This window comes from Methylobacterium sp. V23, assembly GCF_002917135.1.
Lineage (GTDB): Bacteria > Pseudomonadota > Alphaproteobacteria > Rhizobiales > Beijerinckiaceae > Methylobacterium.
On sequence record NZ_PDHT01000009.1, the window covers coordinates 55,509 to 167,833 of the forward strand.

Sequence of the window (112,325 nt, forward strand, 5' to 3'; positions counted from 1 at the left end):
ATCAAGTCGGCGGCCTTCCCGGTGCCGAGCGGTCTCGGCGTTCAGGAGGGCGGCTTCGTCTTGCTCGGCAGCCTCTTCGGCATCGATGCGGGAACCGCCCTCGCCCTGTCGCTGATCAAGCGCGTGCCCGACATCGTCCTCGGTCTTCCCGCCCTGCTGCTCTGGCAGGCGCTGGAAGCCCGGCGGGCGATGATCCTGCCGCCGGCGGCCTGACGAACGCACCATGGCGCCCGCACCGCAAGGATCTTCGAGGCCCGCTGGCCTCGCCGCCACGCTGCTTCCCGTCGCCGCCCTGCTGGGCAGCATCGTCTCGCTCAGCGTCGGCACCTCCTACGCCAAGCAGCTGTTCCCGATCCTGGGTGCGGAGGGCACGACCGCCCTGCGGGTCGGCCTCTCGGCGCTGATGCTCGTGGCGATCTGGCGGCCCTGGCGCCTGCGTCCCAGCCGCGCCGACCGCAGCGCCCTGCTGCGCTACGGGGTCGTGCTGGGCGCGATGAACCTGCTGTTCTACCTCTCCCTGCGCACGATCCCGCTCGGCCTCGCCATCGCGATCGAATTCTCCGGGCCGCTGGCCCTCGCCCTCGCGGTCTCGCGCCGGGGAATCGATTTCGCCTGGATCGGCTGCGCCATCCTCGGCCTGTCGCTGCTGCTGCCCGTCGGCGACCTCTCCACCGGCCTCGATCCCGTCGGTGTCGCCTGCGCCCTCGGCGCGGCCCTGTGCTGGGCGCTCTACATCGTCTTCGGCCAGCGCGTCGGCCATCTCCACGGCGGACGGGCGGTGGCCCTCGGCATGTCGGTGGCGGCCCTGGTCGTGCTGCCGTTCGGCATCGCGAAGGCGGGGACCCTGCTGCTGCAGCCGGCGATGCTCGGGTTCGGCCTCGCGGTGGCGGCCCTGTCGAGCGCCCTGCCCTACACGCTGGAGATGGTCGCCCTGAAGCGGTTGTCGAAGCAGAGCTTCGGCGTCCTGCTCAGCCTCGAGCCGGCCGTGGGCTCCCTCGCCGGCCTCGCGATCCTCGGCGAGCAGCTCACCCCCACGGAGTGGCTGGCCATCGCCTGCATCGTGGTGGCCTCGGTGGGCAACACGGTGACGAGCCATCGCGGCCGGGTGGCCGCCGCGGCCGCGATGACGCCGGTCTGACGGACACAGGCCGTCGCGCGCAGGCCCGGCTCATGGGTCCAACGCCGCGACGATCGCCTCCAGGGCGGTCTTCAGCCCCTCCTCCACCGTCGGGTGGTAGAACGGCCGGTCGAGGAGTGCGCCGGCGGTCAGCCCGTCCTCGATGGCGAGGGCGAGGAACTGCGCGAGGTGCTCGCAGGCCGGTCCGAACATCTCGGCCCCCGTGAGGGTGCCGCTGCGATCGGCGTGCAGGCGCAGGCCGCCGGCATTCTCCGCCATGATCCGCGCCCGGCCCTGGTCGCAGAAATCGACGGTGCCGACGACGCGGGACGCGTCCGCGGGATCGTGCGGCGCCCCGACGCTCGCCGCCTGCGGCTCGGTGAAGACCATGGCGAGGTTGGTCCAGCGCCGGGGCGCTTCGACTGCCGCGCGGCCGAAGGCGATCAGGCGGACGGCGTTGGCGCCGGCGATCCGGCCCTGGCGTGCGGCCTCGTGCAGCACCGGGCGGTCGGCATTGGCGTCCCCCGCGATGAAGACCGGGCCGTCGTGGCAGAGCAGGCTGCGGGCGTCGAACGCCGGCAGGCCGTGTTCGTCGAGGGCGAGGCCGGCGGCCTCCAGGCCGAGATGCCGGACATTGGGCGGACGCCCGGCCGCCGCGAGGACCCGCGCGAAGGTGCCGGTCGCGGGCGTCCCGCTCGCGTCGGTCCAGGTCAGGCGCACGCCCTCCCCGTCGCGCTCGCCCTCGGTGACTCGGCTGCCCAGGTGGAGGGTCATCTCGGCCCCGAAGAGCCGGCGGGCGGTCTCGGCGAGGCCGTCGTCGCGCAGGGAGGCGAGGTGCGTGCCGGGGTCGAACAGGGTGACGGCCACGCCGAGGCGGGCCATGGCCTGGGCCAGTTCGAGGCCGACGGCGCCGCCGCCGAGCACCGCCAGGGACGCCGGCAGGTCGGTGATCTCGAACACCGTGTCGCTGGTGAGCAGCCGGTCGCCGAGATCGCGCAGGGGCTCGGGAATGGCCGGGCTCGAGCCGGTGGCGACGATCGCGGCGCGGACGCGCAGGGTGGTGTGATCGTCGACCGCCAGGGTGTCGGGGCCGGTGAAGCGGGCGCGGCCGGCGATGCGGGCCTCGGCGGGCAACGCGTCGACGCCCGCGCGGACGCCGGCCACGAAGCGGTCGCGCTCGCGCCGGACGCGGTCCATCACCCGCCGGCCGTCGACCCGCACCGGGCCGGCGTCGATGCCGAAGACCCCGGCGTGACGCGCCGCGTGGGCGGCGTTGGCGGCGGTGATCAGCAGCTTGGAGGGCATGCAGCCGACGCGGGCGCAGGTGGTGCCGCCGGGCCCGGCCTCGATCAGGACGGCATCGACGCCGCCGTTGCGGGCGGCGTGGACGGCGGCGAGGCCGGCGGTGCCGGCGCCGATCACGGCGATGTCACAGGACCTCTCGCGCATCGCGACGGCTCTCGGGTTCGCGCCTCTCGACCCCGACCACCGGAATCGCGGGCCAACCCCCGTCGTGCGACGAACGTTCCTGTCTGCGGCAACCCGCGCGTCAGTCGGGCTCGGCCAGCAGGCCCTCGACGAAGGTGGTCAGGCCGGTGCGGCGGGCGCGCTTCAGCCGCTCGGCGATGAGGATGCCCTCCAGGGAGCGGAAGGCGTCGTCGAGGTCGTCGTTGACGATGACGTAGTCGTACTCGCTCCAGCGCTGGATCTCCAGCCGGGCGTTGGCGAGGCGCTTCTCGATGGTATCGGGGGAATCCTCGGCCCGGCGCTCCAGGCGGTGGCGGAGCTCGGCCAGCGACGGCGGCAGGATGAACACCGTGACCACGTCGTCGGCGAGCTTGGCCCGCACCTGTCGGGTGCCCTGGTAGTCGATGTCGAAGATCATGTCCCGGCCGGCGCCCAGCACCTTCTCCACCGGGCGCCGCGGGGTGCCGTAGAAATTGCCGTGGACCTCGGCCCATTCGAGCAGGTTGTCGGCGCTGCGCAGGGCGTCGAAGGCCTCGCGGTCGATGAACTGGTAGTGCTTGCCGTCGATCTCGGACGGGCGGCGCTGCCGGGTCGTCACCGAGATCGAGAGGTCGAGGCCCCATTTCGGGTCGGCGGCCACGGCCCGGGTCAGGGTCGTCTTTCCCGCGCCGGAGGGCGAGGACAGGATGAGGATGAACCCGCGCCGCGCGATCACCCCGGCCTCCATCGTCAAAGCGTCCCGCATCGCTGAAAAACCTACTCGACGTTCTGAACCTGCTCCCGGAATTGCTCCACCACGGCCTTCAAGTCGAGTCCGATCCGCGACAGCGCGATGTCATTCGCCTTGGCACACAGGGTATTGGCCTCGCGCCCGAGTTCCTAGGCCAGGAAGTCGAGCTTGCGCCCGATGGCGCCGCCGGCGGCCAGGAGCTCGGCCGCGCTGGCGAAGTGGGCCTGGAGCCGGTCGAGCTCCTCGCGCACGTCGGCCTTGGCAGCCAGCAGCACCGCCTCCTGGTGCAGGCGGTCGGGGTCGAGGTGTCCGGCCTCCAGCAGCGTCGCGACGGCGGCGGCGAGGCGCGCCTTCACCGCCTCGGGCTTGCGGGCCGGGCAGGCCTCGGCGGCGGCGGTGAGCCGGGCCATCTCGGCGAGCTGGGCCTCGATGACCCCGCGCAGGGCCCGGCCCTCGGCGCGGCGCGCCGCCACGAGGTCGGCGACGAGGCGGACCACGCCCGCGGCGAGGTCGTGCGCCAGGGCCTCCGCATCGGCCCCCGGCTCCTCGTCGGATTCGATGACGCCGCGGATGCCCAGGAGCCCGTCGAGGGTGGCGGGCGCCAGCCCCTCGGGCCGGGGCACCCGCGCGATGGCGGCGGCGAGCTGGCCGAGCAGCGCCTCGTTGATCCGGACGCGGGGCGCCGCCTCCGGCCGGGTGAGGCTGAGGGAGAGCTGGCACTGGCCCCGCGCCAGGCTCTTCTGCAGGGCGCTGCGGGCGACCTCCCCGACGGCGTCGTAGCCGTTCGGCACCCGCAGGCGCACGTCGAGCCCGCGCCCGTTCACGCTGCGGACCTCCCAGGCCCACTGGACCGGCCCGGTGGTGCCGGCGGCGCGGGCAAAGCCCGTCATGCTGGAGAGGATCATGGCTGACTTCGCGTTCGGTTCGACGCCTCCCTCCCCTACGGCTGCTTCAGCACCGGCACGGTCTTGGGCGAGTTCAGGTCGAAGGTCTTGTTGCGCAGGGGGTCGAGGCGGGTGCCCTCCGAGGCGTCGAAGGCCTTCACCCGGCCGCCGGGGCCGTCGGGGCTGGCGGCCATGTTGGTGCCGTCGGGGGCGTAGGCCGAGGCGGTGCCGGGGACGGCGGAGGCGCCCGGCGGGTCGGCCTTGTCGACCACCGCGTCCGGCGTCGGGGTCTGGCGGGCGCGCTCGACCTGGCGCCAGCGGGCGACGTTGCGGGAATGGCCCTCGAGGGTCTCGGCGAAGGCGTGGCCGCCGGTGCCGTCGGCCACGAAGAACAGGTCCTTGGTGCGCGAGGGGTTGGCCACCGCCTCCAGGGCGGCGCGGCCCGGATTGGCGATGGGACCCGGGGGCAGGCCCTCGATCACGTAGGTGTTGTAGGGCGTCGCGCGCTCGATCTCGGCGCGCTGGATGCCGCGCCCGAGGGTGCCGCGCCCGCCCACGAGCCCGTACACGATGGTCGGGTCCGATTGCAGCTTCATGCGCTTGTTGAGGCGGTTGACGAACACCCCGGCGACCCGGGGCCGCTCGTCGGCCCGGCCGGTCTCCTTCTCGACGATGGAGGCCAGGGTCACCATCTCGGCCGGTGTCTTCACCGGGATCTCGGCCGAGCGCCGCAGCCAGATCTGGTTCAGGACCTCGCGCTGCTTGGCGCGCATCAGGTTGACGATCTGCTGGCGCGTGGCGCCGCGCTCGAACTTGTAGGTGTCGGGCAGGAGCGAGCCCTCGGGCGGGATCTCGTTGATGTCGCCGGTGAGCACGTCGTTGTCGTTGAGGCGCATCACGATCTGCTCGGAGGTCAAGCCTTCCGGGAAGGTGATGGCGTGCTGCACCTGCCGGCCGGAGGCCAGGGTGTCGATGGCCTCGCCGATGCTGGCATGGGCCTTGAAGGTGTACTCGCCGGCCTTCAGGGCCTTGCCCGAGAAGCGGGCGGCCCACTCGAACAGGGCGGTGTGGGTGATGACGCCCTCGCGGCTCAGCGCCTCGGCGATCTCGGTGGTGCCGCTGCGGGGCGGAATGACCACGACCTTGTCGGCGGGCAGCGGACCCGGCTCCTTGGTCTGGCGCTCGAACAGGGTCACGCCGATCATCACGGCGATGGCCAGAACGACCGAGGCGGTGAGCAGGCCGGAGATGCGGGCCAGCAGGCCGCCGCGCTCACGGACCGGACGGTCGGGCGGCGGCGGCGCGGCCGTGGGCTTGATCGCCTCGCTCGGGCTGCGCGGCGAGAGACGGTTGGGCAGGGCCGGCTCGTGGGAGGGCACCGGCGTCTGCGCCGGATCTGGGCGTTTGCGGAAGAACATGGACATCCTGTTCGGGCCTCAGGTCCCCGCCCCGGCCGCCGCCGGATTTTTTAGGGGAGTCCGTACGCCCGAGTCGAGGGGGGGCGCACGAGACGGGCAGTTTGGCGCGCGAACTTGGTGGGTTTTGTGGCGAAGGCGCGAATGTGTTGAAGCGGCTGCAAGCTCAACCGCAAGACTCGGAGCGCTTCAAATCTAATCTTTCCAGATCACTAAATACATCTACAAATCTCTTGAAATCAGTTAATAAGAATAATAACAAATATTCATTCTACTACGACATGTAATGTAATCTGATATTCATTCATAGTTAGCATTGCTTGAAATTTCAAGGTTTTTGACAGAAAGCGTACGAGCAACTATAAATTGAAATTGTGCAAATTCAGAAGTCAACACAAGCTAGGAGCTGTGATGGAGCCAAGATTTATTGATCGAAAGAATGTCGAGATTTTGTATCAGTACTGCTCTCCCGAAACATTCATAAATATAATTCAAAATAAAACGCTACGTTTTAGCGATATATTCGCAATGAACGATTTTACGGAAACGCATTGGGGCGAAAAGATACTGAATGACGCAGTTGATCGTTTGGGCGACAAAATTCCTGACGAGTTGGCTTCTTATTTAAGACAGGTTTTTCCTGAGCTTAGAGAAAATCTTTTGCCTACCGTCTGCTGTTTTTCGCGAGATGGTGATGTCCTTAGTCAGTGGAGGGCGTACGGCCATGATGGTAGCGGTTACGCGATTGGATTTGCGATTGATGAAATGCATTCAGTTCCTGCAAGACCTCTCGAAATCTTGTATGAAACAGATGACCAAATTCGAGAAGCCGAAGAATATGTGAAGCACTTGGCAGCTCCTCCAGACTTATCAATATTTAGCTTTGACGAGGACTGCAAAAAGAAAATTCGAACTTTTGCTTCCGACCTATGTGCATTTAAGAATCCAGGCTTTCGCGAGGAACTGGAAATTCGGTTAGTGCACATGCTTTTGGTAGATCGGACGCAAAATCAGAGAAAATTACGTAGCGTCGGAGGATACTCAAAAGATAAAGAAATCGAGGGTTCTGAAATTAAATTTAGAAATAGTAATTCAACCCCTGTTGCTTTCGTAGATTTGAAATTTGACTTAGACCCTACAGAAAAACCAATAAAAAAATTATACTTAGGTCCGAGAAATAAAAGCTCTATAAGCAGTATTCAGAATTTTCTAGGTACAAATGGGGTGCATAATGTCGAAATAAGAAAGTCGGAAACTTCATATGGGTAAGCTATTCGCTAATCCACCCGCCGCATCACCAGACTCGCATTTGTCCCACCGAATCCGAACGAATTCGACAGCACCGTATCCACCCGCTTGCGCTTGGCCTCGTGCGGCACGAGGTCGATCGCGGTCTCGACGGAGGGGTTGTCGAGGTTGAGGGTCGGCGGGAGGACGCCGTCGCGGATGGCGAGGATCGAGAAGATCGCTTCTACGGAGCCGGCGGCGCCGAGCAAGTGGCCGATGGAGGACTTGGTGGAGGACATCGAGGCCTTGGCGGCGTGGTCGCCGAGCAGGCGCTCCACGGCCTTCAGCTCCAGCTCGTCGCCCATGGGCGTCGAGGTGCCGTGGGCGTTGATGTAGTCGAGGTCGCTGGCCTGGATGCCGGCGCGCTTCACGGCGGCGCTCATGCAGCGGAAGGCGCCGTCGCCGTCCGGGGCCGGCGAGGTGATGTGGTAGGCGTCGCCGGTGAGGCCGTAGCCGATCACCTCGGCGTAGATCTTGGCGCCGCGGGCCTTGGCGTGCTCGTACTCCTCGAGCACGACGACGCCGGCGCCCTCGCCCATGACGAAACCGTCGCGGTCGCGGTCGTAGGGGCGCGAGGCCTTGGTCGGATCGTCGTTGAAGCCGGTGGAGAGGGCGCGGCAGGCGGCGAAGCCCGCGAGCGCAAGGCGGTTCACCGGCGATTCGGCGCCGCCCGCCACCATGACGTCGGCATCGCCGAACTGGATCAGCCGGGCCGCGTCGCCGATGGCATGGGCGCCGGTGGAGCAGGCCGTCACCACCGCGTGGTTCGGGCCCTTGAGGCCGTGCGCGATCGAGATCTGGCCGGAGGCCAGGTTGATGATGCGGCCGGGAATGAAGAAGGGGGAGATCCGGCGCGGACCCTTGTCGTGCAGGGTCACCGAGGCGTCGTAGATGCCGCCGATGCCGCCGATGCCCGAGCCGACCATGACGCCCGTGGCGCACTGGTCCTCGTAGGAGGTCGGATGCCAGTCGGCGTCGTTCAGGGCCTCGCCGGCGGCCGCCATCGCGTAGACGATGAACGGGTCGACCTTGCGCTGCTCCTTCACCTCCATGAAGGTGTCGGGATTGAAGCTGCCGTCGCTGCCGTCGCCGAAGGGCACGGAACACGCGATGCGGCAGGCGAGGTCGTCGACGGGAAACGCCGTCACGACCTTGGCTGCCGATTCGCCGGCGATCAACCGGCTCCAGGTGGCTTCGACCCCGCTGGCCAGCGGCGTCACCATCCCCAAGCCCGTCACCACTACCCGACGCATCGCGCTATCCCGAACCGGTCCTGTCATCACAACGAATGGCGCGCGGGGTCCGTTTCACCGGACCCCGCTGACGCACGACCCGTGGCCTTAAGCGGAGTTCTTCTCGAGGAACTTCACCGCGTCGCCGACCGTCTGGATGGTCTCGGCGGCATCGTCGGGGATCTCGACGTTGAACTCTTCCTCGAACGCCATCACGAGCTCGACGGTGTCGAGGCTGTCGGCGCCGAGATCATCGATGAAGTTCGCGCCCTCGACCACCTTCTCCGGCTCAACGCCGAGGTGCTCGACAACGATCTTCTTCACGCGCTCAGCGATATCGCTCATCGGTCTTGGTCCTTAGCTCTTCAAGGTCGTGATGGTGCAAGGATCTTGTTGGTGAAGAGTCTTGCTGGTGGAAGGTCGGTGAAGGTGCCGTGGCCGCCGTCCCGTCCTCGGGACTGACTGTTCAGATTGAGCGGCCGGTGTGTTCGATCGCGCGTTTCGGGCAAGTCACCGCACTTGTCCAGTCCGTGACCCACGTTTTTCAAACATCCGCAACACGCTGAATCGGCACCCCCCTCGCACGGCAGCCGGGGTGTTAACACAGGGTTCCGACGCTGGCGAGAGGCTGTTCACAACCCGTTCATCGGTGTGGCCTTTTCGAGCCAATCGCCTGTTTTTTGGTCGGTGCGCCGCAGCGATGTTCGACGGTCTCGACCCTTCCCCGCCCCGGAATACATGGGAATGCATCCGGGGGGCGCAGGCACGACCGTCAATACATCGCCATGCCGCCGTTCACGTGCAGGGTCTGGCCGGTGACGTAGGCGGCCTCGTCGGAGGCGAGGTAGATCGTGGCGGCGGCGATGTCGGTGCCGGTGCCGAGCCGCCCCATGGGGACGCGGCCGAGAATGCCCTCGCGCTGCTTGTCGTTCAGGGCATCGGTCATCGGCGAGGTGATGAAGCCGGGGGCGATGCAGTTGACCGTGAGGTTGCGGGTGGCAACCTCGGCGGCCAGGGCCTTGGTCATGCCCACGAGGCCAGCCTTGGCGGCGGCGTAGTTGACCTGCCCCGGATTGCCGGTGGCGCCCACCACCGAGCCGATGTTCACGATGCGGCCGTGGCGGCGCTTCATCATGCCCTTCACGGCGGCCCGCGAGAGCCGGAACGCCGCCGACAGGTTGACGGCGATCACCGCGTCCCACTCGTCGTCCTTCATCCGCAGCACGAGGTTGTCGCGGGTGATGCCGGCATTGTTCACCAGGATGTCGAGGCCGCCCAGGGCCGCTTCCGCTGCCGGCACCAGGCCTTCCACCGAGGCCTTGTCGGAGAGGTCGCCCGGCACGAGGTGGACGCGCTCGCCGCCCAGCTCCGCCGCGAAGGCCTCCAGGGCCGCCTGGCGGGTGCCCGAGATGGCGAGGGTCGCGCCCTGCGCGTGCAGGCCCCGGGCGATGGCGCCGCCGAGGCCGCCGGTGGCGCCGGTGACGAGGGCCTTGCGGCCGGTCAGGTCGAACATGGACTGTCCTGTGATTCGGGCGCCTGCGGTTCAGGCGAAGGCAGGGAACGCGGCGATGTCGTCGGGGGTGCCGACCGCGCTCGCCGACGCGCCGGCGGCAATCCGCTTGACGAGTCCGGTGAGCACCTTGCCGGTGCCGATCTCGGTGAACTGGTCGACCCCGTCGGCCGCCATGGCGGCGACGCATTCGCGCCAGCGCACGGTTCCGGTGACCTGGGCGACCAGCGCCTCGCGAATCCGGGCCGGATCGGTCAGGGGCGCGGCCAGCACGTTGGCGTAGACCGGGACCACGGGGCTGTGCATCGCGACCTCGACAAGTGCTCTCTGCATACGAGCGGCGGCCGGAGCCATCAGCGAGCAGTGGAACGGGGCCGAGACGTTGAGCAGGATCGCGCGCTTGATGCCGCGCGCCTGGGCCAGGGCCACCGCCCGCTCGACCGCGGGCTTGTCGCCGGAGAGCACCACCTGGCCGCCGCCATTGTCGTTGGCGACCTCGCAGACCGCGCCCTCGGCGGCGTCCGCGGCGATCGCCTGCGCGGTCTCGGCCTCGGCCCCGATCAGGGCCGCCATGGCCCCGGCCCCGGGGGCCACCGCGTCCTGCATGGCGGTGCCGCGGATCCGCAGCAGCCGGGCGGCATCCGCGATGGAGAAGGTGCCGGCGGCGGCCAGCGCCGTGTACTCGCCCAGCGAATGGCCGGCGACGCAGGCGATGTCCCGCTTCAGGTCGAGGCCGCGCTCGGCCTCCAGCACGCGCAGGGTCGCGAGGCTCGCGGCCATCAGGGCCGGCTGGGCGTTGGCCGTGAGCGTCAGCTCCTCCATCGGCCCCTCGAACATCAGGCGCGAGAGCGGCTGGCCCAGGGCCTCATCGACCTCGGCGAACACGTCGCGGGCCTGGTGGAAGTGCTCGGCCAGCGCCCGTCCCATGCCGACGGCCTGACTGCCCTGCCCGGGGAAGATGCAAGCGCGCGCCATGTCGAAGTCCTCGTCTCGCCGGGTCGCCCCGAGAGGCTCGGCCCGGGACAGGAAGGGCGGCGCAGTCGCACCGCCCGCCCCCTGTGTCAACATGGCACCGCAGCGAGGCCCGGCGCTTTTACCCCTCGTTGAAGAAGTCGACCGTGCCCGAATCGAGGCTGTAGGACGCCCCGACGATCCGCAGCTTGCCGACCTTCAGCGGGTCGAGGAGCGACGGCTCGGAAGCGCTGCGCAGGCGCTCCACCACCCGGTTGACGTTGGCGCGGACGCAGTTCTCGGTGAAGTCGCCCGGCTTGTCGCGCTGCGACAGCACCGCGGGGACGATCGGCTCGATCATTCGGCCGATCGAGCCCGGAAACACGGTGTTGTTCTTGACCACATCGATCGCCGCTTCCACCGCACCGCAGCGGCTGTGACCCATCACCAGCACCAGAGGCACGCCGAGCTGTGAGACGCCGTACTCGATCGACCCCAGGGCGGCGGTGTCGACGCAGTTGCCGGCGTTGCGCACGATGAAGAGCTCGCCGAGGCCGCGCCCGAACAGGATCTCCGGCGACACGCGCGAATCGGAGCAGCTCACCAGCACCACGAAAGGAGTCTGTCCCAGCGCGATCTCGATGCGGCGCTCGCGACCCTGGACGGCGCGCACGGGACTGTCGGTCTGGTAGAGGCGGTTGCCCTCCTTCAGGGCCTCCAGCGCCTGGTCGGCAGTCAAGGTCGTCTTCTTCGTCGAGGGCGCTGCCGCGAAGGCGAGGCTCGGCAGCGCGGTGGCCGCGAAACACCCGGCCCCGAGACGGCATCCACAGCCGAGCAGGCTGCGACGACTGAGTGGCGTGGTCATGGTCGGACGATCCCCCTGGCCCGGCCGAGGAACCGCCGCGCTTGGATCTTCTAGACCGTGCCGCCGCCCCGCGTCGCTGAGGCGTTATGCGGGACCTCGACAGGGGATTGCCGGAGGATCGTCGAACGTGCGCAACGGGATAGACCCGCCGCAGCGCTTGTTGCCCGGCACCAAGGGGTGTATGAGGCGGGCTCAGCCCAGAAATTCCGTCCGAGGAAGGAGCCGTCCGCCATGGCTCGCGTCACCGTTGAAGACTGCATCGACAAGGTCGAGAACCGCTTCGAGCTGGTTCTGCTGGCCAGCCACCGCGCGCGCCTGCTTGCCGCCGGCGCGCCGCTGACGATCGATCGCGACCGCGACAAGAACCCCGTCTGCGCCCTGCGCGAGATCGGCGACGAGACGATCACCGCGGACGACCTGAAGGAACAGCTCATCCACTCGATGCAGAAGTACGTCGAGGTCGACGAGCCGGAGGCCGAGACCGTGCCGCTGCTGTCGAGCTCGCCGGCCGCTGCCGCAGTGGCGCCGCCCTCGTCCAGCGACGACGGCGCGGTTCAGTTCGATCGCATGAGCGAGGAAGACCTGCTGCGCGGCCTCGAGAACCTGGCGCCGCCCACCGAGACGGATGACGAGGCCGAGTAAGCCTCTCCCGCTCGACGTGAACTGATGAAGAACCCGGCCGCCGCGCCGGGTTTTTTCGTCTTGGAAGCCCGGATTTGCCGCTGATGCGACGCCGTGGGGCTGGCGTGCCCGCGTGCGATGCGGGACACATCAGGGGAGCGGTCCCGGTGCCGGGGTTGTCGAGCGTGAAAGGGTCTTCCGGCGGATGATGCGCCAATATGAACTTGTCGAGCGGGTGAAGCGCTACAATCCCGCCGCGAACGAGGCCCTGCTGAACCGCGCCTACGTCTATGCCATGCGCGCCCACGGCACCCAGAAGCGGGCCTCGGGCGACCCCTTCTTCGCTCACCCCCTCGAAGTCGCCGCGATCCTCACGGACCTCCGGCTCGACGACGCCACGATCGTGGCAGCCGTGCTGCACGATACGGTGGAGGATACGGCTGCCACCCTCGACGAGATCCGCGAACTCTTCAGTCCCGAGATTGGTGCCCTCGTCGACGGGCTGACCAAGCTGAAGCGCCTCGACCTCGTGTCGAAGCGGGCGGCACAGGGAGAGAATTTTCGAAAACTGCTCCTGGCGGTGGCGGCCGACGTTCGCGTGCTCCTCGTCAAGCTCGCCGACCGGCTACACAACATGCGCACGCTCCACCACATGCGGGCGGACAAGCGCGAACGCATCGCTCAGGAGACTCTCGACATCTACGCGCCGCTCGCCGGACGCATGGGCATGCAGGAATTGCGCGAGGAACTCGAGGATCTCGCGCTCCGCAACCTCAAGCCGGAGATCTACGCCACCATTGACCAGCGGCTCACCGATCTTTCCGCCAAATCGGAACGCCTCGTCGAAAGCATCGAGCACGATCTGACCGCCAAGCTCGCCGCGCAGGGCATCAAGGCCGTCGTCACGGGGAGGCAGAAGCGGCCCTACTCCATCTCGGCCAAGATGGAGCGCAAGTCAGTCGCCTTCGAGCAATTGTCCGACATCTTCGGTTTCCGTGTCGTCGTCGAGACCCTGGCCGATTGCTACGGTGCTCTCGGCGTCGTTCACACCAGCTGGCCGATGGTCCCAGGCCGGTACAAGGACTACATCTCGACGCCGAAGCAGAACGATTACCGCTCGATTCACACCACGGTGATCGGCCCGAAGAGCCAGCGCGTCGAACTGCAGATTCGCACGGCCGCGATGGATGAGATCGCCGAATACGGTATCGCCGCCCATGCTCACTACAAGGAGAGCGGCGGCAAGGACGACATTGGCGGCGGGCATCCCCGCCTAGCCACCGAGAGCGGCGCCTATCAGTGGCTGCGTCGCACCATCGAACTTCTGGCCGAGGGCGACAGCCCGGAAGAATTCCTGGAGCACACGAAGCTCGAGCTCTTCCAGGACCAGGTATTCTGCTTCACGCCGAAAGGGCGCCTGATCGCCCTCCCCCGCGGCGCGACCCCGATCGACTTCGCCTACGCCGTTCACACGGATGTCGGGAACACGGCGGTCGGCGCCAAGATCAACGGCCGCATGGCACCGCTGCTGCACGAACTCGTCAACGGTGACGAGGTCGAGATCGCCCGCTCGGACGGTGCATCCCCCCCGGCAGCATGGGAATCCCTGGTGGTCACCGGCAAAGCGCGCTCCGCGATCCGGCGTGCGACGCGCTCGGCTGTCCGGCGCCAATATGCCGGCCTGGGGCGCCAGATCCTTGATCGTGCCTTCGAGCGGGCGGCCAAGAGCTTCTCGGAGGACAAGCTGCGCGGGGCGCTGCCCCGTCTCGCCCGGCAGAGCACCGAGGACGTCTTCGCCGCCGTCGGACGAGGCGAGATGTTCTCCGGCGACGTCGTGCGGGCTGTCTATCCAGACCACAAGGACGAGCGTCGCGGCGCGCCGGCACCGTTGCCGCAGCCGACCTCGACCGACGGAGCGGGGCGCCTCAGCCTGGCTAAGGATCAGACCATGCGCCTAACGTTCCCGGAAGGGAGAAGCGCAGAGCATGGCCGCTCGGACGGAATCCCGATCCGGGGTCTCGACAGCGACTTGCCGGTCAGCTTCGCGCCCATCGGTGGTGCTGTCCCGGGCGACCGCATCGTCGGCATTCTGACCCCGGGCGTCGGCGTCACGATCTACCCGATCCAATCGGCGGCCCTCGCCGACTTCGACAACGAGCCCGACCGCTGGCTCGATGTGCGCTGGGACGTCGAGGCCGGGACAAGCGAGCGCTTTCCGGCACGCCTCGCCCTGCAATCGATCAACGAGCCGGGTGTCCTCGCACAGATCGCCCAGGTCATCGCCGATCATGACGGCAATATCGACAATGTCTCGATGAAGCGAAAGACGCAGGACTTCACGCAGATCGTAATCGATCTCTCCGTTTGGGACCTGAAGCACCTGAACGCCATCATCTCTGAGCTTCGTGGAAAGCGGACGGTGAACAAAGTCGAGCGCGTCAACGGCTGAGCTGGACGGAGGAAAAGGCGTCAGCGCTAAACTCGCAGTGACAAGGCGTCCGCTCATTGCCCCGCCCTCGACGAGGCGCCCGCGGGAGGCAGCATCCCGCTTCGCGAGCGCTGGCTTGCGAAGAATCCGCTACGACCGCCGCCGGCAGTTGCGATTCGGAAAATAAACCTGCGTAGATTGTTGTCGGATTTCCCTCATATCAGGCCAAAGTTGACTTTTTCGGTGATACGCCTTTAAACAATCATAAGGTATTTCAGTCACAAAGCTTTGTTGCGCGATCAATCTGTTCTTTTTTGCTTCAGTCTCATTCTGAGCATTTAATACGAAACCGAGAAGCAAGTAGCAGCTTCGGTGGCGTCTATCATTCCTCCGAAAAATATTCGTTTTTTATCCTCCTCTTAAGCGGGTCACCACATGAGCGCACAACAGCGCAGCGCCTTGTTTATCGATGGCGCGAATCTTTATGCAGCAACCAAGGCGCTCGGGTTCGATATCGATTACAGGCGTCTTCTACGGGAATTCCAGTCGAGAGACGCGCTTCTTCGAGCCTTTTATTATACGGCTATTGTTGAAGATCAGGAATATTCGTCCATTCGGCCGCTGATCGACTGGCTCGATTACAACGGCTTCCGCGTCGTCACCAAGCCTGCAAAGGAATTCGTCGACTCGATGGGTCGGCGGAAGGTGAAGGGCAACATGGATATCGAGTTGGCGATCGACGCGCTCGAACTCGCCTCCCATATCGACCATATGGTGCTCTTCTCCGGCGACGGGGATTTCCGGTCCCTGGTCGAGGCGATGCAGCGCCGCGGCGTTCGCGTGACGGTCGTCAGCACGATTCAGACGCAGCCCGCGATGATCGCGGACGACCTGCGCCGGCAGGCCGACGAATTCATGGATCTTGCGCAACTGGCCTCGCGGATCGGCCGCGATCCTGGCGAGCGTGGTTCGCGCGCCCCGGACAACCGGCATTCCGGTGACACAGCGACCCGTTTCCGCGGCGAGACGCCGGAGCGATCTCCGCGACCGAGTCCCGCCCTGGAAAGCCGCTATGGCATTCGTCAAAATGACGAGGTCGTCGAGCCCTGAAACGCCGGGAAACCGGCGCCTGAGGTAGAGACGGAACGTTGAGGCCGGGCGGTCACGTTGCCCGGCCTCATTCATACCGACACTGCCCTGCCTGGGAGAGCCGTCTCGCCCGACACGCAGCGGGGTGTTCGGACCGCTGCACTGCGTGCCCCCCGTTCCGGCCAATGTCGGTGCGGGTTCGCCGTCGTGGCGATTGTCCGTCGATCGCTTCGGGGCTCTCGGATCATACCCTGGCTGTCGGAGAAACGATCGGCATTCAGGCCCGCGGACGCCCCCTGCGACCGGAGTGCTCCCTCAGCCTGCGAATAACCCTCGCCCTCAGCCCTTGTCGCGCATGATGCGGGCGCGGTCGCGCTGCCAATCGCGCTCCTTCGAGGCTTCGCGCTTGTCGTGCAGCTTCTTACCCCGGCCGAGTCCAAGTTCGATCTTTGCGCGGCCGCGTTCATTGAAATAGATCTTCAGCGGAACGACGGTGAAGCCCTCGCGCTGGGTGGCGCCGATCAGCTTGTTGATCTGCTTCCGATGGAGCAAGAGCCGGCGCGGCCGCTTGGTCTCATGGTTGAAGCGGTTTGCTTCGACATATTCCGGGATGTACGCGTTGAAGAGCATCAGATCGGTGCCGGACGGACCGGCGTAAGCCTCCCCGATCGTCGCCTTGCCTTTGCGCAGGGATTTGACCTCGGTCCCCGTCAGGGCGAGTCCCGCCTCGAGCGTGTCGGTAATCTCATAATGGTAGCGGGCGGCGCGATTATCGGCGACGACGCGGCGGTTCGATTCGGGTTTGGGAGCCATCACAACGTCGGGTCAGGCCGGTCGCGCCATCGCGACCGGGCCGAGGGATATGGTTCTGCGCGGACTGCTTTGCCAGTCTGGCTCAAGCGTCGAGCAGACCCGCGTGTCGCAAGGCGGCGTCGACCAGCGCTTTCGTCTCAGCGCTCACGGTGAGAAGCGGCAGCCGCACCTCGTCGGTCATCAGGCCGAGCCGCGCGAGGGCGTACTTCACCGGCGACGGGTTCGGCTCCACAAACATGCTGGCGTGCAACGGCATCAGCCGGTCCTGGATCTGGAGCGCCTTGGCGTAGTCGCCACCCAAGGTCGCCTCCTGGAGCTCGGCGCAGAGTCGCGGCGCGACGTTCGACACCACCGAGATGCAGCCGCGGCCGCCATGGGCGTTGAACCCGAGCGCCGTCGCATCTTCGCCCGAAAGCTGGATGAAGTCTTCGCCCATGGCCTGGCGCTGGAGGCTGACCCGGTCGAGCTTGGCCGTGGCGTCCTTCACACCGGCAATATTCTTGAGTTCGTACAGGCGCGCCATCGTTTCGACGCTCATATCGACGATGGAGCGCCCGGGAATGTTGTAGAGGATGATCGGAATGCCGATGGCGTCGTTCACGGCCTTGAAATGCGCGTAGAGGCCGGCCTGGGTCGGCTTGTTGTAGTACGGCGTGACCACCAGCACGGCATCCGCTCCTGCCTTCTCGGCGTGGCGAGCGCGCTCTACCGCCTCGGCGGTGGAATTGGAGCCGGCACCGGCGATCACAGGCACGCGGCCGTGGGCCTCCTCGATGCAGATCTCGACTACGCGGTCGTGCTCGGCATGACTCAAGGTCGGGCTTTCGCCGGTGGTGCCGGTGGGAACGAGCCCGTGGATACCCTCAGCGATCTGCCAGTTCACGAACTTGCGAAAGGCTGCCTCGTCGAAGGCGCCGTCCTTGAACGGAGTCACGAGGGCGGACATCGCGCCCCTGAGGCGTCGTGTGGAGGTCTCGGTCATCCTGGCGTTCCCAGCCGTCGGTCTCGTCATGCGCCGGTTGTCCGGCAGCGGCACCGCTTCGCGCGGACGGGCAGACATAGGCTCTCGTCCGCACCGGCGCAAACGCTGCGTTCATGGGGTTAATGCCTTCTTAATGCCCTTCGGGTGAGCTTGAAGGTCTGTCCACGGTGATGGGACTGGAAGAACCATGGTGTTCTCGACGCAACGCGCAGCCCTGATGCTGGCTCTGAGCCTCGTGTCGGCCGGAGCGCTCGCGGCCTCCGCCGGACTGGACGGCGACGCGCCGAGCCTTCGCCCGGCCAGCGACGCGGTCGCTCCGTCGTCCGCCTTGCCCGAGGCCAAGGTCGCAGATCCCATCGCGGCCGATGCTCTCAAGATCGAGGCGAAGACTCCGGAAGCCGCTCCCAGCCAGGGTCTGCCCCCTGCGGCCAAGGCCTATGCCTCGGCTGATCCTGAGGCCGCCATCGCCTTTCCGCTGCCCGACGCAGCCGTGTCACCGGCCGCGCCCGTCCCGGAGGTCATGGATCCGGCACGCGCGGCACAAGCGGCGCCCGACGTCGATCTTCCCGCTCTGCGGCAGGCGATCGATGCGTATCGCAAAGGCCGCGTTTCGGACGGCGATCGCCTGCGGGACGCCTTCGCGGACCCCGCCGCGCGCGCACTTCTCGAATGGGTTGCGATCCGGGCCGGTGCCGGCATCGGTTTCGACCGCACCGTCGCTTTCACGCGCAGCAATCCCGACTGGCCGGCCGGCCCCCTGCTCCGCCGCCGCGCCGAGGAGGCCCTGCTCACCGAACGCAGGAACTCCACCACGGTGCGGGCCTTCTTCGCCGCCTCGCGGCCGGCCAGCGCGCCGGGCAAGTTCGCCCTGGCGCTGGCCCTCCGGGCCGACGGCCTCGACGAGGACGCCGCCGTTCTCGTGCGCGACCTGTGGCGCTCGGAAACCTTCGGCCGGAACCTCGAGACGAAGGTTCTCGAGGCTTTCCCAACGGTCCTGACCCGGATCGACCACCGCTTCCGCATGGAGCGCGCCCTCCTGAAGGAGGATTATGACAGCGCTGGACGGGCGGCGACCCTGGCCGGGGGCAGCTACGCGACCCTGGTCCGCGCCCGTCGGGCCGTGGAAGACAAGAGTTCGGCCGCACCGGCCGCCCTCAATGCGGTACCGCCGTCGCTACGCGGCGACTCGTCCTACATCCTGTCCCGAGCGCAGTACCTGCGCCGGCACGACAAGTTCGTGGAGGCGGCAGCGGTCCTCGCCACCGCACCCGCTCATCCCGATGTGCTGGTGGACGGCGACGAGTGGTGGGTCGAGCGCCGGATCGTCGCCCGCAAGCTCATCGATGCCAACGACCCGGTCGCTGCCTACGCGGTGGCGCGCGCACCCTGTGCCCGCACTGTCGAGAAGCGGATCGAGGCCGAGTTCCACGCGGGCTGGATCGCCTTGCGCTTCCAGGACGATGCTGCGAAGGCGGCGCAGCACTTCGCCGAGGCCGCCCGGATTGCCGAAACGCCGATCTCGCTCGCCCGGACTGCCTATTGGCAGGGCCGCGCCGCGGAAGCCTTGGGCCAGGCGGAGGCCGCGAAGACCTTCTACGAGCGCGCCGCGCTCCAGCCCATCGCGTATTATGGACAGCTGGCGCGGACGAAGCTCGGACGATCCAGCCTGTCCCTGCGCAGCATTCCCGGCCTCGACGCCGCCCAACAGGCTGCCTTCGACCAGCGTCTTTACGTCCGCGCCCTGAAGATGCTGGAGGCTGCAGCGATCCGCGACCTCGCACTGCCGCTCTACATCGACAGCGCGAACCGCCTCACGGATGCGGCCGAACTCGAGGCGCTCGGCAACGTCGCCGCCGAACAGCGCAACTCCCGCGCCCTCGTCGCCATCGGCAAGATCGCGGTGCAGCGCGGCCTGCCGCTCGATGCCCATGCCTACCCGACGATCGGCATCCCGAACTACGAGGCCTCCGCCGCCGTGCCCCTGGTCGAGAAAGCGATGGTCTATGCCATCGCCCGGCAGGAGAGCCAGTTCGACCCGCAGGCGCAGTCCAGCGTCGGTGCCCGCGGTCTCATGCAGATGATGCCCGCCACCGCCCAGCGTACGGCGCGCCGGGTGAGTGCCAGCTTTGACCCTGAACGTCTGACCAGCGACCCCGCCTACAATGCCCGCCTCGGTCAGGCCCATCTCGGTGAGTTGATGGAGGATTGGCGCGGCTCGTACATCCTCGCTTTCGCCTCCTACAATGCCGGTGGCGGCAACGTGAAGAAGTGGATCGACGCGTACGGCGATCCGCGCAAGGGCGGAGTCGACCCCATCGACTGGGTCGAGCGCATCCCGTTCACCGAGACGCGCAACTACGTCCAGCGGGTGATGGAGAATCTACAGGTCTACCGCAATCGCCTTGACGGCAAGAGCGCCCTCCTTATCGACGGCGACCTTCAGCGCGGGGCACGCTGAGGACGCGTGGTCAGGCGGGGCTCGCCGCGCTACTTGGCAGGGACCCTCCCGCTTGCCCCGGATCCGCCGTGCCTGAACCGACCGAAACCGCCGCCGTCACCGCCGCCGTCCTGGTCATCGGTGACGAAATCCTGTCCGGGCGCACCAAGGACAAGAACATCGGCACGATCGCGGACTACTGCAGCGCCGTCGGCATCGACCTGAAGGAAGTGCGCATCGTACCCGACGAGGCCGATCGCATCGTCGCCGCCATCAATGCCCTTCGGGATTCCTACACCTATCTCTTCACCACCGGCGGTATCGGTCCAACGCACGACGACATCACCGCCGACTGCGTCGCCGCGGCCTTCGGCGTCGCGATCGACGTCGATCCGCGCGCGAAGGCGATGCTGCTGGAGCGCCACAAGCCCGAGGATCTGAACGAGGCGCGCCTGCGCATGGCGCGCATCCCGGACGGGGCCGACCTCATCGCCAACCCGATCTCCAAGGCGCCGGGCTTCCGCATCGGCAACGTCATCGTCATGGCGGGCGTGCCGGGGATCATGCAGGCGATGCTCGACAATGTCGGACCGACACTGGTGACCGGCGTCAAGGTGCTGTCGGAGACGATCGAGGCCGGCAACCTGCCTGAGGGCACTTATGCGAGCGGTCTCGCAACCATCGCCAAGGCCCACCCGAAGGTCTCGATCGGCTCCTATCCGTCGATGACGCCGAACGGTTTTGCCAATCGCATCGTGGTGCGCGGCCGGGAAGCCTCAGCGCTGGCCGCCGCCCGGGCTGAGGTGGACGCGCTCGTCGACCGCTTGCGCGGCGGCGCGCCCGCCTGAACAACCCCAGCCCCGGTCCGCTTCCATCCAAGCGACCCCTTTCCATGCGGGCGACACCGGGAGCGGATACGATGGCCGATGAGCGCGAGGACGGGTCCGATCCGAAAGCCGCGGCCGTCGCGGAAATCGGACGTCCCGACGCCTTCGTCCTCCACGAGGTCATCCGGCTCGAGGGCGATGAAGAGCTGCGGCGTCGGGGTAGCGCACTCCTCCTGTCGGCCATCGCCGCGGGCCTCACCATGGGCTTCTCCCTGATCGTGCCGGGTGTGCTGAAGACCCACCTGCCCGAGGCGCCCTGGACCAGCTTGATCACGAGTCTCGGCTACGCCACCGGCTTCCTCATCGTCATCCTGGGACGCCAGCAACTGTTCACCGAGAACACCGTGACGCCGATCCTGCCGCTGTTGCATGACCGCAGTCGGTCGACGCTTTGGCGGGTCCTGCGGCTCTGGGGAATCGTGCTGACCGGCAATATCGCGGCGACGGCCGTCATCGCGGCGGTGCTTGCCTATTCGGACGCTTTCGCGCCGGGTGTTCATACCGCCTTCGCGGCGCTCAGCCACCACGCCGTCGCCTCGGGCTTCGGTACCACGGTGATCAAGGCCGTCTTCGCCGGTTGGCTCATCGCCCTGCTGGTGTGGATGCTGCCGGCAACGGGATCGGCGGCCGCCTTGGTGATCATCCTCATCACCTGGCTCGTCTCGATGTGCGATCTCAGCCACATCGTCGCCGGCTCGGTCGACACGTTCTATCTCGTGTTTTCCGGCCAAGCGACGATGGTCGACTATGCGTGGCGCTTCTTCCTGCCGACCTTGATCGGGAACGTTTTCGGCGGAACCGCCCTGGTGGCGGTTCTGAACTTCGGGCAGGTCGCGCCGGAGGTCGAGGAGCAAAAAGCCTCCGACGGCGAGGTGTGAGCCGTCCCTACGCGTCTCGATCGGGCCGACCGCGGACGTAGCCGTGGGAAATCAGGCGATCGCGGCGCAGGGTCCGACGCTCGGCTTCGCACAGGTCGGTCAGAGCATCGGCCACCGCACGATGGAGGGCAAGGATCGCATCGCCGTCGGCCTCTTCCAGATAGGCGGCCACGATCGCCTCCGCCGGCGCGATCCAGGCAGGCGCGGGGGTGGGACGAGACTGCATCGGCGATCCTGATCGAGAACATAATAGGAACATGCGTCCGAAGTCTCGCAACGGTCAACGGGGCTGCCGAGCTTTTCCCAAGCCTCCCGCCTTCTCTTGCGCCGGCACACGCAGAGGTGCCGGCGCTGAAATCATGCCCGGATCAAGGTCTTGCCTTTGACGGCTGCCGCGAGGGCTTTCAGGTTACGGTTGAGATCCGCAATCTCATTCAGGGCAATCGTCTTGTGGCCGTCCTTGACCGCGCGCTCGATGTCGCTGACCTGATCGGTGGCGATGCGCTTCAGTTCTGCGGCGAGCTGGTCCCGTGTCATCGTCGCTCCTGTCACGGCTGGAGGGGTGCCGGATCGGAGTAGCGCAACGTGCTTAACCGGCCGTTGTCACCCGCCGTGGCGCGCCACGGGTCGCACTCCGACGCACGGTCCGACCGAATTTCGTACGCCACCTGACGCTTCCGAAGCAGGTGTGGCTTGTGGGGCATAGTCGGCTTGGACAACCGCGAGTAGCTTGACGGCAACTCTCCGACCCTGGGACAGACACCCCGATGATTGCAAAGACTTTCCTGGCTGGCCTCGCGTCGCTCGCCGCCATCGGCGCAGCAAATGCCGCCGACCTTCCGCGCCGTCAGGCGCCGCCGCCGGTCTTCGTGCCGGTGCCGGTCTTCACCTGGACCGGTTTGTACGTGGGAACGCACAGCTCCTACACCTTCAGCGACAACCAGACCATTCGCACCATTGGTAACAATGATGCTACGGGCGGTCTGACCGACACCCGCCTCAACGTGGCCCGCGAGCGTCGTCCCTCGAGCTTCAAGGCCGAGCAGGACGGCATCGGCAACATCGGCGGCGGCATCGGGTATAACTACCAGTTCACCCCGGGCTCCGGCTTCGTCGTCGGCGCCGAGGCCGACGTGACCTGGACCGATATCGGCAAGCGTCGTGACTATTTCAGCGCTCCCAGCGTGTTCAACGGCGGTGTTCCTGACCCGAGCAGCTTCCGGAACCGCCTGAACTACCTCGGCACTGTGCAGGGCCGCCTCGGCTACGCCTTCGACCGGTTCCTAGTCTACGGGACCGGCGGCTTCGCCTACGGCGAGGTCAAGTATCAGGCCGACTTCTTCAACGGTGCCAACCAGCTCGCCTACCTGGGCCGCTACAAGGGCATGGAGACGGGCTACGTCTACGGCGGCGGCATCGAGTACGCGATCCCCACCGACAGCTTCCTGAACCGCTTCAACTTCATCGGCGGTCTCATCGGCGCCAGCGCCATCACGCTGAAGGCCGAGTACCTCCGCTACGACCTCGGCAGCCGCAACGTCCTCGTGAACACGACCGGCCTGACCGCCGCGACCGGCTCGTACACCTCGCGCTTCAACACCGAGGGCAACCTGATCAAGGCCGGCTTCAACTACAAGTTCGGCTCCCTCTAAGGTCCGATCCGGCGGCCCTCATGGGCCGCCGCCTTCGAAGGTCGCACGGAAAAGCCCCGCTCTCGCGAGCGGGGCTTTTCCGTGTTGGAAGGGCAATCGAGCGGGTCAGGTCCGCCAGGGATGCGCCGGCAGCTCCGTCGAGCCGATGCAGCTTGCGCCGGCCAGCGCCACTGCGTGGTCGTTCTCCACCGTCGATCCGCTGACGCCGATCGCTCCAGACATCTCGCCGTCCTGATCCACGATCGGGATGCCGCCCGGGAAGGTGATCAGACCGTCGTTCGAGTGCTCGATTCCGTAGAGCGGTCCGCCCGGCTGCGAGAGCTGGCCGATCTGACCCGTCATCATGCCGAAGAACACGGAGGTCTTCGCCTTCTTGTGCGAGATGTCGATCGAGCCGACCCAGGCGCCGTCCATCCGGTAGAAGGCCTTCAGGTTACCGCCGGAATCCACGACGGCGATGCACATCTGCGTGCCGAGTTCCACGGCCTTCGCGCGAGCGGCCTCGATGGCCTTGTGCGCGTCTTCGATGGTCACGTGCATGATGGGATCTCCCTGGATACCTGGTGAGGGTCTTGTGTCATGCGCCCGCCGATCGGCTTCATCTTGCACGTTTGCCGCAACGCTTGCCGCTGGCGGGCATGGGCTAACGGATGACGGGCGGTCTTGGTGCCGGTCACTCCGAGGACCGGCCGCCAAACAAAAGGGCCGCCCCCACAGGGGCGGCCGAGTTGCGGGTTTCGTCAGGCGTCGTGCCGAGGCGTCAGCTCGCCGCCATCGCATTGGCCTTCTCGATCAGCGCTTCGGCCATACGGATCGAGGCGATGTCGATGAGGCGGCCGTCGAGGGAGACGGCGCCCTTGCCGGCCTTGGCGGCCTCTTCCATGGCCGCCAGAATGCGGCGGGCCTTGTCGACCTCGGCCGCCGAGGGGGTGAACACCTCGTTGGCTAGATCGATCTGCGAGGGGTGGATCGCCCACTTGCCTTCGAAGCCGAGGGCGGCGCAGCGGCGGGCGGCGGAGATGTAGCCGTCCGGATCGGAGAAGTCGCCGAAGGGACCATCGATCGGGCGCAGGCCATAGGCGCGGCAGGCAACCATCATGCGGGCCTGGGCGAAGAGCCACGGGTCCTGCCAATGGGTCTCGCGGTTGCCGGACTCGTCCTTGTCGGTAAGGACCGAATAATCCTTGTTCACGCCGCCGATGACGGTGGAGCGAGCGCGGGTCGAAGCCGCGTAATCGGCCACGCCGAAGGACATCGCCTCGAGGCGCTTGGACGACTGGGCGATGGCTTCAACGTTCGCCATACCGAGAGCGGTCTCGATCAGGACCTCGAAGCCGATCTTCTTCTCGCGCTTCTTGGCCTGCTCGATCTGGGTCACCATGACGTCAATGGCGTAGACGTCCGCCGGCACGCCGACCTTGGGGATGAGGATCATGTCGAGGCGGGGGCAGGCCTCAACGATGTCGACGACGTCGCGGTACATGTAGTGGGTGTCGAGACCATTGATGCGGATCATCATGGTCTTGTTGCCCCAGTCGATCTCATTGAGCGCCTGGATGATGTTCTTGCGGGCCTGTTCCTTGTCGTCCGGCGCCACCGCATCCTCGAGATCGAGGAAGATGACGTCGGCCTTCGAGCTGGCCGACTTCTCCATGAACGTCGGGTTGGAGCCGGGGACGGCGAGTTCCGAGCGGTGAAGGCGCGGGGTCGCCTGCTGAATCAGGGTGAAGCTCATTGGGTATCCTTCCTGTTCGACGTCTTCTGGTTGTTCATGAGACCCGCATAACGGGACACCATACCGGGCGGGACGAACCCGCGTGTGAGACCGGGGGCCGTCGCGGGCCCGCGGGATCCTGACAAGGCCGTTATCCCGTGGCTCCGAAGCCCACGGCGATGCAATTGATCGAGAGCAGCAGGGCCGACTTCACCGCCTCGCGCTGGTCCTCATCCTCCTCGGAGCGGAATCGGCGCAGCAACTCGACCTGTTCCCGGCTGACCTGATTGATGGTCGGCAGGCGTCCGTTGAGGCGATCGCGGAAGAGCGGAAAACGTTCGGCGAGTTCGGTACCGCCGCTGACCCGGAGGGCCATCTCACGGGTAAGGGCGTACTCGGCCTCGATCAGCGGGAAGATGCTGTTGCGCGCACCCTCGTCGGGCACCAGCCCGGCGTAGTCGCGCGCGATCTCCAGATCGACCATCAGCAGCGTCTTCTCGACTTCGTCGAGAATGAGGCGGAACGGCTTCGATTCGGCGAAGAGCCGCTGCAGCTGCGCCTCGCCCTGCTTGCCGCGCACGTCGAGGAAACTCTTCAGCCCCGAGCCGACGCCGTACCAACCGGTGATCACGTGCCGATTCTGCGACCAGGCGAAGACCCAGGGGATCGCCCGAAGATCGGACAGCGAGCGCGCGCCGAAGCGGCGGGCGGGACGCGACCCGATGTTGAGGAGCGCGATCTCGTCCAGCGGGCTCGCGGCCCCGAAATAGGTCACGAGATCGGGGTGCTGGATCAGGTTGACGTAGGCCGCGCGCGAGGCGCCCGACAGGGCCTCCAGGCAGTCGTCGAACTCGCTGCGGGGCAGCTTGGCGGCCTCGCGCTCCGACTTCAGGGCGTGCTGGAAGACCGATGAGGCGAGAAGCTCCATCTGGTAGGCGGCGGTGCCCCGGTTGGCGTACTTGAACGAGACGACCTCGCCCTGTTCCGTGGTGCGGAAGCGGCCGTTGATCGAGCCGGGGGGCTGGGCCGCGATGGCACGGGCCGTCGGTGCCCCGCCGCGGCTCACGGAACCGCCGCGGCCGTGGAAGAAGGCGATCGGCACGCCCGAAGCCTTGCCGAGCTGGGTCAGCTTGTCCTGGGCCTTGTAGAGCTCCCAGTTCGAGGCAACGAAGCCGCCATCCTTGTTCGAGTCCGAGTAGCCGATCATGACCTCCTGCACGCCGCCCTGCCAGCGCGTGGACCGGCGCACGAGGGGGATCGAGAACAGCTCCTTCATGATGGCCGGAGCCGCACGCAGGTCGTCGATGGTCTCGAACAGCGGCACGATCGGCAGGCAGCAGATCTCGGTGCCGGCCGCGTCGAGGAAGTTACCCGCCTCCTTGGCCAGCAGGTAGGCGCCGAGAATGTCCTGCACCGAGCGGGTCATCGACAGGATGAACGAGCCGAAAGCCTCGCGGTCGAGCTGCTCGCGCATCTCGCCGACGAGCGCGAAGGTCTCCAGGGTCTCACGCGCATCGTCGGGCAGATCCTCAAAGCTGCGCTCGGTCGTCCGTGGCCGGGCCAGCTCCTCGATGATCCACTTCTTCCACTCGGGCGAGTCGACGTCCGGGGGCGTGCGGTTCTGACCGTTCGCCTGGATCCACAGGGCCTGCAGGGTCTTGGTGGTTCGGGTGGTGTTCTCGCGCAGGTCGAGGCGGACGGTGGAGAAGCGGAAGATCTCGACCATGCGCCGGACCGGGCGCACGAGATCGACGGCCAACGACGGGCACTTCGCGTCGGCCAGACCTTGCTCCAGGGTGCGCAGATCGTTGATGAGGCCGTCCGCGCTCGGATAGTCCGGCCCGGTCGAGCGCTGGCCCTTGTTGCGCAGGATCGTCGCCTCGAGCTTACGCAGGACGCAGGTGAGGAACTGCCGATAGGCCTCGCCCGGGTTCCTGTTGGCAATGGCGCGGCCGTCGCCGCTCTCGGTCAGCATCTGTGCCAAGGCCGCCCTGAAGGTCTCCGGCACCGGCAGCGAGCGCTCGGTCAGGGAGAGCGTGCGGCCCAGCGACGTGACGCCGTCGCGATAGCGCCGCAGGGAGGCGAGCGCGTTGCGCTGCAGGGTGGCGCGGGTGACGGACGAGGTCACATAGGGATTGCCGTCGCGATCGCCGCCGATCCAGGAGCCGAACTGGAAGAACGGCGGCACCTCGAACTTCTCGTCCGGATAATACTCCGCCAGGCTCTCCTCCAGGGAGTAAAGCACCTCCGGCAGCATCTCGAACAGCGTCTCGTCGAAGAAGTGCAGGCCCCAGGCGACCTCGCGCTCGACGGTGGCCTTCTCCAGGTGCAGCTCACCCGTCATCCAGACGAGTTCGATCTGGTCGCGCAGCTCGTTCATCAGGCCGTTGCGCTCGCGCTCGGTCCAGCGCGGCAGCTCCAACTCACGCAGCACGAGATAGATGCGGCGGAATTTCTCCAGCACCGTGACGCGCTTGCCCTCGGTGGGGTGCGCCGTGATCGTCGGACGGATCCGCAGATCCTTGAGGAGGGCGTGGATCTCCGGCGCCTTGATGCCGCTCGCCGCCGCATCGGCCAGGACGGCGCTGAAGCTGCCGCCCAACGCCTCGCGGCCCTTGGTGCGCTCGACCTGACGGCGCCGGCGCATGGCGGCGTTCTGCTCGGCGATGGAGAGCAGCTGGAACCAGATACCCTGCACCTGAAGCGCTCGCGCGAGGAGCTCGGGTGAGAATTCCGAGATGTTGGCCCGCCCGTGCAGCACGTCCTCAAGTTCGGGCTCGTGCCGGCGGGCCACGGCGAGCAGGGCGTGGAACAGGATGTCGAGGGCTTCCTTCGACGAAGTTCCCGTGATGACGGGGGGCGCGAAGGTGTGGTCGACGGCTCCGACCGGGGCGTGAAGGGTATCCGTCATCGAAGGCCACCTTGAAAGAAATTCTTCGCCGATCGACCGCGACGGAAGCGGGCAACGGATGGGTATGGGGTCCCGTGTGTGCCCTCGCCTCAAATCAGGCGAAGGATGCCCAGCATCCGGGTCGGGTTGGACCAAAGTCCTGCGAGAGGGGGCGCAGCTCCCCGAGAAAGGGCTCCCTCTCCGGGGCGCTTCGCCACCACCCTCCCTCACACGGAGGGAGGGTGTCGCGGATCAGGCCGCCAGCTTGCGCATCACCTGCGCCACCGTCGAGCCGAACTCGCCGGGGCTCGGGGCCACGGTCAGGCCGTAGGAACGCATAATCTCGGCCTTCTCGGCGGCCGAGTCGCCGGTGGCCGAGATGATCGCACCGGCATGACCCATGCGGCGACCTTTCGGAGCGGTGAGGCCGGCGACGAAGCCGACCACTGGCTTCGACATGTTCTCCTTGATCCAGGCCGAGGCCTCGGCCTCCTGGGGACCGCCGATCTCGCCGATCATCAGGACGGCCCGGGTGTCCGGGTCCTGCTCGAACAGGGCGAGGTGGTCGAGGAAGGACGAGCCGTTGATCGGATCGCCGCCGATACCCACCGAGGTGGAGATGCCGATACCCTCGGCCATCATCTGCGCGGCCGCCTCGTAGCCAAGCGTGCCGGAGCGCGAGATCACACCGACATTGCCCTTGAGGTAGATGTGACCGGGCATGATGCCGAGCATCGACTTGCCGGGCGAGATGATGCCGGCGCAATTCGGGCCGACCACCATGGTGCGACGCTCCTTGGGGTAGCGGCGCAGGTAGCGCTTCACCCGCATCATGTCTTGGGCCGGGATGCCGTCGGTGATCGAGCAGATCAGCGCGAGGCCGGCATCGGCCCCCTCCATGATGGCGTCGGCCGCGAAGGGCGGCGCGACGAAGGTGATCGAGGTGGTGGCTCCGGTGGCCTCGACGGCCTCCTTGACGGTGTTGAACACCGGGACACCCAGGTGGGTCTTGCCGCCCTTGCCGGGGGTGACGCCACCCACGACGTTGGAGCCGTACGCCATCATTTCCTTGGCGTGGAAGGTGCCCTTGTCGCCCGTGATGCCCTGGATCAGGATCGGGGTCTTCTCGTCGATCAGAATGCTCATGACGTATCCTCCCCTGCGTCTCAGTGGCTGGTCTTGGGGCTGTTCTTGGCCGCTTCGCAGGCCTGAACGGCCTTGGCGGCAGCATCCGAGAGGCTGTCGGCGGTGATGAGGTCGAGACCGCTCTCGGCCAGGATCTTCTGACCCGCCTCCACATTGGTCCCGGCGAGCCGGACCACGAGCGGCACGTCGATCTTCACCTCGCGCGCCGCCTGAATCACCCCCTGGGCGACCCAGTCGCAGCGGTTGATGCCGGCGAAGATGTTGACGAGGATCGCCTTCACGTTGCGGTCGGAGAGGACGAGGCGGAAGGCCGTCGCGACCCGGTCCGGCGAGGCGCCGCCGCCGACATCGAGGAAGTTCGCGGGCTCACCGCCCGCATGCTTGATCATGTCCATGGTGGCCATGGCGAGACCGGCCCCGTTGACGATGCAGCCGATCTCCCCCTCGAGCCCGATGTAGGAGAGGTTGTGCTCGGCGGCCTGGGCCTCGCGCGGATCACCCTGCGAGGGATCGTGCATGTCGGCGATGTTGCGCCGGCGGAACATGGCGTTGTCGTCGAAGGACATCTTGGCGTCGAGCGCCAGGACCCGGTCGTCCTTCGTGACGACGAGGGGGTTGATCTCCAGCATGGTGCCGTCGCAATCGCGGAACGCCCGGTAGGCGTTCATGATCGTCTTCACGGCCGCCGAGACCTGCTTGATGTTGAGGCCGAGCTGGAAAGCGATCTCGCGCGCCTGGAACTGCTGCAAGCCGACGGCCGGTTCGACCACGACCTGGATTAAAGCCTCGGGCTCGTTCGCGGCGATCTCCTCGATATCCATGCCGCCGCGCTGGGAAGCGATGACGCGGACGCGCTCCGCTTTCCGGTCGAGGACGTAGCCGAGGTAGAGTTCGCGCTCGAAGGGGTCTGCGGTCTCGACGTAGACGCGCTGCACCGGCTTGCCTTCGGGGCCGGTCTGCAGGGTCACAAGGCGCTTGCCGAGGAGATCCTTGGCGGCGTCACGGACCTCGTTGTAGGTCCGGCACAGCTTGATTCCGCCGGCCTTGCCGCGCGCGCCCGCGTGGATCTGGGCCTTGACCGCCCAGAAGGAGCCGCCGAGCTCCGTGGCTGCGTAGACGGCTTGATCGGCGCTGAAAGCCACTGCTCCCTTCGGAACCGCCACGCCGAAGCCGGCAAGCAGTTCCTTGGCCTGGTACTCGTGCACGTCCATGGGCGTTCTCCTCGGCGTTTCTTCCTTGCCGCGACTGTCTCGTAAATTTCACTTCACGGAAAGTGCTTTGCGACTTATATTTTTTTACAGTCTGTTTCACTCTGCCTTGAGGGACGTGAAACTGTATTCATTTTGCAGAAAAGCTGCCCCGATGGCGTCGGGAGCAGCTCTTGCTGTGGTGCGATACATACTTTGTCTTCGTGCGGTGCGAAACCCGCGCGGCACGAGTGGCCGAATGGCTCAGTTTACCTTCGCCTTCACGACCTCATAGATCGACTCGTTCAGCGAACCGGCCGAGCCCAGGAGGGTTTCGAGCTCGCCGAGACGCTCGTCTGCGAAGGCTCGGTCGTCCAGGCCCTTGGCGTTGACGTAGACGTTCAGCGCCGCGCTGCGGAGGCCGGCATGCGCCGACAGCACCGCGACGCCGGCATCCGAAATGACGTTGAGGTTGCCCTTGTCGGCGACGGTCTGCGCGAGGTCGATGACCTTGCGACAGGCGCGGCAGCAGGCGAGCGGCACGTCGGTGGCGACCTTGAGGGCAGCCTGGATCTTCTCCGCCCGTGCCGCCTTCTCCTCGTCGGTGACCTTGGGAAGCCCGTAAGCGCCCATCACGGCGTCGAATGCCTCGACGTCGTCGGCGATCATCCCGGTGAGTTCGGTACGCAGCGCCTCGGACTGACCGAGGATCTGCTTCAGCTCGTCTTCGACCTCGACGTACTTCTTTTTCCCGATGGTGAGATTGCAGACCATGCTCAGGAGGGCGGCACCCATGGCGCCGGAGATGGCGGCCGCGCCACCCCCGCCGGGGGTGGGCGCCGAACTGGCCAGACCGTCGAGGAAGGTCTGGATGGTCTCGTTGGCGGCGTTCTCTTTCGCGGCCATGGCGATCAGGCCATCTTCTTGGCGAGGGCGTAGATCGCCTCGGCGTCCAGCACCTGCTCGGTGTTGTCGAAGAGCTGACCGACGCAGGCGCGGTGCAGCTTCAGCTTGAGGCCGCCGATGCCGAGGGCGCCGAACACCTTCTTGCCGTGGCGGTCCTTGCCCTTGTCCATGGCTTCGATGCCGCCGAAGCCGAGGGGCGGCTGCGCATTGTAGTCGGCCACGAACTCGATGCTGGCCTCATCCTTCCAGGCGTCCTCGGGCAGGAGCTCGAGGCCGATCGCGCCGGCGGAGAACACGAGGTTCTGGCCCTTGACGATCTGCGCACGGGACGCCGCGTCGGGGGTCTCGGCGGCCTTGATGTTGACCTTGAAGCGGGTGTTGATCTGATCGGCGGCGGCCTGCGCCTTGTCGAGGGAGCGGCCGCACAGGATGACCTCGGCGCCTTCCTGGGCCAGGAGCGCGGCCGAGCGCATGCCGACGGGGCCGGTGCCGGCGAGTACCACGGCCTTCTTGCCCTGGAGCGAACCGGCTGCCTTCTGGACGAGGGCGACGCCCGCGGCCGCCGTGGTGTTCGAGCCGTTGGAATCGAGCATGATCGAGACGCGGAACGGGCCGAAGAAACGCTTCTTCACCGCCTCGAACACGGCCTCGCCGGCCGCCATGCTGCCGCCGCCGACGAAGATCGCCGTCGACTTCTTCTCGGAACCGCCGCGGGTGTAGATCGTGCCGTCGACGAGGGCGCCGACATTGTCCGGGGTGACGTTGCCGTAGCCGGTGATGTGATCCGCGCCGCCATCGTAGCCGACGACCACGTCGAACACGCTCGGGACGGCGTCGGTGTCGAATTGGAACAGCAGCTTCTTCATTGTCTCAGGATCCCTGTCGGTCCCGCGCTCGGCGCGGCTGGCGTTTGATCTCGGTTTGGTCGATCGCTTCGGCGATCACGATGCGCCCCCGCGACGGTGGGGAGCGCGGACCCGCGTCACACCACGTTCTGGGGCTTGCCGGCGACGAACGCCTCGACGTTGTCGACGAGCTGATCGGCGAGGATCTGCATCGCCTCCTTGCTGGCCCAGGCCACGTGCGGCGTGACGATGAGGTTCGGCAGGTCGAGCTCGCAGAGGATGTTGCCGTTCTTCGGCGGTTCGGTCATCACCACGTCGAAGCCGGCGCCGCCGATCGTGCCGGCCTTCAGGGCCTCGGCCAGGGCCTCCTCGTCCACGAGGCCGCCGCGGGCGGTGTTGATGAGGAGCGCGTGCTTCTTCATCTTCGCGAGCTGTTCACGCCCGATCATGTTGCGGGTCTCGGGCGTCAGCGGCGCGTGCAGCGTGATGACGTCGGATTCCGTGAGGATCGTCTCGAAGTCGACGAGACCCTCCTGGGGGAACACGTCGTAGGCGATGACCTTCATGCCCAGCGCTTCCGCCCGCTTGGCGATCGACTTGCCGAGCGCGCCGTAGCCGACAATGCCGAGGGTCGAGCCGGCGATGTCGTGAATCGGGTAGTCGAAGTAGCAGAATTGCGTCGATTTCGCCCAATCCCCCCGGCGCACCGAGTTGGCGTAGGGCACGATCGCCCGGCGCAGGGCGAACATGAGGCCGATCACGTGCTCAGGCACGGTGTTGAAGGCGTAGTTGCGGATGTTGACGACGGTGATGCCCTGGGCCTTGGCGGCTTCCTTGTCGACCACGTCGGTGCCGGTGGCGGCCACCGCGATGAGCTTCAAATCGGGCAACTGCTTCAGGGTCTCGGCCCGCATCGGGACCTTGTTGATCAGCGCGATTTCGGCCCCCTTGAGGCGCTCGACGATCTCTTCCGGCGTCCAGGTCGACTCGTACTCGACGTACGCGTGCGGAAAAGAGAACGCACGGACCTTGGCGTCCAGGGACTCGCGGTCGAGGAACACGATCTTCTTCGTCATGGAATCCTCTGGCCGATCCGGCCAAGACACGTACTAGACACGCCGCGGTGAGGGCACGTCACGGATAAGGACTTCGGGTGTGCCGGAGCGGGCGTGTCCGCTCCGGCACGTCGGATCAGGACTTCGAGAGCGGGTTCTCGCGCAAGTAGCTCGACGCGGCAGCGACGCCGGAGCCGGGCTGAACCTTCACCCCGTGGTCGAGCATGGCCATCTCGGCACCCGCGATGGCGCCCAGGAGCGACAGCTCGTTCATGTCACCGACGTGGCCGATGCGGAACACCTTGCCGGCGACCTGGCTCAAGCCGGCGCCGAGCGCCAGGTTGTAGCGCACGTAGGCGTGCTTGATGATCGCGGCGGCATCGACGCCCTCCGGCACGAGGATGGCCGTCACGGTGTCGGAGTTCCACTTGGGCTCCTTGGCACAGGTCTTCAGGCCCCAGGCCGCCACGGCCTGGCGGGTCGCCTCGCCGAGCACGTGATGGCGATGGTAGACGTTCTCGAGCCCTTCCTCGTTGAGGCAGGCGAGGGCTTCGCGCAGGCCGTAGAGCAGCGGCAGCGGCGGGGTGTAGGGGAAGTAGCCGGCCGGGTTCTGCTTCTGGTGATCGGCCCAGTCGAAGTAGACATGCGCCAGGCGATCGTTCTGGCCCGACGAGGTGTGGGCGGCCTTGAGCGCCTTCTGGCTGACGCAGATCACGCCGAGACCGGCGGGGAGCATCAGGCCCTTCTGCGAGCCGGCGATCGCGCAATCGACCTTCCACTCGTCCATCTTGAACGGCAGTGATCCGATCGAGGAGACGCCGTCGACGAAGAGCAGGGCCGGGTGGCCGGCGGCGTCGATCGCCTTGCGCACGGCGCCGATATCGCTGGTGACGCCGGTGGCGGTCTCGTTGTGGACCACCATGACGGCCTTGATCTCATGGTTCTTGTCGGCGCGCAGGGCCTCGCCGATCCGCTCCGGGTTCGCACCCGTGCCCCACTCCTCGTCCTGCACCACGACCTCGAGGCCGAGGCGCTGGGCCATGTCGATCCAGAGGTGGCTGAACTGGCCGAAGCGGGCGGCCAGCACCTTGTCGCCGCGCGACAGGGTGTTCGACAGCGCGGATTCCCAGATGCCCGTGCCGGAGGCCGGGAACAGGAAGATGGTGCCGTCCTTCGAGCCGTAGACCGCCTTGCTCTCCTCGAACAGAGGCTTCGTCAGCGCCGGGAAATCCACCGAGCGGTGGTCCTCGGACTGGACCATCATCGCGCGCATCACGCGATCCGGAATGTTCGTCGGGCCCGGGACGAACAGATGGTTCCGGCCGGGACGTCGCGTTGCCGCCATGGTGTTTTCTCCGTTTCTCAGAATAGCGCCGACACGCAGCTTGCGTGCGGCGACAATGGTGCGCCGAGGGTTGGGGCGGATCGCACGGAGCGCCCCGGGACGGTCCCGAGTGCTCCTGACGGCCGCTGGTCAGATGAATCGCGGGACGAACTCGTTCGCGCGCGACATAGGTCGAAAACGGGACCGGGGACGAAAACGGGACCCGGGAAGAAAACGGGACCCATGTCCGTCCGCGCCGAAGGTTGCCCTCCGACGCCCGTCGCCGCGCGCGCCACCGAATACCTCAAGCCTCTTCTCCATGGGCCGGGTCGCGCGACACGCGCTGACCGCTGGGCCGTTTCAGCGTCGTCGTCCCCGGGGACGGCACCCTTAGTTCGCCTCGATGGGCTCCGGTCATGCGTTCTCGAACGCCGCCCGGTGGGGCACCTTGAGCGGGACTATGCCCGGCTTCTGCCAGAAAGGAAAACCCGAAATACTTGGTCGCAAATCAAAATTTTTTTTGTGGAAGAATAGCTTACGTCGCGGCGCAGAAGGCGCGCGGTCTCACGGGGCCAACGTCATCAAACTGATACGGGAATCCGGTTTGGCTCATGACGTTGGAGGCTGTCCCGGAGGCGAACGTGGGCGAAGACACTGAGACGACCCGCGTCCGGACCCTGTTCCTGTCCGACATGCATCTGGGCACCAAGGGGTGCCAGGCCGATCTGCTGCTCGAATTTCTGCGTGATTACGATGCGGACGTCATCTACCTCGTCGGCGACATCGTGGATGGCTGGCAACTCAAGTCCGGCTGGTACTGGCCGCAGAGCCACAACGACGTCGTGCAGAAGCTCATGCGCAAGGTGCGCAAGGGTTCGACGCTGGTGTACGTGCCGGGCAACCACGACGAATTCCTGCGTGACTACATCGGCATGACCTTCGGCGGCATCGAGATCGCCGACCAGCGGGTGCACGAGGCGGCCGATGGGAAGCGGTACCTCGTCATTCACGGCGACCAGTTCGACATGGTGGTCCGCCATGCCAAGTGGCTCGCGTTCCTGGGCGACGGCGCCTACACCTTCGCGCTCTTCGTGAACACCTACGTCAACACCGTGCGTCGCCGCCTCGGCCTCGCCTATTGGTCGCTTTCGGCCTGGGCCAAGCTGAAGGTGAAGAACGCCGTCAGCTTCATCGGCAAGTTCGAGGAACTGCTGAGCGCCGAGGCCAAGCGCGTCGGAGCCGATGGGGTGATCTGCGGTCACATCCACCACGCGGCCAACCGGCAGATCAACGGTCTGACCTACCTGAACACCGGCGACTGGGTGGAATCCTGTACCGCCATCGTCGAGCATTACGACGGCACCATGGAGGTGCTGCACTATCCGAGCCTGCTACGCGCCCGCGCTGCGCGCACCGAGCTGGTCGGCCATCCGCGGCCCGAAGGGGCCCGGGCGGTCGCGTGAGGCTCCTCATCGCGACGGATGCTTGGCATCCGCAGGTCAACGGTGTCGTCCGCTCCCTGGAGAACATGGCCGCGGCGGGGGGCGCCTACGGCTTCGACCCGGTGTTCCTGACCCACCAGGACTTCGCGTCCCTTCCCCTCCCGGGATATCCCGAGATCCGGCTCGCCTACGCCACCAAGCGGCACGTGGCCCGCCTCTGGGACGATCTGCGGCCCACCCACGTCCACATCTCCACCGAGGGGACCGTCGGCTATGCCACGCGGCGATACTGCCTCGCTCACGGCCGGCCGTTCACCACGAGCTATCATACCCGTTTCCCGGAATATCTTTCCGCCCGGGCCCCCGTGCCGGAAGCCTGGAGCTATGCCTGGCTGCGCCGGTTTCACGGAGCGGCCAACGGCACCATGGTCTCCACCCCTTCCCTGGAGCGCGACCTCGACGCCCGCGGCTTCACCAACCTGATGCGCTGGACGCGCGGCGTCGATACCGAGCTGTTCCGCCCGCGCCCGCCGGAAGCGCCGGACTTGGCGGACCTCGCCGGTCTGCCACGGCCGATCTTCCTGTCCGTGGGACGGGTCGCGGTGGAGAAGAACCTCGAAGCGTTCCTGCGCCTCGACCTGCCCGGCACGAAGGTCGTCGTCGGCGACGGCCCGGACCGAGCGCGCCTCTCAGGTATCGCGCCGGAAGCCCGTTTCCTGGGCACCCGTACGGGCGCCGCGCTGGCCGCCCTCTACGCCGCCGCCGACGTCTTCGTGTTCCCGAGCCTGACCGACACCTTCGGAATCGTGCTCCTCGAAGCCCTCGCCTGTGGTGTGCCGGTGGCCGCCTACCCCGTCACAGGGCCCCTCGACGTCATCGGCCGGACCGGTGCCGGCGTCCTCGATCAGGATCTGCGAGCAGCCGCCCTGGCTGCGCTGGCAATTCCGCGCGAGCGCTGTCGCGGCGAAGCCCTGCGCTACACCTGGGCCGAGAGTGCGCGCCAGTTCTACGACAACATTGCCCACGCCCATGGCAGCACGCCGGCCCCGGCCCGGGCAGCGGGGACGGCTCCGCGGGGCATCGTCGAACTCGGCTGACGCGTGGACCCGTTTCCCCACGCAGGCTAGGGGAAGAGGGCAACCCCTGCCCCGGACCCCTCCCGATGCCGCCCTTCGACCCACGCCTGGCGGAGACCTACCCGGCCGTGATCGGCTGCGACGAGGTCGGGCGCGGCGCACTCTGCGGTCCGGTGATCGTTGCAGCGGTGTGGTTCGCGCCGACCGCGTTTCCGCCCGAGCTGCTGGCGCGCCTCGACGACAGCAAGCGCGTGAAGGCGGCCGAGCGCGAGGCGCTGACCCCCCTGATCCGGGCGCGAGCCCGCGTCGCGGTGGCGGCCGGGTCGCGCGCCCTGGTGGACCGGATCAACGTCCGCGCCGCCACCCTCGACGCCATGCGGCGCGCGGTCCTCACCCTGCACCTCGACGCACCGGTCTGGGTCGACGGCCGCGACGCGATTCCCGGTCTCACGCTCCCGGGCCGCGCCGTGGTGGGCGGCGACCGTCTGGTGCCGCAGATCGCCGCCGCCTCCATCGTGGCCAAGACCCTCCGCGATACCCTGATGCGTCGGCTCGCCGGGCGCTACCCGGATTACGGCTGGGCCAGCAATGTCGGCTACGGCACGCGCACGCACCTCGCCGGCCTCGCACGCCGCGGCCGCTCGCCCCATCATCGCCTGAGCTTCACGCGCGCCTATGACCTCAGAACAAGCTCAACTGGTCCGTCGGAACCCTGAACAGGTCAGTCCGCAGGCGCCGTCGGACTTCAGGATAGCCGAGGCGCAGCCGGGCAAGCCGCATGCGCTGGCGGATCAGGTCGGCATAGGCGCCGGTGCCGGTCATCCGCGTGCCGAAGGCGGCGTCATAGGCCTTGCCGCCCCGCGCAGCGCGGACCAGCGACATGACGTGGCGCTGCCGGCCCGGGTAATGCTCGGCGAACCAGTCGTTCACCAGGTCATCGAGCTCGAGCGGAAGGCGCAGGAGCACGTGGCTGGCCTCTTGGGCGCCGAGGGCACGGGCCTGACCGAGGATCGCCTCGAGCTCGTGGTCGTTGAGCGAGGGGATGATCGGCGCGGCAATGACCATCACGGGGATACCGGCCGCGCTCAGGCGGCCGATCGTATCCAGGCGCTTTTGCGGATGCGGCGCGCGCGGCTCGAGCCGGCGCGCCAGGACGGGATCCAGGGTCGTCACCGAGATCGCGACTTTGACCAGACCATCCCGCGCGAGGTCGGTGAGGAGGTCGAGGTCGCGTACGACGAGGTTCGATTTCGTCACGATGCCGACCGGGTGGCGGAAACGCGCCAGCACCTCCAGCACCGCGCGGGTGACGCGATGCTCCCGTTCGATGGGCTGGTAGGGATCGGTGGCGGTGCCCAGGGCGATGGTAGCAGGGCGGTAACCCGGCGCGGACAGCTCCGCTTCGAGCAGGGCGCCGGCATTCACCTTCCGGAACAGCTTGGTCTCGAAATCCAGGCCCGGCGAGAGGCCGACATAGGCGTGGTTCGGACGGGCGAAGCAGTAGACGCAGCCGTGCTCGCAGCCTCGATAGGGATTGATCGAGCGATCGAACGAGATGTCGGGCGAGGTGTTGCGGGTGATCAGCGTGCGGGCATGCTCCGGCCTCACCTCGGTCCGCAAAGCGACCGCCTCCTCCTCCGTGGACCAGCCGTCGTTGAAGGATTCCCGGCGGGCCGCCTCGTACCGTCCGCTCGGATTGGCCGTGGCACCCCGGCCCCGCCGCCCCGACGGCTGCGGCGTCGTCTCACCGAGGCGTCGCGCCGCCTCGATGCCGGCGGATGATGAGCGGAAGGCGTCTGCAGGCATGGGCCGAGTTCATCCAAAGGGATTGGATGAGAACGTATCACGAACAAACGTCGGGACAGTTGCAGATATTTCAGGCAGAACGCCCGTCCCTCAGCATTTCTACCCGCCTGTTAGCATTGCGCCGCCGTGAGATGGCTTTGCGCAACGCAAAAATGCGGTATGCGCGCGCATGCTTTCGGCTCTCATCTCCGTGACCCGGCCTGCCGACCCCGAATCCGTCGATCAACTCGCCGACACGCTCGGCGCGCTGGTGGCCGGCGTCGCGGCGGGGCTCGTCGGCGATGCGGTGATCATCGTGCCAACCGCGAATACGACGATCGAGACCGTGGCCGAAGCGACCGGTGCGAAGGTCGTTCTGCGCGGACGCGGGTCGTCGCCGTGGTCGGCGGGCGCGAAGGTCGCACGCCGGGACTGGGTCCTCTGCCTGGAGGCCGGCGATATTCCTGCCGAGGGCTGGATCCGTCTTCTCGACCGCTTCATCGGGACGGCGCGGCCGGAGGTCTCGCTGGCACGCCTGCGCCGGCCCCATACCGGCCTGCCCGCGCGCCTGGCTGCCCGGGGCGAGCGCGTCATCGGCGTGAACGCGCCGCGTCCGGGCGATCTGGTGCGACGCGACCGCCTGCTCGCCGGCCCTAAATTCATCCGCCGGCTGAAGGCCCGACCACTCGCGGCGCGGCTCGACCGGGCCTGACCACCGCGGACAATTCGCTGGCGGGTGTGGGTCAGACCGAGATCGATGCGCCGCGACGCAGGTGCTCGTCGAGCCGGGGCATGATCTCGACGAAGTTGCAGGGGCGATGGCGATAGTCCAGCTGCGCGGCGAGGATACCGTCCCAGGCGTCGCGACAGGCGCCGGGAGAGCCGGGCAGCACGAAGATGTAGGTCGCGTTCGCGACGCCGGCGGTCGCGCGCGACTGCAGGGTAGAGGTTCCGATCTTGTCGTAGGAGATACGGTGGAAGACGGCCGAGAAGCCGTCCATGCGCTTCTCGAACAGGGGCTCGATCGCCTCGGGCGTCACGTCCCGACCGGTGAAGCCTGTGCCGCCCGTCGTGATGACGACGTCGACGGCCGGGTCCCGGCTCCAGCTCTCGACCTGTCCACGGATCGCCGCCACTTCGTCGGGGACGATGGCGCGAGCGGCCAGGGTATGGCCCGCGGCCTCGAGGCGCTCGACGAGGGTGTCGCCGGAGCGGTCGTCCTCCGCGCTCCGGGTATCCGACACCGTGAGGACCGCGATGGCCAGCGGGATGAAGCTGCGGGTCTTGTCGGATGCGACCATCATGGAATGCCTTCAGCCGAGCGCGGGCGGGACATCAGCGATCTTACGCGAAAGCCCCGCCCCCCGACAGCGCGCCGGCTGCACCTCAGTTACGCGCGGCCCGGAACGTGTCGCAAGACTTCGTCTGTCCGCTGCGATAGCCGGTCATGAACCAGCGCATCCGCTGTTCGGACGAACCGTGGGTGAAGGAATCCGGTACCGCGTAGCCCTGTGACTGCTTCTGAAGCTTGTCGTCGCCGATGGCACTCGCCGCCTGCATCGCCTCTTCGATGTCGCCCTGCTCCAGGGCGTTGTACTTGTCGTTCGAGTTCTTGGCCCAGACGCCCGCGAGGCAGTCGGCCATGAGTTCGATGCGCACGGAGAGCTGGTTCGCTTCCGTCTTGCTCGACGCGTTCTGCTGGCGCCCCTGCACCTTGCCGAGGATCCCGAGTTCGTCCTGCACGTGGTGCCCGACTTCGTGGGCGATGACGTAGGCGTAGGCGAAATCACCCTTCACGCCGAACTTCTGCTCCATCTCCTTGAAGAAGGACGTGTCGAGATAGACCTTCTTGTCGATCGGGCAGTAGAACGGCCCCATCGCCGCTTGCGCGGAACCGCAGCCGCTGCGGGTTCCGCCGGTGTAGAGCACCATCGCGGTCGGCCGGTACTGGCGACCGGTCTGGTTCGGAAGGACCTCTTTCCACACGTCCTCGGTGTTGCCGAGGATCGCAGCGGCGAAGCGGCCGCTCTCGTCGGTGGGCTTGGTTTTGCGCTGCGTCTGGGTCTGCGGATCGACCTGCTCCTGGCGGGGGCGTCCGCCGCCGGACATCTGCTCGGCACCGCCGATCAAGACGGCCGGATTGATGCCTGTGACCCACCCGATGATGCACAGGATCACGATGGTGCCGATGCCGAGGCCACCGGCTCCACCGCCGGGAAAGCCGAACCCACCGCCGCCCCCACCTTCGCCGCGCCGATCCTCGACATTGTCCGACGAGCGGAAATCTTCCCAGCGCATGATCTCGTTACACCTTGTCCGGCCACGCGGCGTCACACACGACCGCGTGAAGTAAGTCGTAGGCGCGGGATACGGTTCCGCTTGGGCGCTGGCCCTAGCTGGCTCAGGCCTTCCCGTCGAGAGCCGCGCGCAGCGTCCGGAAATCCCGCCAGGCGAGGCGCTTCTGCAGAGGCTGGCGCAGGAGATAGGCCGGATGCAGGGTCGCCAGGGCGCGGATCTCGCGCCTCCCAACCCGATACGGATAGAAGCGGCCGCGGGCCTTCAGAATGCCGTCCTTGGTGCCGGTGATCGCCTGCGTCGCCGGGCTGCCGAGGCAGACGATCAGGTCGGGATCGGCGAGCTCGATCTGGCGCTCGATGAACGGCCTGCAGATCGACACCTCCTGCGGCGTCGGATTGCGGTTCCCCGGCGGTCGCCACGGCACGATGTTGGTGACGTACGCATTCGTACGGTCCAGGCCGATGGCCGCCATCATGCGGTCGAGGAGCTTGCCCGAGCGGCCCATGAAGGGTTTGCCCACCCGGTCCTCGTCGGCCCCCGGCGCCTCGCCGATGAACATCAGCTTCGCCGCTGGATTGCCGTCGGCGAAGACGAGGTTCTTGGCGGTGAACTTCAGGGGGCAGCCGTCGAAGCCGGCGAGCAGCGCCTCCAGTTCCTCCAGGGTCTGGACGTCCTTCGCGCGCGCTCGGGCATCGCCGGCGGCTTCCCCGGGCTTGGCCGAGGCCGATTGTCCAAAGGTCCGGGCCGGTGGCGGCGCCGAACCGCGCGGGGGCAGTTCGGTGCGGAAGGTGTCGTCGAGGGCGGGACGGGCACGCTCGGGGGTTTGTCTCTCCGGGGCTGGACGGCTCGGGGCGGCGCGCACCGGCTCCGGTGAATCGGTCTCGGCGAAGCGATCATGGGGCGCTTCGTCCAGAAACAGGTCGAGCCCGGCCTCGACGTGGAAGTCGAGGTTCGCGATCAGATCCCGCTGTCGGTCTTCACCCTGGCTCATGCGGTTGATGTGGCGCCTCAGCGAGCTGTGGACAACGGGGCATGCGACGTCGCGCACCACCTTTTGCCCTGCGCGACATCGTCAGCACGGGTCATCCCCGGGCAGAGTCGCGCCTGCATTCCCAAGTTGGGTTGCGTTCCCAAGTTGGAATGGGTTGAGACTGATCGTCAAACATGGGATCGCACGACCAACGCGCCCGCGAAAAGCGGATGCACGACAGGAGGATGACGGATGGCGCTGCCTGAACGCGAGGCAATGGAGTTCGACGTGGTCATCGTGGGCGCCGGTCCGGCCGGGCTCGCGACGGCCATCCGCCTCAAGCAACTGGCGCCTGACGTCAGCATCGTGGTGGTCGAGAAGGGCTCCGAGGTGGGCGCCCACATCTTGTCCGGTGCTGTGATCGATCCCTCGGGGCTCGACGGCCTACTCCCCGGCTGGCGCCAGGACGAGGCGCGCCCGCTGAAGACCGCGGTCGAGCGCGACGAGTTCATGTTCCTGACCAAGAACAGCGGCGTGACCATGCCGAACGTGTTCTTCCCCAAGCTGATGTCGAACCACGGCAACTTCGTCGGTTCACTCTCCAACGTGACGAAGTACCTCGGCGCCAAGGCTGAGGAACTCGGCGTCGAGATCTATCCGGGCTTTCCGGCCGCGGAAGTGCTCTACGACGCGGCCGGCGCCGTGGTCGGCGTGGCCACGGGCGATCTCGGCATCGGCAAATCCGGCGAGCCGCGCGACGACTACACCCGCGGCATGGAGCTTCGGGCCAAGTACACGGTCTTCGGCGAGGGCGCGCGCGGGTCGCTGACCAAGACGCTGATCGACCGGTTCAAGCTCAACGCCCACAGCGACCACCAGAAATACGGTCTCGGCGTCAAGGAACTCTGGCAGCTCGCCCCCGACAAGTTCCAGGCCGGCCTCGTGCAGCACACGATGGGCTGGCCGCTGCCGAACAAGGCCGGCGGCGGCTCCTGGCTCTATCACTTCGACGACGGCCTGCTCTCGGTCGGCTTTGTGACGCACCTGAACTATGAGAACCCGACCCTGTCGCCGTTCGACGAGTTCCAGCGCTTCAAGACCCACCCGATGATCCGCGAGACCTTCGAGGGGGCCAAGCGCATCGGCTACGGCGCGCGCGCCATCATGGAGGGCGGCTGGCAGTCGGTCCCGAAGCTGGTCTTCCCAGGCGGGTGCCTCGTCGGCGATTCCGCCGGCTTCGTGAACGTGCCGCGCATCAAGGGCTCGCACAATGCGGTCCTCTCCGGCATGCAGGCGGCCGAGGCCCTGGCGCAGGCGCTCGAAGCCGGTCGGCACGGTGACGAGCTCGTCACTTATGAGAACGGCTGGCGCGACAGCCCCATCGGCCAGGATCTGAAGCGCGTGCGGAACGTCAAGCCGCTCTGGTCGAAGTACGGCACCCTGATCGGCGTCGGCCTCGGCGGGCTCGACATGTGGTCGAACACGATCCTGGAGGCCTCGCCCTTCGGAACGCTGCGCCACGGCAAGCCGGACCATGCCACGCTGAAGCCGCTCAGCGAGGTGAAGCCGATCGTCTATCCGAAGCCGGACGGCAAGCTGACCTTCGACCGGCTCTCCTCGGTCTACCTCTCGAACACCAACCACGAGGAGGACCAGCCGGCCCACCTCAAGGTTCGGAACCTGGAGCTGCAGAAGGCCTCCGAGCACGACGTCTACGGCGGGCCGTCGGCACGCTACTGCCCGGCCGGCGTCTACGAATGGGTCGAGGATGCCGGCGCCAGCGACGGCGTCCGCTACCAGATCAACGCTCAGAACTGCGTCCACTGCAAGACGTGCGACATCAAGGATCCGAACCAGAACATCAACTGGGAGACCCCGGAGGGACCGGGCGGACCGAACTACCCGAACATGTGAGGGGGCCGCTTCGCGGCGCGATCACGGTCGGATGAGGGGGGATGGCGGGCGCAGGTGCCGCCATCCTTATGCCTTGCGAGGATGGCGGTAAGAGTCCAGTGTCCCGCCCCAATCGAGCCCGGCTGCCGAGATGGCCGGTGCGCAGGAGCCGTGATCGGTGCCCATGAACGGAACAGCCAAAACCAGTCGGACCGGCCGCCGGGTCCTCTCGGCGCTCGCCGTCTGCCTCGCGGCCTCGCCGGCGGCCTACGCGGCCCAACCCCGGGAATCCGCTCCGATCTCCGAGTACGAGCCGGCAGAATCGCTGGAGGGCAACTTCCTCTCGGCCTACATCGCCGGTGCCTCCAAGGACACCGCGGCGGCCGCGAGCTATTATCGCGAGGCGGTGAAGGCCGATCCGCGCAACGCCGAGCTCCTGGAGCGCGCCTTCGTGTCGCTGCTCGCCGACGGCTCCCTGCCGGACGCCTTCCGGGCCGCCGAGCGCCTCACCAGCCGCGACGGCACGAACGGCCTCGCCCAGCTCGCGCTCGGTGTGCGCCAGATCAAGGCCGGGCAGTTCGCCCAGGCGCGCCAGAACTTCGCGCGCAGCGGCCGGGGGGCCGCAGCCGACCTGACCGGAACGCTGCTCACCGCCTGGGCCTTCGCCGGGGCCAATGACGGCAAGCGCGCGCTGGAGACCATCAACAAGCTCAAGGGCGAGCGCTACTACAACACCTTCCGCGACTTCCATGCCGGGCTGATCGCCAGCCTCGTCGGCGATCAGGCAGAGGCCGAGCGTCGCCTGAAGGCCGCCTACGATGCCGATCGCAACACCCTGCGCATCGTCGATGCCTATGCGCGCTTCGAGGCCCAGGCCGGCCGTACCGACCTCGCGATCCAGGCCTACACCGATTTCGACAAGCTGCTGCCGCGCCATCCCATCGTGCGCGATGCGCTGACCAAGCTGAAGGAGGGCAAGCCCCTCAGCCGCCTGGTCAACTCGGCGCAGGAGGGTGCGGGCGAGGTTCTGTACGGCCTCGGCTCGGCCGGCTCGACCCAGGGCGACGAACTCCCGGCGGTGGTCTACCTGCGTCTCGCCCTCTACCTCGCTCCCGAGCACGCCCTCGCGCGACTCACCCTCGCCGACATCCTCGACCGGATGAAGCAGACCGAGCGGGCCAACGAGGCCTATTCGCAGATTCCCACCACCTCGCCCCTGCGCCTCAATGCCGACGTCCAGGTCGGACTGAACCTGGAGCAGATGGGCAAGGGCGACGAGGCCATCGCCCATCTCGATGCCGCGATGAAAGCGCATCCGGACGACATCGACATCGTCACGGCGCTCGGCAACGTTCAGCGCTCGCGCAAGAAGTACGAAGAGGCGGCGGAGACCTACAGCCGCGCCATCGCGCTGATCGGCGACAAGCCGGCGTCGAACTACTGGACGACGTTCTACTTCCGCGGCACCGCCTACGAGCGCGCCAAGCAATGGTCGAAGGCCGAGGCGGACCTGAAGAAGGCCCTGGAGCTGGTGCCCGCGAGCCAGCCCGGTGCCCGGGCCCAGGTGCTGAACTACCTGGCCTATTCCTGGGTCGACCAGAACTTGAACATCGACGAGGCCTTCACGATGCTGAAGCAGGCCGTCGATGCGGCCCCGCGCGACGGCATGATCATCGACAGCCTCGGCTGGGCCTATTTCCGCCTCGGCCGCTGGGACGATGCGGTGCGTGAGCTGGAGAAGGCGATCGAGCTGAAGCCCGGCGACCCGACCATCAACGACCACCTCGGTGACGCCTACTGGCGCGCCGGACGTCGCCTGGAGGGCAAGTTCCAGTGGCAGCATGCCAAGGACCTGAACCCTGAGCCGGACGATCTCGAAAAGATCAATGCCAAGCTCAAGGACGGCCTGCCGGAACTCGACAAGCCTGCGGCCACCGCCGAGAACCCGCCCGAGAGCAAGGTGAACCCGGAACTGCCGAAGGGCGCGCCGGCTCCGAACGAGCCCCCGGGCGCTGCTGACAAGAAGAGCGGCGGCTGACGAGCCCGAAGGCTTGACGGACCGCGCGTCGCGGGGCCAGACCGGCCCCGCGATTGCCCGATCCGTGAGCCCCAAGTGTCCGTGCCCCTCCTCGTCACCCGCGCTCCGGCGAAGATCAACCTCACCCTTCACGTCCTCGGCCGCAGGACCGGCGACGGCTACCACGAGCTCGAAAGTCTCGTGGTCTTCACCGGCGCCGGCGACACGCTCAGCCTGGAGCCCGGTCCCGACCTGGCGCTGACCGTATCGGGGCCGACCGCCGGCCCGGCCGGTCCCCTCGACGACAACCTCGTCATCCGCGCGGCGCGAAACCTCGCGCGCCTGCGGCCGGGTCTGCGCCATGGCACCTTCCATCTGGTGAAGCGCCTGCCTGTCGCCGCAGGTATCGGCGGCGGCTCCTCCGACGCTGCCGCGGCCCTCCGCCTTCTCGGGCGCCTGAACGCCATGCCCCCCGACGATCCGCACCTGATCGCGGCCGCCCGTGCCACCGGTGCCGATGTCCCGGTCTGTCTCGTCCCCCGCGCCCGCATGATGTCGGGCGCCGGCGAAGCCGTCGGACCCGCCCTCGATCTGACCCCGCTGCCGGCGGTCCTCATCAATCCGGGCGTCCCGGTCGAGACCGCGCCGGTGTTTCGCGCGCTCGGGCTCGCGGTTGGCGATCGCCACGGCATCGGCGCCCATCCCGTCATCGCCCCCGGTCTCGGGGCGGAGGCGCTCCTGCGCGCGATCATGCCCGCGCGCAACGACCTCGAGGCCCCGGCGCGCAGCATCGCCCCGGTGATCGACGGGGCGCTCGAGGCCTTGCGGGCCGCACCCGGATGCCGTCTGGCGCGGATGTCGGGGTCCGGCGCGACCGTGTTCGGACTTTTCGCGCATCGATCCGAGGCAGCGCGTGCCGCTCGTAGCATCGCGACAGTTCACCCTGACTGGTGGGTCAGCGCAGCAATGCTTCGCTAAGCATTCGCTCACTCGGTGGAATAGCAACTTTCCGTGCATCGACGCCGACTTGAGGTGTCAGCTTTACGCTCGCTCAAGGTTTGAGTCCGCAGGATCGGCATGCGCGAGGAGCGATGCATGCCCGACCAGAAAAACAACTCATGGGGAGAGGGTGAGCTCCGAGAACTCCTGTGCCTGATGATGATCGGCTCCTGCATCTGGATCCTCGGCACCCAGCTCGGCTTCTTCACGGTTCTCATCGACGCGACCCGGACGCATCAGCTTCAGGACCTGCTGATGCTGACCCTCTGCATGAGCCTGGGCGTGGTCGTCGCGGCCATCCGCAAGTCTTTCAAGCTGCGCAAGGCGATGCAGGATCGCGACGGAGCCGAGGCCCATGCCGAGGCGGTCGCACGCCACGATGCGATGACGGGGCTCGCCAATCGGCGCCTGTTCCGGGAAACCCTCGAAGCCCGCATCCGCGTGGCCACCGGTCTGCCGCGGGTCGCCGTGATGCTGATCGACCTCGACCGCTTCAAGCCGGTGAACGACGTCCATGGCCACGCCGCGGGCGATGCGGTCCTCTGCGTCATTGCCGATCGTCTGCGGGCCCTCGCCCCGCCCCAGAGCCTCGTCGCGCGCCTCGGCGGCGATGAGTTCGCGCTCCTCCTCGATGACGGCAGCGACCCGGAAGTTCTGGCCCGCCTCGCACAGGGCGTCATCGCCGCGCTCTCTCAACCGATCGCCTGGACCCAGAGCCGTCTCGAGATCGGCGCCACCATCGGGATCGCGACGGCGACGGAGGAGAGCCGCACCGCGGAGGCGCTGCTGCACGCTGCCGACGTCGCCATGTACCAGGGCAAGCGGGATGGTCGCGGGACCTACCGGTTCTTCCATCTCGACATGGGTCAGGCCCTGAAGGCACGGGCCCGGCTCGAGGGCGAGTTGCGGATTGGCATCGAGAAGGGCGAGATCGAACCGTTCTACCAGCCTGTAGTGTCACTGCCTGGCCGCGACCTCATCGGGTTCGAGGTGCTGGCCCGCTGGAATCACCCCCGGTTGGGCATTCTGACCCCCGCCGATTTCATCGGCCTGGCCGAGGAGACCGGCCTGATCGCCGACCTCACCTGGTCGCTGATGCGCCGGGCCTGCCGGGACGCCCGGCTCTGGCCAGCCCATCTCCAGTTGGCGATCAACATATCGCCGCTCCAGCTCCGCGATCCGCACCTGCCGGAACACATCCTCGGCATCCTGACCGAGACCGGATTCGCGCCGGAACGCCTGGAGATCGAGATCACGGAGACGGCCCTGGTCAACGATCTCGAAGCGGCGCGGACCGCCCTGAAGTCGCTCCAGAGCTTCGGCGTGCGCATCGCCCTCGACGATTTCGGGACCGGATATTCCAGCCTGTACCATCTGCGCGAGCTGCAGTTCGACAAGCTGAAGATCGACCGCAGCTACGTGGAATCGATGCGGCTGAGCAGCGAGCGCGCCAAGCTCGTCGATGCGATCATCGCCCTGGGCTCGAGCCTTGGCCTTCTCACCACGGCGGAGGGCATCGAGAGCGGGACCAGCGTCGATTGGCTGGCGGGCCAGGGCTGCACCTATGGTCAGGGCTACCTCTTCGGCCGGCCCATGAACAAGGCCACCACCGACGGTCTTCTCACACAATGGTCCGACGATGAGGGCCGGATCGTGATCGCGCCGTCTCTGTCCGAAACGTCGGAGCTCGCCGAGCGCGAACTCGTGGCCCTTGCTCCGCCGCCGGCCCTCCGCCAAGCGGCAGCCTGACCGTCCGCCGCGCCCGGAAGCTCAGTGCGCCCGGGCGATGCAGAAGTCGACGACCTGCAACAGCGCGTTCTTCATCGGGCTCGCCGGGAACGCCTTCAGGGAATCCCGGGCCCGGTCGCCGTACAGGCGGGCACGCGCCATGGTCTCCTCCAAGGCACCGTGACGCCGGAGGATGGCGCGCGCCGTCTCGAGATCGTTGTCCGTGACCTCGCCCAGTTCGAGCGTCCGCTTCCAGAAGGCGCGTTCGCTGCCCGTGGCACGGCGCACCGCGAGGACGATGGGAAGCGTGATCTTGCCCTCGCGAAAATCGTCGCCGACATTCTTGCCCAGAGTATCGCTGGTGCCGCCGTAATCGAGCACGTCGTCGATGAGCTGGAAGGCGATCCCGAGGTTCATGCCGTAGGCGCGGCAGGCCGCCTGCTCGGCGGTGTCGCGCTCGGCCAGGACCGGTCCGACCTCGCAGGCGGCGGCGAACAACTCCGCCGTCTTGGCACTGATCACCGCGAGATACTCGGCCTCGCTCGTCTCGGTGTTCTTCGCCGCGGTGAGCTGCATCACCTCGCCCTCGGCGATGATGGTGGCCGCCGCGGACAGGATATCGAGGGCCTTCAGCGATCCGACCTCGACCATCATGCGAAAGGCCTGGCCGAGCAGGAAATCGCCCACCAGGACGCTGGCCTCGTTCCCCCACTTGATGCGGGCCGCGACCTTGCCGCGACGCATGTCGCTGCCGTCCACCACATCGTCGTGCAGGAGAGTCGCGGTGTGCATGAACTCAACGCTCGCAGCGAGCTTCACCGCGCCGTCGCCGGCATAGTGGCAGAGATCGGCGGTCGCGAGGGTGAGGATCGGCCGGAGGCGCTTGCCACCCGAGGAGATCAGGTGGTTGGCGACCTCGGGAATCATCTGGACGTCGGATCCGGTGCGGGACAGGATCGTCGCGTTGACGCGCTCCATCCCGCCTGACACCAGGGCGACGAGGTCGGCCAGGCTCGCCTCGGGATCGGGGCTTCTCTCTTCGATCGGAACTACGACGCCCAAGACCTCGAGGCCTCCCGCTTCCCTACGCCAACGCGGCGCGATCCAATCGACCACGTCCGTGACACCCCATCGCATGCGCTCGGAGGCGCTGCAACACGCACCATGCCGCAAGGTATAGATCCGCGGTCAGTGTCCGGTATGGCAAAAGGGGAGAGGATGTATGACCGAACTCATTCGCAGCAACGACGTCGTTCTGATCGGCTTTGCCCAGTCGATCCTGGAGGCCGCTGCCATTCCGGCCCTGGTGGCCGACCAGCACATGAGCCTTCTCGAAGGCTCCATCGGTGCCTTCGCACGGCGTCTGCTGGTGCCGCAGGATCAGGCGATGCAGGCGCGCCGCCTCCTCACCGATGCGGGCCTGGCCCACGAGCTGCGGGATGCCTGAGGCCGGTGCCGATCTCTGGCTCGGCGGGCGGCTTCGGCTGACCCAGCCGCCGCGCGGCGCGCACCGGGCCGGTACGGATGCGGTACTCCTGGCGGCTCTCCTCCCGCCCGAACCCGGTGCCGTCGTCTGCGACGTCGGAGCGTCGAGCGGCGCGGTCGGCCTCGCGGTCGCCCTGCGCAGCCCCGGCTGTCGTGTGGTGCTGGTGGAGCGCGATCCGGAGCTGGCCGCCTACGCCCGCCGCAACGCGGAGGCGAACGGCTTGTCCGACCGGACAACGGTGATCGAGGCGGACGTGCTGGCGCCCGGGCTGCGTCGCCATGCCGATGGCCTGACGCCCGGCCTCGCCGACCTCGTCCTGACGAACCCGCCCTACTTCGAGCCCGGACGGCACCGGCCCTCCCCCGTGGCCGCCAAGGCCGGCGCACACACGTTCTCGGACGGCGGGCTCGCGGACTGGATGCGCTGCTGCGTCGATCTTCTTCGCCCACAGGGTCGGATCGGCCTGATCCATCGGGCGGATCACCTCGCCGCCTGCCTCGATGCCCTCCGCGGCCGCTTCGGCGCACTGGCGATCCGGCCGGTCCACGCCAAGCCGGATCAGCCGGCGATCCGCATCCTCGTCAGCGGCGTGAAGGGCAGCCGCGCACCACTCCGGCTCCTGCCGCCCGTCATCCTTCACACCGATGACGGCCAGTTCACCCCACACGCCGCGGCCCTCAACGAGGGCCGCGGCTGGGTCGATACCTCCGGCGAGTCCGCCTGAGGGCGGCCCTTAGTAGAACGTCCGGAGCCGATGCCAGCCGTGATGGCGGTGGCCCCAGCCGTGGTGCCGGCGCCAATGATGGCGGTGATGCCAGTGGCGACGGTGATGCCAGTGCCGGCGATGGTGCCAGTGCCGGCGGTGATGCCAATGGCGCCGATGCCCATGCCACCGGGCCTGCGCCACCAGGGGAGCCTGCGCGCCGGCCTCGATACCTGCCACGGGCATCGGTGCGGCGCTCACCGTCGCTCCAAATCCTATCGCACCGGCCAACATGCCGAGTGCCAGGGCCATCCAACGCATCGCGCGCATGGTTGCGTCTCCTTCGCTGCTGCGCGGCCCCCTTCGGGAGGCTCGCCCGCCGCCACGATCCGGCGGCGTGAGGCGACAACGGCGACGCTGGCAAAAGGGTTCGTCCCGCCCCACTTCAGCGCTCAAGCCGCCCGGTCACCCGTGGTCGACGCGGGACACCTTGCCTGCCCTCCTGTTCGAGTCGAGATCGCATGCCTGTTTCCCTGCCGGGTCCCCTGCGCGCGCTGCTTCCCCGGCGCTGGCGCCGTGAAGGCTCCCGCGTCGCCGTCCTGCGCCTCAGCGGGGCGATCGGCGCCGTGTCGCCGTTCCGCGCCGGGTTGTCGATCGGCGGTCTCGCGAGCAGCCTCGAACGCGCCTTTGCGACGCCCGGCATCGCGGCCGTCGCGCTGGTCATAAATTCGCCGGGCGGTTCCCCGGCCCAGTCGCACCTGATCCATCAGCGCATCCGCGCCTTGGCGGCCGAGAAGAAACTCCCGGTCCTGGCCTTCGTGGAGGATGTCGCGGCGTCCGGCGGCTACATGATCGCCTGCGCGGCGGATGAGATTATCGCCGACCCCATGTCCCTGGTCGGATCGATCGGCGTCGTCTCGGCTGGATTCGGTTTCGACCGGCTGATCGAGCGAATCGGCATCGATCGCCGCGTGCACACCCAGGGCGAGGCCAAGGGCATGCTCGACCCGTTCCGTCCGGAGGATCCCGCCGACGTCGCGCGTCTCAAGGCGATTCAGGCGGATGTGCAGGCGCTGTTCACGGCCCTCGTCAGTGCCCGCCGTCCAAAGCTCGCGTCGAGCGGAGAGAACCTGTTCACCGGGGCGGTCTGGACCGGGCAGCAGGCCCTGCCGTTGGGCCTTGTCGACGGCCTGGGAGATGCCCGCTCGACCCTGCGGGCCCGCTATGGGGAGACGGTCGACCTCGTTTTCATCGCGGAGAAGAAGGGCTCTCTCGTGGCCCGCCTGTTGCGGCGCTCGGCACCCGGGAGCAGCGTCGCGGGCGAAGTCATGGCGGCGATCGAGGATCGCGCCGCCTTCGCCCGCTACGGCTTGTAGACACTCAGTGCTTGCAGGCTTCGGTGCCGTAACCGGCATAGACCACCCGAACCTTGCGGGTGCAGGTCTCGGCCAGGGCCGGGGCCGGCACGGCCGCGACTTCGATCGGCGTCACGGCAGCGGGCATCGTGACCGCGTCCGAATACTCGGCCGTGGCGAGCGCGTTCGACGCCGTGATCACCAGCGGGGTGGCGACCAGCGATGCTGCGACGAGGGCCGCGAAGACTGTGACGGACGAGCGCATGACGCGATGTTCCAAATTGTCGACCGCCCTTGAGGACGGTGAGAACCCCTTGATTGCCTGATAAACTTGGCAGCAAGCGAGACCGTTCCACCGCTAAAACGAAACGTGGCCGAATTGTGTGTGCCGACGCACGCCCGGCCTGCCGTGCCGTCGCTTGACACGACCGGGCCGCCTCTTAAACGCTGGCCGCCCCTCCACGGACCGGAAAACCCATGTCGAGCGCCGTCGATCTCGCGCCCAAAACCTCGTTCCAGGGCCTGATCCTGACCCTGCAGCGATTCTGGGCGGCGCAGGGCTGCGTGATCCTGCAGCCTTACGACATGGAAGTCGGCGCCGGCACCTTCCATCCGGCCACGACCCTGCGGGCGCTCGGCCCGAAGCCCTGGAAGGCCGCCTACGTCCAGCCCTCGCGGCGTCCGAAGGACGGTCGCTACGGCGAGAACCCGAACCGGCTGCAGCACTACTACCAGTTCCAGGTCATCCTAAAGCCGAACCCGCCCAACCTGCAGGAGCTCTACCTCGCCTCCCTCGACGCCATCGGCGTCGACCTGACGCTGCACGACATCCGCTTCGTCGAGGACGACTGGGAGAGCCCGACCCTCGGGGCCTGGGGCCTCGGCTGGGAGTGCTGGTGCGACGGCATGGAGGTGAGCCAGTTCACCTATTTCCAGCAGGTCGCCGGCTTCGAATGCGCCCCCGTGGCGGGCGAGCTGACCTATGGGCTTGAGCGCCTGGCGATGTACGTCCAGGGCGTCGAGAACGTCTACGACCTGAACTTCAACGGCGGGACCGGCGAGGATCGGGTGTCGTACGGCGACGTCTTCCTCCAGTCCGAGCAGGAATATTCTCGCCACAACTTCGAGGCGGCGGACACCGCGATGCTGTTCCGCCAGTTCACCGACGCGGAGAAGGCCTGCCGCACCTACCTCGACGCCGGGGCGCCGGAGGACGAGACCGGCCGACACCGGATGGCGCAGCCGGCCTACGACCAGTGCATCAAGGCGAGCCACGTCTTCAACCTGCTCGACGCCCGCGGCGTCATCTCGGTGACCGAGCGCCAGAGCTACATCCTGCGGGTGCGTGAACTCGCGAAGGCCTGTGGGGCGGCGTACCTGCGCACGGCGGGGGGCGGCGCGGCCTGATCCGCGTCACTGACCGCGCCCTACGACCCCGAACACCATCACCTGGACGCCGCCTGATCCCATGCCCGACCTCCTCCTCGAACTTCGCTCCGAAGAGATTCCCGCCCGCATGCAGCGGAAGGCGGCCGACGATCTGAAAAAGCTCGTCACCGACGCTCTCGTGGAGCGCGGCTTCCTCTACGAGGGGGCCAAGGCCTTCGCCACGCCGCGCCGCCTGGCGCTGCACGTGGCCGGCCTGCCGCCGCGCGGGCAGGACGTGCGGGAGGAGCGTAAAGGGCCCCGGGTCGGGGCACCGGAGGGTGCCGTCCAGGGCTTCCTGAAGAGCGCGGGGCTCGCGAGCCTCGACCAGGCGACCGTCGTCACGGATCCGAAGAAGGGCGCGTTTTACGTCGCGGTGATCGAGCGGCCCGGCCGCGAGACCCTCGACGTCCTTGCCGAGATTCTGCCGCAGATCATCCGCAGCTTCCCGTGGCCGAAATCGATGCGCTGGGGCCAAGCCTCGGCGCAGCCGGGCGCCCTGCGCTGGGTGCGTCCGCTGCAATCGATCGTCGCCACCTTCGGGCCGGAGACCGAGACGCCGGACGTGGTGCCGTTCGCGGTGGACGGCATCGTCGCCGGCACCACGACCTACGGCCACCGCTTCCTGGCGCCCGAGGCCATCGAGGTCCGGCGCTTCGACGACTACGTCCGGTCCCTGGAGCGCGCGAAGGTCGTGCTCGACGTGGAGCGGCGCAAGGACATCATCCTGCACGATGCCCGCGACCTCGCCTTCGCGCGAGGCCTCGAACTCGTCGAGGACGATGGGCTGCTGGAGGAGGTCGCCGGTCTCGTCGAGTGGCCCGTGGTGCTGCTGGGCTCCTTCGACGAAGCCTTCCTCGACATCCCGGCCGAGGCCATTCGCGCCACCATCCGAGCCAACCAGAAGTGCTTCGTGCTGCGTCAGGCCGGCACCGACACCCTTGCGCCGGCCTTCGTCCTGACGTCGAACCTGGTCGCCAGCGACGGCGGCCTTGCCATCACCGCCGGCAACGAGCGCGTGGTGCGCGCACGCCTGTCGGATGCCAAGTTCTTCTGGGAGACCGACAAGGCGACCCGCCTCGCGGACCGGCTGCCGAAGCTCGACACCATCGTGTTCCACGAGAAGCTGGGCACGCAGGGAGAGCGCGTTCAGCGCATCGCCGCCCTCGCCCGCGAGTTGGCGCCCCTGGTCGGCGCCGACCCGGATCAGGCCGAGCGTGCCGCGACCCTGGCCAAGGCCGACCTCGTCACCGAGATGGTCGGCGAGTTTCCCGAGCTGCAGGGCCTGATGGGTCGCAAATACGCGGCGCTCCAGGGAGAGCCCGGGAGCGTCGCGGCGGCAATCGAGGACCACTACAAGCCGGTCGGTCCCTCCGACCGGGTGCCGACCGATCCCGTGGCCGTCGCCGTGGCGCTCGCCGACAAGTTCGACACCCTGGTCGGGTTCTGGTCCATCGACGAGAAGCCGACGGGCAGCAAGGACCCTTACGCCCTGCGCCGCGCGGCCCTCGGGGTGATCCGGCTGCTCATCGAGAATACTGTGAAGCTGTCTCTCCTGCGCGACGGCTATCAGGCCGCCGCCGACGGCCATGCGAATTACGGCACTCCGCCGAAGACCGTTGCGCCTGCGAGCGCTGCGGACACGGATGGCGCGAGCCTCCTCGCCTTCTTCGCCGATCGCCTGAAGGTCTACCTGCGCGACAAGGGTGCCCGCCACGACCTCATCGACGCCGTCTTCGCCCTGCCGGGCCAGGATGATCTGCTGATGGTGGTCCGCCGCGTCGAGGCTCTGGGCGCCTTCCTCGAAACCGACGACGGCCGGAACCTGCTGGCCGGCTACAAGCGCGCTGCCAACATCCTGCGCATCGAAGAGAAGAAGGACGGTCGCGCTTACGACGCGGCCCCGGATGCAGCCCTCGCCGCCCGCGGCGAGCCGGAGGAACGGGCCCTCGCCGAGGCCCTGGCGGCGGCGCGCGAGACGGCGTCGGCGGCCGTGGCTGCGGAGGATTTCGCCGGGGCCATGCAGGCGCTCTCGACCCTGCGCGTGCCGGTCGACGCGTTCTTCGAGCGGGTCACGGTGAATGCCGAGGATCCCGCCCTGCGCCAGAACCGCCTTGCGCTTCTCAACGCCCTGCGGGCTGCGACCCGCGAAGTTGCGGATTTCTCGCGCATCGAGGGCTGAGCGACGGAGTCTCGTTTCGGTCCTGGTCTACGTCTGGACCGCCCGGCTGACGGGATGATACCGCTCCACCCCGTCAACCTATTCGGGGAGGGACGCGAGCCGCGAAACCCGACCAAGTGGCCGGGCGCGTCGATGCCTTTCGAGAGACGAGGCCTAGCCCCCTACCCGCCTTCGCGGACGAGGGCTGGAGTCCGGTCGGCCGCGCCACGAACGGATCCGTTGCCCGCAGACGACGGGCTGGCCCACATCACCCGACTCCGGCGCTTTCGCCGGGGCTCATGTGCAAGGTCTCAGGTGGACGTCGCAGGACATCGTCAACCGAAGATTCGCAATGCGGCAGATTTCGGCTGGGCGGCGCGCGGACAAGCGGAACGGTTTCTCGATGATCGCCGTTGGGGCTGCAGATTTTCCTGAAGGGAGATATTCATGCGCAACCCCATCATCGCCGCCCTGACCCTGGCAACGCTGTTCGGCGCTTCGGCCGTTCAGGCCGAGACCACGGTCATCCGCCGCGATGCGCCCGACACCGTCGTGGTCGATCGCCCCTCCACCGAGAGCCGCACGGTCGAGCGCCGGGAGTCCGGCGACGGCTGCTCCTCCAAGACCGTGACCAAGGAGAACGATCTCGGCGACCGCAAGACGGTCACCAAGGAGAGCTGCGACTGAACCAGCCGTCCGGTTTCGGAGGCCTGCCACGCCCGCTCCGGTCCCACCGGGGCGGGCTTTCGCGTCTCAGAGAGACTTCTCGTAGCGCCAGGCTTCCATGCCGTCCTCGTAGTAATCGGGGATGACGGCGAAGCGCAGGTAACCCCGGCGTTCGTAGAGCCGGATCCCGGCGCCGTTGTCGGCGCGGACTTCGAGGCGCAGACGCGCGCAGCCATGGGCGCGCGCATCCGCTTCGGCGGCGTCGAGAACGAGGCTGCCGAGCCCGAGACCGGACCGCGCCGGGGAGACGGCGATGGAGGAGAGGCGGGCGCTGCGGCTGCCGCGCCGGCGCTCCAGCGTGGCCGACCCGACGAGGGTCGCCTGTCCCGCCTCGTCGAGGATGATCGCCGCCAGGAGCGACATGCTGGGCGAGCGGATGGCGTGGCGGATTGCACGCCGCTCGGCACGGTCGCTGGCGAAGGCGGCGTGTTCAAGGGCCACCAGGGCGTCGAGATCGGCCAGCGTCGCCGGGCGGATCTCCACCCGCGGCGCCGTTTCAGACTTGATCGAGGACGCGCTCACCGGGCCGTCCAGGGATAGACCCAGGTTTCCGACAGGGCACGCCCCGAGGCCCGCAGGAACACGCGCAGGTCGGTCGCCTGACCCGGGGCCTCCAGGGTCACGTCGAAGGCCGCGCGCAGGCCCTGGATATGCGGGTTCGGCGCCACCGAGCTGTGCGTGATACGGCCAAGGGCGGTGCTTGCCACCACCTCCACCCGGCTCGGATCGGCGCGGTAGTAGTCGAGGTTGCCGCCGGCGAAATCGACGAGGAAGCGCCGCGTCAGGCCGCCCTTCTCCTCCTCCGCCTTGGCGGTGCCACTGGCCAAGGGGGCGACGCTGAAGGTGTTGATCACGCGCCCGCCCGGATGGAGCGGAGCCCCGCCGACGGCGCGAACCCGGTAGGACAGCGTGACCGGCGTGCCGGCCGGATAGGGGCTCGCCGGCCGCCAGCACGCGACGATGTTGTCGTTGGTCTCGGTGTCGGTGGGCAGCTCCATCAGCATCACCGCGCCCTCGCCCCACGGTCCGTCCGGCTCGACGAAGTAGCCGGGCCGGCGGTCGTAGGAGGCTTCGAGGTCCTGGTAGGTCTCGAAATTCCGATCGCGCTGCATCAGCCCGAAGCCCTTCGGGTCGCGGTCGACGAAGCTGGAGATGCGCCGGTCGCGCGGATTGTGGAGCGGACGCCACAGCCACTCCCCGCTGCCCGCCGCGATCTGGAGCCCGTCGGAATCGTGGAGCTCCGGCCGATAGTCGTCGGCGTGGCGACGGTCGTTCTCGCCGATGAAGAACATCGAGGTGAGCGGGGCGAGGCCCACCGTCGCGAGGTCGACCCGTGGGATCAGGGTGGCGCGCACCGCCACGCTGGTCGCGTCACCCGGCGTCACGGTGAACTGATAGGCCCCGGTTAGCGACGGGCTGTCGAGGAGCGCGTAGATCGTCAGCGCATCGTCGGCCTTGTCCGGCACGCCGACCCAGAACTCGCGGAAAACCGGAAATTCCTCGGGGCCGCCCTGCCCCTCGACGTTGACCGCCAGTCCTCGGGCCGAGAGGCCATAGAGCTGATCGCGCCCGAGGAAGCGATAGTAGCTCGCCCCGAGGAAGACGATGAGCTCGTCGAGCAGGTTCGGCTTGTTCAGCGGCGCATGGATGCGCAGGCCGGCGAAGCCGAGATCGACCGGCAAGGCCTTGTCGAGCTTCGTGCGCCCCATGTCGTAGAGGCTCGACTGGTAGGGGATCGGCGTCGCCACGCCACCGCGGACGAGGTTCACCGTCACCGGACGGGTGTAGAGGAAGCCGAGATGGAAGAGCTGGAGCCGGAACGGGCTCCCGTCGCCGAGAAACGCCTTGTCCGGCTTGAAGCGGATGTCGCGCCAGGCGTCGTAGTCGAGCTTGGCGATCGGCGCCGGCAGGGTCGGGACGCGGGCCTCGTAGGCGACCTTGGCGAGGTCTTGCGCCCGGCGCTCCACGTCGGCGAAGCCGAAGGGGGTCTCCGGACGCCCTTCGCGGCGTTGCGCCCGCCCCTCCGCGGTCGCCGCGAGGAGGGTCGTGGCCGCGAGTCCCTGGACGATTCTGCGCCGGTTGGGTTCTGACATCGTCCTGCGATCCGGTGCGCCTTGAGGAAAAACCGTGCGCTTGATGGCCCGTCCGCACGGCCTTGGGAAGGGCCCATGATCGGCTGGGCGGCGGTGTCCGCGGCGTTTCTGCAACAGCCCGGGAAGACAACCCGGTTTCGGGTGAAAAATCGCGGTTTTCCCTTGTGGCGAGAACACCCTGACCGTATATGCGCCTTGCCCAATTTCGCACGTGCCTGTGGCCGCGTGTCGGTTGGTGGGCATCCGGCCAACTGCCGGACAGCCGCCAGGGGTCTTAAAGGATCGATGGTCGACAGGGTGGATTCCCTCCGGCCGGCATCCAGGTGGCAACACCGGACCCCGACAACAACCGGCAGCCGGAGGCGAAACCGGCGAACCCCGCTCTCCACGGGGGACGCAGCTTAAAGCAACGACGAACGGGCTTTTTTGGTCTCGTCGGCCCTCCAAAGGCCGGCACCGAAGAGGCTTGTTTCTCTTTGCCCGGCGTGCGGTGGGGACCCCCCTTCCAATCCAAGGCAGCTTCCGGGTGCTCTTGCGCCCGCGATGCCCTCGCGTGTCTCCAAAGCACGTGGCGCGTCGCGTCGCAGCGCCCCCAGACGCCGGACGGCATCCTGTCGTCCTGACATTCGACTGCGCGCCCCGCGAGGGCGCTCGCGAACCTGTGGGTTGGAACGAGCATGACCGATCGTATCCGCGATTTCCTGCGCGCACGCCGTGACATGGGCCAGGACGAGGGCCCGGTTATGGTGCTCGACCTCGATGTCGTGCGCGACAACTACACCGCCTTCGCCCGTGCGCTGCCCGACACCCGCGTGTTCTACGCGGTGAAGGCGAACCCGGCGCCGGAGGTACTGCGGCTGCTCGCCGAGATGGGCTCCTGCTTCGACACCGCCTCGGTGGTCGAGGTCGAGATGGCGCTCGCCGCCGGGGCCACCGCCGACCGCGTCTCCTTCGGCAACACCATCAAGAAGGAGCGCTGCATCACCCGCGCGCTCAAGCTCGGCGTGCGTCTCTTCGCCGTCGACTGCCAGGCCGAGGTCGAGAAGATCGCCCGGGCCGCCGATGCGGCGGGCGTCGAGGCCGGCGACGTGCAGGTGTTCTGCCGCATCCTCTGCGACGGGGCCGGCGCCGAGTGGCCGCTGTCGCGCAAGTTCGGCTGCGTGCCGGAAATGGCCGTCGACGTGCTGGAGCACGCCTACCGCCAGGGCCTCACCGCCTACGGCGTCTCGTTCCATGTCGGTTCGCAGCAGGGCAATACCGGTGCCTGGGACGGCGCCCTGGCCTCCGCCGCCACGATCTTCGAGGACTGCGCCCAGCGCGGCATTACCCTGTCGATGGTCAACCTCGGCGGCGGCTTCCCGACCAAGTACCTCAAGGCGGTGCCGGGCGTGGAATCCTACGGCGACGCGATCTTCCGTGCCCTGACCAAGCACTTCGGCAACCACATGCCGGAGACCATCATCGAGCCCGGTCGCGGCATGGTCGGCAATGCCGGCGTGATCGAGGCCGAGGTGGTGCTGGTGTCGAAGAAGTCCGACGCCGAGGACGAGGTCCGCTGGGTCTACCTCGACATCGGCAAGTTCGGTGGCCTCGCCGAGACCATGGACGAGTCGATCCGCTACGCGATCCGCACCGAGCACGACGAGGACCGCATGGCCCCCTGCGTGCTCGCCGGCCCGACCTGCGACTCCGCGGACGTGCTGTACGAGAAGGTGCCCTACCCGCTGCCCGTGTCGCTCTCCATCGGCGACAAGGTGCTGATCGAGGGGGCCGGCGCCTACACCACCACCTACGCGGCGGTCGCCTTCAACGGCTTCCCGCCCCTACAGCAATACGTGATCTAAACCTCTTCACGGTCATGACGCGAACGCCGGGCGTTTCCCTGAGGGACGCCCGGCGGTGGAACCCCACAGTCCCGCCCCGTGCAGGTCGACGGCCTCGGTCGCAGCCTGAACGGACTCGTCCTGTCGCCTGCCCAACGTTCGGGAAGGGTGCGGCCTTGGTCCAGATTCGTGATGAAGTGGCCGGCGACGTCGTCGCCCGCGAGCAGCTCCTTGACGCCTGCTTCGGCGAGGCTCGCCGCCTGAAGACGTCCGAGCGCCTGCGCGAAGGCCGGCTTCCGGCGGAGGGCCTCGCCCTCACCGCCGAGAAGGACGGTCGCGTCGTCGGCACCTGCCGTCTGTGGCATGTCGAGGCCGGCGCCCGGCGCCCGGCCCTGCTGCTGGGGCCGCTGGCGGTCGACCCGGCGATCCAGGGGCTCGGCCTCGGATCGATCCTGATGCGGGCTGCCCTGCGTCGTGCGGACACCCTCGGCCACGGCGCTGTGCTGCTGATGGGGGATGCGCCCTACTATGCGCGCTTCGGCTTTTCGGCGGAATGCGCGGAGGGGCTGTTCATGCCCGGTCCGTTCGAGCGCGAGCGCTTCCTCGGGCTCGAGTTGCGTCGCGGTGCCCTGGCCGGAGCACGGGGTATCCTGCGGGCGTCGGGTGCCTGGGATCAGGCGGTACCCATTCCCCTGGCGCCGGCGGTGGCCGAGAGCGGCGCAGGCTCCCGACGACGGGTCGCCTGACGGCCGTTCCGGCGAAACCGCCGGTCAGACGGCCGTGTGATGCTCAGTCTTGGCGGCGAGATCGCAGCGGCGCTGGAAGGCGGCATCATGGCGGCGCGTCACCGCGCGAAGCAGCGAGGCTGCCAGGGTGATGATGCCCGGATCGCGGTCGATGGGCTCGTCGACCGGAGCGGCGAGGCGCGAGGTGATGAGTGCGAGCATGGTCGAAGTCCGTGGCGTTGAGGGGACGGACGTTTCCGCGTCGGTGTTCGCTGTTGTTCTGTTGCAATGCAATATCGGCGTGCGGGACCGTCGTCGCAATGCGCTGCGGTGGGACCTCGCCCTGCGTACAGGGCATGCGCCGCTTCAAACTTCCGTAAGACTCGGTGCATGGCGCATGAGTCGATTGCCGCGGGGCGGTTGACCGCCGGAGCCGCAAACGCCACTGAGCCCGTCGCTTGTTCGTCATTTGCGCCGCCTAAGGCATGCGGTCGCCGTACGACCACCGACAACGACACGCGTATGAGAAGGACCCGACGCCCATGACCGAAGCCGCCACCGCCTGGCCCGTCCACGGCCGCATCACAGGCCCCATCGTAATGATCGGCTTCGGCTCCATCGGGCGCGGCACGCTCCCGCTGATCGAGCGCCACTTCGAATACGACAAGGCGCGCTTCACGGTGGTCGAGCCCTCCGACGCGCACAAGTCCCTGGCCGATCAGCACGGCCTGCGCTTCGAGCAGGTCGCTCTGACCAAGGAGAACTATCGCGAGGTGCTGACGCCGCTGCTCACCGAGGGCGGCGGCCAGGGCTTCTGCGTGAACCTCTCGGTCGATACCTCGTCGCGGGCGATCATGGAGCTCTGCCGCGAACTCGGCGCCTTCTACATCGACACCGTCGCGGAGCCCTGGCCGGGCTTCTACTTCGACAAGAACAAGAGCCAGGGCGACCGCACCAACTACGCCCTGCGCCAGGAGATCCTGGACGCCCGTACCGCGAGCCCCGGCGGCACCACCGCCGTGTCGTGCTGCGGCGCCAATCCCGGCATGGTGTCGTGGTTCGTCAAGCAGGCGCTGCTGAACATCGCCGGCGATCTCGGCCTGAAGACCCCCGAGCCGAAGGATCGCGCCGGCTGGGCCGCCCTCATGCGCGAGGTCGGCGTGAAGGGCGTGCACATCGCCGAGCGCGACACCCAGCGTGCCAAGTCGGCCAAGCCCATGGGCGTCTTCGTCAACACCTGGTCGGTGGAAGGCTTCGTCTCCGAGGGCAACCAGCCGGCCGAGCTCGGCTGGGGCACCCACGAGACCTGGATGCCGGGGAACGGCCGCGAACAGGAGAAGGGCTCGCGCTGCGCGATCTACCTGCTCCAGCCCGGCGCCGACACCCGCGTGCGCTCCTGGACGCCGACGGCCCAGTCGCAATACGCCTTCCTCGTCACCCACAACGAGGCCGTCTCGATCTCCGACTACTACACGGTGCTGGAGGGCGAGCGCGCCGCCTACCGGCCGACCTGCCACTATGCCTATCACCCCGCCAACGACGCGGTGCTCTCGCTGCACGAGATGTTCGGCAACGGCGGCAAGGTCCAGGAGACGATCCACATCCTCGACGAGACCGAGATCGTCGACGGCATCGACGAGCTCGGCGTGCTCCTCTACGGCCACGCCAAGAACGCCTACTGGTACGGCTCGCAGCTCTCCATCGAGGAGACCCGTCGCATCGCGCCCTACCAGAACGCCACGGGCCTGCAGGTGACCTCGGCGGTGCTCGCCGGCATGGTCTGGGCCCTGGAGAACCCGGAGGCCGGTATCGTCGAGGCCGACGAGATGGACTTCCGGCGCTGCCTCGAAGTGCAGACCCCGTATCTCGGCCCCGTGATCGGCGTCTACACCGACTGGACGCCGCTGACCGGTCGCCCGGGGCTGTTCCCCGAGGACATCGACACCAGCGACCCCTGGCAGTTCCGCAACGTGCTCGTCCACGGCTGAGACACCACGCCGCCGCGTCCCCGGCACGGCTTCCGCGCCGGGGACGCGACCGATGCATCCGAAGCCCGTTGTGTCCGGGACTCGCGGACGGCTACGATGGCGCTGCGCAGCGACGCGCCCCATCTTCGTCTCCAGCCAGGACTGTGCCGCCCGGTGCCCCATTTCGAAGATTTCTACGCCAACAAGCTGCGCGGTTCGCTCGGGGTCACCGATGCCGAATCGGTCCTCGACCTGCGCGAGACCAATCGTCCGACCGCGGAGGCCTCCCTGGCGGACATGCTGGAACGCAGTCGCTTCGGGAAGGGCAAGACGGTGGCGATCCGGCTGGCGCCTCCGCCGGAGGGCGGCGGCGAAACCCTGTTCCAACCGATCGGCCGCCTGCTGCTCGACGCCAAGCGCAAGGGTCTGGTCGATCGACTGCAGACCCTCCCGGCCGGCGACGGCCTCGGGTTCTACGTGGCACTATCCGGCAAGGCTGCGCGTTCCTCCGACGGATAACGTCGCGCGACCCCGGGAAACGCCTTGCTCAACCTCGGACACAACACCATCGAGCGCGTCGCTCGGTTCGGCTACGGCGCCCGCGGCATCGTCTATTGCGTCGTCGGAGGCTTGGCAGTCCTCGCCGCCATCGGCCAGGGCGGTCGCGCCGGCGACAGCGAGAGCGCCCTCCGCTGGGTACTCGCCGGACCGTTCGGCGTCGTGCTCGTCGGCCTGATCGCGGCCGGTCTGCTCGGGTTCGCGGTCTGGCGCTTCATCGAGAGCGTCACCGATGCCGACCGGCGCGGAACCTCGCTGAAGGGCGCGACCGTCCGGCTTGCCCATCTCCTGAGCGCCGCGATCTATACCGGCCTCGCCATCACCGCCGCGAGCCTCGCCCTCGGCCTCGGGCGCAAGGGCGGTGACGCCACGCAGGACTGGACGGCCTGGCTCCTGGCAAAGCCCTTCGGCCTGTGGCTCGTCGGTCTGATCGGCCTCGGCGTCATGGGGGGCGGCGTCGCCTTCCTGATCAAGGCGTTCAAGGGCGACGTCACCGATCGCCTGAAGCTTGACGCCAACCATTGTCGCTGGGCCAAGCCCGTCGGCCAGTTCGGTTACGCCGCCCGCGGCGTCGCCTTCCTGATCATCGGCGGGTTCTTCATCGCGGCAGCCTGGTATCAGGCCTCCTCGGAGGTGAAGGGCTTGGCCGGCGCCTTCGCGGCCCTGCGCGCGCAGCCCTATGGCTGGGTGCTGCTCGCCATCGTGGCGGCCGGGCATTTCGCCTTCGGCGCCTTCGGTCTGATCCAGGCTCGCTTCCGCCACATCGACGCGCCGGATATCGACCAGACCGACGACGCCGTCGCGGCCGCGATTCGCGCGGTGCACTGACGCCCCCCTGGAACAAAAGCGAACGCACGGGGATTGAGGCCCGAATCGCAGAAGGCGTCCCGAGGCCCATCGGCCCAGGCGCCGCGCCTGACAGAGGGGGAAGCCATCATGCACATTCGTCCGACGATCCTGGCCGGCAGCCTCGTTGCCCTCGGCCTTGGCCTCACGTCCGCTCCGGCGCTCGCCCAGGGCATCTCTATCGGCCCCGGCGGCGTACAGGTCGATCCGGGTTACCGCCGCGGCTACGACGATCGTGGTCCGCCGCGCAGCGAACTGACCCGTGGCGAGGCCGCCCGCATCGCGCGGCGCGAGGGCTTGGTGGACGTGGACGGCGTCGACCGGCGCGGCCCACGGATGATCGTGCGCGGTTCGGACCGGCGGGGCGACGACATCACCGTCGTGCTCGACAGCCGGTCCGGCGACGTGATCGACGTGCGCCGCTGAGCAGACAGACCGCGATACCATCCGCGTCGATCGCGGCCCGGCCGGCGATGCCGGGCCTTCGTCAGGCCTGGCTGTGGGCGAAGCGTTCGAGACCCTCGCGGGCCGTGCTTACGGGCCGCCATCCCAGGGTCGCCAGCCCCTCCGCGTGCGCGACGAGGCTGGTGGAGAGGCGGGCATACGCGCGCTCCTGTCCTGCGAGCCGGCAGGCGAGTGCGAGCAGCGCGGACGGCGCGGGCAGGAGTCCGGCGCGCCGTCCGAAGCCGGCGCGCAGGGCCGTCACCATCTCGGCCGGGGTGAGCGGATCGGGCTCGGCCACGATGAGCGGGCGGCGCAAGGGACCGGGCGCCGCAAGCACCACGGCGACCGCCTGGGCCAGCGATTCCACCGAGACGAGAGAGCGCCGAGCCCCGAGGCTCGCGAAGGGAAGCGGCGCGGCAGAGCGGGCCAGTTGCAGCAGGGTCGCGACATTGCCCGTCACGCCGGCGCCGTAAACCAGGACGGGGCGAAGGGCGACCCAGTCGAGCCCGGTCTCTGCCAGGGCTCCCTCGGCCGCGAGCTTGGAGCGCCCGTAAGCCTCGGTCGGGGCCGGCAGATCGGACTCCGTGACGAGTCCGGGCGCCGAGATCCCGGTTTGCGCCCGGATGGAGGACAGGAAGACGAAGCGCTGGACCCGGGCGCGGACGGCCGCCTCGGCGAGACGCAGGGTCGCCTCGGTGTTCGACGCGCGGAAATCGTCCTCAGGCGTGCCCGACATGGTCAGCGACAAGCCCGCGGAATGCACCACCGCGTCGACGCCCGCGAGGGCCGCCGCCATGTTCATCGGCCGGGTCAGGTCGCCGACGACGGCGCTGCTCGCGCCCTCCGGAACCTCCACGGGACGGCGGAGCAGGACGCGCACCCGGAACCCATGCCGCGACAGGCTTTGCAGCAGGTGCCGCCCGATGAAGCCCGTGGCACCGGTCAGTGCGATCAGCGGTCCACCCATGGGACGAACCCTCCTGACGGCAGCAGCGCCGTGACCTCGATCTCGACCTTCATTTCGGGACGCAACAGACCGGCGACGATGACGAGCGTGGCGGCGGGCCGGATCCCGCCCAGAACCCGGCCGCAGACCGCGAGAACCGCTTCGGCCTCCGTGCGATCCGTGACGTAGTAGGTCGCCCGCACGATCTCCGCGAGCCCGGTCCCGGCCTGTGCCAGGACGTCACCGATGGTCCGCCAGCAGGCCTCGGCCTGCTCGGTGGCCGAGACCGGCAGCGTCATCGCGGCGTAGTCGTAGCCGGTGGTGCCGGCCACGAAGACGAAGCCGCCCTGCACCACGGCGCGCGAATAGCCGTAGGCCGCTTCGAACGGCGAGCCGGAGCTGATCAGGCGCCGTGCGCTCATCCGCGCCGGAGGGCTTCCAGGACCTTGGCCCCGGGCCGACCGGTGGCCGGCATGCCGAGGCTGCGCTCGACTTCCTTGATGGCGTCGCGGGTCTTGGAACCGACCTTGCCGTCCGGCTCGCCGACATCGAAGCCGCGCTTGGTGAGGCGGGCCTGAAGGTCGCGGCGCTCGGCCCGCGACAGCGGCGGATCGTCGGTGGGCCAGTCGGCCTGGATGCCGCCCCGCCCGCGCAGACGGTCGGACAGCACCGCGATGGCGAGGCCGTAGGATTCGGCCGCGTTGTAGGAGTAGAGCGCGTCGAAGTTCTTCGTCACCAGGAAGGCCGGGCCGTCGATGCCGGCCGGAAGCAGGATGCCGGCCGGACCGTCGCCCGAGAGGGGACGGCCGTCGACGCGGGTGACGCCCAGCGAGGCCCAGTGGGCAATCGCCTTCTTGTTCTTGCGACCCGCCGCGCCGGCGTTGAAGCCGCGCGGCACCTTCACCTCGTAGCCCCAGGGCTGGCCGTTGTTCCACTTGGCCACCCGCAGGAAGTTCGCCGTGGAGGCCACGGCGTCCGGCACCGAATCGACCAGGTCGCGGCGCCCGTCGCCGTCGCCGTCGACGGCGAGGCGCTGATAGGTGGTGGGCATGAACTGCGTCTGCCCGAAGGCGCCGGCCCAGGACCCGTTCAGGCGGGAGGGATCGATATCGCCGCGCTCGATGATCTTCAGGGTGGCCATCAGCTCGCCCTTGAAGAACTCCTTCCGGCGATGGTTGGCACAGATCAGGGTGGCGAAGGACTGCACCAGCGGCATCTTGCCGAGGTTCTTCCCGAAGTTCGATTCGACGCCCCAGACCGCCGCGATGGTGTGCCGGTCGACGCCGTAGCGCGCCTCGGCATTGGCCAGGGCCTGCGCGTGCTGGCGCATGGCGGCCTTGCCGTCGTCGACGCGCTCCTCGTCCACGAGGGCGGCCATGTAGTCCCAGATCGGCGTCTTGAACTCGGGCTGCGCCTGGCTGAGCTCGAGGACCTTCTCGTCGTAGGTGATCCCAGCCGTCGCGGCCCGGAAGGTCTGGGCCGAGATGCCCTGCGCGGCGGCCTGCGCCTGCAGGCTTCCGAGGCAGTCCTGGAAGTCGGCCTGGGCCGGGGCGCAGATCGCCAGGAGGGCCGCGGCCACTCCGCCGGAGAGGGTCGCCGTCTTGCCCGATCGGCCGAATGCCATCGTGTTCTCCGCCAATGCGTTCGTCGAAACCGTGATCGCCGATTCAGGCGATACCGGGGTTAACGAACGGTTGAGGCCGGCACCGAATGACCGGAACGCCCGACGCACAAATCCGACTGCCCCGTGCCCGACCCTCGGAATCGGGCGGGAGAGCCGGCGTCGATCGCGCTCAGGCGAACCCGCGCGCCGCGAGCTTCTCCTCGTAGGCGTCGATGGCCGGAGCGCGCTTCAGGGTCAGGCCGATCTCGTCGAGGCCGTTGAGGAGGCTCTCCTTGCGGCCGGAATCGATCTCGAAGTGCAGGGTGCCGCCGTCCGGGCCCTTGATGGTCTGGGCCTCCAGATCCACCGACAGGGTCGCGTTGGAGCCGCGCTCCGCATCCTCGAACAGCTTCTCCAGATCCTCGGGGGAGACTGTGATCGCCAGGATGCCGTTCTTGGCGCAGTTGTTGAAGAAGATGTCGGCGAAGCTCGTGGAGATGACGCAGCGGATACCGAAATCGGTCAGGGCCCAGGGCGCATGCTCGCGCGACGAGCCGCAGCCGAAGTTGTCGCCGACCACGAGGATCCTGGCGTTGCGGTAGGCCGGCTTGTTCAGCACGAAGTCCGGGTTCTCCGAGCCGTCGTCGCGGTAGCGCATCTCGGAGAACAGGCCCTTGCCGAGACCCGTCCGCTTGATCGTCTTGAGGTACTGCTTCGGGATGATCCGGTCGGTGTCGACGTTGATGATCCGCATGGGCGCCGCGACGCCCTCCAGGGTGGTGAACTTGTCCATGATGGTCGCCGTGGTCCGTGAACGTCGTGCCTGACGGCCGACCCGCTCGGGCGGGCGACCGGTCGCTTCGGCACCGGTCTATCAGGCTGCGGAACGCGCCGGAAGCCGGGCGACCAGTCCCACGTCTCGCGATCGTCGCGCATCGCGCCTATGCTGAGGGTCGCGCACGACAGGGGGCAGCGATGGCCGAGACGACCAACCAGTTCAAGAAGGCGCCCAAGCGCAAAAAAGAGAAAGCGCGCTCGGTGACGGTGTCACCCGAGATGCGCCAAGCCTACGCGGATCTGATCAAGCAGAAGGAAGAGCGCGAGGAATACGCAAAACACCTGCCCTCCGAAAAGGGCAGGTGAGCGAGACGAGCCGGCGAAGGCTGCTTCGCGCCCGCCCTCCGAGAAGGGCAGGCCATCGTCGAGACGGGAAAGGCGCCGAACGCCTAGCGCTTTCCAGCCTCGATCACGTCCTCGACCGTGCGCAAGCCGGCGCGGGGGGCGTTGACGAGGCAGGCCATGTTGCCGGGGGCGTGCTGGTTCTTCCACATCTTGGTGTGGGCCTGGGGGATCTTCTCCCAGGGGAAGACCTCGCTCATGCACGGATCGATGCGCTGGTCGAGGACGAACTGGTTGGCGGCGGAGGCCTGCTTCAGGTGGGCGAAGTGCGAGCCCTGGATGCGCTTCTGGCGCATCCAGACGTAGCGGGCGTCGAAGGTGATATTGAAGCCGGTGGTGCCGGCACAGAACACGATCATGCCGCCGCGCTTGGCCACCAGGGTCGAGACCGGGAAGGTCGACTCGCCCGGGTGCTCGAACACGATGTCGACGTCGTTGCCCTTGCCAGTGATGTCCCAGATCGCCTTGCCGAACTTGCGGGCTTCCTTGAGCCAGGTGTTGTACTCGGGCGAGTTGACCTTGGGCAGCTGGCCCCAGCAGTCGAACTCCTTGCGGTTGATCACGCCCTTGGCGCCGAGGCTCATGACGTAGTCGCGCTTGGTGTCGTCCGAGATCACCGCGATGGCGTTGGCACCCGAGGCCGCGCAGAGCTGCACGGCGAAGACGCCGAGGCCGCCCGAGGCGCCCCAGACGAGGACGTTCTGGCCCGGGCGCACGGTGTGCGGGGCGTGGCCGAACAGCATGCGGTAGGCGGTGGCGAGGGTGAGCGTGTAGCAGGCCGCCTCCTCCCAGGTCAGGTGCTTGGGGCGCACCATGAGCTGGCGCGACTGCACCCGGCAGAACTGGGCGAAGGAGCCGTCGCCGGTCTCATAGCCCCAGATGCGCTGGGAGGGCGAGAACATCGGGTCGCCGCCGTTGCACTCCTCGTCGTCGCCGTCGTCGCGGTTGCAGTGAACGATGACCTCGTCGCCGACCTTCCAGCGCTTCACCTTGGCGCCGACCTTCCAGACGATGCCGGAGGCATCCGAGCCGGCGATGTGGTACTCGCCCTTGTGCACGTCGAAGGGCGAGATCGGCTCGCCGAGGCCGGCCCAGACGCCGTTGTAGTTCACGCCGGCGGCCATGACGTAGACCAGCACCTCGTCGTCGCCGATGTCCCAGACGGGCAGCACCTCGAGCTGATGCGACTGCTCGGGCGGTCCATGGCGCTCGCGCCGAATGGCCCAGGCATACATCTTCGCCGGCACGTGCCCGAGGGGCGGCACTTCGCCCATCTCGTACAGGTCCTTCAGTTCCGTCGTGCTCGATGCAGCGCTCGCGGCCATCTTGGCTCTCCCCATCACTTCTTGTGCTGCTCGCTATATCGGCGAACCGAGAGCCGTCCAAGAGCCCGAACGGCCAAGAATCTTTTCGACTGAGGCCAAGAAACCTTCACGTCCCCAAGAACAAGCCGCCGCTTGAGCCGGCTCGATCCTGTATTCAATATTATCGTGACGGAGCGGGCCTTTAGCGCCCGTCGTACACAGGCTGATCTGCCTGCGGCCCGCCGCGTCTCGATCGCCGCTCGGCCGTGGCCCCGCGCACCAGGCCGCGCACTGGCTTGTACCAATGTCCAATCCTTCGCGGTGTCCTGGAGCCGCCCGACCCGCTCAGGGGCGCCGATGTTGTCCACAGGTCGCTTGGCGCTCACCCCGTGAAGGCCGAACAGCCGACCGGGAATCCCCGCGGGCACCCCCCTGCGCGGCACGTTTGCGTGAGTTTGCGGCGTCGGCGAAAGCGCGAAGAGCGGGGCCGCCCCGGATGTTCTTTGGTGCTGATGACGTGGCGAACGCGCTTCGCTAGGGTGCGCCGCAAGTGATCGACAGCAGTCAAAAGCAATTTGAGATCACATCAAATTCAGTCTTGAGGGAGTGTTCCGGGATGAGCGGACAGGCAGCGGTCGCCGAGACCAAGCGCGACAAGCCGTGGATCATCCGCACCTATGCGGGTCATTCCAACGCCAAGGAGTCGAACGCGCTCTACCGCGGCAACCTGGCCAAGGGACAGACCGGCCTCTCGGTGGCCTTCGACCTGCCGACCCAGACCGGTTACGACCCCGACCACGAGCTCGCCCGGGGCGAGGTCGGCAAGGTCGGCGTCTCGATCGCGCATCTCGGCGACATGCGGACCCTGTTCGAGCAGATTCCGCTGCAGCAGATGAACACCTCGATGACGATCAACGCCACGGCGCCGTGGCTGCTGTCGCTCTATCTCGCGGTGGCCGAGGAGCAGGGCGCGCCGTTCGCGGGCCTGCAGGGCACCACCCAGAACGACATCATCAAGGAATACCTCTCGCGGGGCACCTACGTGTTCCCGCCCGCGCCGTCCCTCCGGCTGACCAAGGACGTGATCCTGTTCACGACCAAGGAAGTGCCGAAGTGGAATCCGATGAACGTCTGTTCCTACCACCTGCAGGAGGCCGGGGCGACGCCGGTGCAGGAGCTGTCCTACGCGTTGGCCATCGCCATCGCGGTGCTCGACACCGTGCGCGACGATCCCGATTTCGACGCGGCGAGCTTCGCCGACGTGTTCAGCCGGATCTCGTTCTTCGTGAATGCCGGCATGCGGTTCGTCACCGAGATCTGCAAGATGCGGGCGTTCTCCGAACTGTGGGATGAGATCGCCCAGGAGCGCTACGGCATCACCGATCCGAAGAAGCGCATCTTCCGCTACGGCGTCCAGGTGAATTCGCTCGGCCTGACGGAGCAGCAACCCGAGAACAACGTCCACCGCATCCTGATCGAGATGCTGGCCGTGACCCTGTCGAAGCGCGCCCGCGCCCGCGCCGTGCAGCTGCCGGCATGGAACGAGGCGCTCGGCCTGCCGCGACCCTGGGACCAGCAATGGTCGATGCGCATGCAGCAGATCCTCGCCTTCGAGACCGACCTGCTGGAATACGACGACATCTTCGACGGCTCGAAGGTCATCGACGCCAAGGTCGAGGCCCTGAAGGCCGAGACCCGCAAGGCCCTGGAGGAGATCGGCGGCATCGGCGGTGCCGTGGCGGCGGTGGAGACCGGAGCCCTCAAGCGCGCGCTGGTGGAATCCAACGCCAAGCGCATCTCCGCCATTGAGGCCGGCGACCAGGTCGTGGTGGGCGTCAACAAGTTCCAGGCCGGGGAGCCCTCCCCGCTCACCGCCGGCGAGGGCGCCATCTTCACCGTGTCCGAGACCGTCGAGATGGAGGCCGAGCAGCGCATCCGCGAGTGGCGTTCCAAGCGCGACGGCCAGGCGGTAGAAAAGGCCCTCGACGCGCTCGAGGCCGCGGCGCGCTCCGGCGCCAACATCATGCCGGTCTCGATCGCGGCGGCGAAGGCCGGCGTCACCACCGGCGAGTGGGGCGAACGCCTGCGCCAGGTCTTCGGCGAGTACCGCGCCCCCACCGGCGTCACCCTGGAGACGATCTCCTCGGGGGCGGCGCAGGACGCCAAGCTCCTGATCGCCGATCTCGGCGAGCGCCTCGGCGAGACCCCGAAGCTGGTGGTCGGCAAGCCCGGCCTCGACGGCCATTCCAACGGTGCCGAGCAGATCGCGCTCCGCGCCCGCGATGTCGGCTTCGACGTGACCTACGACGGCATTCGGCAGACCCCGGCCGAGATCGTGGCCAAGGCCAAGGCCACCGGCGCCCACGTGGTCGGGCTTTCGATCCTCTCCGGCAGCCACGTGCCGCTGGTGCGCGACGTCCGGGCGAAGATGCGCGAGGCCGGCCTCGATCACATCCCGCTCGTGGTCGGCGGCATCATCTCGCCCGACGACGAGCTGGTGCTCAAGAACATGGGCGTCACGGCGGTCTACACCCCGAAGGACTACGTCCTCGACACCATCATGGTGGGCATCGCCAAGGTGGTGGAGCGCGCCCTCGACAAGCGCGCCGCCGAGCAGGCCGACGCCAAGGCCGGCATCGCCGGGGCGACGCCGCGCAGCGACACGGCCGAGAAGGTGTTCTGACGCGACGTACGCCCATCGCCCGCGCTCCCGAGGGCGCGGGCGATGGGCTTCGGGCGAGCATGGCGCCGGCCGCGACCGCCTGCGTCGGTTGGGGTCGGGCGGTGCCCTGCCCTCAGGCCGGGCCCACGAAGCGGTCGCGCCCGGCGCCGAGGCTGCACAGGAACGCGCAGGCGGCGATGGCGCAGAACAGGGCCGTCGAGGCCGCCCAACGGCCCGTCAGGTCGTGCGCCAGCCCGAAGCCGAGAGGCCCGAGGGAGGCCACCGTGTAGCCGACGCTCTGGGACATCGCCGCGAGGCTGCCGGCCGTGGCCGGGTCGCGGGCGCGCAGGACGATGATGGTGAGGCCGAGGCCGAACAGGCCGCCGAGGCCGGCACCCAGCAGCATGCCGACCGGCAGCGCCCAGGCGAGCGGGCCATAGACCAGGGCGACGAGGGCCAGGGTGCAGAGGGCGAGAAGGCCCGCGGCGAAGCCGCGCTGGTCGCGGACCCGGGCCGCGAAGGACGGCACCAGGAGCGCCGCCGGCGCCTGCCCGATGCTCATCAGCGAGGACACGAAGCCGGCTTCCACCGCGCTCAGCCCGCGATCGTGCAGCACCAGGGGCAGCCAGCCGAACATGATGTAGGCCAGGGACGATTGCAGGCCCATGAAGCCGGTGACCTGCCAGGCGAGCCGGTCGCGCCACAGGGAAATCCGCCGCGCCGCGCCGGGTGCGGTCTCGGGCGCCCGGGCGAAGGGCGCCCAGGCGAGGGTGGCCACGAGGGCGGGCACGGCCCAGAGGGCGAGCGCGGCGGGCCAGCCGCCGAGGCCGTCAGCAAGCGGGACCGACAGGCCCGCGCCCGCCGCGGCGCCGAGGCAGAGCACCATGGTGTAGAGGCCGGTGACGACACCCGTCAGGCCCGGAAAGTCGCGCTTGACCAGGCCCGGCAGCAGCACCCCCGAGAGGCCGATGCCCAGGGCGGCGAGGCAGGCCCCGACGAAGAGCGGCCCCAGCCCCCCGAGGCCGCGCAGGCCGGAGCCGAGGGCGACGACCGCCACGGCGAGGAGCACGCCGCGATCGGAGCCGAGGCGCCGCATCACCCAGGGGCCGACGGTGCAGGCGAGGCCGATACAGAGCACCGGAAGCGTGGTGAGCAGGGCGGCCCCGGCGGCGCTGAGCCCCGTCTCCGCCCGGATGCGCTCCAGGAGCGGGCCGACGGTCGTCAGGGCCGGGCGCATGTTGAAGGCGACCAGCATGATGCCGAGACCGAGGAGGATCGGCCGGGCCGTGACCGGCAGGGTGGTCTTCACGCGCTTCGCCGCCGTGCCGCCAGGAGGGTGAGGAAGGTCCCGACCCAGACCAGACCGAAGGGCAGGTCGCCGAGGCGGGCATAGAGGGTCCGTCCCGGGAGGCGCTCCGGAAGATCGGCGTCGAGGACGCCCTCCACGCCGAGGGGCAGGCTGGCGGTGATCCGGCCATGGGCGTCGATCACGGCCGAGATGCCGGTATTGGCGTCGCGGACCAGGGGCAGCCCCTCCTCCACGGCGCGCAGGCGCGCCTGGGCGAGGTGCTGGCGCGGCCCCGGCGTATCGCCGAACCAGGCGTCGTTGGTCAGGTTCAGGATCAGGCCCGGCACCGGCGGCGGACCATTCGGGCTCGCCCCCGGAACGATGGCGCCCGGAAAGATCGCCTCGTAGCAGATCGTCGCCGCCACCGGCGGCAGGCCCGGCACGGTCATGATCCGCTGGGTCGCCCGGTCCCCCGCCGTGAAGCCTCCCGGGATCGAGACGAACTGCCGGATGTGCAGGGCCCGCAGGGTCGCGTCGAGGGGGGCCGGCAGGTACTCGCCGAAGGGCACGAGGTGCACCTTGTCGTAGATGTCGCCGAATTTCGGACCGGCCGAGATCGTCAGGATGCTGTTGAAGAAGCGCGGCCGTTCGTCGCCCACCGGGACCTCGGCCCGGGCCGCGCCGGTGATGAGCTGCTTGCCCGGGGGAAAGGCGGCGGCAACCCGGGCCAGGGCCTCGGGATCGCGCTGAATCAGGAACGGGAAGGCGGATTCCGGCCAGATCACGTGGGTGACGTCGGCGATGCCGGTGCGGTCGGGCGCGGCGGCGCGGTCGCTGAGTTCGAGGTAGCGGTCGAGGATGTCCTGGCGGTTCTCCGGCCGGAACTTGGCGTCCTGGTTCAGGTTCGGCTGGACGAGGCGCAGGCGCACGCCCTGGACCAGCGGATCCGCGGCGGCCGGCACCCGCTGGGCGCCGTAGCCGGCGAGCCCGGCGAGGGCGAGGCCGGCGAGTCCGAGGGGAAGGTAGCGGCTGGACCAGCTATGGGCGGTCGCCAGGGTCGCGGGGGCGGCCGCCACGAGGATCGCCAGGAAGGTCAGGCCGTAGAGCCCAGCCACGGCCGCGCCCTGCATCAGCCAGAGGTTCTGGCCCAGGGCCATGCCCAGGGTGTTCCAGGGAAAGCCGGTGAAGAGATGCCCGCGCAGCCACTCGCAGGCGGAGAGGCCGAGGGCGAAGCCGACGAGGCGCAGCGCACCCCGCGTCCAGAGCAGGCGGGCCAGCGCGAAGCCGAAGGCGTAGAACAGCGCCAGCACCGCCGGCAGGCCGACGACGCCGAGGGGCAGGGCCCAGAGAAATTCCTCGGCCTCCACCAGGAAGGCGGAGCCGAGCCACCACAGGCCTGCGGTGAGATAGCCGAAGCCCCAGGCCCAGCCGATGACCGCGCTGGCCAGCACCGCACCGCGCGTGGCCCTGCGCCCCGTGGCGGCCCCGTCGACGAGCCAGACGGCGACGCTCAGGGAGACCACGAGGGCGGGAAACAGCCCGAAGGGCGGCATGGCGAGGGCGCCGAGGGCGCCGGAGGCCATCGCGATGCCGATGCGGCGCCAGCCGGCGCTGAGCATGACCCAGTGGGCCAGGGCGGCGAGCGGTCCCGTCGCCGGACCGCGCCCGGCGCGGTCCGCGGGGATCGAGGTCATGCCGGCTCCGTCACGCGGCGGGTGATTCGGATGCGGGCTTCGGCGCCGGCAGGGCCAGGGGCACTACGGCGGTGATGCGGGCGTCGCCGCGATGAAGGCGCAGGCGCTTCACCCGGCGTGGATCGGCGTCGAGCACCTCGAACTCGAGGTCGCCCGGCCCGCTGATGAGCTCGCCCCGGGAGGGCACCCGCCCGGCCAGGGTCACGATCAGGCCGCCGATGGTGTCGATCTCCTCGGCCATCTCCCCGACGGCCGCCACGAGATCGACGCCGCTGGCAGCCGAGACCTCGGCCAGGCCGGCCCGGGCATCGGCCACGAAGACGTCGCCCTCGCCGTCGACGCGCTGGACGAGATGTCCCTCGGCGACGTCGTGCTCGTCCTCGATGTCGCCCACCACCACCTCGATCAGGTCCTCGATGGAGATGAGGCCGTCGGTGCCGCCGTACTCGTCGATGACGAGGGCCATGTGGGTGCGCGTCGCCTGCATCCGCACCAGGAGATCGATGGCCGGCATCGAGGGCGGCACGAACAGCACGGGGCGCTGGATGCGGGTGGCGGCCAGGGTGGCCGACAGGTCGACATTGGCGAGGTTGAGGGTGCGCAGGGCCCGCGTGCCCCGGCGCGCCCGGGGCGGCAGCACGGGCGCGCCGTCGCCGTCGCTGGAGGGGGCCGCGGGCGGCGGGCGGCGGCTGCCCGCCTCGGCCCGGGCGGCGATATGATCGACGAAGTCGCGGATGTGGACCATGCCGCGGGGGTCGTCGAGGGTCTCGCCGTAGACCGGCAGGCGCGAATGCCCGGCCGTCCGGAACAGCTTCAGGAGGTCGCCGAGGCTGGTCTCCATCGACACCGCGACGATGTCGGCCCGGGGGATCATCACGTCGTCGACCCGCACCTTGTGCAGGCCGAGGACGTTCTTGAGCATGGCGCGTTCGAGGGGCGAGAACGCGTTCTCGCCGGTGTCGGGCTCGGCCAGCGCGTCCTCGATGTCGTCGCGCAGCGAATCGCGGGGACGAAGATGGAAGACGTGCAGGAGGCGGTCGTACCAGGGCTCGCGGGCCTGGCTCTCACCGTCGCCGGAACTGGGCGCGGCCTGGGCCGCGCCGCGACTTCGATCGTTTGTCATGTCTCTCTGATCTGGAGTGTCGGGCGGGGTCGCCGCTCGTGGTGCCGTTCACGCGGCAGGCGGTTCTGCCGGCGGGAGGTCGGGCGCATAGGGGTCGGGAACGCCGAGGGTGCGGAGGGCCGCGACCTCGAGGGCCTCCATCGCGTCGGCATCCGCCTCGCCGGTCTCGTGGTCCTGACCAAGGAGGTGAAGGGTGCCATGGACGAGGAGATGGGCCAGATGGTCGCTGAGCGGCTTCGACTGCTCCGCACTTTCGCGCAGCATCGTGTCATACGCAAGAACCACGTCGCCGAGGGGCACCGGCATCCCCGCATGGGCGGGTTGCGCCGGCGCGGGGAAGGACAGCACGTTGGTGGGCTTGTCCTTGCCGCGCCAGGTCCGGTTGAGGTCCTGGACTACGGCGTCGGTCGCCAGCAGGATGCTGATCTCGACGGGTCCTTCGGGGGGCTCCGGGGCCACCGCCAGGCCGGCCTCGACGGCGCGAATCACGAAGGCTTCGAGGTCGGGCGCGACGCCCTCCCAGCGCGGGTCCTCGATGGCCACGTCGATCTCCGCCGCGCAGGCGGGCGCCGTGCTCACGACAGCGGCCTCCGGCGCGAAACCGGACCGCGGTCGGCGTCGCCCTCCCCGTGGGACGCGGCCTCGTAGGCGGTGACGATGCGGCGGACGAGGTCGTGGCGCACCACGTCGACGTCCCGGAAGGTGATGCGGCCGATGCCCTCGACGCCGTCGAGGACGCGCACCGCCTCGACGAGGCCGGATTTCTGGCCCGGCGGCAGGTCGATCTGGCTCGGATCGCCGGTGATGATCATGCGGGAGTTCTCACCGAGGCGGGTGAGGAACATCTTCATCTGCATGGACGTGGTGTTCTGCGCCTCGTCGAGGAGCACCACGGCGTTGGTCAGGGTGCGGCCGCGCATGAAGGCGAGGGGTGCGATCTCGATCACGCCGGTCTGCAGGCCACGGTCGACGTGGCGCGCCTCCATGAAGTCGTAGAGGGCGTCGTAGATCGGCCTCAGGTAGGGATCGACCTTCTCGCGCATGTCGCCGGGGAGGAAGCCGAGGCGCTCGCCGGCCTCCACGGCAGGGCGCGACAGGATCAGGCGCTCGACATGCCCCTGCTCCAGCAGCGACACGGCGTAGCCCACGGCGAGCCAGGTCTTGCCGGTGCCGGCCGGCCCCTCGGCGAAGACCAGTTCGTGGCTGCGCAGGGCCTTGATGTAGGCGTCCTGCGCCGCGTTGCGGGCGCGCACCGCACCGCGCTTGCGGGTGGCGAGCTGGTCGAACACGGGCCGGTCGGGCTCGGCGCTGACCTCCGCGGCCGGGAACAGGTTGCCCTGCTGGGTCGTCTCGTGGATCGCCCCGTCCACGTCGCCGAGGGTCAGGGGCAACCCGCTCGCCTTCACCCGGGCATAGAGCCGCTCGAACACCTTGCGGGCCTTCTCGGCCGCCTCGACGCTGCCCTTGACCACGAGGTGGTTGCCGAGCGCGGTGGCGGTCACGGCGAGGCGCCGCTCGATATGGGCGACATTCTGGTCGTACTGGCCGAAGACGAGGCTCGCGAGCCGATTGTCGTCGAAGGTCAGGGAGACCTCCTCGGTCTCGACCAGGCCCCCGATCCGCGCCGCCGGGCCGCGCCCGCGCAACGCGCCACCGCGTCCACTCGACCCTTCAGATCCTGGCACGCCGTCGTCCTTCATTCGTTGCAGGGAGGTCCGCACCGGCCGTCCGTGGCCGCGCCGCATCGCAGACGATCCCGAGATGGGCTCCCGCGGCGCGCCGGACAGTGGCGGATCGGCGCGGCGTATCGACCGACGGGGCCGCCATGGGCCGTCAAGCCGCCGCCGCGGTGCCGCCGACGGCCTCGCCGAACAGGCTGTTGGAGCCGGCGCGGATCACCCGCACCGGCACCACCGTGCCGATGGTGGAGGTCGGCGCATCGAACTGGACCGGCAGGAGATGGGGCGTCTTGCCGGCGACCTGGCCGGGATGGCGGCCGGCCTTCTCGACCAGCACCTCGACCACGTGGCCGACCGCGGCGGCGTTGAAGGCGTGGCGCTGCGCGTCGAGCAGGGCCTGGAGCGCGGCGAGGCGCTCGGACTTCACGGCTTCCGGAACGGCATCGGCGCTGTCGGCCGCCGGAGTGCCGGGGCGCGGGCTGTACTTGAAGGAGAAGGCGCTGGCGAAGCCGATCTCGCGCACCAGCCGCATCGTGTCCTCGAACTCGGCCTCGGTCTCGCCCGGGAAGCCCACGATGAAATCCGAGGACAGGGCGATGTCGGGCCGGGCCGTGCGCACCCGCTCGATCAGGCGGCGATAGGCGTCGCCGGTGTGCTTGCGATTCATCGCCTTGAGCACCCGGTCGGAGCCCGACTGCACCGGCAGGTGCAGGTAGGGCATCAGCGCCGGCAGGCTGCCGTGGGCGGCGATCAGATTGTCGTCCATGTCGTTGGGATGGCTGGTGGTGTAGCGCAGGCGCAGGAGGCCGGGGATGCGCTCCAGGGCACGCATCAGCGCCGGCAGGGTCGCGCTGCCGCCGTCCGGACCGAGCCCGTGATAGGCGTTCACGTTCTGGCCGATCAGGGTGATCTCGCGGACGCCGCCGCGCACCAGCTTCTCGGCCTCGGCCCGGATCGCGTCCACGGAGCGCGAGACCTCGGCGCCGCGGGTATAGGGCACGACGCAGAAGGCGCAGAACTTGTCGCAACCCTCCTGCACGGTGAGGAACGCGGTCACCCCGTGGGTGCGGCGGGCCGGCAGGTGGTCGAACTTGTCCTCGACGGGAAACTCGGTGTCGACCACGCGCTTCGTGGCCGAGCGCGCCAGCAGATCCGGCAGGCGGTGATAGTTCTGCGGGCCGACCACCACGTCGACGGTGGGCGCGCGGGCCAGGATCTCGGCGCCCTCGGCCTGGGCGACGCAGCCCGCGACGACGATCCGGGTCTCGTGCCCGGCCTCCGCCCGCTCACCCTTGAGCACCCGCAGGCGGCCGAGCTCGGAATAGACCTTGTCGGCCGCCTTCTCGCGGATGTGGCAGGTGTTGAGGATGACGACATCCGCCTCCTCCACCGCGTCCGTCGCCGCGTAGCCCTCGGCGCCCAGCACGTCCGCCATGCGGGCGGCGTCGTAGGCGTTCATCTGGCAGCCGTAGGATTTGACGTAGGCTTTCTTCAACAGTCCGATTCCGGTGACAGCATTTCCGCGCCGCGCATAGCACGGTTCGCCTGCGGCGTCGCGATCCCTCGCTCCGGCAATGTGCCATCCTCGACGTCGGGGCGCATCCGGTGACCCGGCCAGACCGGCCCCAGGGGCGGCCGGCCCGTGACGCCGCGCTGGAGGGCGGCGCGGACCGAGGCCTCCGCGAGGGCGGTGGCCCGCTTGCGGTCGGTGCCGGCCTCGACGGCGATCGGTGCGCCCCAGACCACGTGGATATCGATGGGACCGCCGTCGAAGAAGGCGGCGAGATGGGGCGCCAGTTCCATGTCGCCGTACCAGGCGACATCGGGGCGTTCCTTGCGAACGAGCGGCAGGCCGTTGCGGCGGGGATAGGTGATGGCCAGGGGCTGCAGCCGGATGCGGGCGGGCCCCTCCCCCGCGACCGCGGCCCGGGCGGCGCCGACCAGGGAGGAGCGGAAGGGCAGCAGCCGGGTGCCGTCCCCGGTGGTGCCCTCGGCGAAGAGCACGATGAGGTCGCCGCGGGCGAGGCGCTGCGCCACCGTGGCGTTGACGTTGGCGGTGTCTGCTCGGCGCGCCCGGTCGATGAACACCGTGCGCTGCAGCCGCGCCAGGGTCCCGATCACCGGCCAGCCGGCGATCTCGGATTTCGCCACGAAGGAGAGCGGCCGCAGGGAGCCGAGGACGATGATGTCGAGCCAGGAGACGTGGTTCGACAACACGAGCGCGGGTTCGCCGGCCTCCGGCGGCGTGCCGCTCTGGGTCACGCGCAGGCCGAACAGCGCCACGAACACGCGGTGGAACAGCACGGGCATCCAGGCCGCGATGCGGCCGCGGCCGAAGCGGAGGCTGAGGAGGTGCGGCCCCACGATGACGAGGAACGCCACGGCGCAAAGCGCCAGGCGGCCATACGCGCCGAGGCGGGACATCGGCGGCCTAGCGCGTGCCGGCTGGCATCACGCCAGCACCGCCGTCATGGTGAGCGCCGTCGCCCGCGCGCCGTCGGCCCGGGTGTAGTACCCCGTCCGCTCGCCGACCTGCTGGAAGCCGTGGCGGGCGTAGAGCTTCAGCGCCGGCGCGTTGCCCTCGTCGACCTCGAGATGGACGGTCCGAATGCCGGACTGGACGAGGTGTTCGAGATGGGCGGCGATCAGCTTGTGCGAGAGGCCGCCCCCGCGCGCGGCCGGCGCCAGCACGACGGTGAGGATCTCGGCCTCGTCGGCCGCCCGTCGCGACAGGACGAAGCCCTGGATCGCGCCGTTCTTCCACAGGGCATGGGCCTCGGTGGAGCGCTCGCACAGCATGCGCTCGAACTCGTGCGCGTCCCAGGGGCGCGCGAAGGCGGTGGCGTGGATGCGCGCCAGGGCCCGCGCCTGGCCGGAATCCCGCAGCAGCGTGACGTAGGGTGCCGTGCCCCAGGCTTCCCACCAGGCGGACCAGACCTCGAAGGGCCAGAACGGCGTCAGCGAACGGGTCATCGGCGGGCGAGCCTCGCATGGTCTTGCGGCTGGGCGTCGGGACCGCGGAGATAGAGGGGACGCGCCAGCGCCTGGGCGGGGTCGGCGAGCATGCCGAGCGAGGCGACCCAGGCGATCTCGGCCGCTCCGGTGCCGGCCACCGCCGTGTTGAGCCCGCGCGCCTTCGCGGCCTGGGCAACCAGGGGCGCGCCGGAGCCGACCAGGGTGACGACGCCGTCGAGCATCGCCGCGGCTTCGACCACCGGAAGGTGGCTCGGCGGCACGACGATGCCGTCCGTCATGCTCATGGCCTGCAGGTAGACCGACCCGTGCCGGGCATCGATCGCGGCCACGATCAGGCCCTCGCCGTTCTGCGCGAGCAGCGGCGCGAGCAGGGCCGACAGGGTGGTGACGCCGACGACGGGGATGCCGGTGGCCAGGCCGATGGCCCGGGCCGCCGAGAGCCCGACCCGCAGGCCCGTGTAGCTTCCCGGCCCGACCGTGACCGCGACGCGGTCGAGGGCCTCGAAGCCGCCCTCGGCCCGGGCGACCACGCGCTCGATCATCGGCAGCAGCGCCTCCGCATGGCCGCGTCCGAGGATCATCGACTCGTGCGCGAGGAGATCGTCGGTCGAATCCGAGGCGATGCAGACGGAACAGGCGTCGAGCGCCGTGTCGATGGCGAGGATACGCAAACTCACTCCCGAACGTGCCACACACCCGGATCGCGCAGGGGCGCCCGGGGCCACGAGTTTAAGACAAAAACGGCCGCTCCGTCAGGGCGGAGCGGCCATCGTGAAGAGATTCGGGCGAACCTGTTGCGGCTTTGCGTCGGCCCGCCGGAATTCGGACGGGTCAGATCGCCTGGACTTCGCGGATTTCCGGCAGGAAGTGGCGGAACAGGTTCTGCACGCCGTTGCGCAGGGTCGCGGTGGAGGACGGGCAGCCCGAGCAGGCGCCCTTCATCTCCAGGTAGACCACGCCCTCCTTGTAGCCCCGGAAGGTGATGTCGCCGCCGTCGCCGGCCACCGCCGGGCGGACCCGGGTCTCGAGCAGGTCCTTGATGGTCTCGACCGTCTCGATGTCGGCCGGATCGAAGAACTCCTCGGCATCCTCGCTGCCGGCGACGTGGCCCTCGGCCAGGACCGGCGCACCGGACTGGAAGTGCTCCATGATCGCGCCGAGGACGGCCGGCTTCACCTGCGGCCAGAGGTTGTCGTCCTCGGCCTTGGTAACCGAGATGAAGTCGTGACCGAGATAGACCCCGCTGACGCCGGGCACGTCGAACAGGCGGCTCGCTAGGGGCGAGCGGGCGGCGGCGTCGGAATCACGCGCCTCGAAGGTGCCCTCGGGCAGGACGACGCGGCCCGGCAGGAACTTCAGGGTGGCGGGGTTCGGGGTGGCTTCGGTCTGGATGAACATGGTGGACAGGATCCTCGTCCGCTGCGCCGGTTCAAGGCCGGCCGGGAATGGCGGCGGACGTCGCCGCCGCTCTCCCCATGTGGACCGTGCGCGGGATTTTCTCAACCGCACCGGTTCGCGGGAGACGCGCCCGCGTGGATCGGCTGCCGGCTATTGGACAAGCGGCCGCACCTCGTGTATGGCCCGCCTCAATTCAAAACAGGATGCCGAAATCCTGACGCACGCGGTCCCATCCGGGGATCCCGGGCGCGCACCGGCAGGAACTTGACCATGAACATCATCCAGCAGCTCGAGCAGGAGCAGATCGCTTCGCTCGGCAAGACGATCCCCGATTTCCAGCCCGGCGACACGGTCACCGTGAACGTCAAGGTGAAGGAAGGCGAGCGCACCCGCGTGCAGGCCTACGAGGGCGTGTGCATCGCCCGCTCCGGCGGCGGCCTCAACGAGAGCTTCACCGTCCGCAAGATCTCCTACGGCGAGGGCGTCGAGCGCGTGTTCCCGCTCTACTCGCCGCTGATCGATTCGATCGCCGTTGTCCGCCGCGGCAAGGTGCGTCGCGCCAAGCTGTACTACCTGCGCGACCGTCGCGGGAAGTCCGCCCGTATCGTCGAGCGTGCCGATCGCCCCGCCGAGAAGGCCGCCAAGGCCGATGCCTCGAAGGCGAACAAGGATGCCCGGAAGGCCGAGAAGGCCGCCAAGAGCGCCGCGAAGACCGCCGCCGAGTAAGGCTGACGCGGCGCTAGATTGGCGCCGAGTCGGATCTGGGCGGCGCCCCGCGCGCCGGTCCCTCGCATCATCAGGCCCGCTCGCGCGATCGAGCGGGCCTTTTTTACGGGTCGACGATCAGGCCGCCGCGACCACCCGGCGCGCCGCGATCGTCCAACCGCCGGCCGCCCAGCCCTGCCGGGCGAGGCGTGCGACGAGATCGTTCCCGGTGATCCAGGCCAGGGCCTGCTGCGGCGGCATGGCCCGGGCGAAGTGGTAGCCCTGCACGGCCGGGCATCCGAGCTGGCGCAGCAGCTGGAACTGCGCCCGCGTCTCGACCCCCTCCGCCAGCACCTTGACCCCGAGGGTGCGGGCGAAGGCCAGGATGGCTTCCAGGAGCACTTGGTCCTGGGGCGTGTCGACGATCCGCTGGATGAAGCTCCGGTCGACCTTCAGGCTGTCGAAGCGCAGGTCGCGCAGCGATCCGATCGACGAATACGCCACCCCGAAATCATCGACGATGATGCCCACCCCCATGTCGACGAGGGCATCCACGTCCTTGCCGCCGCGCTCGTTCGAGTAGACCGCCTCTTCGGTGATCTCGAGGGCGATCCGGGTGGCGGACAGACGGTGGGCGGCCAGTTCCGCCGCCACCATCTCGGCGAGCGGATAGGCCCCGAACTCGGTGGGCGAGACGTTGACCGAGACCACGGCCGCGTCGTGACCGCCGCCTTCGAGGAGCTGCGCCATGCGACAGGACTGCCTCAGGATGGTCCGGGTCAGGTCCTGCGAGCGCCGGGTCGCGGCGGCGGCCGCGATCGCGTCCGGTGGCGAGATCCAGCCCAAAGCGGGGTGCTTCCAGCGCAGGAGCGCCTCGAATCCGATGACCCGCCCGGTGCTGCAGTCCAGCTGCGGCTGGAACCAGGCCTGGATCGCTCCGCTCTCCAGCGCCTCGGGAAGATCCCGCTCGATGACGTGACGCGCCTTCACCCGTGCGGCCATGGCCTCGCGGAAGGGCCGCCAAGTGCCGCGCCCCTCCGCCTTGGCGGCATAGAGGGCGAGATCCGCGTGGATCTGCAGGTCCATCCGGGTCCGACCGTCGCGGGGGTGGTGGGCGAGGCCCACGCTGGCACCCGCCTGCAGCGTCTGCCCGGAGGGCAGGAGAAGGCTCTCCAGGCCGGAGACCACCGCCTGCGCCAGGCACTCGCCTTCCGGATCGCCGGGACCGGCCGGAATCAGCGCCGCAAACTCGTCTCCACCCAGGCGGGCGACCACCGAACCTGGCCCGAGGATCCGGCGCAGCTTCGTCCCGACCTCCACCAGGATCGTATCGCCGACACCATGCCCGAACCGATCGTTGATCCGCTTGAAGCGGTCCAGGTCGATCATCATGATCCAGAACGTCGTCGTGTCGGGCGGGGCCAGACGGGCCTCAAAGGCCTCCCGATAGGCGGCGCGGTTGACGAGCCCGGTCAGGGGATCGTGCGTGGCCGAATGCGCGAGGCAGCGCATCGCATGTCCGGCCGCAACGTTCGCCGCCTTCAGCGACTCCGTGAGCGCGACCGCCTCGTAGGTCAGGCGTTTCGTCCGCAGGTAGTGCCGTTCCTGCTCGTTGGCGCAGTGGAGCAGGAGCGCCGTCAGCAGGATGAGGTTCACGGCGACGATCTGTGCGCCGAACGAGCGGTCGAGGAGGAAGAGCAGGATCAGGATCGTGAGGTTCGGCAGCACGAACGCGACGGCCGGCGCTCGGGCGAACTTGTTCTGGATGATCGCGCCGGCATTGACGCTCAGGAAGGCGAGGCCGGTCGAGATCGTGTAGGCCTGTCCGTAATAGGCGAGGCCAACGAGCGCCGCGGCCCAGCAGAGCCCCGACAGCAGGGCCCCGATCCAGCAAGAGGTCAGCACCCGGCCCGGCGCCGCGAGCGGCAGATCCGTCCGGAGCCAGACCCGGACGAGCAGGCCGCGGCCGGCATTGATCCCGGCATTCAGCGCGAGCAGGCCGAGGATCTGCGCATGAGGCACCAGGTGCCAGACCATGCCGGCCAGGGAGCACGACACGAAGAGGTTCGCGACCAGGGTCGCGTTCACACCGCGCAGGACGTCGCTGACCTGATCGCGCTCGATGCTCACGTCGACAGGTGGCGGGGCGGTCATGGTCGATGCCGATCTCAATCCGTTCGTTGGGCCGGCAACCGGAGGCCGCCCTCGCGTCATTGATCGTCGACACAGATGAAGAGAGGGTAAGATTTTTCGCGGACAACGCTCTAATTGGCGTCAAATCCGCCTGTTTCTCCAATCATCAAAGACTTCTGCTGTCAAAGTATTGCGTTGATCCAGCATTGGCCGGAAGAAGGTCTTGTGGCCACGGGCCCCGGTGACGGCGGTCTCCCGTCAGTCCCTCCCCCACTCCGACGCCGGCAAACCGAGAAGCCCGGCTCGCCGATGCGTTGCGGCGTCCACGAAAAAGCCCCGCCGGGTCCTGCGACCCGGCGGGGCTCTGAGGGTCGTCCGAGGACGACTGGTGGTCACTGAAGGACGACTTGGGGTCGCCCCGAAACGACCTGGGCCTTACTCGGCGGCGATGCTGTGGGCCTGGCTGCCGTCGGTGTAGGTCTCGGACTGAAGACGCTTGCCCGGAGCCGCGCGACCCGGCAGCGGCGGCAGGGCACGGGCCTTCTCCAGGTCGATGCCCGCACCCTCGGCGACGCGGCGGCCGTAATCCTCATCGGCATGGAGGAAGTGCCAGACCATCCGCAGCTGGATGGCTTCCGGGCACTGCTTCATGTCGCCGACGAGGTTGGCGATCAGGTCGTCGCGCTCCCAATCCTGGAACGAGCGGTAGCGCACGCCCGCCTGGGTGTAGTCGTCCTCGGTGCGCGAGGTCTGGTAGCGGCCGAGGTTGCCCTGGACCGGCTGGTGGTAGTCACGCGCCGGCTTCGGGGCCTCGCGCAGGCCCTCGGCCAGGGTCGAGGGCTCGTAGTTGATGTGCTTGTTCGGACCCGTGCCGTCGACGCCGTAGGTCATCTGCCCGTCGCGCTGGTTCGAATAGACCTTCACGCCCGGCTGCGGCGCGTTGATCGGCAGCTGCAGGTAGTTGGCGCCGACGCGGTAGCGCTGCGTGTCCGAGTAGGACAGCGTCCGCCCCTGAAGCATCTTGTCGTCCGAGAAATCGATGCCGTCCACGAGGACGCCGGTTCCGAAGGCCGACTGCTCGACTTCCGCGAAGAAGTTGTCCGGCACGCGGTCCAGCACCATGCGGCCGACGGGCAGAAGCGGGAAATCCTCTACGGGCCACAGCTTGGTATCGTCCAGGGGATCGAACGACAGGTGGTCGTTCGGGCCGTCCGGCATGATCTGCACGCAGAACTCCCACTCGGGGAAGTTGCCGGCCTTGATGTTGTCGTACAGGTCGCGCGTCGCGTGGCCGACATCCTTGGCCTGGATCTCGGAAGCCTGCGCCGAGGTCAGGTTGCGGATGCCCTGCTTGGGCTCCCAGTGGAACTTGCAGAGCACGGCCTCGCCCTGGTCGTTGACCAGCTTGTAGGTGTTGACGCCTGAGCCCTCCATCTCGCGATAGTTGGCGGGAATGCCCCACGGCGACTTCAGGTGCGTGACCATGTGGATGGCTTCGGGGTGCTGGGCCACGAAGTCGAAGAAGCGCCACGCCTCCTGGCGATTCGTCACCGGGTCCGGCTTGAAGGCGTGGATCATGTCGGGGAACTTGATCGCGTCGCGGATGAAGAAAACCTTGAGGTTGTTGCCTACGAGGTCCCAGTTGCCGTCGACGGTCTTGAACTTCACCGCGAAGCCGCGCGGATCGCGCTCGGTCTCAGGGGACTCCTTGGCGCCGGCCACGGTGGAGAAGCGCACGAACATCGGCGTCTTCACGCCGGTCTCGTTCAGCACGCGGGCGCGGGTGTACTTGGAGGCCGGCTCGTTGCCGATCTTGCCATAGGCCTCGAAATAGCCGTGCGCGCCGGCGCCACGGGCATGCACCACGCGCTCCGGAATGCGCTCACGGTCGAAATGGGTGATCTTCTCGATGAACTGGTAGTTCTCGAGGGTCGCCGGGCCGCGCTCGCCCACCGTCCGGGTGCTCTGGTTGTCGCGAACCGGGTGGCCCTGACGGGTGGTGAGAATCGGGCGCTGATCGCTCATGCGGTGCTCTCTCGCTCGGAATCGATCGACGCGGCGATGGCCGCATCCAGATCTTGGCAGAAAACCAGACCTTCGCAGAAAGCCTGGAATGGTTCTGAGACAGCCTTATGACCCGCCGCGGGCGATTTGGCTAATGCATCGTGGCGAACGCAATGATAGGCATCGCCTATGAATATGTCCGGCCTGTCCCTGCGGGATCTCGAATACGTCGTCGCCGTGGCGGAGGAGATGCATTTCGGCCGAGCCGCCGAGCGCTGCAACGTCAGCCAGCCGACCCTGAGCGTCCAGGTCCGCAAGCTGGAGGATCTCCTCGGCCTCGCCCTGTTCGAGCGCGGCAACCGGCGGGTGATGCTGACGCCGGCCGGGCAGACCATCGTGCGGCAGGCCCGCATCGTGATGGCGGAGGCCCAGCGCCTCCTGGTGCTGGCAAGCGAGGGGCGCGGCGCGCCGCTGACCGGCCGCCTCGTCCTGGCGGCGATCCAGACCCTCGGGCCCTACCTGTTTCCGCTGATCCTGCGCACCCTGCGCCAGGAATTCCCCCTCCTGGCGCTCGCCCTGAGCGAGGCGCGCACGGCCGAGATTCTGGAGGGCCTGCGCAACGGCCGCATCGATGCCGCGCTCGTGTCCCTGCCGGTCCCGGCCTCGGGCCTGACCGTGTCGCCCCTCTTCGTCGAGCCGTTCCAGCTCGCCTGCCCGGCCGAGCATCCCCTCGCCCGGGGCGGCGCCCTGCGGGCCACCGACATTGCCGGCCCCGACCTCCTCCTGCTCGACGAGGGCAATTGCCTGCGCGACCAGACCGTGGCGGCCTGCGGAGCCGGCTCGGCCGCCGGGCGCCACGCCACCAGCCTGGAGACCCTGCGCTCGATGGTGGCGGCGGGGGCGGGCTACACCCTGCTCCCGGCCCTGGCGGTCCCCTCCGGACCCGATCCCAGCGGCCTCACCGTGACGCGCAGCTTCGACGTCGATGGGCCCGGGCGCACCGTGGCCCTGGCCTGGCGCACCAGCGATCCGCGCGCCGACGGCCTCGCCCATCTGGCCGCCTTCTTCCGGGCCCATGCGCCGGCGGGCACCGCGGCCTGCCGGGACGACGGCATGCCACGTCCGCGCGCGGGGCGCCGTGACAGCGTGAGCGATCCGGTGTAGCGCCCGGCGCGACGGGCGTTCCGGCCCGGCCAGTTCCCGGCATCCCCTTCCGGGCAGCCCCTCCCGGCATCCACTTCCCGGTATCCATTCGCTCCCCGGTATCCATCCACTCCCCGGTATCATCGTGTTCGCACTGCGCTTCCTCGGCCGCTGGGCGGCTCTTCTCGCGGCCTCCGGCCTCCTGGCCTACGCCCTCGACCACGCGCATTTCCCGGCGGCCCTCCTGCTCGGGCCGATGGTGGCGGCCATCGCGTTCGGGGTCGGGGGCGCGAACCTTTCGGTGCCGAAGTTCGGCTTCCAGGCCGCCCAGGCGATGATCGGCTGCCTCGTGGCCCACACGGTGACGGGCGAGATCGTCGCCACCGTGGTGGATGACGGCTTCCTCATCCTCGCCGTGGTGCTGGTCACCGTCCTGGTCGGCGGGGCGGTCGGCTGGGCCCTGACCCGCCTGCGCATCCTGCCGGGCTCGACCGCCGCCTGGGGCTCGTCGCCCGGCGGGGCCGCCGCCATGGTGGCGATGTCGGAGGAATACGGTGCCGACCCGCGCCTCGTCGCCTTCATGCAATACGTGCGCGTGGTCGCCGTGGTGCTCTCGGCCTCGATCATGGCGCGCCTGCTCACCAACGTCTCCGACGTGGTCCCGGCTGCCGATCCCGTCTCGGTGGCTCCGCTCGCGCTCCTGGCGACCCTCGCGGTCGCCGCCTGCGGCGCGGGCCTCGCCAAGCTGCTGCACCTGCCGGCCTTCGCCCTGACCGGGCCGATGCTGCTCGGCGCCGCCCTGCACGCCTCCGGCCTGGTCTCCATGGCGCTGCCGATGCCGCTCCTCGACCTCGCCTACGCCACCATCGGCTGGTATGTCGGCCTGCGCTTCCGGCGCGAGACCCTGCGCGAGACGCTCGGCGCCATGCCGGGCATCGTCATCGCCACGTTGGGGGTCATCGCGCTCTGCGGCGGCTGGGCCTACGGCCTGACCTTCCTGCTGCCCATCGACTTCCTCACCGCCTATCTCGCGACGAGCCCGGGCGGGCTCGATTCGGTGGCCATCATCGCGGTCGGCTCCAAGGTCGACGTGTCCTTCGTGCTGGCGGTGCAGACGCTGCGGCTGTTCGTGGTGCTGGTGACGGGCCCGATCGTGGCGAAGTGGATCGCCCGCGGCGCCCCCGCGGCGCCCTGAGCGGGCGTCCGGACATGCGCGCCCTCTACCTCGCCTTCCTGAATTCCTGGCGCGGCCTCGTGCACGGCGCCCGGACCGAGCGGGCGGTGCGCCTCGAACTCGTGCTCCTGGCCCTCGGGCTGCCCCTGGCGCTGCTCCTCGGGTCGGGCCTGTGGGTCCGGGTCGCCCTGGTGGCGAGCCTGCTCCTGATGCTCGCAGCCGAGTTCCTGAACACCGCGGTGGAGAAACTCTGCGACCACCTGCATCCGGGCCGGCACCCCAAGATCGGCATCGTCAAGGATCTCGCCTCGGCCGGGACCTTCTCCGCGCAGGGGATCGCCGCCCTGGTCTGGATCGCAGCCCTGTTCGAGCGGCTGTCCGATCTCCCCTGACGGGCTTCGCGAAAGACGTTCGTCGACGACATCCGCAGGTCGCGAGATGAAGCACCGGGCCCTGCGGCCTGGACAAGGATGCAGCCGTCCGTCAACGCTGGATGCCCGGTCGATCCCTGACGGAACGACTTGAAGCATCCGAGGTGCGTTCATGGCGGTCGCCACACTCCTGAGACAAACACTGTTCGGCCTGGGCGGTCTCCTTCTGCTGATGCATCCTGTGGCTGCGGCCGACACTTCCAAAGCCGGCACTTCGAAAGCGGACACGTCGAAGGCGGACACGTCGAAGGCGGACACCTCGAAGCCGGATTTGCCGAAGATCGCCGTGATCGCGACCGGCGGCACCATCGCGATGAAGCTCGACCCCACCACCCATGCGCCGGTGCCGGCGCTGTCGGGCGAGGACCTCGTGGCGGCGGTCCCGAAGCTCAGGGACATCGCCGCGATCGCCGTGACCGAGTTCAGCAACGTCCCGAGCGACTACATGGGACCGGACCGCTGGCCCGGCCTGTCCCGCAAGGTCGACGAGATCCTGGCCGATCCCGCGATCCGCGGCGCCATCGTCCTGCACGGCACCGATACGCTGGACCAGACCGCCTACTTCCTCGACCTCACCGTCAAGAGCGACAAGCCGATCGTGCTGGTGGGCGCCCAGCGCAACGCCTCCGACTGGGATTCGGACGGGTCGCGCAACCTCCTCAACGCCGCCCGGCAGATCCTCGCCGACGGGTCCACCGGCATGGGCGTGACGGTGACGCTCAACCACCACATCAACGCCGCCCGCGAGGTGCGCAAGACGCACACGAGTAACGTCGAGACCTTCAATTCCGGCGATGCGGGCTTCCTCGGCTACGTGGACGAGGATCGGGTCGTGTTCAGCCGCAAGTCCCTGCGCCGCCAGACGCTGCCCCTGCCCGAGCGCATGCCGCGGGTCGACCTGGTGGCGATGTATGCGGGTGCCGACGGCAGCCAGGTGCGCCATGCGGCCGAGACCGGCGCGGAGGCCATCGTCGTCGAGGCCTATGGCTGGGGCAACATGAACGCCGAGATGCACGACGCCATCGCGGAGGTCATCGGCAAGGGCGTACCGGTCATCGTGGCCACCAAGGTCCCTAACGGCCGCGCCCTGCCGGTGTACGGCTTCAAGGGCGGCGGCAACACGCTGCTGAAGGCCGGCGCCGTCTTCGCCGACGACCTGACGCCGGACAAGGCGCGGATCCTCACCCTGATCGCGCTGCCCAAGACCAAGGACCGCGCGGCCCTGCAGGCCCTGTTCGACAAGTAGGCCCCGTCGACGAGACTCCCTCGACGAGATCCCGTCGACGAGAGATCCTGCCCGCCCGCCACGGATGGCGCCCGCGCCCCCGTCGCGGGACGGGGCTCGGCCCGCGACAGCGCCTCGCTCGCTTCTCGCGCGCCGAGCGCCTATGTGCGGGGCGAGTTCCCCTCGCACCGCATCGCTGCCGGAGCCCGTGTCTCCTTGACCGACTACATCCGCAAGATCCTCACCGCCCGCGTCTACGACGTCGCGATCGAGAGCCCCCTCGACCCGATGCCACGCATGTCGGTGCGCCTGGCCCGCCCGGTGCTCCTGAAGCGCGAGGACCTGCAGCCGGTCTTTTCGTTCAAGCTGCGCGGCGCCTACAACAAGATGTCGGGTCTGGCCCCCGAGCTGCTGGCCAAGGGCGTCGTCTGCGCCTCGGCCGGCAACCATGCCCAGGGCGTCGCCCTGGCGGCCGCCCGCCTCAACGTCCGCGCGGTGATCGTGATGCCGCGCACCACCCCGGCGATCAAGGTCGATGCCTGCCGCGCCCGCGGCGCCGAGGTCATCCTGTTCGGCGATGCCTTCGACGAGGCCCTGGGCCATGCCCGGGAGCTGGAGGCGCGCGACGGCCTGACCTTCCTGCATCCCTTCGACGATCCCGACGTGATCGCCGGCCAGGGCACCATCGGGATGGAGATTCTCACCCAGCATTCCGGGCCGATCGAGGCGATCTTCGTGCCCGTCGGCGGCGGCGGCCTCGCGGCCGGCATCGCCACCTTTGTGAAATACCTGCGGCCCGAGACCAAGGTCATCGGCGTCGAGCCGGACGACGCCGCCTGCATGGCCGCGGCCCTGGCGGCCGGCGAGCGCGTGGTGCTGCCGACCGTCGGGCTGTTCGCCGACGGCGTCGCCGTGCGCGAGGCCGGCGCCGAGACCTTCCGCCTCTGCCGCGAGTTCCTCGACGAGGTCATCACCGTCGACACCGACGCCATGTGCGCGGCGGTGAAGGACATCTTCGACGACACCCGCGCCATCTCGGAGCCCTCGGGCGCCCTGGCGCTGGCCGGCGCCAAGGCCTACGCCGCCCGGCAGGACGGCGGCACCGGCACCCTGGTGGCGATCTCCAGCGGCGCGAACCTCAACTTCGACCGCCTGCGCCACATCGCCGAGCGCGCCGAGCTCGGCGAGCAGCGCGAGGTCCTGCTCGGCGTGACCATCCCGGAGCGGCCGGGCGCCTACCGCGCCTTCATCCAGACCCTCGGGCCCCGGGCGATCACCGAGTTCAACTACCGCTACGCGGCGGGTGCCGACGCGCAGATCTTCGTCGGCATCAACCTCGCCGGCGGCCTGCGGGAGAAGCACGCCCTCATCGACTCGCTGAAGGCTGCCGGCTACCGCACCGTCGACATGAGCGACAACGAGATGGCCAAGGTCCATATCCGCTACATGGTGGGCGGGCGCGCCACCGGCCTCGCCGACGAGCGGCTCTACCGCTTCCAGTTCCCCGAGCGGCCGGGGGCGCTGATGAAGTTCCTCGATGCCCTGGGCGACGGCTTCGCCATCACGCTGTTCCACTATCGCAACCACGGCGCCGATTACGGCCGCGTCCTCGCCGGCATCGATGTGCCGCCGGCCGAGCGCGCCCGCTTCGACGCGGCGATCGAGGCCCTGCACTACCCGTGCGTCGACGAGACCGACAACCCGGCCTACCGGATGTTCCTCGACGATGGGCACGGCATGGGGGGCGTCGCGGCCTGACGTCGACGCGCTGCGCGACGCAGCAATCACGGATTGCGGGAGGACGGGGCGTTTCAATGCCCGCTCGTTCGCGCGCCGGTGCGGCAGCAACAAATGATAAGGTTCGGCGGCTGATCCGTCGCCGGCACGTATTCTGAATACCACCCGAAGACGCGCCGGACGAAAGTTTTAATTCAACTTTCTCCCTTAGCAACGATGTCCGCACTTCCTCTTCGGGCGTAACCAATGCCGCGTTTGACCAGCCTCAACTTTCGTCTGCCCGCGATCACCGTCGGCCTGGCCCTCGTCAGCGCCACGGTGATGGGCGGGCTGAGCTGGTACAGCGCCCGCTCCGGCCTCGTCGACGCGGCCCGGGAACGCCTCCAGTTCGCCGCCTCGGCCCGGAAGGCCGGGATCGAGCTGATCGCCGAGCGGATCGGCGGCGACCTCGTCACCGTCGCGGGCAACCCGCAGGTCGGCGGCAATTTCGGCGACCTGGCCGAAGCCCTCGACCCCGCCAAGGCCGATTTCGCCGGGCTCGTCCGGACCTATACGGGCGGCGCCAACCTCGAGGCGCGCCTCGGTGCCGAGGCTCCGGGCACCATGTACGGGCGCCGCCACGCCAAGGTGCAGGAAGTCGCCCGCAAGCTGCTCGAGCGCCCGGGCTACGCCGATCTCGTCTTCGTGTCGGAGGACGGGCGCGTCGTCTATACCACCACGAAGGGCGCCGATTTCGGCCACGCGCTGTCCGAGCCCGAGCTGGCCTCGACCGGCCTCGCCCGCCTGGTGACGCGCCTGAAGGGCGCCGAATCCGACGCGACGCTCTACGAGGACTATGCCGCCTACCCGGCGGAGGCCGTCCCGTCGGCCTTCATCGGCCGGTCCATCGCCCGCCGCGCCAACGTCGCCATGGGCACCGGCCAGGAGGCCGCGCGCATCGGATTCGTCCTCCTGCGCCTGACCCCCGCCCTGTTCGACCGCACCCTCTCGGACCGGGCCGGCCTCGGCGAGACCGGCCAGATCCTCGCCGTGGGCGCCGACGGCGCCCTGCGGACCAACCCGCCCCTGTCCCCGGCCGTCACGGCCGGCAAGCCCGCGACCGCCCTCGGCCTCGACAAGGCGGACCTCGCGAGCGAGCGCCCCTTCACCTACGCGAACGGCGCCGGCCAACGGATGGTCGCGACCGCCAAGGTCTCGGTGCTCGGTGCGCCCTGGACGATTCTGGCCGAGCAGGCCGAGGACGAGACCCTCGCGGCGGTGGGCGCCCTCACCCGCGCCCTGGCGGTGACGGCGCTGGCCGTCCTGGCCGCCACGGCGATCCTCGGCCTCCTCTTCGCCCGCACCATCGTGGGTCCCCTCGGCGCGCTGACCCGGGCCCTGCAGGCGCTGGCCCGCCGCGAATCCCTCGCCGAGGTGCCCGGCAGCCGGCGCGCCGACGAGATCGGCGACATTGCCCGGGCCGTCGTCACCATCCGCGACATCTCCCTGGAGGAGGCCGCGCAGCAGCTGAAGACCACCGAGGCCGCCCGCCTGCGCGAGGAGACCGAGCGGCGCGCCCTGCTGCGTGACCTCGCGGACCGCTTCGAGCGCTCCGTCGGCGGCATCGTCGGCACGGTCTCGCAGGCCTCCGGCGACCTGCAGGGCGCCGCCACCGGCATGACCGAGGCGGTGGCCGGCACGGCGCGTCGCTCCACCTCCGTGGCGGCGACCGCGCAGGAGACCGCAGGCAACGTCAACGCCGTGGCGGTGGCAGCCGAGGAGCTCGGCGCCACGGTCGGCGAGATCGGCCGCCAGGTCGAGCAGGCCTCGACCATGTCGGCCCAGGCCGTCGACGAGGCCGGCCGTACCGCCGCCACCATGCAGACCCTGTCCGAGGCCGCGACCCGGATCGGCGACGTGGTCGGCCTGGTCTCGCAGATCGCCAGCCAGACCAACCTGCTGGCGCTCAACGCCACCATCGAGGCGGCCCGGGCCGGCGAGGCGGGGCGCGGCTTCGCGGTCGTCGCCGCGGAGGTGAAGAACCTCGCCGAGCAGACCAGCCGGGCCACCACGGAGATCGCCGAGCAGGTCGATGCCATCCGCTCGGCCACCACCGGCGCCACGGGCGCGATCCGCAGCATCGTCACGCGGATCGAGGGCATGAGCTTCGTCACCAGCAGCATCGCCGCCGCGGTGGAGGAGCAGGGTGTGACGACCCAGGAGATCGTGCGCAACATGGGCCAGGCCTCCGCGGGCACGGGGGCCATGAGCCAGGATATCGAGGCGGTGGCCCGCTCGGCCGCAGAGGCGGGCGCGACGGCGGACCAGGTGCAGCGCGCCTCCGCGGACCTCTCCCGGCAGTCCGAAGAGCTGCGCGCGGAAGTCGCGAGCTTCCTCGCCACCGTCCGGGCCGCCTGAGCGCGGCCGCAGGCGAGGCATCGCGGAGACGTGCCCCCTGCGGCCTGACCGCAGGACGGGATGACAGGGGCCGGCGGTGTCCGCCGGCCATGTGCCTGGCGGGGTTGACCCCCCGGCGGGCTTGGCTCCAATGCCCCGGCTCAACCGGGACGCCTCGCCGATGCCGCCGCTCTTCGCCCTGCCCTTCCCCGCCATCGATCCGGTGGCGGTGGCGATCGGGCCGATCACCATCAAGTGGTACGCCCTCGCCTACATCGTCGGCCTGCTGGGCGGCTGGTACTATGCCCGCCGGCTGGTGGCGGCGGACCGCTACTGGGGCGTGGTCCGGCGCCCGAGCCTGAACGACATCGACGACCTCATCGTCTGGGTGGCGCTGGGCGTCGTCCTCGGCGGACGCATCGGCTACGTGCTGTTCTACAACCTGCCGCTCTACCTCGCCGACCCCATCGAGATCCTGGCCATCCGCAACGGCGGCATGTCGTTCCACGGCGGCTTCCTCGGCGCGGTGCTCGCCATGGTGCTGTTCGCCCGCTCCCGGAAGCTCCAGGCCCTCACGCTCCTCGACCTCGCCGCCGTCGTGGTGCCGATCGGGCTGTTCTTCGGGCGGATCGCCAACTTCGTGAACGGCGAGCTCTGGGGCCGCATCGCCCCGGATTTCCCCTACGCCATCGTGTTTCCCACCGGCGGCCCCCTGCCCCGGCACCCGAGCCAGCTCTACGAGGCGGCCACCGAGGGCGCCCTCCTGTTCGTGGTGATGATGATCGCGGTGCGGGCCCGCGGCTTCCGCAAGCCCGGGCTGATGGGCGGCATCTTCGTCCTCGGCTACGCCATCGCGCGCACGTTCTGCGAGTTCTTCCGCGAGCCCGACCGCCAGCTCGGCTACCTGTTCGGCACCGAGGGCTGGTCGACCGGGGGCATCACCATGGGGATGGTGCTCTGCGTGCCGATGGCGCTCGTCGGCATCGCCGCCATCGTCCTGGCCCTGCGCGGCACCACCCGTCCGCGCGTGGCGATCGAGGACGTGGCCGCTTCGCCCGCGAAGGTCGATCCGGCGTGACGAGCCCGCTCTTCGCCGCGCTCCGCGACGAGATCCTGGCCTCGGGTCCGATCGGGCTCGATCGCTACATGGGCCTCTGCCTCGGCCATCCGGTGCACGGCTACTACCGCACCCGCGACCCCCTCGGGTCCCGCGGCGACTTCATCACCGCCCCCGAGATCAGCCAGATGTTCGGCGAGCTCATCGGGATCTGGATCGCGGCGAGCTGGGGCGCGATGGGCGCGCCGGCCGACCTCGCCCTGGTGGAACTCGGCCCGGGCCGCGGCACCCTGATGCAGGATGCCCTGCGGGCGCTGCGCCGCGCCGCCCCGGATCTGCGCCCGGCCCTGCACCTGGTTGAGACGAGCCCGGTGCTGCGGGCCGAGCAGGAGTCCCGGCTCTCGGCCGCCGCCCCGACCTGGCACGCGTCGATCGAGACCCTGCCGCCCGGCCCGACCCTCGTGATCGCCAACGAGTTCTTCGACGCCCTCCCGGTCCGCCAGTTCCAGCGCGCCGAGCGCGGCTGGTTCGAGCGCCTCGTCGGCCTCTCAGCGGACGGCAATGCCCTCGCGTTCGGGCTGGCGGCGGAGCCGGACACGCGCATCAGCGCGAGCGGCCCCACCGGCGTCCTGATGACCCTGCCGGGCGCCGCCCTCGAGGCCGTGCGCAGCCTCGCCCGCCGCGTCGTCGCCGACCGGGGCGCCGTCCTCCTCGTCGATTACGGCCATGTCCGGCCGGGCTTCGGCGATTCGCTCCAGGCTCTGCGCGGCCACGCCTTCGTTCCGCCGCTGGCCACCCCCGGCGAGGCCGACCTCACCACCCACGTGGATTTCGCCGCCCTCGGCCGGGCCGCCACCGGTGAGGGCGCGATCCTGCACGGCCCCGTGGACCAGCGCGACTTCCTCCTGGCCCTCGGCCTGCGCGCGCGCGCCGAGCGGCTGGGACGGGACGCGAGCCCGGTGCAGCGCGATGCGATCACGGCGGCGGCGACCCGCCTCACCGACCCCGCGCGGCGCGGCATGGGCAGCCTGTTCAAGGCGATGGCATTTTCCGACGCGACCCTGACGGCGCTGCCCGCGCTCCCGGCGGCGGGGCGCTGATCGGATCGGTCGGCCGGCCGGGTTCAATGGACGCGGCGCGCGAACCACAGCGTTCCCAGGCCCAGCGCCAAGGCGCCGAGCGGGAACAGCAGCAGGGTCAGGGTGTGGGCGTCCATTACCGGAGTTCCCGCAAAAAACCTCTTGCCGCCCAATGTAGGGCTCCGCTGACGCAGATGCAAAGCAGGGAGAGCACCGGTGTGAGCCAAGGTTGATCGGGTGGAGCCGCCGATGCGGCGCGCTGGGAGAACAGCGGCGCGAGTCCGCCCACGGCGAGGACGGCGATGGCGACTCCGTTCACGTAGGTGGCCGTCAGCTTCGCGCGTTCGTTCGCGATCAGGAGGGTCCTGGGATCAGGCGGTTCGACCATGGCACCTCGAACAACGGGGTCTGGGCACGATGCGCCGACCCCGGCGGGGCATGATTCGGCGCCGTCTGCATTGGGGATAAGGATATTATTCCTACATGCACGGCGAGTCGATGTCAAGGGCGCAGCCCCGCCGGACCCGCAAAACTTGACTTGCCCCCGCCATCGGACTAACCGCCTCCCTATTCATTCGACGGTCTGATCGTCATCACGAACGCCGACCGGCCCCACGAGGCCGGAGGTCAACGCCCGACAGCGCGATGCGCCCTCGGGCGAGCTTCGCGTTGGGGACAGGGCGTCGGCCCCGTCCACGCCGTCGTCGCGAGTCCCGATGCCCAACGCCGCCGCGAACACGACCCTGCGCATCGAGGATGCGGTGAACGACACCTGCCCGTGGTCGGGCAAGCCGATCGCGGCCGACTCGCTCACCCTCTACAACGGCGCGGTGGTGGGGTTCTGCAACCCGGAGTGCCGGGACAAGTTCGCCCAGGCGCTCCGCGGCTTCGAGGATGCGCTCCAGGCGCGCCGGGCCGAGAGCGCGGGCGTGAACCAGTGACCGGTCCGACGACGATGCCGGTCCAGGGAGCCTGACGCATGTTCGAAGGCCTGTCCGATCGCCTTTCCGGGATTCTCTCCGGTCTCACCCGCCGCGGCGCCCTGACCGAGGCCGACGTCACCGCCGCCCTGCGCGAGGTCCGGCGCGCCCTGCTGGAGGCGGACGTCGCCCTCGAGGTGGTGCGCGGCTTCACCGAGAAGGTGCGCGAGAAGGCCGTCGGCGCCGTCGTCCTGAAGTCGGTCACCCCCGGCCAGATGGTCGTCAAGATCGTCAACGACGAGCTCGTGGCGATGCTGGGCTCGGAAGCCGGCATCATCGACCTCAACGCCCCCGCCCCCGTCGCCATCCTGATGGTCGGCCTGCAGGGCTCGGGCAAGACCACCACCACCGCCAAGATCGCCCGCCGGCTCGTCGCCCGCGACAAGCGCCGGGTGCTGCTGGCCTCCCTCGACACCCGCCGTCCGGCCGCGATGGAGCAGCTGGCGATCCTAGCCAAGCAGGTCGAAGTCGAGAGCCTGCCGATCGTCGCCGGCCAGTCGGCGGTGCAGATCGCCCGGCGTGCCATGGACGCGGCGCGCCTCGGCGGCTTCGACGTGGTCATGCTCGACACCGCCGGCCGCATCACCCTCGACGAGGCGCTGATGGCGGAGGCGGCCGAGGTCAAGGCCGCCACCAACCCGCACGAGGTGCTCCTCGTCGCCGACGCGCTGACCGGCCAGGACGCGGTCAACACCGCCCGCGCCTTCGACGAGCGCCTCGGCGTCACCGGCATCGTGCTGACCCGCATGGACGGCGATTCGCGCGGCGGCGCGGCCCTGTCGATGCGCGCCGTCACCGGCAAGCCGATCAAGCTCGTCGGCACCGGCGAGAAGGTCGACGCCCTGGAGGAGTTCCACCCCTCCCGCGTCGCCAACCGCATCCTCGGCATGGGCGACATCGTCAGCCTCGTCGAGAAGGCGGCCGAGACCATCGACCACGAGCAGGCGCTCCGCACCGCGGAGAAGATGCGCAAGGGCAAGTTCGACCTCGACGACCTGTCGATGCAGCTCGGCCAGATGGAGAAGATGGGCGGCATCGGCGGCCTGATGGGCATGCTTCCGGGCATGGGCCAGATGAAGAAGCAGGTCGAGAACGCCAATCTCGACGAGAACATGTTCAAGCGCCAGCGGGCCATCATCTCGTCGATGACCGCGCAGGAGCGGAAGAATCCCGACATCCTCAAGAATTCCCGCAAGAAGCGCATCGCTGCGGGCTCGGGGACGAAGGTGGAGGAGCTGAACAAGCTCCTCAAGATGCACCGGACCATGGCCGACATGATGAAGGCGATGGGCTCGGGCAAGCGCGGCATCGGCCAGGCCCTCGGCTCGATGTTCGGCATGGGTGCGGGAGGCATGGGCGGCGGTGGAATGGGCGGCATGCCCGGCCTGCCCCCCGGCATGCCGGAGCCGACGCCGGAAATGATCGCCGACATGCAGAAGCAGCTCGGCGGCAAACTCCCCCCGATGCCCCCGGGCCTCGGGGGCAAGATGCCGGGCCTGCCCGGGCTCGGGGGTCCCAAGGGCCCCGGCGGCCTGCCGGGTCTCGGCGGATTTCCCTTCGGGAAGAAGAAGTAGCGACGGGGGGCGTAGCGCATAGCGAGTCGGGTTCACGCCCACGGACTCGCCATTCGCTACGCACTTCTCGCCCTCACACGACACACTGACCTTTGGAGTAGACCCATGTCCCTCAAGATCCGCCTCACCCGTGGCGGCGCCAAGAAGCGCCCGTACTACCGCATCGTCGTCGCCGACGCCCGCGCGCCCCGCGACGGCCGTTTCATCGACAAGGTCGGCGTCTACGACCCGATGAAGGCCAAGGACGATCCGGCCCGCATCGTGCTCGAGGCCGACAAGATCCAGGCCTGGCTCGCCAAGGGCGCCCAGCCCACCGACCGCGTCCTGCGCTTCCTCGACGCCGCCGGCCTCGCCAAGCGCCCCGCGCGCAACAACCCGCAGAAGGCCGAGCCGGGCGAGAAGGCCAAGGAGCGCGCCGCCAAGCGCGCCGAGAAGGCCGCCGCCCCGGCCGAAGACGCCGCGGCCTGAGGCTGGATCCGCGCATGGCCCGCCGTCCCGGAGGCTCTTCATCCCACGGTGACGGTGGCCGCCGTGCGCGCCCCGGCCGCATCGGCAGCGATGCGGCCACCTCGGCCCACCGGCCGCGGCCCGAGGCCGACGCGCCCCTGCCGCCCACCGACCCGAGCCTCGTCCAGATGGGCGAGTTCGGGCGGGCGCACGGGCTCAACGGCGAGGTCCGGCTGAAATCCTACACCGGAGACCCGCAGGCGATCGCGTCCTACGGGCCGCTGATCGGTGCCGACGGCCGCCGCATCGACCTGACCGACGTCCGCCAGGCCGGCGGCGCCTCCCCCGACCTCCTGGTCGTGCGGGTGAAGGGCGTGACCGACCGGACCGGCGCGGAAGGCCTCAACCGCCTCGCCCTGTTCCTGCCCCGCGAGCGCCTCGGCACCGTCTCGGACGCGGACGAGTTCTTCACGGCCGACCTCGTCGGCCTCTCGGTGGTCGACACCCAGGGCGCCGTCCTGGGCACCGTCGCGGACGTGCCGAATTACGGCGGCGGCGATCTCCTGGAGATCAAGCCGGCCCTGGGCGGCGCCACCGCCCTCCTGCCCTTCACCAAGGCCTTCGTGCCGGAACTCGACGTCGCCGGCGGCCGCGTCGTGGTCGATCCGCCGGACGACCTGTTCGCACCGGCCCAGCCCCGCCCCCCGGACGAGCCCGCCTGAGGCGAACGGGGCGCCGCGCGCGGCGCTGCCCGCGCCCCGCCACGCGCGTCGGCCGGCCCTCAGGCGGCCTCCGCCTCCTCGTCCGATGCGCCTTCGCGCGCCGATGACCGGCTGCAGGTCCGGTTGCGACCGCTCGCCTTGGCGGCGTAGAGCGCCGCATCGGCGACGCGGTAGAGGTCGGTGGCGCCGCCGCGCGCGGCGCTCGCGGGCGCGGTCCCCGCCAGGCCGATGCTCACCGTCAGGGCGCCGGCCGGGATACCGGCGGCCGGGAGCCCGAGGCGATGGACCTCGGCATGCACGGTGTCGGCGACCCGCTGGGCGCTCGCCACCTCCGTTCCGGGGAGCAGCATGACGAATTCCTCCCCGCCCACGCGGCAGATGAGATCGCCCGGGTGGCGCACACTCGCCTGAAGGCAGCGCGCCAGGCCCTTCAGGACCTCGTCCCCGACGGCGTGCCCGTAACGGTCGTTCACGGCCTTGAAGTGATCCACGTCGATGACGAGCAGGGACAGAGGCTCGTCGCGGGTGACGCGCCCGCCTTCGACGTCCGCCAGGGCCTCCTCGAAGCGGCGCCGGTTCGGCAGGCCGGTCAGCGGATCGGTGAGGGAGAGGCGGGCCAGCTCCCGCTGCATCCGTCCCCGGTGCCGGAGCTCGCGTCCGAACAGCAGCGAGAGGCCGGCACAGAGCCCGCACAGGATCAGCACGATGCTGCCGATCACCAGGGCCTTGGCCCGCCACTCGGCGTCGATCTCGTCCGGTGCCAGGGTCACGGCCAGGATCAGGGGGAGATCGCCGATCCGCGTGAAGGTGTGGTGGCGCGGCTCGTCGCTGCGCACGGCGCTGCCGATGAAGCTGCCGCTGTCCTCCCGCACGAAGCGCTGGAAGGACGTGGAGGCCGCGACGTTGTCCCCGATGGCGCCCGCGATCTCGGGATGCCGCATGATGCGCTGCCCGTCGCGGGCGTAGAGATTGATCGCGCCCTTGGCACCCAGGGCGATGTTGGCGAACAGGCGGCTGAAATAGGTGAGCTTCAGGGAAGCCTGGACCACGCCGCCGAAGCTGCCATCCGGCTTGGTGATCCGGCGGCTGAGCACGATGACGGGAACGCCGAGCAGGCGCGAGGTGACGGGCTCGCCGATGAACAGGCCGAGATCGGGCCGGTCGCGATGGGCGCGGAAGTAGCTGCGGTCGGCGTTGTTCAGGGGCCGTGCCGGGATCGCGTTGGCGTCGAAGAGGGTGTCGCCGTTCTCGTCGACCACGAGAAAGACCCCCATGTCCCGCGCCGTCACGGCCCGGTCGAACAGGATGAGCTGGCGCAGGGCCGGGCTCACGGACGAGAAGCCGGGCGTCGACAGGTTGTCGACCACGCCGCGCAGGGACAGGTCGATGATCTCGACGTTGCGGGCGATGTCGCGCTCGATGACCTGGAGCAGGTTGCGCGAGGTCTGCGCGGCCTTGTCCCAGGCGTCGACCCGCAGGTCGATCAGCATCAGGCCGGACACCACGAGGAGGCCGAGCGGCGCCAGGACGCCGAGCCCGATCCAGGCGCGCGCCGAGCGCAGGTGGCCCGTGAGATCCGGCGTCATCCGCATCGGCGAGTCTGAAACCTCCGGTTGCTGCTCCTTCGGTTGATCGCACTCCAATGCCTAAGCCGAGCTTGTCGCCGCCGGAGCCAGGACCCGGCGCGGTGACTCCAGAGCCACTTTGTCTCAGGAAATCGCCGCCCGGGGGCGCCTGCCGGCGCCGCGGCGACGGCTCCCCGGGTGAGCGGCCCCGGCACGGGACCTGTTTTGGTTGACGTGGGCGGGTGGTCCCGCCCGCGCGATCTCAGGCGGCGCGGACGCTCGACAGGAACCGGCTCACCTCGGCGCTGAGGTGTTCGGACTGGCGCGACAGTTCGGAGGCCGAGGCGAGGACCTGCGTGGCCGCGGCGCCGGTCTCCTCCGAGGCCCGGGCCACGCCGGAGATGTTGCCGGTCACGGCGCTCGTCCCCTGGGCGGCCTGGGCGACGTTGCGCACGATCTCCTGGGTGGCGGCCCCCTGCTGCTCGACCGCTGCGGCGATCCCCGTCGCCATCCCGTCGATCTCGCGGATCCGGCCGGTGATGCCCCCGATGGCGGTGACCGCTTGGTCGGTGACGCCCTGGATCTCGCCGATCTGGCGCGCGATCTCCTCCGTCGCCCGGGCGGTCTGCCCGGCCAGCTCCTTGACCTCGGTCGCCACCACGGCGAAGCCGCGGCCGGCTTCGCCCGCGCGGGCTGCCTCGATGGTGGCGTTCAGCGCCAGCAGGTTGGTCTGGCCGGCGATGTTCGAGATCAGCCCGACCATGTCGCCGATCCGGGCCGACGTGGTCCGCAGGGCCTGGACGAGCTGACCCGTCTGGTCCGCCTCGCCGACGGCGGCCTGTGCCAGCCCCGCCGAACCCTGGACCTGGCGGCCGATCTCCTGAACGGAGCTGCCGAGCTCCTCGGCGGCCGCCGCCACCGTGCCGACGTTCGAGGCGGCCTCCTCGGCGGCCGCCGCGACCTGGGTGGACTGGGTCGCGGTCTCCTGGGCCGTCGCGGTCATCTGCTGGGCCGTGGCCTGCAACTCCGTGGCGGAGGACGAGACCAGGCCGACGATGCCGCCCACGGCCTGCTCGAAGCCGTCGGCGAGTTCAATCATCGTGCGCTTGCGCTCCGTCACGGCGGCCGCGTCGGCGATGCGGCGGATCTCGGCCTGCTCGGCCGCCTTCTGCGCCACCATCGTCTTGATGCCCTCCACGGCGCGCCCGACGGCACCGACCTCGTCGCCGCGGCGCGCCTCCGGGATCGTGGCCGCGATCGAGCCCTGCGCCATGCGCTCGAGCACCCGGACGAGGCTGGCCAGCGGCCGGGTGATCCCCAGCACGCCCACGGCGGCGGCGGCCAGGAGGCCGGCGAGCATGCCGAGGGTACTGAAGAGCATCAGGCTGTGGCGCGTGGCGTTGGTCTTCTCCGTGAGCGCCTCCGAGCCCTCGTCCAGGGCCTTGGTGATGTCGTCCCCGAGCACCTTGCCCTCTTGGACCATGAGGGCGAAGTTCGGGTCGATGGCCCGGTGCACGAGGGCGATGGCCTCGGCGTTCCGATTCTCCGTGCCCAGGCGGCGGACCTCGGTCACGTCCTGCACGAAGCGCTCGACGCGCGCGGTCTGTGCCGCGACGCGGGTCCCGAAGGACGGGGCCTGACGGCGCAGGTCGGCCAGGATCTGCCGCATCGGCGCGAGGGTGGATTCGAATCCCGCGTTGGCCGCCGTCAGCTGGGCCTCCTCGGTCTCGGCGATGATCCGGTAGACCCAGTAGTTCATCTCGAAGACGATCCGATTCACCCGGCGCGCCGTCGCGGCCCCCTTGGCGTCCTGGAAAATGAACTGACGATAGGCATCGTCGATCTGTGTCATGCGGGCCTGGGCGAACCAGATACAGACGCCGACGACCAGCGCGATCAGCCCGATGACTGCCGCCAGCTTGGGCAGGATCTTGATCTTGGATAAAAACAGCATCGTTACGCCTCGAATTGAGTGCCTATCATCGATCCGTCCTGTTAAAATTTGATGGAGAACAGTTGACGCTCAGCATTTACACTGAGCCAAAACAATTCAACTTAAGAGCTGTTTTGGCTGAACTGATTCAAGAGCGCGTGATCGTGCGGATCATCGACAGCGATCTCGGCATTGATCGCCGGCATGGCCGCGGACGCGACCTGGCCGCCCCCCGGATCAGGGGCGCGGGGCGGCGTCGCGCAGCTGGCCGATGAGCCAGCGGCCGGCCGGTCCCGGCGGACGCTCCATCGGGTAGACCGCCCACATCGGCAGCAGCAGGCCGCCCTTCGGCAGGGCGGCGACGTCGAGGCGCACGAGCTGGCCGTTCGCGAGATCCTCGGCCACCACGTCCAGGGGCATGCCGCCCCAGCCGAGGCCGGAGCGCAGGAAGGCGTGCTTCGATCCGAGATCGGCGAGGCGCCAAGTGCGCGGCGAGAACACACCGAATTCCCGCCCCTTGGTCAGGTCGCTGCGATCGGTCAGCACGAGCTGGACATGCTCGGCGAGGTCGGCGGTGGCGATCGGGCCGGGCCGGCCGGCGAGCGGGTGGTCGGGCGCCGCCACCATCACGAGTTCGATCTGCCGCAGGGGCTCGCGGGCGAGCTCGGGGGGCAGCAGGGGCGTCGCGCCCGCCACCGCGAAGGCGCAGCGACCGTCGAGGACCGGCGCGATGACCGCCCCCAGGGTCTCGACCTGGATGCGCAGGGGCGTCGCCGGGAAGGCCGGCTGGAAGGCCGCCACCGCCCGCGTCACCACCTGGATCGGAAACAGTACGTCGAGGACGATGCTCACCTCCGGCTCGAGCCCGCCGGCGAGGTCGCGCGCCTGGGCCTTGAAGGTCTCGGCGGCCGCCACGGTGGCGCGCGCATGGGCCAGGAGCACGCGCCCAGACTCCGTCAGCACCGGGTAGCGGCTGGAGCGGTCGAACAGCTTCACCCCCGACTGCGCCTCGAGGTTGGCCAGGGACTGGCTCACCAGGGACTGCGCCCGTCCGAGCTTGCGCCCGGCGGCGGAGAAGCTGCCGGTGTCCACGGCGGCCACGAAGGTGCGGAGCTGATCGAGGGTGAGCTGGTCGAGCATCCATCTGTCCAGGTGATGGGACACATCGAAAGATATAGGCTTCGCTGGGGGAAGGAAGCCACCTAGATCGTTGCCCACAGCCGAGCCGCCCCGGCCCTGGCGAACGCAGACCCGGATGACGTCCATGTCCATGACCCTGACCGCCTCTCCCGCCCCCTCGCGCGCCCGCACCGTCTCCGCCTGGTCGCTGCAGATCCTGCTCGCCCTGGTCTTCCTGGCGGCCGGCGGCGCCAAGCTCGCCGGCGTGCCGATGATGGTGCAGGTCTACGACCTCATCGGCGTCGGCCAGTGGTTCCGGATCGTCACCGGCCTCGTGGAAGTCGGCGGCGCCATCGCCCTGCTGATCCCGGGCTATGCCGGCCTCGCCTCCCTCTGGCTCGCCGGCACCATGGTGGGCGCCATGATCGCCCACCTGGTCGTCCTGCCCACGCCCGCCGCCCTGGCCGTCGTGCTCCTCGTCCTGACCGCGACCCTGGCCTGGCTGCGCCGGGACCAGACCCTCTCGCTCCTCGGCCGGCGTCGCTGATCGGCCCAGCCCCCGCCGACGGGGTGGCGATCGCCGGGCCTTCGGGGCCGGGCGACGCCACCCCGGCCCGTCATACGCCTTCGCCTCCCCAAGACTTCGCCGCCCCAAAACTTCGCCTCCCCAAGCCTTCGCCCCGGAAAGACCCCGTCATGGACATCGGCATCGACAGCTTCGCCGTCACCCTCCCCGATCCGAAGACGGGCCGTACCCTCTCGGCCGCCGAGCGCATGGAGCGCCTGCTCGACGAGGTCGAGGTGGCCGACCGCTCCGGCCTCGACGTGTTCGGCATCGGCGAGCATCACCGGGCGGAGTTCCTCGATGCCGCCCCCGCGGTCATCCTGGCGGCCGCGGCGGCCCGCACCCGCCGCATCCGCCTGACCAGCGCCGTCACCGTGCTGAGCGCGGCCGATCCGGTCCGGGTCTTCCAGGATTTCGCCACCCTCGACCTGATCGCCAAGGGCCGGGCCGAGATCGTGGTCGGACGCGGCTCCTTCGGCGAGGCGTATCCGCTCTTCGGCTTCGCGGCCGAGGATTACGATGCCCTCTTCGTCGAGAAGCTGGAGCTGCTGCTGGCCCTGCGGGCGCAGACCCACGTCACCTGGCGGGGCCGCTTCCGCCCGCCGCTGACCGGCCAGGGCGTCTATCCGCGCCCGTACCAGGACCGGCTCCCGATCTGGGTCGGGGTGGGCGGAACACCCGCCTCCTTCGCCCGGGCCGGCACCCTCGGCCTGCCGCTGATGGTCGCGATCATCGGCGGCAGCTTCGCGCGCTTCCGTCCCCTGGTGGAGCTCTATCGCGAGGCCGGGCGCCGGGCCGGGCATGCCCCCGAGACCCTGAAGGTCGGCGTCCATGCCATCGGCTTCGTCGCCGACACCGACCGCGCGGCCCGGGAGGCGTTCTATCCGGGCTGGGCCCAGATGTTCGGCAAGATCGGGGCGGAGCGCGGCTGGCCGAGCACGGGCCTGGCGGAGCAGTTCGCCGCGATGTGCGCGCCCGACGGGTCCTACCTCATCGGCGCGCCGGAGACGGTCGCGGCGAAGGTGCAGGCGGCCGAGGCTGCCCTCGGCGGCCTGTCCCGCCTCACCTTCCAGATGAGCTCGGCGATGCAGGAGCCGGAGGCCATGCAGCGGTCGATCGCCCTGCTGGGCACCGCGGTGATGCCCCGGCTGAAGGCGGCCGGCTGATCCGATTCGCGGATTCCGGATCTCGGATCACCGGTCGTTCAGCGTCCTGCTGCGGGTCCGATCGAGAGCGGTTCGGGGGTGGCACGCGAGCCCGCCCCCAGGGAAGGACGGGATCGACGGCGTGAGCGAGATTCAGGCAGGCGGCGGGCAGAGCCCCCTCGCTCACGGCCCGCGCTTGGCAGCGCCCTGTTTCCCGAGCCGGGTGGTCTCGTCCCGGCAGGGACGGATCGCAGCCGGATTCGGCCGGTCGGCGGCCGCGGGCGCCTCGTAGATCGCGAGGTAGCCGACGCCGCCCTCCAGCACCGAGAGCCCGGTCTGGCGATAGCCCGCGGCCGTGAGTTCGCAGGCGAGCAGCGCCGGCGGCGTCCCGTGCCGCGAGGGCACGTCGTCGGCGTCAACGATCCCGACCTTGCCGCCCGGCTTCATCATCGGCGCCAGGTTGTGGAGCAGGCCAAAGGGCTGGGCGATCTCGTGGTACATGTGGACCAGCACGGCAGCGTCGAGGGAGGCCGGCGGCAGGCGCGGATCGTGCGGCTCGCCGCGCACCACCGTGACGTTGGTGAGCGCGCTCTTGGCGATGCGCGTCTCCAGGCCGGCCAGGTAGCGGGGCGTCACGTCCTCGGCGTAGACGTGCCCCTGGGGGCCGACCCGCTCGGCCAGGCGCACCGTGTAGTAGCCGCTGCCCGCGCCGATATCGGCGACGCTCTGGCCGGCCGCGATGCCCATCAGCCGCATCACCTGCCCGACCTCGTCGACCGAATCGCGCTGCGCCTCGGAGGCCCAGAGCGGCGCGATGATCTCGGCCACCGGCCGGTCGGGCTTCGGGAACGCCGAGGCGGGCGCCCCGGCCGGGGCCAGCGGCTCGGCCGCGCGGACGGGCCGCAACAGGACGAACCCCGTCAGGGCCAGCGCCAGCGTGACGGTCCGGACGAGGGTGACCAGGATCCGGGGACGGAGCGAGCGGGAAGCAGCCATGAAGGGTTAACCCGCCGCCGCCGGATCGGTGCCACGTTGACCCGGTGCGTCTCCGCGCGCCAGTAAGCACCATGACTGCCAGCCCCTGGAACGCCACCGTCCTCACCCTCTATCCGGAGATGTTTCCGGGGCCGCTCGGGGTCTCCCTGTCGGGGGATGCGCTGGCGCGGGGCACCTGGAGCCTGGACGCCCGCGACATCCGCGAGCACGGCCTCGGCCGCCACCGGGCGGTGGACGACACCCCGGCCGGGGGCGGCGCCGGCATGGTGCTGCGCTGCGACGTCCTCGCCGCCGCCATCGACGCCGCCGGCGCGCCGGACGATGCCCGGCCCCGGCTCCTGATGAGCCCGCGCGGTCGGCCGCTGACGCAGGCCCGGGTCCGGGCGCTGAGCGAGGGGCCCGGCGTGCTCGTCGTCTGCGGCCGCTTCGAGGGCGTGGACGAGCGCGTGATCGCCGGGCGCGGCCTCGAGGAGGTGTCGATCGGCGACTACATCCTCTCCGGCGGCGAGATCGCCGCCCTGGTGGTGCTCGATGCCTGCGTGCGCCTGCTGCCGGGCGTGATGGGCAAGGTCGCCTCCGGCGTCGAGGAGAGCTTCGAGACCGGCCATCTCGAATACCCCCACTACACCCGCCCCCGGGACTGGGAGGGCCGCGTGATCCCGGAGGTCCTCACCGGCGGCAACCACGGCGCCATCGCGGCCTGGCGCCGGGCCGAGGCCCTGCGCCTCACCCGGGAGCGCCGCCCGGACCTGCTGCGGTCCCGCGCGGATTGATTCGGGCACCAGACACGAACCCAGGGACCGGAGCCGCGTCCGATCCCTCCGATGTCCGGTCGATCAAGCCGCGCGGGACCGAACCCGCGCGCCGTGGCGGCCTTCGCCTCCCTCGCTGCATAGGATCAGAAGCGCCAGGTCAGGTTCCCCTTGACCGCTTGGTCCTGCGCATGGCTGCCGGTCTGGCCCGTATAGGCGATGCCCAGGCTGGCATTCTGAGCCACCGCGAGATCGAGGCCGACCTGCGCCACCAGCGCGTCCCGGTCGATCGGCACGCCCGCGCTCACGAAGGACGGGCCGGTGCCGAACTGCAGCAGGGCCGTCGGCACCACGTCCCCGAAGGCCCGGCGGTAACCGACCAGCGCCCGCAGCGTCAGCGGAAGACCGAGGCCCGGCGCAAGGCTCGCCTGTCCACGCACGCCCACCGTAGCGGCACCGACGCCATGATCCGACGCCGCGCCCGCCAGGGCGGCCGCACCGCCGGTTTCCGCGATGGCATCCCGGCGGATGGCGACGTAGGAGCCCCCCGCGAAGGGCTCCAGATACGTCGCCGGCGGCTGTACCGCCGCGGGGGCCATGCCGTCCTTGGACACCAGTCCCGCCGTCGCAGACGTTCCGAGCGGGATCGTCCAGCCGATCTCGCCGAAGCCCTGCACCGTGTGGCCGCCGCCGTGGCCGTTTAGCGTGTTCGACAGGCCGGACAGCAGCGTCCGCTCGGTGCGCGCATCGGTGGCGGCGTAGACCGCGCCGAGGCGCAGGGACAGCGCGCCGACCGCGTAGCCGCCGTAGACGCCGCCGAAGCCGCTCTTAAGCGTTGCGCGTTCCGCGAGGCCGGTCCTGTCGGCCCGGGCGGCGCTGTCGAGCGTGGCCTCCGTGTAGCCGCCGACGAGGCCCAGGCGCAGTCCGCTCGGCAGTTGCAGGTCCGCCCCGGTCGCGAAGCCGGCGATCTGTCGATTGAGGTCGAAGGCGTTCCCGTTTCCGTCGGCGGTGCCGAACGATCCGAACGCCTGCCCCCAGAGGGCGAAGACCTGCGGGTCGAGGGTGCGCATCGGAACGCTCGCCACCGCCGACGGGCGCCCCGGCAGGTCGGACGAATAGGCCGCCGGCAGGCTGCCGTAATCCAGGCCGGTGCCCGGGCTGCCCCAGCGCAGGCGGTCGAGGATGGCCTCGCGCACGAAGAAGGCGGTCTCGTAGGCGGTGGACACGGTGCTGGCATGGATGTCGCCGGCAAGGATCCGGAAGCCGTTCGCAGCGTCCGAGGCGGTGAACGCCACCGCGGCATCGTAGATCCGGCCCGTCCCGGCGGCCTGGATGGCGTTGGCCGTCGCGATGCCGTTGCGGGCGGTGGCGCTGGCCGCGAAGGGCACGTCGTTGCGCGTGAGCGTCAGGGCCACGTCCGACTGGCCGTAGCGAAGGCTGGGGTTCAGGAAGGCGAGGTTGGCGGTCACGCCGGCGAACCGACCCGAAACGCCCGCGGCGGCGGAGAGGATCGTGTAGGTGGTGCGCGGGTTGTAGGCCCCGGAGGCGGCCAGCACCTGGACGGTGCCGCCCGACAGAGTCGCCTGACCGCCGGCGGTGATCCGGTCCGACTGTCCCGCGGCGTTGGCCTCGATCTTGTAGGTCGAGCCGTTGGCGAAGGCGACGCCGCCGGAGACGGTCAGCGCGCCGATGGAATTGCCCGGCGCCACCGTGCCGCCCGACTGCGCCGTCAGGCCCCCGATCGTCCCCGTGCCACCGAGGCTGGCGCCGGACCCGACCGTGACCGGTGCATTCGCGAACGAACCGGTGATCGCGAGCCCACCGCCCGAGACCGCGATGGGGCCGGAGAGGTTGCCGCTGCCGGTGAGGTTCAGGCGACCGCCATTGATCTTGGTCAGGCTGCCGCTGCCGTTGATGGTGTTGGCCATGGCGGCATCATCGGCCTGATCCAGGACGAGCGCCCCGTTATCCGTGATCGCGCCCGCACCGAAGGCCCGGGCATGACCCACCAGGGTGCCGCCCAGGATGCTGGTTCCCCCCGCATAGGTGTTGGTGCCGCTGAGAACGAGGGTGCCGGTGCCGTCCTTGGTCAGCGAGCCGGCGCCGCCGATGTCGTTGGCCCAGGTGTCGTAGGCCGAGAATCCTCCCTTGGCCGCGTCCATGACGACCCGGACATCGCCGGCGAAGGCCCCGTACCCGTCGGCGGCGGCATAGAGGTTCAGCCGGGCCCACCCGCTGCCGTCGTCGAGGGGCTGGCCCGAGGCGAGCTCCGTCGTGGCGAGCACGTCGCGGCGCTGGTCGGCGCGCAGATATGGAAAGCGGCTGGCGATCAGCACCTCGGCCCCGGTCGGTACGACGGGCGCAAGGTTGGTCGGGCCGACCGGGCTTAGGCCATAGGTCAGGGTTCGGGTGTAGAGCGCCCTGTTTCTCGCCTTGTCGCTGTACGCGTTCGGGTTTTGGGCCGCGCAGTCCGCCACACTGAGTCCGCACTGCGCCTGGATGTAGTCGTGCAGCGCGGTGGAGGACCGGGCGACCTGCCCCGCGAAATCCTCGCCGGGCAGTACGTAGCCCGGTGTGTTGTTCAGGAGCTTCGCCGTCTCCTCGAAAGCGAGGATCCGTCCGCCGATGACGTCGAGGGCATAGTGCACACCCAGAACCAAGCGGCTGTTCTGGAACTCGGCAGCTTTCGCCAACGAACGCTGGTAGAGTTCCGGCGCCATCGCCGCGTAGAGAAGGGCGTTGGTGTTGGCGGCGGTGGAGTGTCCGCTGGGAAAGGCGG

Annotated in this window: 101 protein-coding genes and 1 pseudogene (2 of these 102 cut by a window edge); 48 read left to right on the top strand and 54 right to left on the bottom strand. The window is 69.1% G+C overall.

The window, feature by feature from the left end; genetic code table 11:
• Together CRT23_RS10630 and CRT23_RS10635 are read left to right on the top strand one after the other, a co-directional pair.
• Positions 1 to 213 carry the end of a lysylphosphatidylglycerol synthase domain-containing protein gene (locus tag CRT23_RS10630; RefSeq protein WP_103709660.1) on the top strand. Its footprint begins 894 nt before the window's first position, so 213 of the gene's 1,107 nt are visible here — the last part of the coding sequence; its start codon lies off the left edge, out of view; the stop codon is at positions 211 to 213.
• 10 nt (positions 214 to 223) lie between these two features.
• Complete coding sequence (locus CRT23_RS10635; protein WP_103709661.1) at positions 224 to 1,138, top strand: EamA family transporter; 915 nt, start codon at positions 224 to 226, stop codon at positions 1,136 to 1,138.
• 30 nt (positions 1,139 to 1,168) lie between these two features.
• Here the strand turns inward: CRT23_RS10635 and CRT23_RS10640 are convergent, their stop codons facing one another.
• The 4 genes and pseudogenes from CRT23_RS10640 to mltG form a co-directional block, all read right to left on the bottom strand.
• Entirely contained in the window at positions 1,169 to 2,566 is a 1,398-nt protein-coding gene (locus tag CRT23_RS10640; RefSeq protein ID WP_103709662.1) for a dihydrolipoyl dehydrogenase, read from the bottom strand.
• A 100-nt stretch (positions 2,567 to 2,666) separates the two neighbouring features.
• On the bottom strand, positions 2,667 to 3,329 hold the full coding sequence (gene gmk, locus CRT23_RS10645) for a guanylate kinase (protein ID WP_055957988.1): 663 nt from the start codon (positions 3,327 to 3,329) through the stop codon (positions 2,667 to 2,669).
• Positions 3,330 to 3,340: 11 nt separating this feature from the next.
• Positions 3,341 to 4,219 (bottom strand): annotated as a pseudogene (locus tag CRT23_RS10650) (YicC/YloC family endoribonuclease).
• 35 nt (positions 4,220 to 4,254) lie between these two features.
• A complete protein-coding gene (mltG, locus tag CRT23_RS10655; RefSeq protein WP_103709663.1) occupies positions 4,255 to 5,616 on the bottom strand; it encodes an endolytic transglycosylase MltG in 1,362 nt (453 codons plus the stop codon).
• A gap of 525 nt (positions 5,617 to 6,141) precedes the next feature.
• Between mltG and CRT23_RS10660 the strand changes: the two genes are divergently transcribed.
• Entirely contained in the window at positions 6,142 to 6,882 is a 741-nt protein-coding gene (locus tag CRT23_RS10660) for a DUF2971 domain-containing protein (protein WP_181017314.1), read from the top strand.
• Positions 6,883 to 6,890: 8 nt separating this feature from the next.
• Here the strand turns inward: CRT23_RS10660 and fabF are convergent, their stop codons facing one another.
• The 5 genes from fabF to CRT23_RS10685 form a co-directional block, all read right to left on the bottom strand.
• Complete coding sequence (gene fabF / locus CRT23_RS10665) at positions 6,891 to 8,153, bottom strand: beta-ketoacyl-ACP synthase II (RefSeq protein ID WP_055957980.1); 1,263 nt, start codon at positions 8,151 to 8,153, stop codon at positions 6,891 to 6,893.
• Between the two features lie 87 nt (positions 8,154 to 8,240).
• Positions 8,241 to 8,477 carry an acyl carrier protein gene (locus tag CRT23_RS10670; RefSeq protein WP_018044468.1) on the bottom strand — a complete coding sequence of 79 codons (237 nt, stop codon included), beginning with the start codon at positions 8,475 to 8,477 and terminating at the stop codon, positions 8,241 to 8,243.
• Positions 8,478 to 8,904: 427 nt separating this feature from the next.
• A complete protein-coding gene (gene fabG / locus CRT23_RS10675) occupies positions 8,905 to 9,645 on the bottom strand; it encodes a 3-oxoacyl-[acyl-carrier-protein] reductase (RefSeq protein ID WP_055957977.1) in 741 nt (246 codons plus the stop codon).
• Positions 9,646 to 9,675: 30 nt separating this feature from the next.
• Positions 9,676 to 10,617, bottom strand: coding sequence for an ACP S-malonyltransferase (fabD, locus tag CRT23_RS10680; RefSeq protein WP_103709665.1), 942 nt, complete (start codon positions 10,615 to 10,617; stop codon positions 9,676 to 9,678).
• 118 nt (positions 10,618 to 10,735) lie between these two features.
• Positions 10,736 to 11,458: a carbonic anhydrase gene (locus tag CRT23_RS10685; RefSeq protein WP_055957971.1), complete on the bottom strand. Its 723-nt coding sequence runs from the start codon at positions 11,456 to 11,458 to the stop codon at positions 10,736 to 10,738.
• 231 nt (positions 11,459 to 11,689) lie between these two features.
• Here CRT23_RS10685 and rpoZ point away from each other — a divergent pair, with 231 nt between their 5' ends.
• The 3 genes from rpoZ to CRT23_RS10700 all read left to right on the top strand — a co-directional run bounded on the left by rpoZ (position 11,690) and on the right by CRT23_RS10700 (position 15,617).
• Entirely contained in the window at positions 11,690 to 12,100 is a 411-nt protein-coding gene (gene rpoZ / locus CRT23_RS10690) for a DNA-directed RNA polymerase subunit omega (RefSeq protein ID WP_055957968.1), read from the top strand.
• Positions 12,101 to 12,284: 184 nt separating this feature from the next.
• Entirely contained in the window at positions 12,285 to 14,528 is a 2,244-nt protein-coding gene (locus tag CRT23_RS10695) for a bifunctional (p)ppGpp synthetase/guanosine-3',5'-bis(diphosphate) 3'-pyrophosphohydrolase (protein ID WP_055957965.1), read from the top strand.
• A 414-nt stretch (positions 14,529 to 14,942) separates the two neighbouring features.
• Complete coding sequence (locus tag CRT23_RS10700; protein WP_103709666.1) at positions 14,943 to 15,617, top strand: NYN domain-containing protein; 675 nt, start codon at positions 14,943 to 14,945, stop codon at positions 15,615 to 15,617.
• Positions 15,618 to 15,935: 318 nt separating this feature from the next.
• Here CRT23_RS10700 and smpB read toward each other — a convergent pair whose 3' ends face one another.
• Both smpB and dapA read right to left on the bottom strand, forming a co-directional pair.
• Positions 15,936 to 16,409, bottom strand: coding sequence for an SsrA-binding protein SmpB (smpB, locus tag CRT23_RS10705; RefSeq protein WP_055957959.1), 474 nt, complete (start codon positions 16,407 to 16,409; stop codon positions 15,936 to 15,938).
• 82 nt (positions 16,410 to 16,491) lie between these two features.
• Complete coding sequence (gene dapA / locus CRT23_RS10710) at positions 16,492 to 17,391, bottom strand: 4-hydroxy-tetrahydrodipicolinate synthase (RefSeq protein WP_103709667.1); 900 nt, start codon at positions 17,389 to 17,391, stop codon at positions 16,492 to 16,494.
• A gap of 187 nt (positions 17,392 to 17,578) precedes the next feature.
• Between dapA and CRT23_RS10715 the strand changes: the two genes are divergently transcribed.
• The 3 genes from CRT23_RS10715 (at position 17,579) to CRT23_RS10725 (ending at position 21,593) form a co-directional block, all read left to right on the top strand.
• Positions 17,579 to 19,849 carry a lytic transglycosylase domain-containing protein gene (locus tag CRT23_RS10715; RefSeq protein ID WP_103709668.1) on the top strand — a complete coding sequence of 757 codons (2,271 nt, stop codon included), beginning with the start codon at positions 17,579 to 17,581 and terminating at the stop codon, positions 19,847 to 19,849.
• A gap of 68 nt (positions 19,850 to 19,917) precedes the next feature.
• The gene (locus CRT23_RS10720) at positions 19,918 to 20,676 is read left to right on the top strand and encodes a molybdopterin-binding protein (RefSeq protein ID WP_103709669.1); all 759 of its coding nucleotides are present in this window, start codon (positions 19,918 to 19,920) and stop codon (positions 20,674 to 20,676) included.
• A 71-nt stretch (positions 20,677 to 20,747) separates the two neighbouring features.
• Positions 20,748 to 21,593, top strand: coding sequence for a formate/nitrite transporter family protein (locus CRT23_RS10725; RefSeq protein WP_055957948.1), 846 nt, complete (start codon positions 20,748 to 20,750; stop codon positions 21,591 to 21,593).
• A gap of 7 nt (positions 21,594 to 21,600) precedes the next feature.
• On the opposite strand, the gene CRT23_RS10730 is transcribed toward CRT23_RS10725, so the two are convergent.
• On the bottom strand, positions 21,601 to 21,819 hold the full coding sequence (locus CRT23_RS10730; protein ID WP_103709670.1) for a hypothetical protein: 219 nt from the start codon (positions 21,817 to 21,819) through the stop codon (positions 21,601 to 21,603).
• Positions 21,820 to 21,950: 131 nt separating this feature from the next.
• Positions 21,951 to 22,130: a hypothetical protein gene (locus tag CRT23_RS10735; RefSeq protein ID WP_055957941.1), complete on the bottom strand. Its 180-nt coding sequence runs from the start codon at positions 22,128 to 22,130 to the stop codon at positions 21,951 to 21,953.
• A 230-nt stretch (positions 22,131 to 22,360) separates the two neighbouring features.
• Here CRT23_RS10735 and CRT23_RS10740 point away from each other — a divergent pair, with 230 nt between their 5' ends.
• Positions 22,361 to 23,245 carry an outer membrane beta-barrel protein gene (locus tag CRT23_RS10740; protein WP_055957938.1) on the top strand — a complete coding sequence of 295 codons (885 nt, stop codon included), beginning with the start codon at positions 22,361 to 22,363 and terminating at the stop codon, positions 23,243 to 23,245.
• Positions 23,246 to 23,350: 105 nt separating this feature from the next.
• Here the strand turns inward: CRT23_RS10740 and CRT23_RS10745 are convergent, their stop codons facing one another.
• From CRT23_RS10745 to CRT23_RS10785, 9 genes are all read right to left on the bottom strand, one after another.
• Positions 23,351 to 23,785: a heme-binding protein gene (locus CRT23_RS10745; RefSeq protein ID WP_055957935.1), complete on the bottom strand. Its 435-nt coding sequence runs from the start codon at positions 23,783 to 23,785 to the stop codon at positions 23,351 to 23,353.
• Positions 23,786 to 24,005: 220 nt separating this feature from the next.
• Positions 24,006 to 24,980 (bottom strand): CoA ester lyase, encoded by a 975-nt coding sequence (locus tag CRT23_RS10750; RefSeq protein ID WP_055957932.1) that lies wholly within the window; start codon positions 24,978 to 24,980, stop codon positions 24,006 to 24,008.
• Positions 24,981 to 25,110: 130 nt separating this feature from the next.
• On the bottom strand, positions 25,111 to 27,870 hold the full coding sequence (locus tag CRT23_RS10755; RefSeq protein WP_103709671.1) for a phosphoenolpyruvate carboxylase: 2,760 nt from the start codon (positions 27,868 to 27,870) through the stop codon (positions 25,111 to 25,113).
• Between the two features lie 231 nt (positions 27,871 to 28,101).
• Positions 28,102 to 28,995: a succinate--CoA ligase subunit alpha gene (gene sucD / locus CRT23_RS10760; protein ID WP_103709672.1), complete on the bottom strand. Its 894-nt coding sequence runs from the start codon at positions 28,993 to 28,995 to the stop codon at positions 28,102 to 28,104.
• Positions 28,996 to 29,015: 20 nt separating this feature from the next.
• Entirely contained in the window at positions 29,016 to 30,206 is a 1,191-nt protein-coding gene (locus tag CRT23_RS10765) for a malate--CoA ligase subunit beta (RefSeq protein WP_055957924.1), read from the bottom strand.
• Between the two features lie 240 nt (positions 30,207 to 30,446).
• On the bottom strand, positions 30,447 to 31,088 hold the full coding sequence (fchA, locus tag CRT23_RS10770; RefSeq protein WP_103709673.1) for a methenyltetrahydrofolate cyclohydrolase: 642 nt from the start codon (positions 31,086 to 31,088) through the stop codon (positions 30,447 to 30,449).
• Between the two features lie 5 nt (positions 31,089 to 31,093).
• Complete coding sequence (locus CRT23_RS10775; protein WP_055957917.1) at positions 31,094 to 31,954, bottom strand: NADP-dependent methylenetetrahydromethanopterin/methylenetetrahydrofolate dehydrogenase; 861 nt, start codon at positions 31,952 to 31,954, stop codon at positions 31,094 to 31,096.
• Between the two features lie 116 nt (positions 31,955 to 32,070).
• On the bottom strand, positions 32,071 to 33,009 hold the full coding sequence (locus tag CRT23_RS10780; RefSeq protein WP_103709674.1) for a D-2-hydroxyacid dehydrogenase: 939 nt from the start codon (positions 33,007 to 33,009) through the stop codon (positions 32,071 to 32,073).
• 115 nt (positions 33,010 to 33,124) lie between these two features.
• The gene (locus CRT23_RS10785; protein ID WP_103709675.1) at positions 33,125 to 34,333 is read right to left on the bottom strand and encodes an aminotransferase class V-fold PLP-dependent enzyme; all 1,209 of its coding nucleotides are present in this window, start codon (positions 34,331 to 34,333) and stop codon (positions 33,125 to 33,127) included.
• Positions 34,334 to 34,953: 620 nt separating this feature from the next.
• Between CRT23_RS10785 and CRT23_RS10790 the strand changes: the two genes are divergently transcribed.
• From CRT23_RS10790 to CRT23_RS10800, 3 genes are all read left to right on the top strand, one after another.
• On the top strand, positions 34,954 to 35,775 hold the full coding sequence (locus tag CRT23_RS10790) for a UDP-2,3-diacylglucosamine diphosphatase (protein WP_055958174.1): 822 nt from the start codon (positions 34,954 to 34,956) through the stop codon (positions 35,773 to 35,775).
• The gene (locus tag CRT23_RS10795; RefSeq protein ID WP_103709676.1) at positions 35,772 to 36,851 is read left to right on the top strand and encodes a glycosyltransferase family 1 protein; all 1,080 of its coding nucleotides are present in this window, start codon (positions 35,772 to 35,774) and stop codon (positions 36,849 to 36,851) included. Before CRT23_RS10790 ends, CRT23_RS10795 begins: the two co-directional genes overlap by 4 nt.
• A 65-nt stretch (positions 36,852 to 36,916) precedes the next feature.
• Complete coding sequence (locus CRT23_RS10800; protein WP_103709677.1) at positions 36,917 to 37,546, top strand: ribonuclease HII; 630 nt, start codon at positions 36,917 to 36,919, stop codon at positions 37,544 to 37,546.
• On the opposite strand, the gene CRT23_RS10805 is transcribed toward CRT23_RS10800, so the two are convergent.
• Positions 37,512 to 38,636 (bottom strand): PA0069 family radical SAM protein, encoded by a 1,125-nt coding sequence (locus tag CRT23_RS10805; RefSeq protein ID WP_103709678.1) that lies wholly within the window; start codon positions 38,634 to 38,636, stop codon positions 37,512 to 37,514. The two genes, CRT23_RS10800 and CRT23_RS10805, sit on opposite strands and share 35 nt — an antisense overlap.
• 169 nt (positions 38,637 to 38,805) lie before the next feature.
• On the opposite strand from CRT23_RS10805, the gene CRT23_RS10810 reads away from it, so the two are divergent.
• Positions 38,806 to 39,327 (top strand): hypothetical protein, encoded by a 522-nt coding sequence (locus CRT23_RS10810; RefSeq protein WP_055957898.1) that lies wholly within the window; start codon positions 38,806 to 38,808, stop codon positions 39,325 to 39,327.
• A gap of 31 nt (positions 39,328 to 39,358) precedes the next feature.
• On the opposite strand, the gene moaB is transcribed toward CRT23_RS10810, so the two are convergent.
• From moaB to CRT23_RS10825, 3 genes are all read right to left on the bottom strand, one after another.
• Complete coding sequence (gene moaB, locus CRT23_RS10815; RefSeq protein ID WP_103709733.1) at positions 39,359 to 39,916, bottom strand: molybdenum cofactor biosynthesis protein B; 558 nt, start codon at positions 39,914 to 39,916, stop codon at positions 39,359 to 39,361.
• A gap of 85 nt (positions 39,917 to 40,001) precedes the next feature.
• Entirely contained in the window at positions 40,002 to 40,913 is a 912-nt protein-coding gene (locus CRT23_RS10820; protein WP_103709679.1) for a neutral zinc metallopeptidase, read from the bottom strand.
• A gap of 103 nt (positions 40,914 to 41,016) precedes the next feature.
• The gene (locus CRT23_RS10825) at positions 41,017 to 41,904 is read right to left on the bottom strand and encodes a uracil-DNA glycosylase (protein ID WP_103709680.1); all 888 of its coding nucleotides are present in this window, start codon (positions 41,902 to 41,904) and stop codon (positions 41,017 to 41,019) included.
• A 231-nt stretch (positions 41,905 to 42,135) separates the two neighbouring features.
• Between CRT23_RS10825 and CRT23_RS10830 the strand changes: the two genes are divergently transcribed.
• From CRT23_RS10830 to CRT23_RS10845, 4 genes are all read left to right on the top strand, one after another.
• Positions 42,136 to 43,797: an electron transfer flavoprotein-ubiquinone oxidoreductase gene (locus CRT23_RS10830; protein ID WP_103709681.1), complete on the top strand. Its 1,662-nt coding sequence runs from the start codon at positions 42,136 to 42,138 to the stop codon at positions 43,795 to 43,797.
• Positions 43,798 to 43,960: 163 nt separating this feature from the next.
• Positions 43,961 to 45,814, top strand: a complete 1,854-nt coding sequence (locus CRT23_RS10835) for a tetratricopeptide repeat protein (protein ID WP_103709682.1) — start codon at positions 43,961 to 43,963, stop codon at positions 45,812 to 45,814.
• Positions 45,815 to 45,895: 81 nt separating this feature from the next.
• On the top strand, positions 45,896 to 46,771 hold the full coding sequence (locus tag CRT23_RS10840) for a 4-(cytidine 5'-diphospho)-2-C-methyl-D-erythritol kinase (protein WP_103709734.1): 876 nt from the start codon (positions 45,896 to 45,898) through the stop codon (positions 46,769 to 46,771).
• Between the two features lie 117 nt (positions 46,772 to 46,888).
• Positions 46,889 to 48,541 (top strand): EAL domain-containing protein, encoded by a 1,653-nt coding sequence (locus CRT23_RS10845; protein ID WP_103709735.1) that lies wholly within the window; start codon positions 46,889 to 46,891, stop codon positions 48,539 to 48,541.
• Between the two features lie 21 nt (positions 48,542 to 48,562).
• On the opposite strand, the gene CRT23_RS10850 is transcribed toward CRT23_RS10845, so the two are convergent.
• Positions 48,563 to 49,582: a polyprenyl synthetase family protein gene (locus tag CRT23_RS10850; RefSeq protein ID WP_245436127.1), complete on the bottom strand. Its 1,020-nt coding sequence runs from the start codon at positions 49,580 to 49,582 to the stop codon at positions 48,563 to 48,565.
• A 160-nt stretch (positions 49,583 to 49,742) separates the two neighbouring features.
• Here CRT23_RS10850 and CRT23_RS10855 point away from each other — a divergent pair, with 160 nt between their 5' ends.
• Together CRT23_RS10855 and CRT23_RS10860 are read left to right on the top strand one after the other, a co-directional pair.
• Positions 49,743 to 49,967, top strand: a complete 225-nt coding sequence (locus CRT23_RS10855; RefSeq protein ID WP_055957879.1) for a DUF2007 domain-containing protein — start codon at positions 49,743 to 49,745, stop codon at positions 49,965 to 49,967.
• Positions 49,960 to 50,730, top strand: a complete 771-nt coding sequence (locus CRT23_RS10860) for a methyltransferase (protein ID WP_103709684.1) — start codon at positions 49,960 to 49,962, stop codon at positions 50,728 to 50,730. Before CRT23_RS10855 ends, CRT23_RS10860 begins: the two co-directional genes overlap by 8 nt.
• Positions 50,731 to 50,739: 9 nt before the next feature.
• Here the strand turns inward: CRT23_RS10860 and CRT23_RS10865 are convergent, their stop codons facing one another.
• The gene (locus tag CRT23_RS10865) at positions 50,740 to 51,039 is read right to left on the bottom strand and encodes a hypothetical protein (protein WP_181017315.1); all 300 of its coding nucleotides are present in this window, start codon (positions 51,037 to 51,039) and stop codon (positions 50,740 to 50,742) included.
• Between the two features lie 191 nt (positions 51,040 to 51,230).
• Here CRT23_RS10865 and CRT23_RS10870 point away from each other — a divergent pair, with 191 nt between their 5' ends.
• Positions 51,231 to 52,085: a S49 family peptidase gene (locus tag CRT23_RS10870; RefSeq protein WP_055957873.1), complete on the top strand. Its 855-nt coding sequence runs from the start codon at positions 51,231 to 51,233 to the stop codon at positions 52,083 to 52,085.
• A 4-nt stretch (positions 52,086 to 52,089) separates the two neighbouring features.
• Here CRT23_RS10870 and CRT23_RS10875 read toward each other — a convergent pair whose 3' ends face one another.
• Positions 52,090 to 52,329, bottom strand: coding sequence for a hypothetical protein (locus CRT23_RS10875; RefSeq protein WP_055957870.1), 240 nt, complete (start codon positions 52,327 to 52,329; stop codon positions 52,090 to 52,092).
• Positions 52,330 to 52,541: 212 nt separating this feature from the next.
• Here CRT23_RS10875 and CRT23_RS10880 point away from each other — a divergent pair, with 212 nt between their 5' ends.
• The 3 genes from CRT23_RS10880 (at position 52,542) to CRT23_RS10890 (ending at position 56,337) form a co-directional block, all read left to right on the top strand.
• Positions 52,542 to 53,471, top strand: a complete 930-nt coding sequence (locus CRT23_RS10880; RefSeq protein WP_103709685.1) for a glycine--tRNA ligase subunit alpha — start codon at positions 52,542 to 52,544, stop codon at positions 53,469 to 53,471.
• A gap of 61 nt (positions 53,472 to 53,532) precedes the next feature.
• Positions 53,533 to 55,671, top strand: a complete 2,139-nt coding sequence (gene glyS / locus CRT23_RS10885) for a glycine--tRNA ligase subunit beta (RefSeq protein WP_103709686.1) — start codon at positions 53,533 to 53,535, stop codon at positions 55,669 to 55,671.
• Positions 55,672 to 56,097: 426 nt separating this feature from the next.
• A complete protein-coding gene (locus CRT23_RS10890) occupies positions 56,098 to 56,337 on the top strand; it encodes a hypothetical protein (RefSeq protein WP_055958157.1) in 240 nt (79 codons plus the stop codon).
• A 66-nt stretch (positions 56,338 to 56,403) separates the two neighbouring features.
• Here the strand turns inward: CRT23_RS10890 and CRT23_RS10895 are convergent, their stop codons facing one another.
• Entirely contained in the window at positions 56,404 to 56,898 is a 495-nt protein-coding gene (locus CRT23_RS10895; protein ID WP_181017316.1) for an N-acetyltransferase, read from the bottom strand.
• Entirely contained in the window at positions 56,895 to 58,469 is a 1,575-nt protein-coding gene (locus CRT23_RS10900) for a glucan biosynthesis protein G (protein WP_103709687.1), read from the bottom strand. Before CRT23_RS10900 ends, CRT23_RS10895 begins: the two co-directional genes overlap by 4 nt.
• Positions 58,470 to 59,146: 677 nt before the next feature.
• On the opposite strand from CRT23_RS10900, the gene CRT23_RS10905 reads away from it, so the two are divergent.
• Both CRT23_RS10905 and CRT23_RS10910 read left to right on the top strand, forming a co-directional pair.
• Positions 59,147 to 60,313, top strand: coding sequence for a type III PLP-dependent enzyme (locus CRT23_RS10905; RefSeq protein WP_103709688.1), 1,167 nt, complete (start codon positions 59,147 to 59,149; stop codon positions 60,311 to 60,313).
• 155 nt (positions 60,314 to 60,468) lie between these two features.
• Entirely contained in the window at positions 60,469 to 61,038 is a 570-nt protein-coding gene (locus CRT23_RS10910; protein ID WP_103709689.1) for an N-acetyltransferase, read from the top strand.
• 24 nt (positions 61,039 to 61,062) lie between these two features.
• Here the strand turns inward: CRT23_RS10910 and CRT23_RS28445 are convergent, their stop codons facing one another.
• Entirely contained in the window at positions 61,063 to 61,239 is a 177-nt protein-coding gene (locus CRT23_RS28445; protein WP_181017317.1) for a hypothetical protein, read from the bottom strand.
• A gap of 320 nt (positions 61,240 to 61,559) precedes the next feature.
• Here CRT23_RS28445 and CRT23_RS10915 point away from each other — a divergent pair, with 320 nt between their 5' ends.
• The 4 genes from CRT23_RS10915 to CRT23_RS10930 all read left to right on the top strand — a co-directional run bounded on the left by CRT23_RS10915 (position 61,560) and on the right by CRT23_RS10930 (position 64,814).
• Positions 61,560 to 63,005, top strand: a complete 1,446-nt coding sequence (locus CRT23_RS10915; RefSeq protein WP_103709690.1) for a saccharopine dehydrogenase NADP-binding domain-containing protein — start codon at positions 61,560 to 61,562, stop codon at positions 63,003 to 63,005.
• Positions 63,006 to 63,158: 153 nt separating this feature from the next.
• Positions 63,159 to 63,503: a hypothetical protein gene (locus CRT23_RS10920; RefSeq protein ID WP_103709738.1), complete on the top strand. Its 345-nt coding sequence runs from the start codon at positions 63,159 to 63,161 to the stop codon at positions 63,501 to 63,503.
• 24 nt (positions 63,504 to 63,527) lie between these two features.
• Positions 63,528 to 64,370 carry a DUF1206 domain-containing protein gene (locus CRT23_RS10925; RefSeq protein ID WP_103709691.1) on the top strand — a complete coding sequence of 281 codons (843 nt, stop codon included), beginning with the start codon at positions 63,528 to 63,530 and terminating at the stop codon, positions 64,368 to 64,370.
• A gap of 108 nt (positions 64,371 to 64,478) precedes the next feature.
• On the top strand, positions 64,479 to 64,814 hold the full coding sequence (locus CRT23_RS10930; protein ID WP_055957841.1) for a hypothetical protein: 336 nt from the start codon (positions 64,479 to 64,481) through the stop codon (positions 64,812 to 64,814).
• A gap of 61 nt (positions 64,815 to 64,875) precedes the next feature.
• Here the strand turns inward: CRT23_RS10930 and CRT23_RS10935 are convergent, their stop codons facing one another.
• From CRT23_RS10935 to leuD, 4 genes are all read right to left on the bottom strand, one after another.
• Positions 64,876 to 65,799, bottom strand: a complete 924-nt coding sequence (locus CRT23_RS10935; protein WP_103709692.1) for an NAD-dependent epimerase/dehydratase family protein — start codon at positions 65,797 to 65,799, stop codon at positions 64,876 to 64,878.
• Positions 65,784 to 66,200: a RidA family protein gene (locus CRT23_RS10940; protein ID WP_103709693.1), complete on the bottom strand. Its 417-nt coding sequence runs from the start codon at positions 66,198 to 66,200 to the stop codon at positions 65,784 to 65,786. Before CRT23_RS10940 ends, CRT23_RS10935 begins: the two co-directional genes overlap by 16 nt.
• Entirely contained in the window at positions 66,197 to 67,402 is a 1,206-nt protein-coding gene (locus CRT23_RS10945; protein WP_103709694.1) for a lytic murein transglycosylase, read from the bottom strand. The genes CRT23_RS10940 and CRT23_RS10945 overlap by 4 nt, the downstream gene beginning before the upstream one ends.
• Positions 67,403 to 67,571: 169 nt before the next feature.
• On the bottom strand, positions 67,572 to 68,174 hold the full coding sequence (gene leuD / locus CRT23_RS10950; protein WP_055957832.1) for a 3-isopropylmalate dehydratase small subunit: 603 nt from the start codon (positions 68,172 to 68,174) through the stop codon (positions 67,572 to 67,574).
• A 182-nt stretch (positions 68,175 to 68,356) separates the two neighbouring features.
• On the opposite strand from leuD, the gene CRT23_RS28450 reads away from it, so the two are divergent.
• Positions 68,357 to 68,524: a hypothetical protein gene (locus tag CRT23_RS28450; RefSeq protein WP_181017318.1), complete on the top strand. Its 168-nt coding sequence runs from the start codon at positions 68,357 to 68,359 to the stop codon at positions 68,522 to 68,524.
• 83 nt (positions 68,525 to 68,607) lie between these two features.
• On the opposite strand, the gene ccrA is transcribed toward CRT23_RS28450, so the two are convergent.
• The gene (gene ccrA / locus CRT23_RS10955; protein ID WP_055957829.1) at positions 68,608 to 69,885 is read right to left on the bottom strand and encodes a crotonyl-CoA carboxylase/reductase; all 1,278 of its coding nucleotides are present in this window, start codon (positions 69,883 to 69,885) and stop codon (positions 68,608 to 68,610) included.
• Positions 69,886 to 70,480: 595 nt separating this feature from the next.
• Here ccrA and CRT23_RS10960 point away from each other — a divergent pair.
• Positions 70,481 to 72,547, top strand: coding sequence for a protein meaA (locus CRT23_RS10960; protein ID WP_055957826.1), 2,067 nt, complete (start codon positions 70,481 to 70,483; stop codon positions 72,545 to 72,547).
• Positions 72,548 to 72,659: 112 nt separating this feature from the next.
• Here CRT23_RS10960 and CRT23_RS10965 read toward each other — a convergent pair whose 3' ends face one another.
• The 10 genes from CRT23_RS10965 to CRT23_RS11010 form a co-directional block, all read right to left on the bottom strand.
• Positions 72,660 to 73,835: an MFS transporter gene (locus CRT23_RS10965; RefSeq protein WP_245436130.1), complete on the bottom strand. Its 1,176-nt coding sequence runs from the start codon at positions 73,833 to 73,835 to the stop codon at positions 72,660 to 72,662.
• Complete coding sequence (lnt, locus tag CRT23_RS10970; RefSeq protein ID WP_103709695.1) at positions 73,832 to 75,508, bottom strand: apolipoprotein N-acyltransferase; 1,677 nt, start codon at positions 75,506 to 75,508, stop codon at positions 73,832 to 73,834. The genes CRT23_RS10965 and lnt overlap by 4 nt, the downstream gene beginning before the upstream one ends.
• Positions 75,509 to 75,518: 10 nt before the next feature.
• Positions 75,519 to 76,631, bottom strand: a complete 1,113-nt coding sequence (locus CRT23_RS10975) for a hemolysin family protein (RefSeq protein WP_103709696.1) — start codon at positions 76,629 to 76,631, stop codon at positions 75,519 to 75,521.
• Positions 76,632 to 76,679: 48 nt separating this feature from the next.
• Positions 76,680 to 77,210 (bottom strand): rRNA maturation RNase YbeY, encoded by a 531-nt coding sequence (gene ybeY / locus CRT23_RS10980; protein ID WP_103709697.1) that lies wholly within the window; start codon positions 77,208 to 77,210, stop codon positions 76,680 to 76,682.
• A complete protein-coding gene (locus tag CRT23_RS10985; RefSeq protein WP_055958148.1) occupies positions 77,207 to 78,316 on the bottom strand; it encodes a PhoH family protein in 1,110 nt (369 codons plus the stop codon). The genes ybeY and CRT23_RS10985 overlap by 4 nt, the downstream gene beginning before the upstream one ends.
• A gap of 148 nt (positions 78,317 to 78,464) precedes the next feature.
• Complete coding sequence (gene miaB / locus CRT23_RS10990; protein WP_103709698.1) at positions 78,465 to 79,805, bottom strand: tRNA (N6-isopentenyl adenosine(37)-C2)-methylthiotransferase MiaB; 1,341 nt, start codon at positions 79,803 to 79,805, stop codon at positions 78,465 to 78,467.
• A complete protein-coding gene (locus CRT23_RS10995) occupies positions 79,802 to 80,734 on the bottom strand; it encodes a lysophospholipid acyltransferase family protein (protein ID WP_103709699.1) in 933 nt (310 codons plus the stop codon). Before CRT23_RS10995 ends, miaB begins: the two co-directional genes overlap by 4 nt.
• A 27-nt stretch (positions 80,735 to 80,761) precedes the next feature.
• Complete coding sequence (locus CRT23_RS11000; protein WP_103709700.1) at positions 80,762 to 81,283, bottom strand: GNAT family N-acetyltransferase; 522 nt, start codon at positions 81,281 to 81,283, stop codon at positions 80,762 to 80,764.
• On the bottom strand, positions 81,280 to 81,957 hold the full coding sequence (tsaB, locus tag CRT23_RS11005; protein ID WP_103709701.1) for a tRNA (adenosine(37)-N6)-threonylcarbamoyltransferase complex dimerization subunit type 1 TsaB: 678 nt from the start codon (positions 81,955 to 81,957) through the stop codon (positions 81,280 to 81,282). Before tsaB ends, CRT23_RS11000 begins: the two co-directional genes overlap by 4 nt.
• A gap of 160 nt (positions 81,958 to 82,117) precedes the next feature.
• Entirely contained in the window at positions 82,118 to 82,684 is a 567-nt protein-coding gene (locus tag CRT23_RS11010) for a NifU family protein (protein ID WP_055957800.1), read from the bottom strand.
• 270 nt (positions 82,685 to 82,954) lie between these two features.
• Between CRT23_RS11010 and rplS the strand changes: the two genes are divergently transcribed.
• A complete protein-coding gene (gene rplS / locus CRT23_RS11015; protein ID WP_055957797.1) occupies positions 82,955 to 83,410 on the top strand; it encodes a 50S ribosomal protein L19 in 456 nt (151 codons plus the stop codon).
• A 117-nt stretch (positions 83,411 to 83,527) separates the two neighbouring features.
• On the opposite strand, the gene CRT23_RS11020 is transcribed toward rplS, so the two are convergent.
• Positions 83,528 to 85,543 (bottom strand): EAL domain-containing protein, encoded by a 2,016-nt coding sequence (locus CRT23_RS11020; protein WP_181017319.1) that lies wholly within the window; start codon positions 85,541 to 85,543, stop codon positions 83,528 to 83,530.
• A gap of 414 nt (positions 85,544 to 85,957) precedes the next feature.
• Positions 85,958 to 87,547: a catalase gene (locus CRT23_RS11025; RefSeq protein WP_103709703.1), complete on the bottom strand. Its 1,590-nt coding sequence runs from the start codon at positions 87,545 to 87,547 to the stop codon at positions 85,958 to 85,960.
• Positions 87,548 to 87,715: 168 nt separating this feature from the next.
• Between CRT23_RS11025 and CRT23_RS11030 the strand changes: the two genes are divergently transcribed.
• The 12 genes from CRT23_RS11030 (at position 87,716) to rimM (ending at position 101,471) form a co-directional block, all read left to right on the top strand.
• Complete coding sequence (locus tag CRT23_RS11030) at positions 87,716 to 88,690, top strand: LysR substrate-binding domain-containing protein (protein WP_103709704.1); 975 nt, start codon at positions 87,716 to 87,718, stop codon at positions 88,688 to 88,690.
• A gap of 124 nt (positions 88,691 to 88,814) precedes the next feature.
• A complete protein-coding gene (locus CRT23_RS11035; protein WP_103709705.1) occupies positions 88,815 to 89,864 on the top strand; it encodes an AbrB family transcriptional regulator in 1,050 nt (349 codons plus the stop codon).
• Positions 89,865 to 89,878: 14 nt separating this feature from the next.
• Complete coding sequence (locus CRT23_RS11040; protein WP_103709740.1) at positions 89,879 to 90,235, top strand: diacylglycerol kinase; 357 nt, start codon at positions 89,879 to 89,881, stop codon at positions 90,233 to 90,235.
• A 151-nt stretch (positions 90,236 to 90,386) separates the two neighbouring features.
• Positions 90,387 to 91,520, top strand: a complete 1,134-nt coding sequence (locus CRT23_RS11045; protein WP_280951976.1) for an asparaginase — start codon at positions 90,387 to 90,389, stop codon at positions 91,518 to 91,520.
• Between the two features lie 171 nt (positions 91,521 to 91,691).
• On the top strand, positions 91,692 to 93,257 hold the full coding sequence (gene ilvA / locus CRT23_RS11050) for a threonine ammonia-lyase, biosynthetic (RefSeq protein WP_103709742.1): 1,566 nt from the start codon (positions 91,692 to 91,694) through the stop codon (positions 93,255 to 93,257).
• Between the two features lie 225 nt (positions 93,258 to 93,482).
• On the top strand, positions 93,483 to 95,633 hold the full coding sequence (locus tag CRT23_RS11055; RefSeq protein ID WP_103709706.1) for a methyl-accepting chemotaxis protein: 2,151 nt from the start codon (positions 93,483 to 93,485) through the stop codon (positions 95,631 to 95,633).
• Positions 95,634 to 95,793: 160 nt separating this feature from the next.
• On the top strand, positions 95,794 to 96,690 hold the full coding sequence (gene lgt, locus CRT23_RS11060; RefSeq protein WP_103709743.1) for a prolipoprotein diacylglyceryl transferase: 897 nt from the start codon (positions 95,794 to 95,796) through the stop codon (positions 96,688 to 96,690).
• The gene (locus CRT23_RS11065) at positions 96,687 to 97,769 is read left to right on the top strand and encodes an SAM-dependent methyltransferase (RefSeq protein WP_245436135.1); all 1,083 of its coding nucleotides are present in this window, start codon (positions 96,687 to 96,689) and stop codon (positions 97,767 to 97,769) included. Before lgt ends, CRT23_RS11065 begins: the two co-directional genes overlap by 4 nt.
• 695 nt (positions 97,770 to 98,464) lie before the next feature.
• Positions 98,465 to 98,689, top strand: a complete 225-nt coding sequence (locus CRT23_RS11075; protein WP_103709707.1) for a glutathione S-transferase — start codon at positions 98,465 to 98,467, stop codon at positions 98,687 to 98,689.
• A 38-nt stretch (positions 98,690 to 98,727) separates the two neighbouring features.
• Positions 98,728 to 100,302: a signal recognition particle protein gene (ffh, locus tag CRT23_RS11080; protein ID WP_055957773.1), complete on the top strand. Its 1,575-nt coding sequence runs from the start codon at positions 98,728 to 98,730 to the stop codon at positions 100,300 to 100,302.
• A 105-nt stretch (positions 100,303 to 100,407) separates the two neighbouring features.
• On the top strand, positions 100,408 to 100,770 hold the full coding sequence (gene rpsP, locus CRT23_RS11085) for a 30S ribosomal protein S16 (RefSeq protein ID WP_055957770.1): 363 nt from the start codon (positions 100,408 to 100,410) through the stop codon (positions 100,768 to 100,770).
• A 14-nt stretch (positions 100,771 to 100,784) separates the two neighbouring features.
• Positions 100,785 to 101,471 (top strand): ribosome maturation factor RimM, encoded by a 687-nt coding sequence (gene rimM, locus CRT23_RS11090; RefSeq protein WP_103709708.1) that lies wholly within the window; start codon positions 100,785 to 100,787, stop codon positions 101,469 to 101,471.
• A gap of 59 nt (positions 101,472 to 101,530) precedes the next feature.
• Here the strand turns inward: rimM and CRT23_RS11095 are convergent, their stop codons facing one another.
• The 3 genes from CRT23_RS11095 to CRT23_RS11105 all read right to left on the bottom strand — a co-directional run bounded on the left by CRT23_RS11095 (position 101,531) and on the right by CRT23_RS11105 (position 106,109).
• A complete protein-coding gene (locus CRT23_RS11095; protein ID WP_103709709.1) occupies positions 101,531 to 103,063 on the bottom strand; it encodes a sensor domain-containing diguanylate cyclase in 1,533 nt (510 codons plus the stop codon).
• Positions 103,064 to 103,298: 235 nt separating this feature from the next.
• Positions 103,299 to 104,990 carry a HAMP domain-containing methyl-accepting chemotaxis protein gene (locus CRT23_RS11100; RefSeq protein WP_103709710.1) on the bottom strand — a complete coding sequence of 564 codons (1,692 nt, stop codon included), beginning with the start codon at positions 104,988 to 104,990 and terminating at the stop codon, positions 103,299 to 103,301.
• 216 nt (positions 104,991 to 105,206) lie between these two features.
• Positions 105,207 to 106,109, bottom strand: a complete 903-nt coding sequence (locus tag CRT23_RS11105; RefSeq protein ID WP_103709711.1) for a LysR family transcriptional regulator — start codon at positions 106,107 to 106,109, stop codon at positions 105,207 to 105,209.
• Positions 106,110 to 106,233: 124 nt separating this feature from the next.
• Between CRT23_RS11105 and CRT23_RS11110 the strand changes: the two genes are divergently transcribed.
• Entirely contained in the window at positions 106,234 to 106,635 is a 402-nt protein-coding gene (locus tag CRT23_RS11110; protein ID WP_103709712.1) for a DoxX family protein, read from the top strand.
• Between the two features lie 149 nt (positions 106,636 to 106,784).
• Positions 106,785 to 107,819 carry an Atu2307/SP_0267 family LLM class monooxygenase gene (locus CRT23_RS11115; protein ID WP_103709713.1) on the top strand — a complete coding sequence of 345 codons (1,035 nt, stop codon included), beginning with the start codon at positions 106,785 to 106,787 and terminating at the stop codon, positions 107,817 to 107,819.
• Positions 107,820 to 107,981: 162 nt separating this feature from the next.
• Here CRT23_RS11115 and CRT23_RS11120 read toward each other — a convergent pair whose 3' ends face one another.
• Positions 107,982 to 108,794, bottom strand: a complete 813-nt coding sequence (locus CRT23_RS11120) for a methyltransferase domain-containing protein (protein WP_103709714.1) — start codon at positions 108,792 to 108,794, stop codon at positions 107,982 to 107,984.
• 71 nt (positions 108,795 to 108,865) lie between these two features.
• Between CRT23_RS11120 and trmD the strand changes: the two genes are divergently transcribed.
• Positions 108,866 to 109,567 carry a tRNA (guanosine(37)-N1)-methyltransferase TrmD gene (trmD, locus tag CRT23_RS11125; RefSeq protein WP_103709715.1) on the top strand — a complete coding sequence of 234 codons (702 nt, stop codon included), beginning with the start codon at positions 108,866 to 108,868 and terminating at the stop codon, positions 109,565 to 109,567.
• 125 nt (positions 109,568 to 109,692) lie between these two features.
• Here the strand turns inward: trmD and CRT23_RS11130 are convergent, their stop codons facing one another.
• Positions 109,693 to 112,325, bottom strand: the 3' portion of a protein-coding gene (locus CRT23_RS11130) for an autotransporter domain-containing protein (RefSeq protein ID WP_103709716.1). The gene runs 523 nt beyond the window's last position; 2,633 of the gene's 3,156 nt are visible here — the last part of the coding sequence; its start codon lies off the right edge, out of view; its stop codon occupies positions 109,693 to 109,695.

What these genes read in the sequence shown, in the direction of transcription:
- CRT23_RS10635 (WP_103709661.1), top strand. Translation starts at nt 224, where the DNA reads ATGGCGCCCGCACCGCAAGGATCTTCGAGGCCCGCTGGCCTCGCCGCC.
- CRT23_RS10640 (WP_103709662.1), bottom strand. Translation starts at nt 2,566, where the DNA reads ATGCGCGAGAGGTCCTGTGACATCGCCGTGATCGGCGCCGGCACCGCC.
- gmk (WP_055957988.1), bottom strand. Translation starts at nt 3,329, where the DNA reads ATGCGGGACGCTTTGACGATGGAGGCCGGGGTGATCGCGCGGCGCGGG.
- mltG (WP_103709663.1), bottom strand. Translation starts at nt 5,616, where the DNA reads ATGTTCTTCCGCAAACGCCCAGATCCGGCGCAGACGCCGGTGCCCTCC.
- CRT23_RS10660 (WP_181017314.1), top strand. Translation starts at nt 6,142, where the DNA reads ATGAACGATTTTACGGAAACGCATTGGGGCGAAAAGATACTGAATGAC.
- fabF (WP_055957980.1), bottom strand. Translation starts at nt 8,153, where the DNA reads ATGCGTCGGGTAGTGGTGACGGGCTTGGGGATGGTGACGCCGCTGGCC.
- CRT23_RS10670 (WP_018044468.1), bottom strand. Translation starts at nt 8,477, where the DNA reads ATGAGCGATATCGCTGAGCGCGTGAAGAAGATCGTTGTCGAGCACCTC.
- fabG (WP_055957977.1), bottom strand. Translation starts at nt 9,645, where the DNA reads ATGTTCGACCTGACCGGCCGCAAGGCCCTCGTCACCGGCGCCACCGGC.
- fabD (WP_103709665.1), bottom strand. Translation starts at nt 10,617, where the DNA reads ATGGCGCGCGCTTGCATCTTCCCCGGGCAGGGCAGTCAGGCCGTCGGC.
- CRT23_RS10685 (WP_055957971.1), bottom strand. Translation starts at nt 11,458, where the DNA reads ATGACCACGCCACTCAGTCGTCGCAGCCTGCTCGGCTGTGGATGCCGT.
- rpoZ (WP_055957968.1), top strand. Translation starts at nt 11,690, where the DNA reads ATGGCTCGCGTCACCGTTGAAGACTGCATCGACAAGGTCGAGAACCGC.
- CRT23_RS10695 (WP_055957965.1), top strand. Translation starts at nt 12,285, where the DNA reads ATGATGCGCCAATATGAACTTGTCGAGCGGGTGAAGCGCTACAATCCC.
- CRT23_RS10700 (WP_103709666.1), top strand. Translation starts at nt 14,943, where the DNA reads ATGAGCGCACAACAGCGCAGCGCCTTGTTTATCGATGGCGCGAATCTT.
- smpB (WP_055957959.1), bottom strand. Translation starts at nt 16,409, where the DNA reads ATGGCTCCCAAACCCGAATCGAACCGCCGCGTCGTCGCCGATAATCGC.
- dapA (WP_103709667.1), bottom strand. Translation starts at nt 17,391, where the DNA reads ATGACCGAGACCTCCACACGACGCCTCAGGGGCGCGATGTCCGCCCTC.
- CRT23_RS10715 (WP_103709668.1), top strand. Translation starts at nt 17,579, where the DNA reads ATGGTGTTCTCGACGCAACGCGCAGCCCTGATGCTGGCTCTGAGCCTC.
- CRT23_RS10725 (WP_055957948.1), top strand. Translation starts at nt 20,748, where the DNA reads ATGGCCGATGAGCGCGAGGACGGGTCCGATCCGAAAGCCGCGGCCGTC.
- CRT23_RS10730 (WP_103709670.1), bottom strand. Translation starts at nt 21,819, where the DNA reads ATGCAGTCTCGTCCCACCCCCGCGCCTGCCTGGATCGCGCCGGCGGAG.
- CRT23_RS10735 (WP_055957941.1), bottom strand. Translation starts at nt 22,130, where the DNA reads ATGACACGGGACCAGCTCGCCGCAGAACTGAAGCGCATCGCCACCGAT.
- CRT23_RS10740 (WP_055957938.1), top strand. Translation starts at nt 22,361, where the DNA reads ATGATTGCAAAGACTTTCCTGGCTGGCCTCGCGTCGCTCGCCGCCATC.
- CRT23_RS10745 (WP_055957935.1), bottom strand. Translation starts at nt 23,785, where the DNA reads ATGCACGTGACCATCGAAGACGCGCACAAGGCCATCGAGGCCGCTCGC.
- CRT23_RS10750 (WP_055957932.1), bottom strand. Translation starts at nt 24,980, where the DNA reads ATGAGCTTCACCCTGATTCAGCAGGCGACCCCGCGCCTTCACCGCTCG.
- CRT23_RS10755 (WP_103709671.1), bottom strand. Translation starts at nt 27,870, where the DNA reads ATGACGGATACCCTTCACGCCCCGGTCGGAGCCGTCGACCACACCTTC.
- sucD (WP_103709672.1), bottom strand. Translation starts at nt 28,995, where the DNA reads ATGAGCATTCTGATCGACGAGAAGACCCCGATCCTGATCCAGGGCATC.
- CRT23_RS10765 (WP_055957924.1), bottom strand. Translation starts at nt 30,206, where the DNA reads ATGGACGTGCACGAGTACCAGGCCAAGGAACTGCTTGCCGGCTTCGGC.
- fchA (WP_103709673.1), bottom strand. Translation starts at nt 31,088, where the DNA reads ATGGCCGCGAAAGAGAACGCCGCCAACGAGACCATCCAGACCTTCCTC.
- CRT23_RS10775 (WP_055957917.1), bottom strand. Translation starts at nt 31,954, where the DNA reads ATGAAGAAGCTGCTGTTCCAATTCGACACCGACGCCGTCCCGAGCGTG.
- CRT23_RS10780 (WP_103709674.1), bottom strand. Translation starts at nt 33,009, where the DNA reads ATGACGAAGAAGATCGTGTTCCTCGACCGCGAGTCCCTGGACGCCAAG.
- CRT23_RS10785 (WP_103709675.1), bottom strand. Translation starts at nt 34,333, where the DNA reads ATGGCGGCAACGCGACGTCCCGGCCGGAACCATCTGTTCGTCCCGGGC.
- CRT23_RS10800 (WP_103709677.1), top strand. Translation starts at nt 36,917, where the DNA reads ATGCCGCCCTTCGACCCACGCCTGGCGGAGACCTACCCGGCCGTGATC.
- CRT23_RS10805 (WP_103709678.1), bottom strand. Translation starts at nt 38,636, where the DNA reads ATGCCTGCAGACGCCTTCCGCTCATCATCCGCCGGCATCGAGGCGGCG.
- CRT23_RS10810 (WP_055957898.1), top strand. Translation starts at nt 38,806, where the DNA reads ATGCTTTCGGCTCTCATCTCCGTGACCCGGCCTGCCGACCCCGAATCC.
- moaB (WP_103709733.1), bottom strand. Translation starts at nt 39,916, where the DNA reads ATGGTCGCATCCGACAAGACCCGCAGCTTCATCCCGCTGGCCATCGCG.
- CRT23_RS10820 (WP_103709679.1), bottom strand. Translation starts at nt 40,913, where the DNA reads ATGCGCTGGGAAGATTTCCGCTCGTCGGACAATGTCGAGGATCGGCGC.
- CRT23_RS10825 (WP_103709680.1), bottom strand. Translation starts at nt 41,904, where the DNA reads ATGAGCCAGGGTGAAGACCGACAGCGGGATCTGATCGCGAACCTCGAC.
- CRT23_RS10830 (WP_103709681.1), top strand. Translation starts at nt 42,136, where the DNA reads ATGGCGCTGCCTGAACGCGAGGCAATGGAGTTCGACGTGGTCATCGTG.
- CRT23_RS10835 (WP_103709682.1), top strand. Translation starts at nt 43,961, where the DNA reads ATGAACGGAACAGCCAAAACCAGTCGGACCGGCCGCCGGGTCCTCTCG.
- CRT23_RS10845 (WP_103709735.1), top strand. Translation starts at nt 46,889, where the DNA reads ATGCCCGACCAGAAAAACAACTCATGGGGAGAGGGTGAGCTCCGAGAA.
- CRT23_RS10855 (WP_055957879.1), top strand. Translation starts at nt 49,743, where the DNA reads ATGACCGAACTCATTCGCAGCAACGACGTCGTTCTGATCGGCTTTGCC.
- CRT23_RS10860 (WP_103709684.1), top strand. Translation starts at nt 49,960, where the DNA reads ATGCCTGAGGCCGGTGCCGATCTCTGGCTCGGCGGGCGGCTTCGGCTG.
- CRT23_RS10865 (WP_181017315.1), bottom strand. Translation starts at nt 51,039, where the DNA reads ATGCGCGCGATGCGTTGGATGGCCCTGGCACTCGGCATGTTGGCCGGT.
- CRT23_RS10870 (WP_055957873.1), top strand. Translation starts at nt 51,231, where the DNA reads ATGCCTGTTTCCCTGCCGGGTCCCCTGCGCGCGCTGCTTCCCCGGCGC.
- CRT23_RS10875 (WP_055957870.1), bottom strand. Translation starts at nt 52,329, where the DNA reads ATGCGCTCGTCCGTCACAGTCTTCGCGGCCCTCGTCGCAGCATCGCTG.
- CRT23_RS10880 (WP_103709685.1), top strand. Translation starts at nt 52,542, where the DNA reads ATGTCGAGCGCCGTCGATCTCGCGCCCAAAACCTCGTTCCAGGGCCTG.
- glyS (WP_103709686.1), top strand. Translation starts at nt 53,533, where the DNA reads ATGCCCGACCTCCTCCTCGAACTTCGCTCCGAAGAGATTCCCGCCCGC.
- CRT23_RS10890 (WP_055958157.1), top strand. Translation starts at nt 56,098, where the DNA reads ATGCGCAACCCCATCATCGCCGCCCTGACCCTGGCAACGCTGTTCGGC.
- CRT23_RS10900 (WP_103709687.1), bottom strand. Translation starts at nt 58,469, where the DNA reads ATGTCAGAACCCAACCGGCGCAGAATCGTCCAGGGACTCGCGGCCACG.
- CRT23_RS10905 (WP_103709688.1), top strand. Translation starts at nt 59,147, where the DNA reads ATGACCGATCGTATCCGCGATTTCCTGCGCGCACGCCGTGACATGGGC.
- CRT23_RS28445 (WP_181017317.1), bottom strand. Translation starts at nt 61,239, where the DNA reads ATGCTCGCACTCATCACCTCGCGCCTCGCCGCTCCGGTCGACGAGCCC.
- CRT23_RS10915 (WP_103709690.1), top strand. Translation starts at nt 61,560, where the DNA reads ATGACCGAAGCCGCCACCGCCTGGCCCGTCCACGGCCGCATCACAGGC.
- CRT23_RS10930 (WP_055957841.1), top strand. Translation starts at nt 64,479, where the DNA reads ATGCACATTCGTCCGACGATCCTGGCCGGCAGCCTCGTTGCCCTCGGC.
- CRT23_RS10935 (WP_103709692.1), bottom strand. Translation starts at nt 65,799, where the DNA reads ATGGGTGGACCGCTGATCGCACTGACCGGTGCCACGGGCTTCATCGGG.
- CRT23_RS10940 (WP_103709693.1), bottom strand. Translation starts at nt 66,200, where the DNA reads ATGAGCGCACGGCGCCTGATCAGCTCCGGCTCGCCGTTCGAAGCGGCC.
- CRT23_RS10945 (WP_103709694.1), bottom strand. Translation starts at nt 67,402, where the DNA reads ATGGCATTCGGCCGATCGGGCAAGACGGCGACCCTCTCCGGCGGAGTG.
- leuD (WP_055957832.1), bottom strand. Translation starts at nt 68,174, where the DNA reads ATGGACAAGTTCACCACCCTGGAGGGCGTCGCGGCGCCCATGCGGATC.
- CRT23_RS28450 (WP_181017318.1), top strand. Translation starts at nt 68,357, where the DNA reads ATGGCCGAGACGACCAACCAGTTCAAGAAGGCGCCCAAGCGCAAAAAA.
- ccrA (WP_055957829.1), bottom strand. Translation starts at nt 69,885, where the DNA reads ATGGCCGCGAGCGCTGCATCGAGCACGACGGAACTGAAGGACCTGTAC.
- CRT23_RS10960 (WP_055957826.1), top strand. Translation starts at nt 70,481, where the DNA reads ATGAGCGGACAGGCAGCGGTCGCCGAGACCAAGCGCGACAAGCCGTGG.
- lnt (WP_103709695.1), bottom strand. Translation starts at nt 75,508, where the DNA reads ATGACCTCGATCCCCGCGGACCGCGCCGGGCGCGGTCCGGCGACGGGA.
- CRT23_RS10975 (WP_103709696.1), bottom strand. Translation starts at nt 76,631, where the DNA reads ATGACAAACGATCGAAGTCGCGGCGCGGCCCAGGCCGCGCCCAGTTCC.
- CRT23_RS10995 (WP_103709699.1), bottom strand. Translation starts at nt 80,734, where the DNA reads ATGTCCCGCCTCGGCGCGTATGGCCGCCTGGCGCTTTGCGCCGTGGCG.
- CRT23_RS11000 (WP_103709700.1), bottom strand. Translation starts at nt 81,283, where the DNA reads ATGACCCGTTCGCTGACGCCGTTCTGGCCCTTCGAGGTCTGGTCCGCC.
- CRT23_RS11010 (WP_055957800.1), bottom strand. Translation starts at nt 82,684, where the DNA reads ATGTTCATCCAGACCGAAGCCACCCCGAACCCCGCCACCCTGAAGTTC.
- rplS (WP_055957797.1), top strand. Translation starts at nt 82,955, where the DNA reads ATGAACATCATCCAGCAGCTCGAGCAGGAGCAGATCGCTTCGCTCGGC.
- CRT23_RS11020 (WP_181017319.1), bottom strand. Translation starts at nt 85,543, where the DNA reads ATGACCGCCCCGCCACCTGTCGACGTGAGCATCGAGCGCGATCAGGTC.
- CRT23_RS11025 (WP_103709703.1), bottom strand. Translation starts at nt 87,547, where the DNA reads ATGAGCGATCAGCGCCCGATTCTCACCACCCGTCAGGGCCACCCGGTT.
- CRT23_RS11030 (WP_103709704.1), top strand. Translation starts at nt 87,716, where the DNA reads ATGAATATGTCCGGCCTGTCCCTGCGGGATCTCGAATACGTCGTCGCC.
- CRT23_RS11040 (WP_103709740.1), top strand. Translation starts at nt 89,879, where the DNA reads ATGCGCGCCCTCTACCTCGCCTTCCTGAATTCCTGGCGCGGCCTCGTG.
- CRT23_RS11045 (WP_280951976.1), top strand. Translation starts at nt 90,387, where the DNA reads ATGGCGGTCGCCACACTCCTGAGACAAACACTGTTCGGCCTGGGCGGT.
- CRT23_RS11055 (WP_103709706.1), top strand. Translation starts at nt 93,483, where the DNA reads ATGCCGCGTTTGACCAGCCTCAACTTTCGTCTGCCCGCGATCACCGTC.
- lgt (WP_103709743.1), top strand. Translation starts at nt 95,794, where the DNA reads ATGCCGCCGCTCTTCGCCCTGCCCTTCCCCGCCATCGATCCGGTGGCG.
- CRT23_RS11075 (WP_103709707.1), top strand. Translation starts at nt 98,465, where the DNA reads ATGCCCAACGCCGCCGCGAACACGACCCTGCGCATCGAGGATGCGGTG.
- ffh (WP_055957773.1), top strand. Translation starts at nt 98,728, where the DNA reads ATGTTCGAAGGCCTGTCCGATCGCCTTTCCGGGATTCTCTCCGGTCTC.
- rpsP (WP_055957770.1), top strand. Translation starts at nt 100,408, where the DNA reads ATGTCCCTCAAGATCCGCCTCACCCGTGGCGGCGCCAAGAAGCGCCCG.
- rimM (WP_103709708.1), top strand. Translation starts at nt 100,785, where the DNA reads ATGGCCCGCCGTCCCGGAGGCTCTTCATCCCACGGTGACGGTGGCCGC.
- CRT23_RS11095 (WP_103709709.1), bottom strand. Translation starts at nt 103,063, where the DNA reads ATGCGGATGACGCCGGATCTCACGGGCCACCTGCGCTCGGCGCGCGCC.
- CRT23_RS11100 (WP_103709710.1), bottom strand. Translation starts at nt 104,990, where the DNA reads ATGCTGTTTTTATCCAAGATCAAGATCCTGCCCAAGCTGGCGGCAGTC.
- CRT23_RS11105 (WP_103709711.1), bottom strand. Translation starts at nt 106,109, where the DNA reads ATGCTCGACCAGCTCACCCTCGATCAGCTCCGCACCTTCGTGGCCGCC.
- CRT23_RS11110 (WP_103709712.1), top strand. Translation starts at nt 106,234, where the DNA reads ATGTCCATGACCCTGACCGCCTCTCCCGCCCCCTCGCGCGCCCGCACC.
- CRT23_RS11115 (WP_103709713.1), top strand. Translation starts at nt 106,785, where the DNA reads ATGGACATCGGCATCGACAGCTTCGCCGTCACCCTCCCCGATCCGAAG.
- CRT23_RS11120 (WP_103709714.1), bottom strand. Translation starts at nt 108,794, where the DNA reads ATGGCTGCTTCCCGCTCGCTCCGTCCCCGGATCCTGGTCACCCTCGTC.
- trmD (WP_103709715.1), top strand. Translation starts at nt 108,866, where the DNA reads ATGACTGCCAGCCCCTGGAACGCCACCGTCCTCACCCTCTATCCGGAG.